The 115343-nt window shown below is 63.0% G+C and carries 103 protein-coding genes, 1 tRNA gene and 1 pseudogene (2 of these 105 cut by a window edge); 64 read left to right on the top strand and 41 right to left on the bottom strand.

Translation table 11 applies throughout. From position 1 onward, the window contains the following. The 5 genes from RAD10_RS23665 to RAD10_RS23645 all read right to left on the bottom strand — a co-directional run. Positions 1–643, bottom strand: the 5' portion of a protein-coding gene (locus RAD10_RS23665; RefSeq protein ID WP_461619437.1) for a sugar ABC transporter ATP-binding protein. It extends 854 nt beyond the left edge of the window; 643 of the gene's 1497 nt are visible here — the first part of the coding sequence; it begins with the start codon at positions 641–643; its stop codon lies beyond the left edge, outside the window. Beyond that, entirely contained in the window at positions 640–1734 is a 1095-nt protein-coding gene (locus RAD10_RS23660; RefSeq protein ID WP_461619436.1) for an NHL repeat-containing protein, read from the bottom strand. The genes RAD10_RS23665 and RAD10_RS23660 overlap by 4 nt, the downstream gene beginning before the upstream one ends. Further along, positions 1731–3848, bottom strand: coding sequence for an ABC transporter permease (locus RAD10_RS23655; RefSeq protein WP_461619435.1), 2118 nt, complete (start codon positions 3846–3848; stop codon positions 1731–1733). Before RAD10_RS23655 ends, RAD10_RS23660 begins: the two co-directional genes overlap by 4 nt. Positions 3849–3925: 77 nt before the next feature. After that, positions 3926–4942, bottom strand: a complete 1017-nt coding sequence (locus RAD10_RS23650; RefSeq protein ID WP_461619434.1) for a sugar ABC transporter substrate-binding protein — start codon at positions 4940–4942, stop codon at positions 3926–3928. A 39-nt stretch (positions 4943–4981) separates the two neighbouring features. Next, positions 4982–5953 carry an ABC transporter permease gene (locus RAD10_RS23645; protein ID WP_461619433.1) on the bottom strand — a complete coding sequence of 324 codons (972 nt, stop codon included), beginning with the start codon at positions 5951–5953 and terminating at the stop codon, positions 4982–4984. A gap of 241 nt (positions 5954–6194) precedes the next feature. Between RAD10_RS23645 and RAD10_RS23640 the strand changes: the two genes are divergently transcribed. Beyond that, a complete protein-coding gene (locus RAD10_RS23640; protein ID WP_461619432.1) occupies positions 6195–7157 on the top strand; it encodes a helix-turn-helix domain-containing protein in 963 nt (320 codons plus the stop codon). 65 nt (positions 7158–7222) lie between these two features. On the opposite strand, the gene RAD10_RS23635 is transcribed toward RAD10_RS23640, so the two are convergent. From RAD10_RS23635 to RAD10_RS23625, 3 genes are all read right to left on the bottom strand, one after another. Further along, positions 7223–7591 (bottom strand): rhodanese-like domain-containing protein, encoded by a 369-nt coding sequence (locus RAD10_RS23635; protein WP_461619431.1) that lies wholly within the window; start codon positions 7589–7591, stop codon positions 7223–7225. A 95-nt stretch (positions 7592–7686) separates the two neighbouring features. Then, positions 7687–8538 carry an alpha/beta fold hydrolase gene (locus tag RAD10_RS23630; protein WP_461619430.1) on the bottom strand — a complete coding sequence of 284 codons (852 nt, stop codon included), beginning with the start codon at positions 8536–8538 and terminating at the stop codon, positions 7687–7689. A gap of 32 nt (positions 8539–8570) precedes the next feature. Continuing rightward, on the bottom strand, positions 8571–9149 hold the full coding sequence (locus RAD10_RS23625; protein WP_461619429.1) for a TetR/AcrR family transcriptional regulator: 579 nt from the start codon (positions 9147–9149) through the stop codon (positions 8571–8573). 201 nt (positions 9150–9350) lie between these two features. Here RAD10_RS23625 and RAD10_RS23620 point away from each other — a divergent pair, with 201 nt between their 5' ends. From RAD10_RS23620 to RAD10_RS23605, 4 genes are all read left to right on the top strand, one after another. Beyond that, positions 9351–10457 carry an efflux RND transporter periplasmic adaptor subunit gene (locus RAD10_RS23620; RefSeq protein WP_461619428.1) on the top strand — a complete coding sequence of 369 codons (1107 nt, stop codon included), beginning with the start codon at positions 9351–9353 and terminating at the stop codon, positions 10455–10457. Then, complete coding sequence (locus RAD10_RS23615) at positions 10454–13564, top strand: efflux RND transporter permease subunit (protein WP_461619427.1); 3111 nt, start codon at positions 10454–10456, stop codon at positions 13562–13564. Before RAD10_RS23620 ends, RAD10_RS23615 begins: the two co-directional genes overlap by 4 nt. A gap of 228 nt (positions 13565–13792) precedes the next feature. Continuing rightward, positions 13793–14734, top strand: a complete 942-nt coding sequence (ku, locus tag RAD10_RS23610; protein WP_461619426.1) for a non-homologous end joining protein Ku — start codon at positions 13793–13795, stop codon at positions 14732–14734. After that, positions 14731–15114 (top strand): hypothetical protein, encoded by a 384-nt coding sequence (locus RAD10_RS23605; protein ID WP_461619425.1) that lies wholly within the window; start codon positions 14731–14733, stop codon positions 15112–15114. The genes ku and RAD10_RS23605 overlap by 4 nt, the downstream gene beginning before the upstream one ends. Here RAD10_RS23605 and RAD10_RS23600 read toward each other — a convergent pair. From RAD10_RS23600 to RAD10_RS23585, 4 genes are all read right to left on the bottom strand, one after another. Next, positions 15053–15322: a hypothetical protein gene (locus RAD10_RS23600; RefSeq protein ID WP_461619424.1), complete on the bottom strand. Its 270-nt coding sequence runs from the start codon at positions 15320–15322 to the stop codon at positions 15053–15055. The two genes, RAD10_RS23605 and RAD10_RS23600, sit on opposite strands and share 62 nt — an antisense overlap. A 451-nt stretch (positions 15323–15773) precedes the next feature. Then, a complete protein-coding gene (locus RAD10_RS23595) occupies positions 15774–16232 on the bottom strand; it encodes a hypothetical protein (protein ID WP_461619423.1) in 459 nt (152 codons plus the stop codon). 516 nt (positions 16233–16748) lie between these two features. Then, positions 16749–16824 (bottom strand) — tRNA-Ile (locus tag RAD10_RS23590). Between the two features lie 360 nt (positions 16825–17184). Continuing rightward, positions 17185–18159: a Bug family tripartite tricarboxylate transporter substrate binding protein gene (locus tag RAD10_RS23585; RefSeq protein ID WP_461619422.1), complete on the bottom strand. Its 975-nt coding sequence runs from the start codon at positions 18157–18159 to the stop codon at positions 17185–17187. A gap of 106 nt (positions 18160–18265) precedes the next feature. Here RAD10_RS23585 and RAD10_RS23580 point away from each other — a divergent pair, with 106 nt between their 5' ends. Then, positions 18266–19231, top strand: a complete 966-nt coding sequence (locus RAD10_RS23580) for a TAXI family TRAP transporter solute-binding subunit (RefSeq protein ID WP_461619421.1) — start codon at positions 18266–18268, stop codon at positions 19229–19231. 70 nt (positions 19232–19301) lie between these two features. Here RAD10_RS23580 and RAD10_RS23575 read toward each other — a convergent pair whose 3' ends face one another. Then, positions 19302–20516, bottom strand: a complete 1215-nt coding sequence (locus tag RAD10_RS23575) for an ABC transporter substrate-binding protein (RefSeq protein WP_461619420.1) — start codon at positions 20514–20516, stop codon at positions 19302–19304. A gap of 98 nt (positions 20517–20614) precedes the next feature. Then, positions 20615–21508, bottom strand: a complete 894-nt coding sequence (locus tag RAD10_RS23570; RefSeq protein WP_461619419.1) for a substrate-binding domain-containing protein — start codon at positions 21506–21508, stop codon at positions 20615–20617. A 271-nt stretch (positions 21509–21779) separates the two neighbouring features. Here RAD10_RS23570 and RAD10_RS23565 point away from each other — a divergent pair, with 271 nt between their 5' ends. From RAD10_RS23565 to RAD10_RS23555, 3 genes are read left to right on the top strand one after another with little or no spacing between them, the layout of a single operon-like run. Further along, a complete protein-coding gene (locus tag RAD10_RS23565) occupies positions 21780–22607 on the top strand; it encodes an ABC transporter substrate-binding protein (RefSeq protein ID WP_461619418.1) in 828 nt (275 codons plus the stop codon). 54 nt (positions 22608–22661) lie between these two features. Further along, positions 22662–23768, top strand: coding sequence for a molybdopterin-binding protein (locus RAD10_RS23560; protein WP_461619417.1), 1107 nt, complete (start codon positions 22662–22664; stop codon positions 23766–23768). A 13-nt stretch (positions 23769–23781) separates the two neighbouring features. After that, the gene (locus RAD10_RS23555; protein ID WP_461619416.1) at positions 23782–25731 is read left to right on the top strand and encodes a molybdopterin biosynthesis protein; all 1950 of its coding nucleotides are present in this window, start codon (positions 23782–23784) and stop codon (positions 25729–25731) included. A 54-nt stretch (positions 25732–25785) separates the two neighbouring features. On the opposite strand, the gene RAD10_RS23550 is transcribed toward RAD10_RS23555, so the two are convergent. From RAD10_RS23550 to RAD10_RS23540, 3 genes are all read right to left on the bottom strand, one after another. Next, complete coding sequence (locus tag RAD10_RS23550; protein ID WP_461619415.1) at positions 25786–26016, bottom strand: hypothetical protein; 231 nt, start codon at positions 26014–26016, stop codon at positions 25786–25788. A gap of 91 nt (positions 26017–26107) precedes the next feature. Next, entirely contained in the window at positions 26108–26764 is a 657-nt protein-coding gene (gene mobA, locus RAD10_RS23545; RefSeq protein ID WP_461619414.1) for a molybdenum cofactor guanylyltransferase MobA, read from the bottom strand. Further along, positions 26745–27635: a formate dehydrogenase accessory sulfurtransferase FdhD gene (locus RAD10_RS23540; RefSeq protein ID WP_461619413.1), complete on the bottom strand. Its 891-nt coding sequence runs from the start codon at positions 27633–27635 to the stop codon at positions 26745–26747. The genes mobA and RAD10_RS23540 overlap by 20 nt, the downstream gene beginning before the upstream one ends. 212 nt (positions 27636–27847) lie before the next feature. Here RAD10_RS23540 and mobB point away from each other — a divergent pair, with 212 nt between their 5' ends. From mobB to ybaK, 10 genes are all read left to right on the top strand, one after another. Then, positions 27848–28375: a molybdopterin-guanine dinucleotide biosynthesis protein B gene (gene mobB, locus RAD10_RS23535; RefSeq protein WP_461619412.1), complete on the top strand. Its 528-nt coding sequence runs from the start codon at positions 27848–27850 to the stop codon at positions 28373–28375. A gap of 9 nt (positions 28376–28384) precedes the next feature. Next, on the top strand, positions 28385–29641 hold the full coding sequence (locus tag RAD10_RS23530; RefSeq protein WP_461619411.1) for a molybdopterin molybdotransferase MoeA: 1257 nt from the start codon (positions 28385–28387) through the stop codon (positions 29639–29641). A gap of 45 nt (positions 29642–29686) precedes the next feature. Beyond that, positions 29687–29920, top strand: a complete 234-nt coding sequence (locus RAD10_RS23525) for a sulfurtransferase TusA family protein (protein ID WP_091956259.1) — start codon at positions 29687–29689, stop codon at positions 29918–29920. 196 nt (positions 29921–30116) lie between these two features. Further along, on the top strand, positions 30117–31550 hold the full coding sequence (locus RAD10_RS23520) for a sigma-54-dependent transcriptional regulator (RefSeq protein WP_461619410.1): 1434 nt from the start codon (positions 30117–30119) through the stop codon (positions 31548–31550). Then, positions 31543–33567 carry a sensor histidine kinase gene (locus RAD10_RS23515; RefSeq protein ID WP_461619409.1) on the top strand — a complete coding sequence of 675 codons (2025 nt, stop codon included), beginning with the start codon at positions 31543–31545 and terminating at the stop codon, positions 33565–33567. Before RAD10_RS23520 ends, RAD10_RS23515 begins: the two co-directional genes overlap by 8 nt. Positions 33568–33913: 346 nt before the next feature. After that, positions 33914–35566, top strand: a complete 1653-nt coding sequence (locus RAD10_RS23510; protein ID WP_461619408.1) for an OFA family MFS transporter — start codon at positions 33914–33916, stop codon at positions 35564–35566. A gap of 88 nt (positions 35567–35654) precedes the next feature. After that, positions 35655–35936, top strand: a complete 282-nt coding sequence (locus RAD10_RS23505; RefSeq protein ID WP_461619407.1) for a hypothetical protein — start codon at positions 35655–35657, stop codon at positions 35934–35936. A 284-nt stretch (positions 35937–36220) separates the two neighbouring features. Then, a complete protein-coding gene (locus RAD10_RS23500; RefSeq protein ID WP_461619406.1) occupies positions 36221–37927 on the top strand; it encodes an NADH-ubiquinone oxidoreductase-F iron-sulfur binding region domain-containing protein in 1707 nt (568 codons plus the stop codon). Continuing rightward, positions 37924–40692 carry a formate dehydrogenase subunit alpha gene (gene fdhF, locus RAD10_RS23495; RefSeq protein ID WP_461619405.1) on the top strand — a complete coding sequence of 923 codons (2769 nt, stop codon included), beginning with the start codon at positions 37924–37926 and terminating at the stop codon, positions 40690–40692. The genes RAD10_RS23500 and fdhF overlap by 4 nt, the downstream gene beginning before the upstream one ends. A gap of 291 nt (positions 40693–40983) precedes the next feature. Beyond that, a complete protein-coding gene (gene ybaK / locus RAD10_RS23490; protein ID WP_461619404.1) occupies positions 40984–41457 on the top strand; it encodes a Cys-tRNA(Pro) deacylase in 474 nt (157 codons plus the stop codon). A gap of 12 nt (positions 41458–41469) precedes the next feature. On the opposite strand, the gene RAD10_RS23485 is transcribed toward ybaK, so the two are convergent. Then, positions 41470–42153, bottom strand: coding sequence for a GntR family transcriptional regulator (locus tag RAD10_RS23485; protein ID WP_461619403.1), 684 nt, complete (start codon positions 42151–42153; stop codon positions 41470–41472). 154 nt (positions 42154–42307) lie between these two features. Here RAD10_RS23485 and tcuA point away from each other — a divergent pair, with 154 nt between their 5' ends. The 3 genes from tcuA to tcuB are packed head-to-tail and all read left to right on the top strand — an operon-like array spanning position 42308 to position 45855. Continuing rightward, positions 42308–43699 carry an FAD-dependent tricarballylate dehydrogenase TcuA gene (gene tcuA, locus RAD10_RS23480; protein ID WP_461619509.1) on the top strand — a complete coding sequence of 464 codons (1392 nt, stop codon included), beginning with the start codon at positions 42308–42310 and terminating at the stop codon, positions 43697–43699. A 22-nt stretch (positions 43700–43721) separates the two neighbouring features. Beyond that, entirely contained in the window at positions 43722–44750 is a 1029-nt protein-coding gene (locus RAD10_RS23475; protein WP_461619402.1) for an alpha/beta hydrolase, read from the top strand. A 4-nt stretch (positions 44751–44754) separates the two neighbouring features. Next, entirely contained in the window at positions 44755–45855 is a 1101-nt protein-coding gene (tcuB, locus tag RAD10_RS23470) for a tricarballylate utilization 4Fe-4S protein TcuB (RefSeq protein WP_461619401.1), read from the top strand. Positions 45856–45857: 2 nt separating this feature from the next. Here tcuB and RAD10_RS23465 read toward each other — a convergent pair. Both RAD10_RS23465 and RAD10_RS23460 read right to left on the bottom strand, forming a co-directional pair. Further along, positions 45858–45980, bottom strand: a pseudogene (locus tag RAD10_RS23465) (alpha/beta hydrolase); the annotation flags it as partial. A 5-nt stretch (positions 45981–45985) separates the two neighbouring features. After that, entirely contained in the window at positions 45986–49390 is a 3405-nt protein-coding gene (locus RAD10_RS23460) for an acyl-[ACP]--phospholipid O-acyltransferase (RefSeq protein ID WP_461619400.1), read from the bottom strand. A 649-nt stretch (positions 49391–50039) separates the two neighbouring features. On the opposite strand from RAD10_RS23460, the gene RAD10_RS23455 reads away from it, so the two are divergent. Then, positions 50040–50657, top strand: a complete 618-nt coding sequence (locus tag RAD10_RS23455; protein ID WP_461619508.1) for a TetR/AcrR family transcriptional regulator — start codon at positions 50040–50042, stop codon at positions 50655–50657. Between the two features lie 12 nt (positions 50658–50669). On the opposite strand, the gene RAD10_RS23450 is transcribed toward RAD10_RS23455, so the two are convergent. The 3 genes from RAD10_RS23450 to RAD10_RS23440 all read right to left on the bottom strand — a co-directional run bounded on the left by RAD10_RS23450 (position 50670) and on the right by RAD10_RS23440 (position 54550). Next, positions 50670–51977, bottom strand: coding sequence for a GGDEF domain-containing protein (locus tag RAD10_RS23450; RefSeq protein WP_461619399.1), 1308 nt, complete (start codon positions 51975–51977; stop codon positions 50670–50672). A gap of 249 nt (positions 51978–52226) precedes the next feature. Further along, complete coding sequence (gene pncB / locus RAD10_RS23445) at positions 52227–53531, bottom strand: nicotinate phosphoribosyltransferase (RefSeq protein ID WP_461619398.1); 1305 nt, start codon at positions 53529–53531, stop codon at positions 52227–52229. Positions 53532–53620: 89 nt separating this feature from the next. Continuing rightward, positions 53621–54550 carry a LysR family transcriptional regulator gene (locus RAD10_RS23440; RefSeq protein ID WP_461619397.1) on the bottom strand — a complete coding sequence of 310 codons (930 nt, stop codon included), beginning with the start codon at positions 54548–54550 and terminating at the stop codon, positions 53621–53623. Between the two features lie 94 nt (positions 54551–54644). Between RAD10_RS23440 and pcaH the strand changes: the two genes are divergently transcribed. Beyond that, a complete protein-coding gene (gene pcaH / locus RAD10_RS23435) occupies positions 54645–55433 on the top strand; it encodes a protocatechuate 3,4-dioxygenase subunit beta (RefSeq protein ID WP_461619396.1) in 789 nt (262 codons plus the stop codon). Between the two features lie 3 nt (positions 55434–55436). Then, a complete protein-coding gene (pcaG, locus tag RAD10_RS23430; RefSeq protein ID WP_461619395.1) occupies positions 55437–56063 on the top strand; it encodes a protocatechuate 3,4-dioxygenase subunit alpha in 627 nt (208 codons plus the stop codon). 24 nt (positions 56064–56087) lie between these two features. Here the strand turns inward: pcaG and RAD10_RS23425 are convergent, their stop codons facing one another. Together RAD10_RS23425 and RAD10_RS23420 are read right to left on the bottom strand one after the other, a co-directional pair. Then, a complete protein-coding gene (locus RAD10_RS23425; RefSeq protein ID WP_461619394.1) occupies positions 56088–56699 on the bottom strand; it encodes a LabA-like NYN domain-containing protein in 612 nt (203 codons plus the stop codon). Positions 56700–57051: 352 nt separating this feature from the next. Next, positions 57052–57957, bottom strand: coding sequence for a helix-turn-helix domain-containing protein (locus tag RAD10_RS23420; protein WP_461619393.1), 906 nt, complete (start codon positions 57955–57957; stop codon positions 57052–57054). Positions 57958–58007: 50 nt separating this feature from the next. Between RAD10_RS23420 and pobA the strand changes: the two genes are divergently transcribed. Beyond that, on the top strand, positions 58008–59180 hold the full coding sequence (gene pobA, locus RAD10_RS23415; protein WP_461619392.1) for a 4-hydroxybenzoate 3-monooxygenase: 1173 nt from the start codon (positions 58008–58010) through the stop codon (positions 59178–59180). Between the two features lie 45 nt (positions 59181–59225). Here pobA and RAD10_RS23410 read toward each other — a convergent pair whose 3' ends face one another. From RAD10_RS23410 to RAD10_RS23400, 3 genes are all read right to left on the bottom strand, one after another. Beyond that, positions 59226–61376, bottom strand: a complete 2151-nt coding sequence (locus tag RAD10_RS23410) for a CHASE2 domain-containing protein (protein WP_461619391.1) — start codon at positions 61374–61376, stop codon at positions 59226–59228. Between the two features lie 18 nt (positions 61377–61394). Then, entirely contained in the window at positions 61395–62063 is a 669-nt protein-coding gene (locus tag RAD10_RS23405; protein WP_038972013.1) for a hypothetical protein, read from the bottom strand. 186 nt (positions 62064–62249) lie between these two features. Further along, positions 62250–63371: an HD domain-containing phosphohydrolase gene (locus RAD10_RS23400; RefSeq protein WP_461619390.1), complete on the bottom strand. Its 1122-nt coding sequence runs from the start codon at positions 63369–63371 to the stop codon at positions 62250–62252. Positions 63372–63642: 271 nt separating this feature from the next. On the opposite strand from RAD10_RS23400, the gene RAD10_RS23395 reads away from it, so the two are divergent. The 13 genes from RAD10_RS23395 to RAD10_RS23335 all read left to right on the top strand — a co-directional run bounded on the left by RAD10_RS23395 (position 63643) and on the right by RAD10_RS23335 (position 76411). Then, positions 63643–63966 carry an STAS domain-containing protein gene (locus RAD10_RS23395; protein WP_018317042.1) on the top strand — a complete coding sequence of 108 codons (324 nt, stop codon included), beginning with the start codon at positions 63643–63645 and terminating at the stop codon, positions 63964–63966. After that, positions 63966–64331, top strand: a complete 366-nt coding sequence (locus tag RAD10_RS23390) for a response regulator (RefSeq protein ID WP_018317043.1) — start codon at positions 63966–63968, stop codon at positions 64329–64331. The genes RAD10_RS23395 and RAD10_RS23390 overlap by 1 nt, the downstream gene beginning before the upstream one ends. Continuing rightward, positions 64328–66403, top strand: coding sequence for a chemotaxis protein CheA (locus RAD10_RS23385; protein WP_461619389.1), 2076 nt, complete (start codon positions 64328–64330; stop codon positions 66401–66403). The genes RAD10_RS23390 and RAD10_RS23385 overlap by 4 nt, the downstream gene beginning before the upstream one ends. Next, positions 66403–66864 (top strand): chemotaxis protein CheW, encoded by a 462-nt coding sequence (locus tag RAD10_RS23380; RefSeq protein ID WP_038949573.1) that lies wholly within the window; start codon positions 66403–66405, stop codon positions 66862–66864. Before RAD10_RS23385 ends, RAD10_RS23380 begins: the two co-directional genes overlap by 1 nt. A gap of 37 nt (positions 66865–66901) precedes the next feature. Further along, positions 66902–68599: a methyl-accepting chemotaxis protein gene (locus RAD10_RS23375; protein WP_461619388.1), complete on the top strand. Its 1698-nt coding sequence runs from the start codon at positions 66902–66904 to the stop codon at positions 68597–68599. A gap of 61 nt (positions 68600–68660) precedes the next feature. After that, positions 68661–69149 (top strand): chemotaxis protein CheW, encoded by a 489-nt coding sequence (locus RAD10_RS23370; protein WP_038949575.1) that lies wholly within the window; start codon positions 68661–68663, stop codon positions 69147–69149. Positions 69150–69210: 61 nt separating this feature from the next. After that, a complete protein-coding gene (locus tag RAD10_RS23365) occupies positions 69211–71013 on the top strand; it encodes a methyl-accepting chemotaxis protein (protein WP_461619387.1) in 1803 nt (600 codons plus the stop codon). Positions 71014–71149: 136 nt separating this feature from the next. Beyond that, positions 71150–72004 carry a CheR family methyltransferase gene (locus RAD10_RS23360; protein ID WP_461619386.1) on the top strand — a complete coding sequence of 285 codons (855 nt, stop codon included), beginning with the start codon at positions 71150–71152 and terminating at the stop codon, positions 72002–72004. Between the two features lie 16 nt (positions 72005–72020). Beyond that, positions 72021–73112 carry a protein-glutamate methylesterase/protein-glutamine glutaminase gene (locus RAD10_RS23355; RefSeq protein WP_461619385.1) on the top strand — a complete coding sequence of 364 codons (1092 nt, stop codon included), beginning with the start codon at positions 72021–72023 and terminating at the stop codon, positions 73110–73112. Positions 73113–73117: 5 nt separating this feature from the next. Continuing rightward, positions 73118–74845, top strand: a complete 1728-nt coding sequence (locus RAD10_RS23350; protein ID WP_461619507.1) for a chemotaxis protein — start codon at positions 73118–73120, stop codon at positions 74843–74845. 141 nt (positions 74846–74986) lie between these two features. Beyond that, complete coding sequence (locus tag RAD10_RS23345; protein WP_179736946.1) at positions 74987–75433, top strand: hypothetical protein; 447 nt, start codon at positions 74987–74989, stop codon at positions 75431–75433. 166 nt (positions 75434–75599) lie between these two features. Continuing rightward, positions 75600–75812 carry a hypothetical protein gene (locus RAD10_RS23340; protein ID WP_461619384.1) on the top strand — a complete coding sequence of 71 codons (213 nt, stop codon included), beginning with the start codon at positions 75600–75602 and terminating at the stop codon, positions 75810–75812. A 152-nt stretch (positions 75813–75964) separates the two neighbouring features. Beyond that, on the top strand, positions 75965–76411 hold the full coding sequence (locus RAD10_RS23335) for a CHRD domain-containing protein (protein WP_461619383.1): 447 nt from the start codon (positions 75965–75967) through the stop codon (positions 76409–76411). A 45-nt stretch (positions 76412–76456) separates the two neighbouring features. On the opposite strand, the gene RAD10_RS23330 is transcribed toward RAD10_RS23335, so the two are convergent. From RAD10_RS23330 to RAD10_RS23320, 3 genes are all read right to left on the bottom strand, one after another. After that, on the bottom strand, positions 76457–76822 hold the full coding sequence (locus RAD10_RS23330; RefSeq protein ID WP_461619506.1) for a VanZ family protein: 366 nt from the start codon (positions 76820–76822) through the stop codon (positions 76457–76459). Between the two features lie 139 nt (positions 76823–76961). After that, positions 76962–78548 carry an EAL domain-containing protein gene (locus RAD10_RS23325; RefSeq protein ID WP_461619382.1) on the bottom strand — a complete coding sequence of 529 codons (1587 nt, stop codon included), beginning with the start codon at positions 78546–78548 and terminating at the stop codon, positions 76962–76964. A gap of 818 nt (positions 78549–79366) precedes the next feature. After that, positions 79367–79540 carry a hypothetical protein gene (locus RAD10_RS23320; RefSeq protein WP_018317058.1) on the bottom strand — a complete coding sequence of 58 codons (174 nt, stop codon included), beginning with the start codon at positions 79538–79540 and terminating at the stop codon, positions 79367–79369. Between the two features lie 970 nt (positions 79541–80510). Here RAD10_RS23320 and RAD10_RS23315 point away from each other — a divergent pair. From RAD10_RS23315 to RAD10_RS23305, 3 genes are all read left to right on the top strand, one after another. Next, positions 80511–80801, top strand: coding sequence for a hypothetical protein (locus RAD10_RS23315; protein ID WP_461619381.1), 291 nt, complete (start codon positions 80511–80513; stop codon positions 80799–80801). A 42-nt stretch (positions 80802–80843) separates the two neighbouring features. Then, positions 80844–81260, top strand: a complete 417-nt coding sequence (locus RAD10_RS23310; protein WP_028142314.1) for a hypothetical protein — start codon at positions 80844–80846, stop codon at positions 81258–81260. A gap of 232 nt (positions 81261–81492) precedes the next feature. After that, entirely contained in the window at positions 81493–81729 is a 237-nt protein-coding gene (locus RAD10_RS23305) for a hypothetical protein (RefSeq protein WP_245323214.1), read from the top strand. 11 nt (positions 81730–81740) lie between these two features. Here the strand turns inward: RAD10_RS23305 and RAD10_RS23300 are convergent, their stop codons facing one another. Continuing rightward, positions 81741–82958 carry a hypothetical protein gene (locus RAD10_RS23300; RefSeq protein ID WP_461619505.1) on the bottom strand — a complete coding sequence of 406 codons (1218 nt, stop codon included), beginning with the start codon at positions 82956–82958 and terminating at the stop codon, positions 81741–81743. A gap of 188 nt (positions 82959–83146) precedes the next feature. Here RAD10_RS23300 and RAD10_RS23295 point away from each other — a divergent pair, with 188 nt between their 5' ends. Both RAD10_RS23295 and RAD10_RS23290 read left to right on the top strand, forming a co-directional pair. Then, positions 83147–83392: a hypothetical protein gene (locus RAD10_RS23295; protein ID WP_091956219.1), complete on the top strand. Its 246-nt coding sequence runs from the start codon at positions 83147–83149 to the stop codon at positions 83390–83392. Positions 83393–83461: 69 nt separating this feature from the next. Then, entirely contained in the window at positions 83462–83710 is a 249-nt protein-coding gene (locus tag RAD10_RS23290; protein ID WP_461619380.1) for a hypothetical protein, read from the top strand. 33 nt (positions 83711–83743) lie between these two features. Here the strand turns inward: RAD10_RS23290 and RAD10_RS23285 are convergent, their stop codons facing one another. Next, a complete protein-coding gene (locus RAD10_RS23285) occupies positions 83744–84070 on the bottom strand; it encodes a hypothetical protein (protein ID WP_461619379.1) in 327 nt (108 codons plus the stop codon). A 474-nt stretch (positions 84071–84544) separates the two neighbouring features. On the opposite strand from RAD10_RS23285, the gene RAD10_RS23280 reads away from it, so the two are divergent. After that, positions 84545–84922: a hypothetical protein gene (locus RAD10_RS23280; RefSeq protein WP_461619378.1), complete on the top strand. Its 378-nt coding sequence runs from the start codon at positions 84545–84547 to the stop codon at positions 84920–84922. 3 nt (positions 84923–84925) lie between these two features. On the opposite strand, the gene RAD10_RS23275 is transcribed toward RAD10_RS23280, so the two are convergent. Together RAD10_RS23275 and RAD10_RS23270 are read right to left on the bottom strand one after the other, a co-directional pair. Beyond that, on the bottom strand, positions 84926–85588 hold the full coding sequence (locus RAD10_RS23275) for a hypothetical protein (RefSeq protein WP_461619377.1): 663 nt from the start codon (positions 85586–85588) through the stop codon (positions 84926–84928). Positions 85589–85650: 62 nt separating this feature from the next. Further along, positions 85651–86388 carry a metallophosphoesterase family protein gene (locus RAD10_RS23270; protein ID WP_461619376.1) on the bottom strand — a complete coding sequence of 246 codons (738 nt, stop codon included), beginning with the start codon at positions 86386–86388 and terminating at the stop codon, positions 85651–85653. A 193-nt stretch (positions 86389–86581) separates the two neighbouring features. Here RAD10_RS23270 and RAD10_RS23265 point away from each other — a divergent pair, with 193 nt between their 5' ends. Beyond that, positions 86582–87208 carry a transglutaminase-like cysteine peptidase gene (locus tag RAD10_RS23265; protein WP_038949591.1) on the top strand — a complete coding sequence of 209 codons (627 nt, stop codon included), beginning with the start codon at positions 86582–86584 and terminating at the stop codon, positions 87206–87208. A gap of 11 nt (positions 87209–87219) precedes the next feature. On the opposite strand, the gene RAD10_RS23260 is transcribed toward RAD10_RS23265, so the two are convergent. From RAD10_RS23260 to RAD10_RS23250, 3 genes are all read right to left on the bottom strand, one after another. After that, a complete protein-coding gene (locus tag RAD10_RS23260) occupies positions 87220–88491 on the bottom strand; it encodes a hypothetical protein (RefSeq protein WP_461619375.1) in 1272 nt (423 codons plus the stop codon). A gap of 143 nt (positions 88492–88634) precedes the next feature. Continuing rightward, a complete protein-coding gene (locus RAD10_RS23255; RefSeq protein ID WP_461619374.1) occupies positions 88635–88910 on the bottom strand; it encodes a hypothetical protein in 276 nt (91 codons plus the stop codon). A 76-nt stretch (positions 88911–88986) separates the two neighbouring features. Next, positions 88987–89430 carry a hypothetical protein gene (locus RAD10_RS23250; RefSeq protein WP_461619373.1) on the bottom strand — a complete coding sequence of 148 codons (444 nt, stop codon included), beginning with the start codon at positions 89428–89430 and terminating at the stop codon, positions 88987–88989. A 408-nt stretch (positions 89431–89838) separates the two neighbouring features. Between RAD10_RS23250 and RAD10_RS23245 the strand changes: the two genes are divergently transcribed. From RAD10_RS23245 to RAD10_RS23175, 15 genes are all read left to right on the top strand, one after another. Next, positions 89839–91041 (top strand): polysaccharide biosynthesis/export family protein, encoded by a 1203-nt coding sequence (locus RAD10_RS23245; RefSeq protein WP_038973340.1) that lies wholly within the window; start codon positions 89839–89841, stop codon positions 91039–91041. 9 nt (positions 91042–91050) lie between these two features. Continuing rightward, a complete protein-coding gene (locus RAD10_RS23240) occupies positions 91051–91788 on the top strand; it encodes a hypothetical protein (protein ID WP_245323209.1) in 738 nt (245 codons plus the stop codon). Between the two features lie 31 nt (positions 91789–91819). Next, the gene (locus RAD10_RS23235; RefSeq protein ID WP_461619372.1) at positions 91820–93322 is read left to right on the top strand and encodes an O-antigen ligase family protein; all 1503 of its coding nucleotides are present in this window, start codon (positions 91820–91822) and stop codon (positions 93320–93322) included. Between the two features lie 140 nt (positions 93323–93462). After that, on the top strand, positions 93463–94086 hold the full coding sequence (locus RAD10_RS23230; RefSeq protein WP_461619371.1) for a hypothetical protein: 624 nt from the start codon (positions 93463–93465) through the stop codon (positions 94084–94086). Positions 94087–94369: 283 nt separating this feature from the next. Further along, a complete protein-coding gene (locus RAD10_RS23225; RefSeq protein WP_179736966.1) occupies positions 94370–96637 on the top strand; it encodes a polysaccharide biosynthesis tyrosine autokinase in 2268 nt (755 codons plus the stop codon). 172 nt (positions 96638–96809) lie between these two features. After that, positions 96810–97394 (top strand): hypothetical protein, encoded by a 585-nt coding sequence (locus tag RAD10_RS23220; RefSeq protein WP_461619370.1) that lies wholly within the window; start codon positions 96810–96812, stop codon positions 97392–97394. After that, positions 97360–97731: a hypothetical protein gene (locus RAD10_RS23215; protein ID WP_461619369.1), complete on the top strand. Its 372-nt coding sequence runs from the start codon at positions 97360–97362 to the stop codon at positions 97729–97731. The genes RAD10_RS23220 and RAD10_RS23215 overlap by 35 nt, the downstream gene beginning before the upstream one ends. Positions 97732–97734: 3 nt before the next feature. After that, the gene (locus tag RAD10_RS23210; protein ID WP_179736972.1) at positions 97735–99300 is read left to right on the top strand and encodes an FAD-dependent oxidoreductase; all 1566 of its coding nucleotides are present in this window, start codon (positions 97735–97737) and stop codon (positions 99298–99300) included. Next, complete coding sequence (locus RAD10_RS23205) at positions 99300–100244, top strand: aldo/keto reductase (RefSeq protein WP_179736974.1); 945 nt, start codon at positions 99300–99302, stop codon at positions 100242–100244. The genes RAD10_RS23210 and RAD10_RS23205 overlap by 1 nt, the downstream gene beginning before the upstream one ends. Next, complete coding sequence (locus RAD10_RS23200; protein ID WP_461619368.1) at positions 100234–101586, top strand: lipopolysaccharide biosynthesis protein; 1353 nt, start codon at positions 100234–100236, stop codon at positions 101584–101586. Before RAD10_RS23205 ends, RAD10_RS23200 begins: the two co-directional genes overlap by 11 nt. Before the next feature lie 115 nt (positions 101587–101701). Beyond that, positions 101702–102757 (top strand): glycosyltransferase, encoded by a 1056-nt coding sequence (locus tag RAD10_RS23195; RefSeq protein ID WP_461619367.1) that lies wholly within the window; start codon positions 101702–101704, stop codon positions 102755–102757. After that, entirely contained in the window at positions 102754–104049 is a 1296-nt protein-coding gene (locus RAD10_RS23190; RefSeq protein ID WP_461619366.1) for a polysaccharide pyruvyl transferase family protein, read from the top strand. Before RAD10_RS23195 ends, RAD10_RS23190 begins: the two co-directional genes overlap by 4 nt. After that, complete coding sequence (locus tag RAD10_RS23185) at positions 104046–105308, top strand: glycosyltransferase family 4 protein (RefSeq protein WP_461619365.1); 1263 nt, start codon at positions 104046–104048, stop codon at positions 105306–105308. The genes RAD10_RS23190 and RAD10_RS23185 overlap by 4 nt, the downstream gene beginning before the upstream one ends. Positions 105309–105365: 57 nt before the next feature. Further along, positions 105366–106859: a hypothetical protein gene (locus RAD10_RS23180; protein WP_461619364.1), complete on the top strand. Its 1494-nt coding sequence runs from the start codon at positions 105366–105368 to the stop codon at positions 106857–106859. Between the two features lie 63 nt (positions 106860–106922). Next, a complete protein-coding gene (locus RAD10_RS23175; protein WP_271596477.1) occupies positions 106923–108308 on the top strand; it encodes a hypothetical protein in 1386 nt (461 codons plus the stop codon). Positions 108309–108359: 51 nt separating this feature from the next. Here the strand turns inward: RAD10_RS23175 and RAD10_RS23170 are convergent, their stop codons facing one another. The 3 genes from RAD10_RS23170 to RAD10_RS23160 form a co-directional block, all read right to left on the bottom strand. Continuing rightward, entirely contained in the window at positions 108360–109160 is an 801-nt protein-coding gene (locus tag RAD10_RS23170; protein ID WP_179736986.1) for a glycosyltransferase family 4 protein, read from the bottom strand. A gap of 263 nt (positions 109161–109423) precedes the next feature. Then, positions 109424–110152, bottom strand: coding sequence for an FkbM family methyltransferase (locus RAD10_RS23165; RefSeq protein WP_179736988.1), 729 nt, complete (start codon positions 110150–110152; stop codon positions 109424–109426). A 27-nt stretch (positions 110153–110179) separates the two neighbouring features. After that, entirely contained in the window at positions 110180–111673 is a 1494-nt protein-coding gene (locus tag RAD10_RS23160) for an undecaprenyl-phosphate glucose phosphotransferase (protein WP_461619363.1), read from the bottom strand. A 170-nt stretch (positions 111674–111843) separates the two neighbouring features. Between RAD10_RS23160 and RAD10_RS23155 the strand changes: the two genes are divergently transcribed. The 3 genes from RAD10_RS23155 to RAD10_RS23145 all read left to right on the top strand — a co-directional run. After that, positions 111844–112926: an ABC transporter substrate-binding protein gene (locus tag RAD10_RS23155; RefSeq protein WP_461619362.1), complete on the top strand. Its 1083-nt coding sequence runs from the start codon at positions 111844–111846 to the stop codon at positions 112924–112926. Positions 112927–113681: 755 nt separating this feature from the next. Next, positions 113682–114656, top strand: a complete 975-nt coding sequence (locus tag RAD10_RS23150) for a GDP-L-fucose synthase family protein (protein ID WP_461619361.1) — start codon at positions 113682–113684, stop codon at positions 114654–114656. Between the two features lie 63 nt (positions 114657–114719). Continuing rightward, positions 114720–115343 carry the beginning of a WcaI family glycosyltransferase gene (locus RAD10_RS23145; protein WP_461619360.1) on the top strand. The gene runs 684 nt beyond the window's last position, so 624 of the gene's 1308 nt are visible here — the first part of the coding sequence; the start codon lies at positions 114720–114722; the stop codon falls past the right edge of the window.

Below are 115343 nucleotides of genomic sequence, written 5' to 3'. Positions count from 1 at the left end.
TGCCGTCGCGCAGCACCGTGATGCGGTCGGCGAGCAGCAGCGCCTCTTCGAGGGCATGCGAGATGAAGATGATGGAGACGCCGCGCTTCTTCAGGTCCTTGACTAGGTCGAAGAAGTACTTCTTCTCCTCCGGCGTCAGCGTTGCCGTCGGTTCGTCGAAGATGATCACCTTGGCCTTGTGCAGGACCGCGCGTGCGATCTCGACCATCTGTTTCTTGGCCGCCCCTAACCCACCGACCGTCGCGGTGGGCGTCACGTCGAAGTTGAGAGATTGCAGGAATTGCTGGGCCGCGATGTAGATGCCGCGCAGGCGATTGTAGAATTTCTCCCGACCGAGAAACAGGTTCTGCGCCACCGTCATCGTCGGCACCAGGCTGTTCTCCTGGAACACCATGGCGATGCCGAGGTTGCGCGCCTCCAGCGGAGTCCTTGGGGTGACATCGACGCCGTCAACCGTCATGCCGCCGGAGGTCAGCGTCACGACGCCGGCCATGACCTTGGTCAGCGTCGATTTGCCCGCGCCGTTTTCGCCGACCAGCGCGTGGATTTCGCCGCGCCGAAGATCGAAATCGACGCCGTCGATGGCCGGCACGCCGGCGTAAAGCTTGGTCGCCTTCGACAGCGACAGGACGAGGTCGTTCATGTGCGGGCCTCCTCGCCGAGTGATGCCAGCGGCAACCTGATGACGCGCCCGGGGCCCTTTGCGATCATGACGAGGTCGTTGCCGGCTTCCACGGCGGCGACGATGCCGTGGTTGACGCCGTCGGCCCTGCTGTGGAGCGAGTAGCGTGGAAGGCGGTCGGCTCCGAGCCGGATGATGAGACCGTACGACCGCGGCGGCGCCCAGGGCTTCATCACGCCCATGGTTTTGATGTGCGCGCCCTGCAACGGCTCCTTGAAGGAGTGGCCCGAGCGCAGGCGTGGCGCCACCCAAAACTCCGGGTCGATCTCTGCGATCATGCGGCGGCGATAGGCCGGCTCGCGGAGCACGAACTCGACCAGCTGGGTGCGCGCGGTGAATGCGGTGAGCCAGAAGCCGCCGCCGCTCGCCGGCGAAAGCCGGGACGGGTAGACGGGGAGGTGACGCAGCAGATCGTTGCGGGTTCCGTCCGGCGAGATCGAGACCAGGCGATGCCGCCAGCTTTCGCTGACGAGCACGGCGCCGTTGCTCGCAATGGCGCCGAAAGCGTAACCCAATCCGGCGGCAAGCTCACTGATCGTGCCTGTCCTCGGATCGAGCCGCAGCACCCGGCCGGTCTTGCCGAGCTCCATCAGGTCGCGCGCCCAGTCGCCGACACCGCGCAACGACGATCCATCGGTCGCGATCAACGCCCCGTCGGCTGCGGGCGCCAGCGCATTGACGGCGTGCAGCCCCTGCGTAAAGGCGGCCCTGGGCGTCTCGGCCGCGGCGTTGTCGTAGAGCCGGACCTCGGTGCCGCCGAGGGCGACCGCAAGGCCTCCACCAGGCAGGGATGCCAGCGCCGAGATCGGCCGCTCGAACGTGCGAACCGTCGTCGCCGCATGTCCGCTCAGACGCGTCAGCCGCGCGCCGTCGGCAATGAGCAGCGATGTGCCGTCGGTGGCGAGATCCTCCGGCGCGTCGCATTCGAGCAGGATCTCCGCCTGCTCGAGCGCTTGGTTCGGCTTCAACGCCCCGTCGAACGACGGCACGGTGATGGCCGCCTCACCACGGCCGAGGAAACGGTTGGCGAATTCGCGCACGGCGGCGATCATGACGACTTCCTCCAGCGCTTGTCGTACTGCACGAAGTCGGGATCGGCATTGTCGAGCTTGAAGCGGCCGATTCGGTTGTTGGCGATGCCGCCGAGATAGAGATAGCCGCGATGCTCGCGCATCGAGGTGATCATGGGATGATTGAGGCCCTTGAGGTCCCAGAACGATTCCAGGATCTTGCCCTGCTCGTTGAACTTGACGACGCATCCGGTATTGATGTTCGGAAACAGCCATTCATCGACCGGCACGCGCTTGGCCATGCGCCGGCGGAAGCCCGGCATCTTCCAGGCGAGATCCAGTGACGGACTGCGCATGCCGACCAGCGCCAGCCAGTAATTGCCGTCCGAGGCAAGGTTGATGTTGTCAGGATAGCCCGGCAGATTGTCCATGACGATCTCGACGTCGCCCTTCTTCGGTCCGGCGAACCAATGCCGCTTGATCGAGCAGCCGAACGTCTCCGCGAACAGGATGGATTGCCCGTCGCTGGCGACCGCGACGCCGTTAGGGAATTTGAGGCCGCGCAGCGCGGTGTGGGTGGTGCCGGTCTTGGTGTCGTAGCAGATGATGCGGCCGTTGCCGCGGGCTTCCAGCCCGTCGACCGGCCATTCGTCCATCTCGTAGCGCACAGTCGCCTCGGAGAAGAAGATCAGTCCGTCGTCGGTGATGTCCAGATCGTCGGCGAGCCGCAGGCGGCTGTCGTCGTTCACGGAGTGGATGCTGCGATTGGTCTCGTCCGTGGCCTTCTCCACGGTCCCGTCGGGCTTGATGCGATAGAGGCCCATGCCGCCGATGCAGACATAGAGATTATCTTCTTTGTCGAACGCCATGCCGAGCGGCTGGCCGCCGATATGCGCGAACACTTCCATCCGTTCGTAATCGGGCGGAAAGAAGCGGATGATGTCGCCGTGCCGCGATCCCGCGTAGAGCACGTCGTTGCGGTCGAGGATCACGTCCTCGGGCGCCTCGATCCGGCCGAGCCCGATCAGCGAGACGTCGCGCAACCTGTCGTTCTGCTCGAACGGCCCGCCGCTTCCGATCTCGGTCGGCGGCGGAGGCGGCAGCGCGTGATAGGTCGGGGCGACATAGACCTTGCTGATGATGCGGGTGCGGTTCTTCTGCCAGCGGATGTCGACCATCGCCGCCGCCAGCAGGATCGTCGCCAGCGCCATGCGGTTGACGCCGCCGCGCGCATTCATGGCGGTCAGGCCGTTGGTGACGAGGAGAACGATGAGCACGCCGACCATGGATTTGACGACCGACCCCTTGCCGCCGCCGAGCGTGATGCCGCCGAGCACGGTCGCCGTCAGCACGATCACCTCTAAGCCGACGCCGATATCGCCGCCGACCGTGCCGAGCCGGGCCGCGAAGAACAGCGCGCCGATGCTGGTCAGCACGCCGCTCGCGACGTAGCAGAGCGCGATTGTGCGGCGGACGGGAATGCCGGAATTGTAGGCCGAGCGCCGCGAACCGCCGATCGCGGTGATGTGCCAGCCCGGCCGCAGCCGCGTCAGGAAGACGTGGCCGAAGATCGCAATCACGATGTAGACCAGGGCGACGCTGGGAATGCCGAACACGCTCCCGCCGCCGATGAAATCCCAGGACGGAATGTCCGGGAAGGCCGACGCGATGGCGTTGGAGTACCGTTGAATCAACAAATCGTACGCCGAGCGGTAGATGATCAGCGTGATCAGCGTGGTGATGAAGGCACGCAGCCTGAGATACCCGATCAGCACGCCGTTGACGGCGCCGAGCAACCCGCCAACGATCATGGTGACCACCACCACGGCGGGCACCGGCCAGTTGAGCACGTCGAGCAGATAGAGCGCGCAGAAATCCGTCAGCGCGAAAATCGATCCGACCGAGAGATCGATGCCGCCGACGATGACGACGAGCGCCATGCCGAGACCGATGAAGCCGATTTCGCCGGCCTGCCGCGCGGTGTCGGCGAGGCTCGCCGGGGACAGGAAGTGCTCGAGCGAGCGGCTGAGCGCGAAGCCGACGATCAGGAGCAGGATCACCGGAATGGCGGTTTCGGTCCAGCGTTTGGACAGGATCTCGCCGAGGAGATGGTCCGGCCAGTAGCGATATCGGAGCCTGGTCAGTGTCTCGCGCATCTGCCTTCCGCTGATTCCATGAGCAAGGTTGCGCGCTCCGCACCCGGAGCGACGGAACGCGCAGCTTTAGTGTGCGATCACTTCTTGAGATCGGAGAGATTCCAGCACGCCGTCTGGGTATCGGCGTTTTCTTTCGTGATCGGGATCAGCGTGGTGTATTCCGAGCCCTTGACCGAACCGGGCTTGGCGCCCGACGACAACAGCCATTTGATCGTGCCGGCCATCTGCGCGGCCTGCGTCGGCACGTCGTAGCTCATGTTGAGATCGAACGAGCCGTTCTTGACGAGCTCGCATGCCCCCTTGCGCTCTCCGCCGCCCGAGGTCGCCAGGAACACCTTGCCGGTCAGGCCGGCTTCCTTGATCGCGGCGGCGGTGCCGATGTCCATGCCGTCCCAGAAGCCGACGATGCCGCAGAGATCCGGGTTTTGCTTCAGCACCGTCTGGGTGATCGCCTTGGCCTTGGCGGCATCCCAATCGGCGGCCTGGCTGGAGACGACCTTGATCTCGGGATGCTTGGCGAGGATGTTCTCGACGCCCTTGAGCGTATAGGCGCTGGCCGCCGCGGAGAGCGCGCCCTGGATGATGGCGATCTTGTTGGACTTGCCCTGGCAGGCCTTCACCACGCCTTCGGTCTGGCGCTCGCCGATCTCGATCCAGTTGGCGCCGACGAAGGCCGAGCTGCGGTAGGCCGAGCCCATGTTGATCTGGATGACGTAGATGCCTTCGTTCTCGGCGCGCTGCAGCAGCTTGGCGTAGGTCTGGACGTCGGGATTGTGGATCACCATCACCGCCGGCTTCTCCGAGATCAGCGAGGTGACGGCTTGCGCGCCGGCGTTCGTATTCCAGTTGGGATCACGAATCACGAACTTGACGCCGAACGGCTCGAGCTCCTTCTTGAGGCCGGCGTACCAGCCTTCGGTCAGGTCGAAGTTCATCGCGACCGGCACGTAGGCGACGGTCTTGCCGGCGAGCGCTTCGCGGAAAGGCTTCTGGAACGGCTCGTCGAGGCCCTGCTGGGCGACGGCCGGAGCGGTGCTGGCTGAAAGCGCCAATGCGGCGATGCTTCCAAACGCGAATTTATGAACGCAGGCCATTGTCTTCCTCCTTGTTGGATACGCGTTTTTTCAGGCAGATCAGATGTCGCCCTGTTGGGCCGTTTCTTCGTTTCGTGGATTGAGCAGCGTGTCCGTGATCACCGCGATCAGGAGCACCAGGCCCTTGATGAGGTTCTGGCCGGCATAGGGGATGTTGAGGATCGTCATTCCGTTCAGCATCGTTCCGATCAGGAGCGTGCCGATGATGACGTTGACGACCCCGCCGCGCCCGCCCGACAGGCCGATGCCGCCGAGCACGACGACGAGGATGACGTCGTAGATCAGCGTCGAATTGAAGATCCGGGTGGGCATGGAGTTGACGGACGCCGCCAGCACGAGGCCGGCAAAGCAGCCGATCAGCGCCGCGAGGACATATTGCAGCACGATGATGGGCCGCGACGGGATGCCGGTCACGCGCGAGGCGAACGGGTTGTCGCCGATCGCGTAGATGTAGGCGCCCCAGCGCGTCTTGCGCAGCAGAATGAAAACCACGACGCAGGCGATCGCGAACATGACGATCGAGGTGGGAATGCCGAGGATGCTGCCCTGGCCGAGCCGCTCGAACCCGGCCATGCCCTCGCTCCATTGCACGACGTCGAGCTGGAAGAGGGCGGCCTGGCCGAGACCGGCGACGAACAGGCCGGTCGCCAGCGTCGCGAACAAGGGCGGCACTTCAGCATAGGCGATGAGCCAGCCGTTGACGAGACCGATCGCGATCGACAGCAGGCCGGCCGCGAGCAGCGAGGCAGGCAGCGAATGCCCGTTCTGCACCATCTGCAGCACGAGGCCGCCGGGGACCGCGAGCGCCGCGATCAGCGACAGGTCGATGCCGCGGCCGATCACGACGATCGCCATGGCCAGGCCGAGGATGCCGAGCACCGCCACGTTCTGCAGCAATGTCAGCATGTTGTCGGCGGAGAGAAAGCCGCTGAGGAAGACCGAGAAGGTCAGGAAAAGTGCAGCGAAGACCGCAAACACGATCTCCTGTTGGCTGATCCGAATGCGCTTCATCGCTTGCCATCCCCGGATCGGCATCGCGCGTGCGGGATCGCCGTCTCCGCGCGCGCTTGCCTCCCCTCGTCCCAAATTTCGTTTTGCGCTTGATAGGCGAGAGACCTCAAGGTGGCTTGCGTCAACGCGCAAACCTTTTGCGTTGGCGCGCAAAGAGTCTTGCGCGAAGCTGACAGGAACCTAAGATCGGCCGGCAGCTTTTGTGCGCTGCACAGATATATCTCGACGTAACGGGCCGCCGATGGATCTCGTGTTTACGACCGAGGAGCTAGATCCCGCCAAGCGCTTCGCTGCCTGGCAGGATGCAATCTGCGATCACTACGTCCATGTCGACGTGAACGCGGTGAAGCCGGCCGATTATCAGGGCTTTATCCGCGAGGCGCAATTCGGCCCGGTCACGATGAGCGACGTCTTCCTGTCGGAGCAGCGGATATCGCGGCGCGAGCGGCACATCGCAAAGCTCGACAAGGATTGTTACTACGTCCAGTTTCTGCAACAGGGCAGCATGGACGTGCTCCAGGCCGGCCAGACCCTGGTGACCAGCCCGGGCACCGGCGCGATCTTTTCGGCCTCCGACGCCTACGATCTCGAATGCTCGGACCGATTCCGGTCGTTGTATCTGGAGATCCCGCGCAAGGAATTCTCGTCGCGCTTCGCCGAAGGAAAGATGCCGTCGGCGGCGACGATCGCGACGGGACGGGGCTTGGGGCGGATCGCCGCCGAATTCTGCGCGCTGCTCGCCTCGGAGGCGTCAAGCCTGGAGGAGACGGCGCGAACCCGGCTCGGTCACGAGCTGATGGACGTTCTGGCGCTTGCGCTCGACATGGGCGACAAGGACGAGTTCTCGGAGGACGCGACGGCCCGAAACGCGCGCCTGCGCTCGGTCAAGGCCTGGATCGAGGAGCACCTGACCGATCCGGATCTGCCGCTGGAGAAGATTGCCAGGAGCAACGGCGTCTCGCTCCGCCATCTGCACTACCTGTTTCGATCGACCGAGATGTCGGTGTCCGAATGGATCCTCAACCGTCGCCTGCAACGTTGCCACGACGCGCTGATGCGCCCGGAGCTGCGCGCGCTGTCGGTGACCGAGATCGCCTATCGGCTGGGCTTCAGCAGCTCATCGCATTTCAGCACCGTCTTTCGCCGGAAGTTCGGCCACAGCCCGTCCGAGCTGCGCCGGCGGCAGATGACGTCGATCGATTAGGGCGGGGCGCGCCGGTGATGACGTTCGGCGGCAACCAGGCCCGGCAGGCGGCCAGCCCGCGCGTCCTATTTCTCCACCGCCCCCGACCAGTCCTTGAAGCCGCCGACGTTATAGACCTTCTCGTAGCCCATATCCTTCAGCAGCTTGCCCGCCAGCGCCGATCGGCCGCCGGACGCGCAGTAGAGAATGACGGTCTTGCTCTTGTCGAACGCCTTGTCGTGATAGGGCGACTCCGGGTCCGCGCGAAACTCCAGCATCCCGCGCGAGACATGCACGGCCCCCGCGATCTTGCCGCTGGCCGCAACCTCCGGCGCGTCGCGAACGTCGACGACCAGCGTGTTGCCGCTCTTGATCATGTCAGTGGCCTGTTCCGACGTGATCTTGGGCACCGCCGCGTTGGCGGCTTCGAGCATTTGCTTGACGCTGGTGGGCATGGGTTGTCTCCGTTGGTGGCCTCGCGGGGAGGATAGCACATTGGCCGCGCTTCGCCTCCCTCTGTTGGAGGAGCATGCTCTGTTTGATCATGCGCTCATTCCGCGCCCAATATCGCGCGAGCCAGCTCCGACGGGTTTTCGACAGCCGAGAAGTGGCCGGTATTCTTGAGCGTCACCGGCTGCGCGTTGGGAATGAGAGACCGTGTGCGCTCGCGCTCGTCGGGCCGAGACCAATCGCTGTCGCCATAGATGAGCGTCACCGGCGCCGAAATCTGCCGATAGTAGTCGCGGGCCGTGCTCCAGGATCGCCATCCCGCCAGCACCTTGCGTGCGGCCCGCTTGTAGCCCGGGCGATGGGCCACCTTGTCGAACTCGGCGAGCAGATCGGCCGGCAGCTTGCGCGGGTCGTGATACCCGCCGCCCATGATCTTGCCGAGAACGATCTTGTTTTCGAGCGACGCGTTGATCGCGCCGAGCACCGGGATCTGCAGACTTCCGATAATGAAGTTCGCGAGCCAGTTGCCACGTCGAATTCCGTCCCCGTAGCGGGTTTCGTAGTCGTAGGGGTTGATTGCATAGACCCGCTTCACCCGGTGTGGGAGAGAGGCCGCCACCGTGAGGGCCAATGCGCCCCCGATCGACTCGCCGACGAGCGTTACATCCGAGAGGTCCAGCGCCTCGATGAAGCGGATGACCGCCTGCCTGAAATAGGGCTCGTTGAAGCTTGCGTCCGGATCGATCGGCGAGTGTCCGTGGCCGGGCAGATCGATGGCGTACACCGTGTGCGACCGGGCGAGGAGAGGCGCAAGGCTGCGAAAATACTCGAGCTGCGTCCGGATCGTATGGAGGAGGAGCAGCGGAGGCCCGCTGCCGGTCTTGTGAAAACGCACACTGAGCGTCTCCGATAATTTGAGCAAACTCGGCCCGGCTTCGCTCACGTCAAGCATCCGGTCTCTCCGTGTTTCGAGGGGGCGGTCGTTCAAGCGGCGGCGGCTTCACGGACCAGCGCGGCTGAGGCATCCAGAAGGGCCCGTGCGAGGTCGGTGTCGTTGACCGCGCGCGCCAGCGTCACGGCGCCCACCATCGTCGCGAGAATGGCCATGGCCTTGTCTCTCGACCCCTTGCCGTCGTCCTTGGCGATGAAGCGGCCGAGCACGTCGAGATGGGCCTTGATGCCCGCTTCGAACTCGGCCTTGACGTCGGGACCCTGCCGGGCGGCATCCGAGCCGAGGGCCACGATCGGACAGCCGTCCATTCTCTCTTCGCGATGATCTGCACTGAGATAGAATCCGATCACCGCGCTGAGCGGATCGTCAGGATTGCGTGCGGCCGCGTCCGACCATCGGCCGGAAGCGCTCTCCAACGCTCGCTTGGAGGCCTCGACCGCCAAGTCCTCCTTGGACGCGAACTGCTTGTAGAAGGCGCCCTGGGTGAGCCCGGCCCCTTCCATCAGATCCTTGAGGCCAATGCCGTCAAAGCCGCGCTCCCTGAAGAGGCGACTTGCCACATTGATCACGGTTTGGCGGTTCTCCGCGGCTTGAACGCGACTGACGCGCATCGTGCTCCTCCATTTGGAATTCAGTCGAAATCTATGTTCAATATAGATGTCGATCGACATCTATCAAGTCGCGGCTGCTGCCTCTCGGATGAGCGGAGGCTTCTCGCGATCACGTTCCCGTCAGGACGCAAATTTAGATTGCGATCGAGCGCTAAGTCAATATAGAGTTCGAACGAAATCTAAATTCCAGAGGAGACCGTCATGAAGAGGGGAATTGCCGTGTTGGCCGGTATTATGATCCCGGCGGGGGTGGCGACGTTCGTCAGTCTTGGCATTTTCGCCCCAAGAGCCTCTGCCGTGAGCGACCCGAGACAGGAGCCGCCGATGGTCAGCCTGGCGACGGCCACGCGGGTGAGCGGATCCGACCGCGGGTTCACGGGCACCATCGGCGCGCGGGTGGAGAGCAATCTCGGCTTTCGCGTCGCCGGCAAGATCGTCGAGCGGTTGGTGAATGTCGGTGAGCAGGTCAAGGCCGGGCAGCCGCTGATGCGGATCGACGAGACCGACCTTCGCCTTGCGTTTGCGGCGAAGCGCAACGCCGTGGCCGCAGCGCGCGCAGTCGTCGTGCAGACGGATGCGGATGAGCGTCGATATGCCAACCTGGTCAACGACGGATGGACGTCCAAACAGCGCTACGAGCAGGCGAAGGCCGCCTCGGACACAGCCAAGGCGCAGCTCGCCGCGGCCGAAGCCGAGGCAGGGGTCGCCGAGAACCAGGCAACCTATTCCATCCTGGTGGCAGACGCGGACGGCACGGTCACGCAGACGCTTGGCGAGCCCGGCCAGGTGGTCTCGGCCGGCCAGACGGTCGTTCGGCTTGCGCAGTCCGGGCCTCGCGAAGCCGTGGTGGCGCTTCCCGAAACGATCCGACCGGCGATCGGCTCGCTCGCCGAGGCCAGCCTGTATGGCAGCGATGGACGCCGTTACGCGGCGCATCTGCGCCAATTGTCGAACTCTGCCGACGCGCAGACCCGGACTTACGAGGCCCGCTACGTGCTCGGCGGCGAGGCGGCAGCAGCACCGCTTGGCGCGACAGTCACCATTCGGCTCGCAAGCCAGGACAGTCAGTCGGAAGTCCAGGTGCCGCTGGGCGCCGTGCTCGATGATGGCAGGACCACCGGCGTCTGGGTGTTCGACAGCGCCAGCTCGACCGTACACTTTCGCCCGATCAAGCTTCTGCGTGTCACCAGCGAAGCGGCCGTCATCTCTGGATCGAGCTCCAGTGATCCGATTGTGTCCCTCGGCGCTCACCTCCTGCACGAGGGCGCTCGCGTCAGGACGGCCACCGACGGCGGGAGCAAATCATGAGCTTCAATCTTTCCGCGGTCGCCGTTCGCGAGCGGGCCGTGAGCCTGTTCTTCATCATCCTGCTGGCGGCCGCAGGCGCCTACGCCTTCTTCATGCTCGGACGGGCCGAGGATCCGTCCTTCACCATCAAGACCCTGACGGTCACGACGGTATGGCCCGGTGCGACGGCACGCGAGATGCAGGACCAGGTCGCCGAACCCCTGGAGAAGCGGATTCAGGAGCTGACCTGGTACGACCGGGTGGAGACGACGACGCGGCCGGGTTATGCCTACATGACGGTGACGCTGAAGGACAGCACGCCACCATCGAGCGTGCAGGAAGAGTTTTATCAGGCGCGCAAGAAGCTCGGAGATGAAGCGCGCAAGCTGCCGACTGGCGTGCTCGGCCCCTTCATCAACGACGAATATTCGGACGTGAGCTTCGCACTCTATGCCCTCAAGGCGAAGGGCATGCCGATGCGTGAGCTCGCCAGGAAGGCGGAGGTGATCCGCCAGGACCTGCTGCACGTGCCCGGCGTCAAGAAGATCAATATCTTCGGCGAACGTCCCGAGCAGATCTTCGTGGAGTTTTCCTATCCCAAGCTGGCAACGCTCGGCGTGTCGGCACAGGATATCGTTGCCGCCTTGCAGCGGCAGAATACGGTGACCCCGGCAGGTTCGATCGACACAAGCGGGCCGCAGGTCTTCATCCGGGTCGACGGCGGTTATGACAGCGTGCAGGCGATCGCCGACACGCCGATCGTTGCGGCGGGACGAACCTTGAAGCTGTCCGACATCGCCGAAGTCCGTCGCGGCTACGAGGATCCTCCCACCTACATCATCCGGCACCAGGGCGAGCCCACGATCATGCTCGCGGCGGTGATGCAGGAGGGCTGGAACGGTCTGGCGCTCGGCAAGGCGTTGGAAGAGAGGTCCGCGGCCATGGCGCGGACGCTGCCGCTCGGGATGACGCTCGACAAGGTGACCGATCAGGCCGTGAACATCACCTCCGCGGTCGACGAGTTCATGATCAAATTCGCAATGGCGCTCGCGGTGGTGCTGCTGGTCAGCCTGCTCAGCCTCGGCTGGCGCGTGGGAATCGTCGTGGCCGCCGCAGTCCCGCTGACGTTGGCCGTCGTGTTCCTCATCATGCTCGAGACGGGCCGGTTCTTCGACCGCATCACGCTCGGCGCCCTCATCCTCGCGCTTGGCCTCCTCGTGGACGACGCCATCATCGCCATCGAGGTGATGGTGGTGAAAATGGAAGAGGGCATGGACCGCCTCAGTGCGGCGGCCTACGCATGGAGCCACACCGCGGCGCCGATGCTCTCGGGCACGCTGGTGACGATCGCGGGATTCCTGCCGGTGGGGTTCGCGCGCTCGACGGCCGGCGAATATGCCGGCAACATCTTCTGGGTCGTCGGGTTCGCTCTCATCGTCTCCTGGATCGTTGCGGTGATCTTCACGCCCTATCTTGGCGTCAAGATGCTGCCCGCGATCGAGCCCGTCGAAGGCGGCCACCACGCGATCTACGACACGCCGAACTACCGGCGTTTGCGGGGGCTCATCACCTTCGCCGTGCGCCACAAATTCCTGACCTGCAGCTTCGTCGTGATCGCTTTCGCGCTGTCCGGCCTCGGCATGGGCGCGGTCAAGCAGCAGTTTTTCCCGACGTCGGATCGCCCCGAGGTTCTCGTCGAGGTTCGCCTGCCGGAAGGCACCAGCATCGAGACGACGACCGCCGCCGTCGAGAAGCTCGAACGCTGGCTGCATGATCAGCCCGAGGCGAAGATCGTCACCAGCTATGTCGGTCAGGGCGCGCCCCGCTTCTTCTTCGCGATGGCGCCGGAGCTCCCCGATCCGGCCTTTGCCAAGCTCGTCGTGCTGACGCCTGACGCCGAGGCGCGCGAGGCTTTGAAGCAGCGGCTCCGGGAGGCGGTATCACACGGTCTTGCCCGAGAAGCGCGCGTGCGGGTCACCCAGCTCGTCTTCGGACCTTACACGCCGTTCCCGGTGGAGTTTCGGGTGATGGGTCCCGATCCCGCGAAACTGTACGCGCTCTCTGAAAAAGCCGTCGAGGTCATGCGTGGCGTTCCCGACGTGCGACAAGCCAATCGCGATTGGGGCAATCGCACACCCGTGCTCCGCTTCATTCCAGATCAGGATCGGCTGAACCTCATCGGCCTCTCGCCGGCGGAAGTCGGGCGGCAGCTCCAGTTCCTTCTGACCGGCATCGCCGTCACGCAGGTCCGCGAGGACATTCGCAATGTCCCGATCGTTGCGCGCAGCGCCGGCGGCGAGCGGCTGGATCCGACACGGTTGGCCGACTTCTCACTGACGAGCCGGGACGGCCGTCTGATTCCGCTCGATCAGATCGGCCATTCGGAAGTCCAGCTCGAAGAGCCGATCCTGAAGCGCCGCGATCGCACCCCGGTCATCACGATTCGTTCGGACATCAATGAGGCGACCCAGCCTCCCGAGGTCTCCAAGGACATCGTGAGAGCGCTTCAGCCGCTGATCGCATCGCTTCCGGCCGGCTATCGCATCGAGACCGGCGGCTCGATCGAGGAGGCGACGAAGGCCAATGACGCGCTGGCGACCATCTTTCCCGCCATGATCGCCGCAACGCTGATCGTCATCATGCTTCAGGTCAGATCATTCTCGATGATGGCCCTCGTCATGCTGACCGCACCGCTTGGTCTCGTCGGCGTCGTGCCGGCGTTGCTGATCTTCAACCAGCCGTTCGGATTCAACGCGATCCTGGGACTGATCGGACTGGCCGGGATCCTGATGCGCAATACCCTGATCCTGACCGAACAGATCAAGGAGAACCGCGCGGCGGGCCTCGACGACTACCACGCCGTCATCGAAGCCACGGTGCAACGTACGAGGCCCGTGATCCTGACCGCGCTTGCCGCCGTGCTGGCGTTCATCCCCCTCACACACTCCGTCTTCTGGGGATCGATGGCCTATACCTTGATCGGCGGCACGGCAGTCGGCACGGTGTTGATCCTGCTCTTTCTGCCCGCGCTCTATGCCGCGTGGTTCCGCATCAAGCCGACTGCGGATGAGAGCCATGAGAGCGCGACGGACAAACCCGAGGTGCGAACGGCAATGGCTGCGGAGTAGGGCGACCTGCAGCCGCACTGTAGAGCCCGAGGACGGGTTTGCCACGATACAGGTCCACGAAGCACCGGGAAAACAAGCAATTCATGTCGTTTTCGGCCCAAACTGGTCCCGTCGAGACCGGATGCGGCCGGCCCACGGATATTCTGTGTTTTCTGCTCCATGCCATGTCGGAACCCAGCCCGGCCGTTCGTCTTGAATCCAAGCCGCTTCGAACCGGAGTTCTGCGTAATGGCCCCGCGCGCCAATTGGAAAGGCTTCCTGAGACTGTCCCTCGTCACCTGTCCCGTGGCGCTCTTTCCGGCCACATCCGAGAGCGAGAAGATCTCGTTCAACCAGCTCAACCGGCAGACCGGCCACCGCGTCAAATATCTGAAGGTGGACGCGGATACCGGCGACGAGGTGCCGAACGAGGACATCGTCAAGGGCTACGAGCTCGAAAAGGGACAGTACATCGAGGTCTCGAAAGAGGAGCTCGAGGAGATCGCGCTAGAGTCCACGCGCACCATCGAGATCGACGAGTTCGTCGACAGGTCGGACATCGACCCGCGCTATTTGATTCGCCCCTACTACATCCGGCCCGACGGCAAGGTCGGCCACGACGCCTTCGCGGTGATCCGCGAGACCATCCGCGAGATGAACAAGGTTGCGATCGGGCGCGTGGTGCTGACCAACCGCGAGCACATTATCGCGCTGGAGCCGATGGACAAGGGCCTCGTCGGCACCCTCTTGCGCTACCCCTACGAGGTGCGCAGCGAGCAGGAATATTTCGACGACATCCAGGACGTGAAAGTCACCAAGGACATGCTCGATCTCGCCAGGCACATCGTCAACCAGAAGGCCGGACGCTTCGAGCCCGAGAAGTTCGAGGACCATTATGAGACCGCGCTGATCGAGCTGATCAACGAAAAGCGCGCCGGCAAGGTCATCCGGCCGAAGGAGCGGCCGAAAGGCGAGAACGTCGTCGACCTCATGGAGGCGCTGCGGCGCAGCGTCGGCAAGGAGGCCAGGAAGGAGGCCGCGCCTGCGAAGGCAGACAAGCCGGCGAAGAAGCCGAGGAAGGCGGCGGCCGGCCAGAAGGAGATGCTGATGCCGATCGCGGGCAAGAAGGCGGCCGCCAAGGAGACGTCTGCAAAGAAGCCGGCGGCAGGGGCGCGGCGCAAATCTGCATGAAGCATCCGGTGACCCCGGACGGACGCACCTTCGTCGTCCGCGGTCGCCTTTGGAGAATGGCTAACCCTGATCTCGCAGACGATGAGCGCGCAGCGCTGGTGAAGCGGCTGATGGCGGTAAGGCGCGCGGTCCGCGACGCCAAGGCCGATAAAGACCTCGACCTGGAGGCAGCCGCGCATCGCGAGGTGGACGAGGTCAAGCGCGCGCTGGGGGAGCGGGGACCGGTCTGGTGGAAGGACGGCGCGCCCGACTTCAGTCGCCACATGGCCAGGAACACGCCTTATGCCGCATGGTACGCGAAGGTCCTTGCGGCAGGCGTCAAAAGCCCTCGTCAGGGCACTCCGGACATGAATCGCCGATCGAATCGAGGACATCGTTGATCTCCGCGACGGCCTGATCCGCGGAGACACCGTCCGGTGGATCCCGCCGCGCAAGCGCGACCGCCCGTTTCCGAGCGTGCGGGTCGGCACGATCAATGGCCCAGCCATGCTCCTCGCATTCGCAGATGGCGCGGGACTCCTGCAGCACGTGGATGGCCCATCCCCGTAAGGTGCGGATCGCCGGCCGTCTTTCCCTCGTCATCAGCATTTCGAGATCGCTCCTGCGGGACGAATCCGTGCCACCGCCAAATCGTTCCGGGCGTTAGCACGGGGCAGGGATTCACCAACGGCAGGGCTGGGTTTTGTCCCCCTGTTCCGGAAGCCTGTGGAGAACAGAAGTACAGAACGTTCTTTAAAACCGGGACGACGATGCGCAGGATCACGGTGTCAGCGCAATCAGTTGGTGCAGATCGCCAATGTAGAGTCGCGATTAAGTGCACTGTCACCGTAATCCCTTTCAGAGCTCTTCTGATTAGGATTAGTGAGTGCTGCCCTGCGTAAAAGGGCAAATCGGTGCATATAACCAAATTCGAGGGGCACGTCTTTCTGTGCTACATTACGGGTCCCTTGCCGAAAGCGACTATCAGCATTGTCTCCCCGCGATGCGCGGGCGCCTCGCTTTCGAGATCGATTTTGCCGTAGGGCATGGCCATTGGTTTCTACTCCCGCACGTCGTCAGTCCAGCCCACCTCGCAGGCGAGATACCCTCTCAGCTCTATGAAGATGCGAACCCCGTCGTCCCAGCAGGGACGGTATCGATATCGGTTCTCCTGAACAATAATCCAGCCGTCGTGAAACACACTTGGCTCAGGCTCAACAAGCCTTGTGAGCATCCGTGAACCCACCTCCGGCCAGAGCCCTGTGGACCCCGTTGTAGTCCCCTCGAAATATGCGCGGTCTCCAGCAGATAGGGTCACAAGGGGACGGGCCCAATAAACATTCGGCTCTTTGAGCCTCGGCGTGTTGAGCTCGAACGTTGCGTGGCCGCGAGCCAGCTTCACGAGCACCTGCTTCACCCTATCTTCCTCAACGGCCCAGACAATGCCTGCTGCGGTCTCAGCTCTGGCTCGCTTCAATCGCTGGACTAGAGCTGGGCTATTTTTGAGGATGTTCGCCACCTTGCGCCGCTCGACCAGTTCCGGATCCGCATATCCGGTCGCTGCGCATTCCAGTATGCAGGTTACGTATTCCTCGTCCTGTCCGAGCGAGTTGTTGCAGGGGCGGCACGCTGCGCAGCCGTCAATATTGGCCGGCAGCGGCTCATCTAAGAACAATTTGGAAGGCACGTGATCAAGAGTATCGGCTGGGCCCCCGCAGTGAATGCAGCCGCCGATCTCTCGCTCATCCCCGGTAAACAGAACTCGGCGCAACTGAACCCCGCTTAACGAGCCCACAGTGACAGGCTGTGGAACGTACGGTGGGGGAGGGCAATTTGGAATCGCAAAATGGTCGCTGCCTCGAAACGACCCCCCTTGGGTCTTTCGCGATCACAGTCGAGATGGAAAAAGTCCAGGCCAAATTGTTGAGGCGCGTCAGCAATCTACGAAATCGAGTCACTCTTAAAGGTGGTAATCGAGTCAGTTATATTCGGGAATCGAGTCACTTTTTCGGTGTCCGCACAGCCATTGATTCGCTGGTGGGCCCGGCAGGACTCGAACCTGCAACCAGACCGTTATGAGCGGCCGGCTCTAACCATTGAGCTACAGGCCCCGCCGCGAGACGGCGCGCTTTGGTCGCGGCCGGCAACGGTGCGCGGTTCGTTTACAGGGATGGCGGCGGGGGTGCAATGCTGGCCTGATCGAGATGGAACGCGCGCCTACGCGGCACGTAGTGCGTCGGGGGATTATTGAATTCGGAATAGTCGTATTCTGCCGGTGTGTTGCCCGACGAGTCAATTCCCGTCTTGCGATAAGCCGGCCGAGGCTCTCTTTGCGCTTTCCTAACCTATTGTGATTCCTGACTTCTTCTACTGTGCATGGGGTTGTTTTCGCGATTTTTATGTTGAGGGGGCTGACGGCTCCCCTCAAACGTCTTGCCGGGCAAGCGATGGTCCGGCGGCAGCCCTGACTGCTAGTCCACCGACACCCCCGCGAACTCCACCACCTTGCGCCACTTCTCGGTCTCATCAGTGACCAGCTTGCCGAACTCGGCTGATGTCATCGGCTTGGGGATGCCGCCGGTCTCCGCGAGGCGCGCCACCAGCTTCGGGTCCTTCAACGCTTCGCCGACGGCCTTGTTGAGGGTCTCGATCACTTCGGGCGGCGTGCCCTTCGGTGCGGAGATGCCGTAGAAGCCGACCGATTCGAAGCCGGGCACGGTCTCGGCGATCGCGGGCACGTCGGGCACGCTCGGCCAGCGCTGCGGCGAGGTCACGCCGAGCGCGCGGACATTGCCGCCCTTGGCCTGCTCCAGCGCGGAGGGCAGGTTGTCGAAGATCAGCTGCACCTTGTTGGAGATGATGTCGGGGAAGGCGATCGCGGAGCCGCGATAGGGCACGTGCACCATGTCGCACTTCGTCATCACCTTGAACAGCTCCGCCGACATGTGCACCGAGGTGCCGTTGCCGGACGAGGCAAAGGAGATCTTGCCGGGATTGGCCTTGCAGTAATCGACGAACTCCTGAACCGTCTTCGCGGGGAATGCGTTGGAGACGACCAGCATGTTGGTGAGCTGCATGATGCTGGCCACTGGGGTGGTGTCGCGCAAAAAGTCGAACGGCAGCTTCTTGTAGAGCGATGTGGAGATCGCGTTGTTGGGCGCGACGAACAGCAGCGTGTAGCCGTCGGGCGGCGAGTTGATCGCGGCGGCGGCAGCGATGTTGCCGCCGGACCCCGTGCGGTTCTCGACGATGAATTGCTGGCCGAGACGGTCCGACAGCCACTGCGCCATGATCCGCGCCACGATGTCGACCGGGCCGCCGGCGGCAAATCCAATCAGCCAGTGCACGGGGCGGTCGGGATAGGCGGCGGAGGCGGGAGGCGTTGCGCTGAAAAGACCTAAAAGGACTGTGAGCCCGAAAAAACCGTTACGCAAAATTCGCAACATGACGCCTCCCATTGTTCTATTGTCGTTGGCGACATGCTTTCACAAAATCCGCTCCCTGCCTACATCGCCGCAAGTCGGTGTTGACGCAGGTCTGTCAGGGACGACCATGAGATTTGCGATCCTCACCCTTCTCGGCGCGGCGCTGCTCGCAAGCCCCGTTGCTGCTCAAACCGGAGGCACGGCCATTCCGACCACGACGATCAGCTTGGGCACGGCGACGCCCGGCGGCGGCTTTCCGCTTTATGGCAACGCTTTTGCCGAGGTGATGAACGCGGCCGATCCGCAAATCTCCATCGCGCCCCGCAACACCAAGGGCAGCAACGAGAACATTCCGCTCTTGGAGAAGGGCGAGCTCGACCTCGCGCTGGTCGCGGGCGAGCCAGCCTATGAGGCCTTCGCCGGCATCGGCCGCGCGCCGGTCCGGCTGAAGATTCTCACGGCGATTTATTCCAACCCCGGCATGTTCGTGGTGCGCGCGGACAGTCCCTACAGGACGATCCGCGATCTCGTTGGCCAGCCCGTCGCGTTCGGCGCCAAGGGCTCGGGCCTGCCGATCCTGGCGCGCTATGTGCTCGATGGGCTCGGCCTGAAGCAGGATGAGGACTTCAAGGCCATCTATCTTGACCGCGCCGGCGACGGCCCCGCGATGGTCGAGGACGGCCGCGTCGCCGCGCTCTGGGGCGCCGGCATCGGCTGGCCCGGCTTTGCCGCGGTCGCATCGAGCGCCTCAGGCGCGCGCTTCATCGCGCCCAGCGCTGAGGAGATCGCGCGCATCCGCGCCAAGCATTCCTTCCTCAAGCCACTGACGGTGCCGGCCGGCTCCTATCCGAGCCAGTCCGAGCCGATCGCCTCGCTCGGCTCCTGGAGTTTTGTCCTCACGCGCGAGGACTTGCCTGACGATGTCGCCTATCGCCTGGCAAAGACGCTGCACGGCAATGAGGCGACTTTCTGCAAGAAGCTCGCCCAGGCCTGCGAGACCACGGCGTCGAACACGGTCGCAGCGGCGCCAAGGTCGGAGCTGATCCATCCCGGCGTGATGAAGTACTTTCGCGAGATAGGGGTGGTGAAATAAGCGAATGGCGAGTGGTGAGTAGCGAATGGAGTTGGTCCATTCGCCACTCCCTATTCGCCACTCGCCAAACTCACTTCTTCACCATCGCACACGCCTGGTCCGGCGGACCGAACGCCTTGTCGCCCGAGATGGTCGTGAGGATCTTGTAATAGTCCCACGGATATTTGCTCTCCTCCGGCGTCTTCACCTGCACCAGCCAGAGATCGTGCACCATCAGATTGTCCTCCCGCAGCTTGCCGTTGCGGGCGAAGAAATCCTCGATCGGCTTCTCGCGCATCTTGGCGGCGACCTTGAGCGGATCGTCGGTGCCGGCTTCCTTGATGGCGTTGAGATAGTGCATCACGGATGAATAGACGCCGGCCTGCCACATCGACGGCATCTTGTTCATCTTGGCGAAATAGCGCTTCGACCATTCGCGGGTCTTGTCATCCATGTCCCAATAGAACGACGTGGTCAGCAGCAGACCTTGCGCCGCCTGCAGGCCGAGGCCGTGGATGTCGGTGATCAGCGCCAGCAGCGCCGCCATCTGCTGGCCGCCCTTGAACACGCCGAACTCCGAGCCGGTCTTGATCTCGTTCATGTTGTTGGGCGGGCCGGCCGCGATGCCGATGATCTTGGCCTTGGAGGCCTGCGCCTGCAGCACGAAGGAGGAGAGATCAGGTGTTGCCAGCGGCGGCCGCACCGAGCCCAGCACCTTGCCGCCATTGGCGGTGACGACCGCGGACGCGTCGCGCTCGAGCGAATGGCCGAAGGCATAATCGTCGGTGATGAAGAACCAGCTGTCGCCGCCGCGCTTGACCACGGCGTCCGCGGTGCCGACCGCGAGCGCGCGGGTGTCGAACACCCACTGGATCGCATAAGGCGAGCAGAACTTGCCGTGGAAATCGGCGGTACCGGTGGAGTGGGTGATGAACAGCCGCTTCTTCTCGTTGGCGACGTTCTGCACCGCGAGCCCGACCGCGGAGACCGGCACGTCGACGATCAGATCGACCTGGTCCACGTCGTACCAGCGCCGCGCGATGGTGCCGCCGATATCGGCCTTGAGCTGGTGGTCGCCGATCACGATGCTGATCGGCTTGCCGAGCACGGTGCCGCCGAAATCGTCGATCGCCATCTGCGCCGCCGTCACCGAGCCCTGGCCGGTCGGCGCGGAGGCCGGGCCGTTCATGTCGGTGAGCACGCCGATCTTAACGAGGTTGTCGGAAACCTGCGCCGATGCCGCACCAGACAGCAGCGCCGCCGTCAAGGCGGCCGCGACCGGCAGTCCAAATCTGATTGGATTCACGCTTGTCCTCCCCTGATCCGGCACGTTGGCCGGTGTTGCCCCGGGTATGCCCGGCTGAATTGGTTTCTTTTGCAACTATTTTGGGGCGGGCGTCAATGTCAGGCTGCGAAGCGGATCCGCCCCGCGGGTGAGGGATCGTAGCCGGTCAGCTCCTCGGCGCGCTGGCGCAGCCGCCGCTCGTTCAGGAATCCGATCAAGGCCTGCATGGCGGGGCGGAAATAGCTGCGCTGCCGCATCGCGAGGTCAAAATTCTCCCAGACCAGCGGCACGAAATCGAGGCCGGCCGAACGCGCGGCGGCGCGCGTGGCGATGCCGCAATCGGCCTGGCCGGCGCGGACCAGTTCGGCAAGATCCGGTCCGGTGAGGGCCGGCGTCTCGACCCGGCGCAAATCCCGCGTCGTGGCGCCCGCGCGCTTCAGGAGCACGTCGAGCAGCATCTGCGCGCCTGTGCCCTGTTGCCGCATCGCCATCCGGGCGCCGAGCGCGAGCACGTCGGTCAGGCCGTGCAGGTGCTTGGGATTGCCCTGCGGCAGCACGAGACCCTGTTCGCGGCGCACGAACGCGACCAGCACCGCATCATGCAAATCCGGAGCGGCCCGCAGCGCTTCGACACTGGCATCCCCAGCGAGATCATCGGAAGCATCCAGGCCGTGGAAATGTATCGCCGCCGCCATCACCTCGTTGCGCTGCAAGCGCTCGAGCCCGCGCACGCTGCCCTCGCTCATCGATCCCAGGCCCGAGCCGGATTCGCGTAAGGCCCAATCCAGCAGCTCGTCCTGGCTGCCGCCCACGACCGGCGGCGGCTCCGCGATCAGCATGCCGGCCGGACGCGCGAGGCCCGAGAGCACCCAGAGATCGAGTTCGTGGCGTGGGAAGAGCCACTTCCCGGTCACCTTGGTGCAGGGGATCGCGCCTGTGGTGACGAGTTCGTAGAGCTTGCGTTCGCCGAGCCGAAGATAGTCGGCGGCTTCGCTGGTCGTCAGGAATTCCATCCTGCATTCCTATGCAAATTCTTGCTTCTTTTTGACGTCTAACGCAGGTGGAATTCTGCATTTCAATTCGTGTCCGCCGGAACCATGCCCGATCATCTCGCTGCTTTGCAACACATCCTCGCACGCGATTTCTGCTTTGGTGAACGATCCTAAAGCGCGCTCAGCTTTGCCGAAATTTCCCGATTGCGAGAGCGCATCGGCGCAAACGCGTCACGAGCGCGGCGCAATCGATCACCATCATGATCAGGTCATAGCCAATGGGAACCTGATTATGGGCCGCCTGTCCGTTGCATTCGCACTCTTCTGCGGCCTCACCGCGGGCGTTGCGGCCTCGTCCGCGGAAGACCGCGCAATCGTGCTGGCCTCGACCACGTCGACGCAGGAGTCCGGCCTGCTCGATTATCTGCTGCCGATCTTCCGCGACAAGACCGGCGTCGACGTGACGGTGATCGCGCGGCGCGCCGACGAGGTGCTCGACGGGCCGCGAAGGGGCGAGGCCGACGTCGTTCTGATGCATGCGCGGCCGCAGGAGGAGAAGTTCGTCGCCGACGGGTTTGGCGTGAAGCGCTTTGACGTGATGTACAACGACTATGTGCTGATCGGGCCGAAGAACGATCCCGCCGGCGTCAAGGGCAAGGACATCGCGACGGCGCTGAAGGCGATCGAGGCCAAGGGCGCACCGTTCGTGACCCGCGGCGACCGGTCGGGCACCCATGCTGCGGAGCTGGCGCTCTGGATCGTCGCCGGCATCGACATCGCCGGGGCCAAGGGTCCCTGGTATCGCGAGGCGCCACAGGGCATGGCCTCGGCGCTCGATGCCGCGCGCGCCGCCAATGCCTATGTGCTGTCCGATCGCGGCAGCTGGATCGCCTTCAAGGATCGCGGCGATCTCGATATCGTCGTCGAAGGCGACCGGCGGTTGCTCAATCAGTACGGCGTGATGCTGGTGAACCCCGAGAAGTTTCCGAACGTGAAGAAGGATCTCGCGCAGACCTTCATCGATTGGCTGACCTCGCCGGAGGGGCAGACGGCGATCGCAGGCTACAAGGTCGACGGACAGCAGCTGTTCTTCCCCAATGCGGACCGGTCGGGCGGTTGACGTCGGCATCGCCGGTGGTTGCCAAACCGGGCGATGCATGGTCCACCATGGCGCATGACCCAGCGCCTGCCGCCATCGCTGACGCCGCTCGACACCGCGCTCGCCGCGTTGCTGAGCGAGCTTGAGCCGCTTGCACCGGTGGGGTTGCCGCTGAGCGAAGCGGCCGGCTGCATCGCGGCGGGCACGCCGCTGCTTGCGGCCCATCCGCATCACGACATCGCCGCCGCGGACGGCTGGGCGCTCTGCGCCAACGATCTCGTCGGCGCGTCCTCTTATTCGCCGCTGCCTTTGACCCGAGCACCCGCGTGGGTCGAGGCCGGTGACCCGATGCCCGCCGGCTGCGACTGTGTGCTCGATGCCGACGCGATCGATGCATCGGGGCCACTCGTGCAGGTGCTGGTGGAGGGCGTGCCGGGGCACGGCGTCAGGCGTGGCGGCAGCGACATCGCGGAGCGCACGCCGGCCGGCGCCGAGGGCCAACCGGTCGTCGCAGCCGATCTGCTGCTCGCACGCATTGCCGGTTTGGACAAGCTCGGCGTGCGTCGGCCCCGGCTGCGCATCGTCAACGTGCCGGGTGCAACGGCAACGATGCATATGATCGCCGGGATCGCGCGCGCTGCGGGACTGGATGTGAAGACGTATGAGACCGGCGCGCGCGATGCGGCGTCGATTGCCGATGCGCTCGATACGTCCTTCTGCGATCTGATCCTGACGCTCGGCGGCAGCGGCGTTGGCCGCGGCGATGCGGCCGTCGCCGCGCTGGCTCAGCGTGGTCATCTGATTGCCCACGGTCTTGCGCTTCAGCCTGGGCGGACTGCCGCGGTCGCGAAGCTCGGAAAGGTTCCCGTCGTCGCCTTGCCCGGCTCGCCGGATCATGCGTTGGCAGCGTGGCTCGCGCTCGTGCTTCCGCTCGTCGACCGACTATCGGCGCGCCGGCCGCGCCGGCAGGTGAGCCTGCCGCTTGCGCGAAAAATCGCGTCCACCGTCGGCATCGCCGAGATCGCTTTGCTGGCCTGGGAACATCGCGCGTGGATGCCGCTTGCCGTGGGCGAATGGCCGCTCCAAGCTGTTGCCGGTGCGGACGCATGGCTGCTCATTCCCGCCACGGACGAGGGATTTGCGGCGGGCGTGCCGGTCGATGCCTATCTGATGCGGGAATGATATGGATTTTGACATGTCGATGAACCCGCAATCGCAAATCCGCAGCGCGCTCGAACAAGAGCAGTTCCTCAAGATCCTCTCGCGCGAGGAGGCCCTGGCGCGCTTCGAGGCCGCGTTGTTCCCGCGCGCCGTTCCGAGCGAAAAGCGCAAGCTCGGCGATGCGCTCGGCGTGGCGCTCGCTGAAGACATCACTGCGCCGATCGACGTGCCCCCGTTCGATCGCTCCAATGTCGACGGTTTTGCCGTGCGCTCGGCCGACCTTGCGGCGGCTGGCGAAGGCGCTCCTCGGCGCCTCACGCTGAACGGCGAGACCATCCACTGCGGCACCGCGCCAAGGATGCAAGTGGCGGCGGGAACCGCAACGCCGATCGCCACCGGCGGTCCGTTGCCGCGTGGCGCCGACGCGGTCGTCATGGTCGAGCACACCCAGCCGGTTGGATCCGATGCAATCGACGTCCGCCGTGCCGTCTCGCCGGGACAATTCGTGTCGTACGCCGGATCCGACATTGCGCGCGGCGAGGCGCTGCTGCGTGCCGGCACGATCATCGGCTCGCGCGAGATCGGCATGCTCGCGGCTTGCGGCATTGCCGAGGTGACCGTCGCGCGCAAGCCGCGGGTTGCGGTGATCTCCACCGGTGACGAACTGGTTCAGCCCGGCGGGGCTCTTCCGCCCGCCGCGATCTACGATACCAACGGCGCCATCGTCGCCGCAGCGATCGACGAGAATGGCGGCGAGGCGATCTTCCTCGGCGCCGTTGCCGACGATGAAGCCAGGCTCGAAGCTGCCATGCGCACCGCACTCGCAGATGCCGACATGCTGGTGCTGTCCGGCGGCACCTCGAAAGGCGCAGGCGACCTTTCCCATCGCATCATCGGTCGGCTCGGCCAGCCCGGCATCGTCGCGCATGGTGTTGCGCTCAAGCCTGGCAAGCCGTTGTGCCTTGCGGTGTGCGACGGCAAGCCGGTGGTGATCCTGCCGGGCTTTCCGACCTCGGCGATGTTTACCTTCCACGACATGATCGTGCCGGTGCTGCGCAAGCTGGCCGGCTTGCCGCCGCGCTCGGATGCCAAGGTGAACGCGACCGTGCCGGTGCGCATTGCTTCCGAGCTCGGCCGCACCGAGTTCGTCATGGTGTCGCTGGTCGAGGGCAGGGACGGCCTGATCGCCTACCCCTCCGGCAAGGGGTCTGGCGCGATCACGTCCTTCGCGCAGGCCGACGGCTTTTTGCGCGTCGACGCGCTCGCCGACCAGATGCCGGCCGGGACCGAAGCCGAGGTGACGCTGTTCACGCCGCATGTGCGCGTGCCCGATCTCGTCATCGTCGGCAGCCATTGCACCGGCCTCGATCTCGTCACCGCACAGCTCGCGCATGCCGGCCTGGCTGTGCGCTCGATTGCCGTCGGCAGCCTCGGTGGAATCGCGGCCGCAAAGCGCGGTGAATGTGATTTGGCGCCGATCCATCTGTTCGATGACAAGAGCGAGACGTACAATTCGCCCTATCTCGTCGAGGGCCTCGAGCTCGTGCCGGGCTGGCGGCGGATGCAGGGCATCGTCTTCCGCAAGGACGACAGGCGTTTCGAGGGCCTCGATGCGAAGGAGGCCGTCGCCGCTGCTCTCGCTGATCCCGCCTGCATCATGGTCAACCGCAACCAGGGCGCCGGCACGCGTATCCTGATCGACCGGCTGCTCGGTGGCGCGCGGCCGGAAGGCTACTGGAACCAGCCGCGGTCGCACAATGCAGTCGCGGCAGCCGTTGCGCAGCACCGCGCCGATTGGGGCATGACCATTGCGCCGGTCGCCCAAGCGGCCGGCCTCGGTTTCATTCCGTTCGCGGAAGAGCATTATGACTTCGCGCTGGTCACGGCGCGCAAAGACCGGCCGCCGGTGCAGGCGTTTCTCGATGCGCTTGGCTCGAACGAGGCCCGCGCCGCGCTGGAGCGCGCCGGATTCCGGCCTGCGTAGCGACGGTGCAGAAGACCTCGCTGAGGAGCGTACTGATACCGGCTGGATCTGCAGCTACGATGCCTGGTCGGTGCCGCTGGCGGCTTGATCGGACTGATCGAGTTTGCGCTCCCGTTCCTCGGCTTCGGCGAGCGCACGCTGGGCGGCGGCCGGCAACGGCTTCGGGTCCGACGGGACTTCGACGGTGTCAGCCTTGCTTAGCTGCTTCGTGCGATCGATTGCGTCCGAAACATCGAACGCGATATCGACAACATCGAAAATGACTTCCAAGAGAGAGTCGGCCATGGCTCATCCGGGGCAACATCCCAATCATTGGTCGTTCGCTTCTTAGGTCCGGTTCATAGCCAGGAGCTCAAGGCCATGAACAGGCAATGCCTCAGGATGCATCATCCAGCGCCGCCAGCCGTTCGGCCTCGGCGATATCCTCGACCGTATTGGCGTTGAAAAACGGATCTAGCGGCTCGGTCGGCCACGTCACCGTCGCGAGAGGATAGCGCGCGGTCCAGCGGTCGATCTTGCGGAGGTCCTCGACGACCAGCGCGTGCCTGAGTTCGTCGCGCAAGCCGACGCGCCACAGGCCGATCACGGGATGCGACTGCTCGCCTGATGCCGCGACCGCGAGCTGGGCGTTCTCTTGGCTCCGCGCTTCATGCAGGCGCGCGACCAGATCGCGCGGCAGGAACGGGCAGTCGCCGGCGGCGCTGAGCACCCATTCGATGCCCGGCCGGTTCGCCGCAGTCCAGTCGAGCGCGGCGAGGATGCCGGCGAGCGGACCGGGAAAGCCGGGCACGTCGTCGGCGACGACTTGCAGGCCGAACGCGGCGAAACGCGCGGGATCGCCGTTCGCGTTGAGGATCAGTCCTCTGCACTGGGGCGAAAGGCGCGCGATCACGCGCGCCAGGATGGTGTGGCCGCCGATGGTGCGCATCGGCTTGTCGCCACCGCCCATGCGCCGCGCCAGGCCGCCGGCGAGCAGCACGCCAAGGGTCGACGGGACGCTCGTCGGCAGAAAGTCAGTCGTCACCAGCTTCACCCTTGCGCTTGTGCTTCGCCGACTCTTCCTCGACGTAAGCGAGGTCCTGGTCGTAGACGATGCGTTCCTCGCCGGCGAGCGCGATGAAGCGCTTGCCGCGGGTGCGTCCGACCAGCGTCAGCCCGACCTGTCTTGCGAGATCGACGCCCCAGGCGGTGAAGCCGGAGCGCGACACCAGGATCGGAATTCCCATGCGGACCGTCTTGATCACCATCTCCGAGGTGAGCCGCCCCGTGGTGTAGAGGATCTTGTCGCTGGCATCGAAACCGTGGCGGTACATCCAGCCCGCGATCTTGTCGACGGCGTTATGGCGGCCGACGTCTTCGGTGTAGCAGAGCGGGGTGCCTTCCCTGCACAGCACACAGCCATGGATCGCGCCGGCCTCGAGATAGAGCGAGGGCATGGTGTTGATGGTCTGCGTCATCTGGTACAGCCAGGAGGTGCGCAGCTCGGCCTTCGGCAGTGCGACGCTTTCGACCGCCTCGAGCAGGTCGCCGAAGGCGGTGCCCTGCGCGCAGCCCGAGGTCTGCGTGCGCTTCTTCAGCTTGGCCTCGAAATTGGTGTGGTGCGTGGTGCGCACCACGACCACCTGGAGGTCGTCGTCGTATTCGACCTCGGTGACCACGTCATTATATTTCAGCATGTTCTGGTTCAGCAGGTAGCCGAGCGCCAGATATTCGGGGTAATCGCCGATCGTCATCATGGTGACGATCTCCTGGGAATTCAGGTAGAGCGTCAGCGGCCGCTCCATCGGCACTTTGATCTCGACCCTGGCGCCGGTCTGGTCGGTCCCGGTCACGCTCTGGGTCAGGCGCGGGTCGGCCGTGTCAGGGACGATCAGGGGCACCGGGGCTTTGTCGATCTTCATCATGGCGGCGAGGTTAGCATGACATTCGGGTCAAGCCGATATAAGCATGCTGACGGAAAACGAAATGCCTCCGTTCGTCATTGCGAGGAGCGAAGCGACGAAGCAATCCAGAGTGCCACCGCGGATACATTTCTGGATTGCTTCGCTGCGCTCGCAATGACGGAGGAGAGAGTGGTTCCATCAGGAGCCAAGTCGCTCGCGGACACGGAGCTGGAATGAAAGTCATCGGCCTTGCAGGCTGGAGCGGTGCGGGCAAGACCACGCTGTTGACGCGGCTGATCCCGCATTTCAACGCGCAAGGGCTGCGCGTCTCGGTCATCAAGCATGCGCATCACCAGTTCGACGTCGATGTGCCCGGCAAGGATTCCTGGCGCCATCGCGAGGCCGGCGCGGCCGAGGTGCTGGTTGCGTCGTCAAACCGCTGGGCCCTGATGCACGAACTGCGCGGAGCGGCGGAGCCGCGGTTGCCGGAACTCTTGGGCAAGCTTTCCGCGGTCGATCTCGTCGTGGTCGAGGGCTTCAAGCGCGAGCCGCATCGCAAGATCGAGGTGCATCGCGCGGCGAACGGCAAGCCGTTGCTGTTTCCCGACGATCCCGGGATCGCCGGGATCGCGGCCGACACCGCCATTGACACTGGGCTGCCGACTGTCCATCTCGACGATATCGCGGCAGCCGCATCATTGATGCTGCGCGCGGCGATGCCGGTCGAGGAAGCGGTCGCTAGAAGCGCTGCGATGCGCTGACGAGGCACCATGGCGCAACTGTCGGACGATTGCTTTGCCTTCGGCGGCCCGATGATGTCGGTCGACGAGGCCGTTGGCCTGATCACGACGCGCGTCAATGCGATCGCCGATCTGGAGACCGTGGCGCTGGTCGAAGCAGACGGGCGTGTGCTGGCGCGCGATGTCGCAGCGCCCCTGCCGCTGCCGCCCTTCACCAACTCGGCCGTCGACGGCTACGCCGTGCGCAACGGCGACATTCCTGAAGGCGCGGAGCGGGCGTTCCCGCTCGACGGCCGCATCCAGGCCGGCGGCCTCGCACAGGCGCCGATCAAGCCCGGCCATACCGCGCGCATTTTCACGGGCGCGCCGATGCCGCCGGATGCCGAAACCGTCTTCATGCAGGAGGACGTCCGCATCGACGATTCCGGCAGGATCGTGCTGCCGCCGGGACTGAAGCCCGGTGCCAATGTTCGCCCCGCGGGCGAGGACATCCCGAAGGGGCACATTGCGCTGCGCGCCGGCCAGCGCTTGCGGCCGCAGCATGTCGCGCTCGCCGCCGCGTTCGGTCTTGTCAGTCTCGACGTCATCAGGCGCATTCGCGTTGCGGTGTTCTCGACCGGCGACGAGTTGGCCTCGCCCGGCGAGCCGCGCGCGGCCTCGCAATTGTTCGATTCCAACCGCTTCATGCTGATGGCGATGCTGCGCCGGCTTGGCTGCGAGGTCAGCGATCTCGGCATCTTGCGCGACGAGCGGACTTCGCTCGGCAATGGCTTGAAGCAGGTGGCGGGTGATCATGACCTGATCCTCACCACCGGCGGCGTCTCGACCGGCGAGGAGGACCACGTCAAGGCGGCGGTCGAGGGCATCGGCTCGCTGGTGCTGTGGCGGATGGCGATCAAGCCTGGCCGTCCCGTGGCAATGGGGATCATCGACGGCACGCCGCTGATCGGATTGCCCGGCAATCCCGTCGCGAGCTTCGTCACCTTCGTCCATGTGGTGCGACCGACGGTGCTGGCGCTCGCCGGTGGCCTGCCGGAGCCGCTTCTGCCGATCCCGGTGCGGGCGGCTTTCACCTACAAGAAGAAGGCGGGCCGGCGCGAATATGTTCGCGTCTCGTTGCGGCGGGCGCAGGACGGCACGCTGGAGGCGGTGAAGTTCCCGCGCGAAGGGGCCGGGCTGTTGTCCTCGCTGGTCGAGACCGGCGGTCTCGTCGAGCTCGGTGAGAGCGTCACGGGCGTCGAGCCGGGGCAGGACGTAGGCTTTTTGTCCTACGCCGATCTGCTCTAGCGGCCTTGCGTTGACGCCATCGATTGGTCCCGCCATGTTGCGCCCATGACCAGAATGACGCTCGATCTCACCGGACTGAAATGTCCGCTGCCCGCCCTGAAGACGCGCAAGGCGCTCAAGCCGTTACAGCCGGGCGATCAGCTCGAGGTCCACTGCACCGATCCCTTGTCGGTGATTGACATTCCGAACCTGATCCGCGAGACCGGCGACAAGGTCGAGATCACCGAGCGCAACGAGGCGCGCATCGTGTTCCTGGTCGAAAAGAGCGACGCCCCGTAGAAAGGCGAATATTCACGGCGGCGACGTTTGACTATGTTGGCCTGCGCGGGACACGGCCGGAACTTCGCTGCAATGCGAAAGGCGCCGATTGGTGCCGTGGATGAGCTCAAACCCAAGACTCTCAAACCCAAGACCCTCAATCCCAAGACCCTCAATCCTAAGACCCTCAAACCCAAGACTCTCAAAGACGTCGGGCATGACTTTCTCAACATCGAGGGCAGGCGCTGCCGCAGGTCCCGCGGCGGGCCGCGAGCCTGCCGTCAAGCCCGGCAAGACGGCCGCAGGGCCGGAGTTCGGCGCGCTGGCGCAGGCCTCGATCCTGATCGTCGACGACGAGCCGGGCATGCGCAATTTCCTGGTGCGCACGCTGGGGCCGCGCTGCAAGCTGGTGGATGAGGCGGCCGATACCGATCAGGCCTCGCGCAAGCTCGATTCCAATCGCTATGACGTCGTCATTCTCGACAACATCATGCCAGGCAAGAACGGCGTCGATTGGCTCGCCGAGCAGCGCGCCGTCGGCTTTTTCGCCGACGCCATCCTGATCACCGCTTATGCCGACCTCGACACCGCGATCCAGGCCCTGCGCGCCGGTGCGGCCGATTTCGTGCTCAAGCCGTTCCGCTCCAACCAGATCCTCAACGCGGTGGCACGATGCCTCGACCGTGTCCGCCTCCAGCGCGAGAACTATGTCCTGCGCTACGCCCTGCGCGCCTCGTCCGACCGCACCTTTCTGCGCGACAATCTGATCGGACAGTCGGCAGCGACGCTGCGCGTGCGTGAGACCATCGCGCGCGTCGCGCGCCTGCCGACCTCGGTCCTCCTCACCGGGGCGTCCGGCACCGGGAAGGAAGTGGCAGCACGCTCGATCCACTCGCTGTCCGATCGCGCCGACAAGCCCTTCGTGCCCGTGAATTGCGCGGCGATTCCGCCCGAGATGATCGAGGCGGAGCTGTTCGGGCACATCAAGGGCGCCTTCACCGGCGCCGATTCGGGGCGTGAGGGCTTGTTCCTGTATGCGCATGGCGGCACTCTGTTCCTCGACGAGATCGGGGAGCTGCCGCTGCCGATGCAGAGCAAGCTGCTCCGCGTGCTCGAAGACCGCCGCGTCCGTCCGGTTGGCTCCGAGCGTGAAGTTCCGGTCGACCTGCGCTTCATCTTCGCAACCAATGCCGAGCTTCAGAAAGAGGTCGAGAAGGGCCGTTTCCGAGCCGATCTGTTCTACCGGCTCAACGTGATGCAGATCCACCTGCCGCTCCTGAAGGATCGCGGCGATGACGTGCAGGAGCTTGCCGCCATCTTCATGAGCAAGCTGTCGACTCAGCTCGGCATGCCGCCGGTGCCGATCGACGCCTCGGTGCGGGCGGCGCTCGCAAGCTATGACTGGCCGGGCAATGTGCGCGAGCTGCGCAATTTGATCGAGCGTACGCTGATCCTCGGCGCCTTCCCCGACGATTTCGCCGGTCCCCGCAACGACGGTCAGTCGACGCCCGCCGACAGTCTCGCCGAGCTTGAGCGACGTCACATCCTCGGCGTGCTGAAGGAGGTCAATGGCAATCGCGAGGAGGCGGCTCGGCGCCTCGGTATCTCGCGCAAGACCATCGACCGCAAATGCGCGTTATGGGATGTCTGATGGTGCGCGCCGCAGCGGTGAGCTCGTGCGGGGACGCTCCGTCCGCTTCCGGTTGCTCGCGATCGCTCTGCTGCCGATGCTGGTCATCCTGCCGCTCCTGCTCGGCGTTGCAATCTATCGCTGGAACGCGAAATTCGACGCGGCCCTGATCTCCAAGGTGAACGGCGATCTCACCATCGCCCATCAATATCTCGCCCGCATCCTGGAAAAGACCGGCGTCCAAATCCGGGCGCTCGGCCTGTCGGCCCGCTTCCAGGAGGTGCTGGCGCCGGATGCACGCGGCTCGCTGCAGGACCTGCTCGACGAGACCCGCAAGGAGATCGGTCTCGATTTCCTGTACCTGACCAACGATCGCGGCGACGTTCTGGCCTCATCGCCGCCGCTGCAGCATCAACCGAGAGGCGACTGGCCGATCATCATGTCGGCGCTGTCGGGTCAGGTCCCTGCGACCGGCGTCGATATTTTCGGCAATGACGAGCTGGCCGCAATTTCGCCGGCCCTGGCCGAGCGCGCGCGATTGGATCTGGTGCCGACCCCGAACGCGGTGCCGACCGACCGCAGCACGGAGACGCGCGGCATGGTCGTGCACGCTGCGAGCCGGGCGATGCTGCCTGACGGAGGCGCCGCTGCGCTGGTCGGCGGCACGCTGCTCAACCAGAATCTCGAATTCATCGACACGATCAACGATCTCGTCTACCGCGCGGCGAGCCTGCCGGAGGGCAGCCAGGGCACCGCGACGCTGTTCCTGGACGACGTGCGGATATCGACCAACGTCCGTCTGTTCGAGGGACGGCGCGCGCTCGGCACGCGCGTGTCGGCGGCGGTGCGCTCGGCCGTGCTGGGCGAGGGGCACACCTGGCTCGACAGCGCTTTCGTGGTCAATGACTGGTACATCTCCGCTTACGAGCCGCTCGTCGACAGTTATGGCAAGCGGGTCGGCATGCTCTATGTCGGCTTTCTGGAGAAGCCGTTCAGCGAAGCCAAATACCAGACGTTGGTGATCATCATCGCAGCGTTCATCGCGATCACCGCCGCGACCGTACCGATCTTCCTGCGCTGGGCGACCTCCATCTTCATGCCGCTGGAGCGCGTCACGGCGACGATCGGCGAGGTGGAGCGCGGGAACCTCTCCGCCCGCACCAAGATGCCGGTGTTGGGTGACGAGATCGGCCGCGTCGCGGTTCATCTCGACAGCCTGCTCGACCAGATCCAGGAACGCGACCGGCAGCTCCGGGAATGGAATGAGGAACTGAACGTCCGCGTGCTGGAGCGCACTCGGGACCTCGAGCACGCCAATCTCAAGCTCGAGGCAACCACCAAGCAGCTCATCATGTCCGAGAAGCTGGCTGCGATCGGCGAGATCACCGCCGGCGTTGCGCACGAAATCAACAATCCGATCGCGGTGATGCAGGGCAATCTCGACGTCATCCGCAGCGTGTTCGGGGCCGATGCCGACAAGGCGAAGGTCGAGTTTCGCCTGCTCGACGAGCAGATTCACCGCATCAGCCAGATCGTGACCAAGCTGTTGCAGTTTGCAAGGCCGGAGGAATATGCCGGCTATGTCGAGCGCCATGCGCCGACAAGCGTCATCTCCGATTGCTTGCCGCTGGTGCAGCATCTTCTGAACAAGACCGAGATCGCCGTGGTCAGGGACGACCGCGCCAGCCGGCTCGTGCTGATGAACCGGAACGAGCTGCAGCAGGTCCTGGTCAATCTCATCGTCAACGCGATCCACGCCATGCCGGACGGCGGAACCCTGACGCTCCGCTCCTTCGATGCCGAGCGCGACGGCCATCAAGGTGTCGCCATCGAGGTCACTGATACCGGCATCGGCATGAGCGCAGACGTGATCGAAAAGATATTCGACCCCTTCTACACCACGAAACGGCGGCAAGGCACCGGACTGGGCCTCTCCATCAGCCAGACGCTGATCAAGCGCCAGGGCGGACAGATCACGGCCGAAAGCCACCTCGGTTCCGGGAGCACCTTCACGATGTGGCTGCCCGAAGCGACCTGATTGGACATTTTGTCCTTGGATTCGGGACATTCTGTCCGGCGCGGCACGTTGCGCTGCGGGAAGTCGTTGAATCGTCACGATGCGACTTCTGGCACGCGCGTTGCTCTTCCCAAAGACAGGGTGTTGAGGGGGACGAGGGCGCGATAGCCGTCACGGCAACGCTGCTTGCGAGGCGAAGGGACATCGCCCGCGATCAGTTGCTTGCTCGGCGCACAAGACGGATGCGCACCAGACGATTCCACTTCGGCATGAATGAAGTCCGACCTGTCATGCGCGGCTGACAAGCACGCACACGACCGGTCTCAAACCGATGTGCCGGCAAGGCCGCGCTTGGGAGGGAATGCTTATGACGACTGCCGATACCGTTCTTGCACCGGTTGGTGCTTCCGGCTTGCTCGATCGTGAACGCACGATCGCGGCCGCCGGCTTCAATCGCTGGCTGGTGCCGCCGGCGGCGCTGTGCATTCATCTCTGCATCGGCATGGCCTACGGCTTCTCGGTGTTCTGGCTGCCGCTGTCGCGCGCGATCGGCGTGACCGCGCCGAAGACCTGCGGTGACATTTCGCTGTTGCAGGAGCTGTTCACGACCAGCTGCGACTGGAAGGTCGCCAGCATGGGATGGATGTACACGCTGTTCTTCGTGCTGCTCGGCATTGCCGCGGCGGTGTGGGGCGGCTGGCTGGAGCGAGTGGGTCCGCGCAAAGCCGGCTTCGTCTCGGCCCTGTGCTGGTGCGGCGGACTCTTCCTCGGTGCGATCGGCGTCTACACCCATCAGCTGTGGCTGTTGTGGCTGGGATCGGGCGTGATCGGCGGCGTCGGCCTCGGCCTTGGCTACATCTCGCCGGTGTCGACGCTGGTGAAGTGGTTCCCGGACCGCCGCGGCATGGCGACCGGCATGGCCATCATGGGCTTCGGCGGCGGCGCCATGATCGGCGCGCCGCTGGCGAACCTGCTGATGAACTACTTCAAGACCCCGACTTCGGTCGGCGTCTGGGAGACGTTCGTCGCGATGGGCGTCATCTACTTCGTGTTCATGATGATCGGCGCATTCCGCTATCGCCTGCCGCCGCCCGGCTGGCAGCCCGAGGGCTGGACCCCGCCGGTCAAGGCCAACGCGATGATCTCGAAGAACAACGTCCATCTCAACGACGCGCACAAGACCCCGCAGTTCTGGCTGATCTGGTGGGTGCTCTGCCTCAATGTGTCGGCGGGTATCGGCGTGATCGGCATGGCCTCGCCGATGCTCCAGGAGATCTTCGGCGGCAAGCTGATCGGCCTGCCGGACGTCGGCTTCAACGCGCTCGATGCCGGGCAGAAGGCGCAGATCGCGGCGATCGCCGCCGGCTTCGCGGGATTGCTGTCGCTGTTCAACATCGGCGGCCGTTTCTTCTGGGCGTCGCTGTCTGACAAGATCGGGCGCAAGAACACCTATTACACCTTCTTCATCCTCGGCATCGTGCTCTACGCACTGGCGCCGACCTTCGCGGCGATGGGCTCGAAGCTGCTGTTTGTGCTCGGCTTCGGCATCATCCTGTCGATGTATGGCGGTGGCTTCGCCACGGTGCCGGCCTATCTCGCCGACATGTTCGGCACCCAGTTCGTCGGCGCCATCCACGGCCGGCTGCTGACGGCGTGGTCGACGGCCGGCATCATCGGCCCGGTCGTCGTGAACTACATCCGCGAGTTCCAGCTCGCGGCCGGCGTGCCGCGCGACCAGCTCTACAACACGACCATGTACATCCTGTGCGCGATGCTGATCGCGGGCCTGATCTGCAACTATCTGGTCAAGCCGGTCGATTCGAAGTGGCACATGAAGGAGGCCGACGTCGCCAAGTTGCAGGCGGCGAGCGCCAGCGCCGCTGCCGCGGGGCCGCACGGCTCCTACGGCATCGGATTTGGCGGGCTCGACGCCAAGGCGGCGCTATTCTGGGCCTTCGTCGGCGTTCCCTTGGCTTGGGGTGTCTGGAAGACGCTGGAGAGCGCGGTCAAGATATTCTGATCGCCCATTTCATCGCGAGCGGGAGCGCGCCATGCGCGCGCTCCCGCCGCTCATTTCGAGAGTTCAAAATCACCCCTGGGGGAATTCGATGGTTCGTAAACTCGTTTGTGTCGCCGCCATGCTGCTCGTTGCCGGCGCCCTGCAATCCGCATCCGCGCAGACCGCCGCTGCACCGGCTGTAACGCCGCCCGCCGCGACCGAGGCCAAGCCCGGCAAGATCAAGCTGACCGCGCAGAAGCTCAAGGACATGAAGGCCAAGTGGATCGCCAACAAGCCGAAGCTTAGGGAGTGCCGCAAGGACGTGAAGGCCAAGGGCCTCGCGGGCGACGATCGCTGGTTCTATATCGAGGAGTGCATGGGCAAGAGCTGACCCGTCAGCATCGGGGCGCGGAGAGGTCACCTGCAGCCTCGGAGCGGAGCTCGATACGATTTCGCTATCGCAGCATGGGAAGCCTTTATTGATCTCCAGACCAATTCAGGCTTCGTTCTATCGATTGGCGCGTTGGACGAACGCAAGGCCGTGTCCGGGCAGCGATCCAGGGTTGCCCTTGGGCTGCGCTTAACTGCTTCCGTGAGCATGATAATTTGCTTGGCATCTGGCATGCCAGGAGCTAGAACTGGAGTCGTTCTAAAAGACGAGATCGAGACGAATCGATGAGCCACGACGACGTGCACAAGGTCCGCCCGTTCGAGCATCCCGGTGAGGGACGCAAGCGAGCCAAGGCCACGCCCAAGGGGCGGCAGGTCGATCCCACCGCCGCGCACGAGATCGAGCAGCTGCTCGGCGACAGGCCGCGGCGGCGTGATCTCCTGATCGAATATCTGCACCTGATCCAGGACAGATATCATCAGATCTCGGCCGCGCATCTGGCCGCGCTCGCCGACGAGATGAAGCTCGCCTTCGCCGAGGTGTTCGAGACCGCGACCTTCTACGCGCATTTCGACGTGGTGAAGGAAGGCGAGCCGGATATCGCCCCGCTGACGATCCGCGTCTGCGATTCTATCACCTGCGCGATGCTCGGGGCTGAGAAGCTGCTCGAGGATCTGCAGAACTCATCGGGTCCCGGCATCCGCGTCGTCCGCGCGCCGTGCGTCGGCCGCTGCGACACCGCGCCAGCCGCGGAAGTCGGCCACAACTTCGTCGATCATGCGACCGTCGCCAATGTGATGGCGGCCGCGAAGGCCGGCGACACCCACGCCCATCTGCCCAAATATGTCGACTACGACGCTTATGTCGCGGGTGGCGGCTACAAGCTGCTCAATCGCGTGCGCTCCGGCGAGTTGTCGAAGGACGATCTGCTGAAGGGGCTCGATGACGCTTCGCTGCGTGGCCTTGGCGGCGCCGGCTTCCCGACGGGACGGAAATGGCGCGCCGTGCTCGGCGAGCCCGGTCCGCGGCTGATGGCGATCAACGGCGACGAGGGCGAGCCCGGCACCTTCAAGGATCGCGTCTATCTCGAAAGCGATCCGCATCGCTTCATCGAGGGCATGCTGATCGGCGCGCATGTGGTGCAGGCCTCCGATGTCTACATCTACCTGCGCGACGAATATCCGGCCTCGCGCGAGATCCTGGAGCGCGAGATCGCAAAGCTTCCGCCGGGCGGCCCGACGCTGCACATGCGCCGCGGCGCCGGCGCCTATATCTGCGGCGAGGAATCCTCACTGCTCGAAAGCATCGAGGGCAAGCGTGGCCTGCCCCGGCACAAGCCGCCTTATCCGTTCCAGGTCGGCCTGTTCGGCCTGCCGACGCTGATCAACAACATCGAGACGCTGTGGTGGGTGCGCGACATCGTCGAGAAGGGTGCCGATTGGTGGAAGGGCAATGGCCGCCACGAGCGTCATGGCCTGCGCAGCTTCTCGGTCTCGGGCCGCGTCAAGAATCCCGGCATGAAGCTCGCACCCGCGGGCATCACCGTGCGCGAGCTGATCGACGAATATTGCGGCGGCATGGCCGACGGCCATCAGTTCTATGCGTACCTCCCGGGCGGCGCATCCGGCGGCATCCTGCCGGCGTCGATGGACGACATCCCGCTCGATTTCGGCACGCTGGAAAAATACGGCTGCTTCATCGGCTCTGCCGCGATCGTGATCCTGTCGCAAAAGGACAGCGTGCGCGCGGCGGCGTTGAACCTGATGAAATTCTTCGAGGACGAGAGCTGCGGCCAGTGCACGCCGTGCCGCGTCGGAACCCAGAAGGCGGCGCTGCTGATGCAGAAGCCGGTGTGGAACCGCGCTCTTCTGGAAGAATTGAGCCAGGCGATGCGCGATGCCTCGATTTGCGGGCTTGGACAGGCGGCATCGAATCCGCTGGCCACCGTGATCAAATATTTCCCTGACGAGTTCAAGGAAGCGGCCGAATGACCAAGATTACGTTTGAGCTCGACGGCAAGCAGGTCGAGGCCAATCCCGGCGAGACGATCTGGCAAGTCGCAAAACGCCAGGGCCGCGAGATCCCGCATCTGTGCTATTCGCCCGCGCCCGACTATCGGCCTGACGGCAATTGCCGCGCCTGCATGGTCGAGATCGAGGGCGAGCGCGTGCTGGCCGCGTCCTGCAAGCGCACGCCGTCGGTCGGCATGAAGGTGAAGTCCGAGTCCGCGCGCGCGGTGTCGGCGCAGAAGATGGTGATGGAGCTGCTCGTCGCCGACCAGCCGGCGCGCGAGACCTCGCACGATCCTGATTCGAAGTTCTGGCACTGGGCCGAGACGACAGGCGTCACCGAGAGCCGCTTCCCGGCCGCCGAGCGCTGGGAAACCGACGCCAGCCATCCGGCGATGCGCGTCAACCTCGACGCCTGCATCCAGTGCGGCCTGTGCGTGCGCGCCTGCCGCGAGGTCCAGGTCAACGACGTCATCGGCATGGCCTACCGCAACCATGGCTCGAAGATCGTGTTCGACTTCGACGATCCCATGGGCGAGTCCACCTGCGTCGCCTGCGGCGAATGCGTGCAGGCTTGCCCGACCGGCGCGTTGATGCCGGCCGTGATGCTCGACGAGAAGCAGACCCGTGTCACCTACGCCGACAAGAAGGTGGATTCGCTCTGCCCGTTCTGCGGCGTCGGCTGTCAGGTGACCTACGAGGTCAAGGACGAGAAGGTGATCTATGCGGAGGGCCGCGACGGCCCCGCCAATCGCAACCGTCTCTGCGTCAAAGGTCGCTTCGGCTTCGACTACATCCACCACCCGCATCGCCTGACCAAACCGCTGGTGCGGCTGCCGAACGCGAAGAAGGATTCCAACGACCAGGTCGATCCCGCCAATCCCTTCACGCATTTCCGTGAAGCGAGCTGGGAGGAAGCGCTCGACATCGCCGCCAAGGGCCTCGTCAAGATCCGCGACGAGAAGGGCGTGAAGGCGCTGGCGGGCTTCGGCTCGGCCAAGGGCTCGAACGAAGAGGCCTATCTGTTCCAGAAGCTGGTGCGCACCGGCTTCGGCTCCAACAACGTCGACCATTGCACCCGTCTGTGCCACGCCTCGTCGGTGGCGGCGCTGTTCGAAGGCCTGAGCTCGGGCGCGGTGTCGGCGCCTTTCTCGGCTGCGATGGATGCCGAAGTGATCATCGTGATCGGCGCCAACCCGACCGTGAACCATCCGGTCGCCGCGACCTTCATCAAGAACGCGGTCAAGCAGAACGGCGCAAAGCTGTTCGTGATGGATCCCCGCCGGCAGACGCTGTCGCGCCACGCGACCAAGCATCTGCAGTTCAAGCCCGGCTCCGACGTCGCCATGCTGAACGCGATGATCAATACGATCATCACCGAAGGCCTGACCGACGACCAGTACATCGCCGGCTACACCGAAGGCTTCGAGGACCTCAAGGAGAAGATCAAGGAATTCACGCCGGAGAAGATGGAAGCGATCTGCGGCATCCCGGCGCAAACCTTGCGCGAGGTCGCGCGAACCTATGCCCGCGCAAAATCGTCAATCATCTTCTGGGGCATGGGCATCAGCCAGCATGTCCACGGCACCGACAATGCGCGCTGCCTGATTGCGCTGGCGCTGATCACCGGCCAGGTCGGCCGTCCCGGCACCGGCCTGCATCCGCTGCGCGGCCAGAACAACGTGCAGGGCGCCTCCGACGCCGGCCTGATCCCGATGTTCCTGCCGGACTATCAGCCGGTTGGTCGCGACGATCTGCGCGGCAGCTTCGAAAAGCTGTGGCAGCAGGATCTCGATCCCGTCCGCGGCCTGACCGTGGTCGAGATCATGAATGCGATCCACGCCGGCGAGATCACGGGCATGTATATCGAGGGTGAGAACCCCGCGATGTCCGATCCGGATCTGCAGCATGCGCGCCAGGCACTCGCCATGCTCGATCATCTCGTGGTGCAGGATCTCTTCGTCACCGAGACCGCGTTCCATGCCGACGTCATCCTGCCGGCTTCGGCGTTCGCGGAGAAGGACGGCTCCTTCACCAACACCGATCGCCGCGTGCAGCTCGCGCGGCAGGTGATCAAGCCGCCGGGCGATGCGCGGCAGGATCTCTGGATCATCCAGGAGATCGGCAAGCGCATGGGCCTGCCCTGGAATTACGCCGGCCCCGGCGACGTGTTCACCGAGATGGCAGAGCTGATGCCGTCGCTGAAGAACATCACCTGGGAGCGGCTGGTCCGCGAAGGCGCGGTGACCTATCCGGTCGACGATCCCAACAAGCCCGGCAACGAGATCATCTTCACCACGGGATTCCCGACCGCGAGCGGCCGCGGCAAGATCGTGCCGGCCAAGGTCATCCCGCCGGACGAGATCCCCGACGCCGAGTATCCGATGGTGCTGTCGACCGGCCGCGTGCTGGAGCACTGGCACACCGGTTCGATGACCCGCCGCGCGCAGGTGCTCGACCAGATCGAGCCCGAGGCCGTCGCGTTCATGTCGCCGAAGGACATGCGCAAGAAGAACCTCACACCGGGCGATTTCATTCGCCTGGAGACCCGCCGCGGCGCGGTCGAGGTCAAGGTGCGCTCGGACCGCGACGTGCCGGAGAACATGGTGTTCATGCCGTTCTGCTACGCAGAAGCAGCGGCCAACCTGTTGACCAACCCGGCGCTCGATCCGTTCGGCAAGATCCCGGAGTTCAAGTTCTGCGCGGCCAGAGCCGAGCGGGTGGAAATGCGGGACGCGGCGGAGTAGGGTTCGTCTCAGCGGAGTTCGGCGGCATCGCGCTCCCAACTCCGCTGTCGTCCCCGCGCACGAGGCTCGCCTCAGCAATTGCTGTCATGCCCCGGCTTGGCCGGGGCATCCAGTACGCCGCGGCGGAGGTTGTGAGAGCGAGCTCTCCAATGCCGGCCTCTGGAATACTGGATCGCCCGGTCAAGCCGGGCGATGACACCGAGAGTTTGGCGCGCATACGTGCCCACACCGGCAGGATGCTGGTTTGCTTCGTCGCTTCGCTCCTCAGATTGACGATGGTAAACACCGTCCATGTCCAAGGTCACCCCAGCCACCCGCGCGCTCACCGCCGCCGGTGTTGCCTTCACCGTCCACGCCTACGACTACGATCCTGATGCCGAGAGCATCGGGCTCCAGGCGGCGGCCGCGCTGGGCGAAGACCCGGCGCGCGTTCTCAAGACGCTGATGGCGCTGGTCGACGGCAAGCCGGTCTGCGTGATCGTTCCGTCCGATCAGGAGATCTCGATGAAGAAGCTTGCTGCCGCAGCCGGCGGCAAGTCGGCGCAGATGATGAAGCCGCCCGAGGCCGAGCGCGTCACCGGCTACAAGGTCGGCGGCATCAGCCCGTTCGGTCAGCGCAAACCCGTGCGCATCGTGATCGAACAGAGCGCGCTCGGGCATGATCAGGTCTATCTCAATGGCGGCCAGCGCGGGTTGCAGGTGCGGCTGAGGCCGGCCGATGTGCGGGACGCGTTGAAGGCGGTCGTCGCGGACGTGATCGCCTGAGGCGCCGCGCGCTCACTGCTTCTGCAACAGCTTCAGTCGGCAGCGCAACGCCTCGCGGATGTGTGCGCGCGCAAGCTGCTCTGCTTTGTCGCCGTTGCGCGCGGCGATGGCGTCGATGATGGCCTGGTGCTCGCCATGGCTGGTTGAGGGGCGGCCCGATACCGTGAAGGTGGTCGGGCCGAGCAGGGCGATCCAGTCCTGCAATTCCCGCGAAGCGTTGTCGAGATAGCGGTTGCGCGCGGCCCGGCAGATGGCCTCGTGGAAGCTGCGGTTGAGCCTTGCCATCTCGGCCGCGTCTGCTGCGGGAGTTTCGACAAAAGCCTGCTCGATATCCCGGAGCGCATCGACCTCGGGCGCCGAAGCGTGTTCGGCGGCAAGGCGCGCCGCGGCCCCTTCCATGATCTCGCGCATGGCGTAAAGCTCAAGTACCTCGGAGATGTCGAGATTGCGCACGATCAGCCCGCGGCCGCCGGCGGGCTCGACGAAACCGCGCGCGGCGAGCCGGCCGAGCGCTTCGCGCACCGGGGTACGGCTGACCTTGAGCCGCTGCGCGACCTCTTCCTCACGCAGGCGATCGCCGGCGCGGTAGTTGCCGGCCTGGAGTGCTTCGCACAGCGAGCGGAACACGGCCTCGCCTAGGGCAACGCCGCCGCCGCGCGCGATCGATCCGCCTGTCTTTGCCGGGCGCCTCGCCATGTTCCCTCGAAGCAAGGCGCATCCTGCCCATGCAGAGGTGACGCTTGCACGGCCCTTGTATATCTTTGTATACAAAAGTACGCAATGGTGGTGCGGTTGACCGGGGCCGCCGGCGGATAGAATGTCTCCAACTTCGTCGCATCGGACGGACGGCATGGGCAGCAAATACGACGTGCTGGTGATCGGCGGCGGCAACGCGGCGCTGTGCGCGGCGATCGCGGCGCGGCGCGGCGGTGCCTCGGTGCTGGTGCTCGAAGGCGCGCCGAAATTCTATCGCGGGGGCAATACCCGCCACACCCGCAACATGCGTTGCGCCCATGACGCCGCAACCGAAATCCTGACCGGCCCTTATACCGAGGAGGAATTCTGGGAAGACCTTCTGCGCGTCACCGGCGGGCAAACGGATGAAGTGCTCGCGCGCCACATGATCCGCGAGTCCAAGGATATCCTGAACTGGATCGTGGAGCAGGGCGTGCGCTGGCAGCCCTCGCTCGGCGGCACGCTGAGCCTCGGCCGCACCAATTCCTTCTTCCTCGGCGGCGGCCGCGCGATGCTGAATGCGCTCTATCTCACTGCAGAGCAGCTCGGCGTCGACGTCGAATACGATGCCGAGGTCACCGACCTCGTGATCGAGGATGGCATGTTCCTCGCCGCGCGTCTGAAGCGGCCGATCAGGGGCGAGACCGAGATCCGCGCGACCTCGCTGGTCGCGGCAGCCGGCGGGTTCGAGGCCAACATCGAATGGCTCAAGCAATATTGGGGCGAAGCTGCCGACAATTTCTTGATCCGCGGCACGCCCTATAATCGCGGCTCGATCCTGAAGATGCTGCTCGACAAGGGTGTGCAGGAGGTCGGTGATCCCACCCAGTGCCATGCGGTCGCGATCGACGCCCGCGCGCCGAAATTCGACGGCGGCATCATCACGCGGCACGACTCCGTGGTGTTCGGCATCGTCGTGAACAAGCACGCTCAGCGCTTCTACGACGAGGGCGAGGATATCTGGCCGAAGCGCTATGCGATCTGGGGCCGGCTGGTCGCGGCGCAGCCCGACCAGATCGCCTACATCATCTTCGATTCCACCGTGGTCACGAGCTTCATGCCGACGCTTTTCCCGCCGATCGCCGGACAGACCGTGGCCGAGCTCGCCGGCAAGCTGGAGCTCGACCCGGCCGCGCTGGAAAAGACCATTACGGAATTCAACGACGCGGTGCGGCCCGGGACTTTCGACCACACGATTCTGGATGACTGCCGCACCGAAGGCATCACGCCGCCCAAGACGCACTGGGCGCGCAAGATCGAGACGCCGCCTTATCTCGCCTATCCGGTGCGGCCCGGCATCACCTTCACTTATCTCGGCACGCGCGTGACCAAGGAGGCGCGCATGCTGATGGCTGACGGCAAGCCGTCCGGCAACATGTTCGCCGCCGGCGAGATCATGGCCGGTAACGTGCTCGGCAAGGGCTATGCCGCCGGCATGGGCATGACCATCGGCAGCGTGTTCGGGCGGATCGCAGGACGGGAAGCGGCACGCCATGCGAAGAACTAAAGAAAAGACTCTGGGAGGAACCATGTCGCGCATTGCCATTGCTTCGATCACGGCGCTTCTGATCGCCGGCCACGCCTACGCTGCCGAACCGATCAGCCTGCGCGACATGGGTTCGTTTCATGTCGGAGGGCGTCTCGTCGAAATCTCCGGCAAGCCGGTGAAGGAGGTCGTGTTCACGCCCGGCGGCGTGCCGGCCAAGGTCGATCCCAACGGCACGTATCAGGTCGAGCAGATGTACGTGCAGTATTTCCTGCCCGCGAACGAGAAGGGCGCCTATCCGCTGTTGATGTGGCATGGCGGCGGGTTGACCGGCGTCACCTACGAGACCACGCCCGACGGGCGCGAAGGCTGGTTGAATTATTTCCTGCGCAAGGGATGGTCGGTCTATAATTCCGACGCGGTAGAGCGCGGGCGCGCTGGCTGGGCGCAATACCCCGACATCTTCAAGAGCGAGCCGGTCTTCCTCACCACCGCCAATGCGTTCGAGCGTTTCCGCATCGGCGAAGGGCCAAACTCCTACGATGCCGATCCCGCCAAACGAAAGCTGTTGCCGGGCAACCAGTTTCCCGTCGAGGGCTACGAGAATTTCGTCAAGCAGAACGTGCCGCGCTGGACCACGACGGATGATGCGATCGTCGCTGCCTATATCGCCGAGATCGATCGCGTCGGCCCCTCGGTCATCCTGTTCCACAGCCAGGCCGGCAGCTTCGGCTTCAAGGTCGCGCAAGCCCGGCCCGACAAGGTCAAGGCGCTGATCGCGATCGAGCCGGCCGGCATCGGCGATCCCGCCAAGGCGGATGTGCTGAAGAACATCCCGACCCTCATCATCTATGGCGACTATATCGAGCGCGATTCACGCTGGCCCAAGATCCGCGCCAACGGCATCGCCTTTGCCGACGCCATCAAGGCTGCCGGCGGCAGCGTCGACGTCGTCGACCTCCCACAGGCCGGCATCAAGGGCAATTCGCATATGGTGATGATGGACAAGAACAACCTCGAGGTCGCGGGCCTTATTCAGAAATGGCTCGAGACTAAGGGCCTGACGAAGTAAAGCCATGCACGGAACCCGAATCCTGGACGAGGCCGACCGTCTGATGACGGTCTGCAATTCCTGCCGCTACTGCGAGGGGCTGTGCGCGGTATTTCCCGCCATGGAAATGCGCCGCGCCTTTTCCGACGGCGACCTCAACTATCTCGCCAATCTCTGCCATTCCTGCGGCGCCTGCTACGTCGATTGCCAGTTCTCGCCGCCGCACGAGTTCAACGTCAACGTTCCCCAGACGCTCGCGGTCGCGCGCGCCGAGTCCTATGCTGCTTATGCCTGGCCGAGAGCGCTGTCCGGCGCCTTCGCCCGCAACGGCCTCGTCATCAGCATCGTCGCCGCGCTCAGCATGGCCGCCTTCATCCTTGGCTTCGCCGCCCTGAACGACCGCAGCGTGCTGTTCGGCGTGCACACCGGCCCCGGCGCGTTCTACAAACTGATGCCGCACAACGCGATGGCGGCGCTGTTCAGCGTCGCGTTCCTCTATGCGATCCTTGCGCTCGTGATGAGCGTGCGCGCTTTCTGGCGCGACATCGGCGCACCCGTCGGCGGCCGCGCCGACGGCGGTTCGATCTTTCAGGCGATCCGCGATGCGGGCGAGCTGCGCTATCTCCATGGCGGCGGTGTCGGCTGCTACAACGAGGACGACAAGCCGACCGACCGGCGCAAGCTGTATCACCACCTGACCTTCTACGGCTTCCTGCTGTGCTTCGCCGCCACCTCGGTTGCCACGCTGTATCACTATCTGCTCGGCCGCGAGGCGCCGTATCCGTGGTGGGACCTGCCGGTGGTGCTGGGCACGCTCGGCGGAATCGGTCTGATGGTCGGACCGGTCGGTCTGTTCATGGCCAGGATGCGACGCGATCCGGCGCTGCTCGACGAGTACCGCTACGGCATGGATGTCGGCTTCATCGCCATGCTGTTCCTGACCGGCCTCACCGGTATGGCGCTTCTGGTCCTGCGTGAGACCGCCGCGATGGGGCCGCTGCTGGCGCTGCATCTCGGCGCGGTGTTCGCGTTGTTCGTCACCATGCCCTATGGCAAGTTCGTGCACGGCATCTATCGCTTCGCCGCGCTGGTGCGCTATGCGCAGGAGCGGCGGACTGCAGCGTGACCCGCAAATCCAGCCGCGCGGAGCGCCCGCTCCAGCCTCTTCAGGGATGCCGAGGTTCGCGCGATGCCATGAAGCAGAACCACTCCCGGGCATCGCGCGTCGCCTGATTGAGGCGCCTCGTGCATCTGCCTTACGCCACCTCGCGCTCCGGCGCGGACGCCTGCTCGCGCGCCATCGTCGTTGCGGTGACGTAGTCGGTCTTGCCAGTGCCGAGCAACGGCACCTTGTCGACTACGATGATCGCCGCGGGAACGGTCAGCTCGGATGCGCCGATCGTCTTAGCCTGGCCTTGCATTGCGCTGCGCTCGGCATTCTTCTCCGTCGTCAGCAGCACGATGCGCTCGCCCTTGCGCGGATCGGGGATCGAGACGGCGACCGATGCGGCCTGCGGCCACAACGTCGCGGCGATGCTCTCGACCGCGGATAGCGACACCATTTCGCCCGCGATCTTGGCAAAGCGCTTGGCACGGCCCTTGATGGTGATGAAGCCGGCGGCGTCGATCGCCACGATGTCGCCGGTGTCGTGCCAGCCCTCGGGAAGCTTTTCGAGCACGCCGGGATTTTCGGCCCGCAAGTAGCCGAGCATCACGTTCGGTCCGCGCACCGAAAGGCGTCCACCCTCCTCGATGCCGGGGACCGGATCGAGGCGGCTTTCCATCAGCGGTGAAAGGCGGCCGACGGTGCCGGGACGGTTGGCCATCGGCGTGTTCATCGCCAGCACCGGCGCCGTCTCGGTGACGCCGTAGCCTTCGAGGATGCGGATGCCGTAGCGCTCCATGAACACCTGCCGCGTGCGGTCCTTGACCGCCTCGGCGCCGGCGATCACGAGGCGCAGGGTGCGGAAGTCGTAGGCATGCGCCGACCGTGCATAGCCGGTCAGGAACGTGTCGGTGCCGAACAGGATCGTGGCGCCGGTCTGGTAGATCAGCTCGGGCACGATCCGGTAGTGCAGCGGCGAGGGGTACATGTAGATTGGAATGCCCCCGAGCAGCGGCATCATCATCCCGCCGGTCAGCCCGAACGAATGGAATACCGGCAGCACGTTGAACACCTTGTCATTGGCGTTGGCGTCGACCCGCGCCAGCGCCTGCGCCGCGTTCGCAAGGATGTTGCGATGGGACAGCACCACGCCCTTGGGTGTGCCTTCCGAACCTGACGTGAACAGCACGACGGCTGGGTCGGTTGCCTGGCGGGCGACGCGGGGCGTCGTGCCGGCGAGCAAGCCCTTGATCTTGTCGGCCACACCGATCGAGGCGCGGACGTCCTCGAGATAGACCACGCGCGCCTCTGCGGAGATCGCAGTCATCAGCTTGTCGAGCTTGCCCTTCTCGATGAAGGCCTTCGATGTCAGCACGGTCTTGACCTGCGCGGCCTTCATGGCCGCGAGGACGTTGACCGGGCCGGCCGAGAAGTTGAGCATCGCCGGGACCCGGCCGATGTTCTGCAGCGCCATGAAGACGACGGCGACGCCCGCCGAATTCGGCAGCAGCACGCCGACATTCTCGCCCACGGCGGTGCCGGTCTCGAGCTTCCGGCTCAGAACCTGCGCGCCGAGGATCAGCTTGCGATAGGTCAGCTTGGTACCGAGCGCGTCCTCGATGATGACCTTGCCGGTGTCGCGATCGCGATAGGCGTGTCCGAGCGCCTCGAACAGCGAGTGATCGAGCATGGCGTTTTTCACCATCGCGTCGATCATCACGTCCTGAAGTGCGGCGCCGGCGGCATTGCGGCGTGCCTTGCCCTTCAGCGCCGGGTCGACCGGAAGCTTGACGGGCGGCAGGATGGTGACCGTCACCCGCGGAAACCACGAGCGCTTGATCTGGCTGGAGTTGAGGTAGCTGAGATGCGAGCGCTGCGCGCCTTCGATGCGAACGGGCACGACCACCGCGTCGGCCTTGTCCGCGATCATCGCGGTGCCGTCATAGACCTTCATCAACGAGCCGGAGACGGTGATGCGTCCTTCCGGAAAGATCACCACCGGTTCGCCGGCGGCGACCAGTTTGATCAGGTCGCGCGCAGCCAACGGCTTGCTCGGATCCATGGTGTAGTGCTTGACGACGCGCAGGAACGGCTTGGCCCACCAGGCCTTGGCGATGCCGGTGTCGACCGCGAAGCTCGCGTCGATCGGCAGCACGGCGTGCAGCATCGGGCCGTCGATCAGGCTGACATGGTTCGGCGCGATCAGCATGCGCGTGCCCGGAGGAGGCAGATTCTCGAGGCCGCGAACCTCGGTGCGGAACAGTGCGCGGAACAGCAGTCCGCCGAAATCGCGCACGCCTTCCTTGCCCCATTTCGTCAGCACGAACCACACTGCGCCGAAGCTGGCGACGCCGAGCCCGAAGAAGATCCAGCCGATGTGAAGGCCGGCCGCCTGCAGCAGTGCGACGAACAGCGAGCCGGCCACCATGAAGGCGGCCTGCAGCACGTTGCCCGCGGCGATGATGCGGGCGCGCTCGGACGGTGCGGACCAGGCCTGGACCGCGGCAAAGGAGGGAACGACGAACAGGCCGCCGCCGAATGCGAAGGCGACGAAGTCGATCAGCATACGCAGGCCTGCGAACGAGGTCGCGAAACCGGCCGCGGTGATGTCCTGGCCCTTGGCGGTCGCGCCGATGGCCCAGGCGAGATCGAGGCCGGCAAACCCCATGATGATGGCGCCGATCGGCACCAGCGCGAGATTTGGGCGAACGTGGCTGAGGCTCGCGGCAAACAGCGAGCCGATGGCGATGCCGATTGCGAAGATCGCAAGGCACAGCGTCACCACGCCCTCGGTGCCGCCGACGACATCCTTGACCAGCGCCGGAAGCAGCGACAGCACGATCGCGCCGACCAGCCAGAACCAGGAGACGATCACCGTGCCGTCCCACAGCCGATGGTCGGCGTGCAGCGTCTTCAGCAGGCTCACCGTCGAGGTCCAGGGATTGGCGTCGACAGGCAGATCGGGCGCCGACGGCGTCGTCTGCGGAATGCGGGAGGCGAAGGCCCAGGACAGCAGGGCCAGCACGACCACGGCCGATGCGACCCAGCCCATATGCGCGGATCCCGCCACGAACTGGCCGCCGGCGACGGTGCCGAGCAGGATGGCCATGAAGGTCGCGCCTTCGACCAGCGCGTTGCCGGTCGCGAGCTCGCCGAGCTCGAGCTGATCCGGAAGCATGGCGTATTTCACGGGCCCGAACAGCGCGGCGATGGTGCCGAACAGTGCGAGCGCTGCGAACAGGAGCGGCACCGAGTGCAGGAAGAAGCCGGCGGCGGCAAAGCAAGCAGCGAAGATCTCGGCGAACTTGAGCCGCCTTGCGACGACGGATTTGACGTATTTGTCGGCGAGTTGGCCGCCGAGCCCGGACAGAATGAAATAGGGGAAGATGAAGACGGCGCCTGCCACCGTCACCAGCGCATCGCCGTGGCCGGTTGCGGCACTGTAAAGCAGGATGATGACGAGCGCGTTCTTGAGCACGTTGTCATTGAGCGCCGAGAAGAATTGCGCCCAGAACAGTGGGGCAAAGCGGCGTGACGACATCAATTCCCTGATCATGACTAGTCCTGTTTTGGAAAGGCAGAATGAGGTTCGTTACGGTGTCTTTGAAGCGTCACGACCGGAAGGGGAGGGGACGAACGATTGCGGGCGCTGATCGCCACCTGCCTTGTCCCCTCGATCCCTCTGATCCTGTTGGTCTCCAAGCGGTGTCGTTAGGTTCGCAAAATATCTGGCGCGCCTTACCGGGTATGCGACGAGCGATGAGGAAAAGCTGAACCGCGTCACTGAAGTCTGGCGAGATCGGCCGCGAACATCGGGACATGGTGAGTCCTTCCTTGCAACCAGTTCTTGCATTCGAGCCGACCCGCCTGTGCAGGTCGCGTGCGCCTCAGGTGAGATGGGCGAGGTGACGAAAGGGCGAGAGGCGGCGGAGCAGGCTGAATCGGCGGCCCTCTTGACGGGCGCGCGTGCGGCTCGCTTGCCACATCCGGAAGGTCGCCCGGCGTTCTGCGAGCACGCCGGCAATGTCGCAGGCATTTGCGATGCGATCGATCGGCGTCATGGCGAACCGCAGCAGGGCGCGGCCAAGGCCGGTCACCAGGGCGGTGGCGTCGTCGACGAAGGTGGCGGCGATATCAACAGCGAGGGTTTGCATTTTGGTCGTCTCCGGGTTAATTTGAACAATGTTCACATGAGTAGCTCGAAAATGAACAATGTTCAAGAAGAATCGTTGCGAGATCAGAAAAAAAATCGGCGGCGGCTCCAGATCCTGGAGATTGCCCGGGGGATTATCGCGACTAAAGGATTGAGATCGTTGAAGGTTCGGGACGTCGCCGAGGCCGCCGGCTGCTCCGTTGGCAGCGTCTACAACGAGTTCGGCGACTTCGACGGGGTCATCCTGACCGTCAATCGGGAGACCGTTCAGGCCCTCACGGCCCGGCTTCGCGGGGTTCCGGCCGAAGATCCCGTTCGCCAGCTCTACGGGCTTGCCGAGACCTATCTCGAATTCTTCGCGGAGCACGCCAATCTGCTGCGCTCGCTGTTCGAGCATCGGATGGAGGACGACCGTCCTTATCCCGACGACATCCTGCAGATGGTGATGGACGCTTTTGCACTGATGCATCCGCCCCTGGTGCGGCTGCTACCGGATGCGGATGACGTGAAGATCGCGCTGTTGTCGCGCACCTTGTTTTCTGCCGTGCATGGCATCATCTCGCTCGGTCTCGAGGAGCGCATGGTGGCCGTGCCGCCGCAGATGCTGCGTCAGCAGGTCGAACAATTCATCGATGCGCATCTGGTGGGTCTCGGGATCGCGCCGCGGTGACGGCGGCGAGCGTCAGGCGCGCGCGGCCTCGCGCGGCCGGGCCGCAACGACGACGACATCAGGTCTTCCGCCGTCGACCTGAACGCGGTTGCGTCCCTTTTCCTTGGCGCGATAGCAGGCGGCATCCGCACGCCGCATCGCGCCTTCGAGCGTGGTGTTGGCGTCGGCGATGCAGGTGACGCCGATGCTGGCGGTCACCGCGAAGTAGCGATCGTCCCAGGCGAAGTTGAACAGCTCGAGCGATCGCCGCAGCCGTTCGGCGATGTCGACCGCGTTCGCAGGCGAGCACTGCGGCAGGATCAGGCCGAATTCGTCGCCGCCGAGCCGGGCCACCAGGTCACGCGGATGCCGATCCTGTTGCAGGAGGCGGGAGACCTGGCAAAGCAGGCTGTCGCCGGCAAGGTGCCCGCAGCTGTCGTTGACGTTCTTGAACTGGTCGAGGTCGAGCAGCATCAGGCCCAGCGAACCCGCCGCGGCAACGTCCAGTTCGCTTTGCAGGCGCGCCTCGAAGGCGCGGCGGTTGGACAGGCCGGTCAGCCAGTCATGCGATGCCTGCCACGCCAGGCGTTCCTTCTCGGCATGCAGGGCATCTTCGAAGGCCTGCCGCTGCAGCACCAATCGCCTGGTGTGCCAGATCAGGAGCAGGATCAGCGTCACGGCGGTGACGATGTTGATGCCGGTCAGCGCCAGCTTGATGGCGCGGGAGCCTTCGCCGAGCACAGTGGAGAACCGGTTGGCATGCACCGTGAACTGGGTGTTGAGCTCGGAGAGCCGCGACGACAGGAACTGCAGGCGGTTCGTGTCCTGAATGGGACCGTTCTCCAATTCGGACCGGATGACTTCGCCGAAGACGCTGAGCTCCAGCAGCATTGGGTCGGTGGCGGTCCACTCGCGGATCGCTTCCTGAAGGAAGCTGACGCGGTTGAAGTAGCGGAACAGCCAGATCAATCCCGGGACGTCATCGGGGTGGTTGCCGCCTTGCAGGAAGCCGATGCGGGCGGCCTCGACGTCGACCGGATCGCGCTCGAGCGCCCAGCGCGCGAACTCGTCGCCGATGGGAACGGCAAGCGAGGCCTGGTATTGCGTGAACTGGTTGGCATCGCCCGAATGCAAATAGAGATTGAGGAAATAGACGGCGTTCTTCTGCGAGCGCGACCACATCGCTTCGCCCGCGACATAGGCGCGGACCGACGACATCACCTCGAGACTGAATCCCGCGATCGCCGCCTGGAGCACGACGACCGTCACGAAAGGCGAGACGAGCTTGATGACATGAAGGAAGCTGTGTCCCTTCGTCGACGTCGCTGTTCTGCGAAACACCCTGCGTTCCCCAAATCGCGCAATGACCCCCAGCGGAGCGCTGCGCCTACAACGCGAAGTAGAGGATATGGTTGCTTAACTCGGCCTGAAAGGCGGAGGAGACTGCATCGCAGGGTGAAAGCGCTGTGAAGCCGATATGCGCAGATCGCTTCAAATGCCGGCAAATCGGACAAGGCGCGGCATCGACGAACCAATGCCTCGCATTCGTCGTGCGCGGTTTACCCGATCGAGACAGTCTCGACGGCGCCGTTAGACCAGCACCGGCTTGCGGACGCGGCCGGCGTCGCCGAACACGCGCAAATAACGCTCGATCTCCGAGGGCATGCCAGTCGCCTTTTCCGGATTGTCGGAGAGCTTGACGGCCGGATGGCCATCGACCGACGACACCTTGCAGACCAGCGAGATCGGATCGAGATTGAACGAGCCGTCCGGCGGGCAGCCGACGAAGTCGTTGGTGAGGTTGGTGCCCCAGCCGAAGGAGAGCCGCACCCGGCCGGCGAAGTGGTGATAGGTCTCCTCGATCGAGCCGACATCCATGGCATCGGAAAAAACGAGCAGCTTGTCCTTGGGATTGCGCCCCTTCTTTTCCCACCAGGCGACGATCTCCTCGCCGGCCTGGATCGGCGGCGCGCTGTCGGGGCGGAAGCCGGTCCAGTCCGCGACCCATTCCGGCGCATCGCGCAGGAAGGCCTTGGTGCCGAAGGCGTCGGGCAGCGCGATCAGCAAATTGCCGCCATAAGTCTGGCGCCACTGGTCGAGAATGCGATAGGGCGCCCAGCGCAACTCCTCGTCGTCCCTGGCAAGTGCCGCGGCGACCATCGGCAGCTCATGCGCGTTGGTGCCGATGGCTTCGAGATCATTATCCATCGCGAGCAGCACATTGGAGGTGCCGATGAAGGACGGACCGAGGCCTTCCTTCACCGCCTCCACGCACCAGCGTTGCCAGAGGAAGCCGTGACGGCGACGTGTGCCGAAGTCGGACAGGCGCAGATTCTCCAGCTTGCGCAGCCGCTCCACCTTGGTCCACAGCTTGGCCTTGGCGCGGGCATAGAGCACGTCGAGCTCGAAGCGGCCGCGGCCCTTCGTCGCCGCGCGCGAGCGCAGCTCGTTGAGGATCGCGAGCGCCGGGATCTCCCACATCGTGGTGTGGGTCCACGGTCCGTGGAAATGCAATTCGTACTGGCCCTCGACCTTGCGCAGCTCATACTCGGGGAGGCGGAATTCGGCCAGCCAGCGGATGAAGTCCGCCGAGAACATGTGGGTCTTGCCGTAGAAGGTGTTACCAGCCAGCCAGATCAGCTCCTTCTTGGTGAAGCGGATGGTGCGGGCATGGTCGAGCTGGGCGCGGAGCTCGCCTTCGTCGATGATCTCGGCAAGCCGGACATGGCGCGAGCGGTTGATGACCGAGAAGGTCACCTGCTGATCCGGGTAGTCTTCCCGAATCATTTGCAACATCAATAGCTTGTAGAAGTCGGTATCAAGCAGGCTGCGGATGATGGGGTCCAGCCGCCAGCTGTGATTGTAGGTCCGGCTCGCAATATCGGTCACTGTCATGGGGGGATTTTAGCGCGGCGGCCCGCGCGCAACCAGTGGGTTTGGCGAGGGGTGGTCTTCCGAAAGGCGGTATCGGCGACCAGGTCTTTTCAAGCCTTGGCGGCCGTCGCTGCGACCGTCTCGAGCTGGCTCCTGACCCAACGATGAGCCGGATCTTTCTGATAGCGCTGGTGCCAGACCATGAACATGGGCAGCTCGGCCAGCGTCCGCGTGCGGGACGCCAGCGGAATCCGCGTTTGCGCAAAACCGCGCATCACGCCGGATGCGAGCAGGCTCGGCATGCTCGCCAGCATCTGCGAGCCGCGCAGGAAGGTCGGCACGCCGGAAAAGCTCGGCACCGAGATCGCGATGTCGCGGTGAAGACCGTTGGCCGCCAGCCGGCGGTCGAAATCGAGCCGCTCATTGTCGGTATAGACGACGGTGATGTGGCGCGCGGCGAGATAGGCGCCGCGGCTGGCCGGTGCGGTGCGTGCCTTGGCATCGAAGTAACAGACGTAATGGTCCTGGAGCAGGCGTCTCTGCACGATGTCGATGCCGGACGGCGGCAGCGGCGTGATCAGGAGGTCGCAGCGGTTCTCGCGCAGCATCGCGGGCGAGGGCGACTGCGAGGGGATCACGCGCAGGTTCAGGCTCTTCACCTGGCCGGCGACATGATCGAAGAACCGGGGCAGCAGCAGATCGCGCTGGAAGTCATTGGCGGCGACCGTCAGCGAAAGCTGCGCGCGCGGCGGCTCGAAGCTGACGCCGCCGGCAAAGCTCCGCATCTCGTCGATCAGTGCGCGCGCCTTTGCGGCCAACGCTTGCGCATGCGCAGTTGCGACGATGCCACGGCCGGATTTGGCGAACAGCGGATCGCCCGCGATCCGCCGCAGCTTGTTCAGGGCGTGGCTGACGGCGGATTGCGTCAGGCCGAGCCGGGTGGCGGCCGCCGTGACCGAGCCTTCCTCCAGCACGGCGAGGAACAGTTCGAGGGCGTGGCCGTCGAGGGCCAAATGATCGATTTCTTTCATGTAATTCATTATAATCGATCTATTTATCTTGAGAATGGGTGGCGGCATTATCGTTCAATAAGCCGCGCGCCCGGACCGGGCGCCACAGGGAGAGATAACGCCGATGAATGCCCAGGCGACAGCCTTGCGGGATCCCCGCCTCAACAGTCCCGATCCGTTCACGCCGCCGCTCGGCGATGGCGGCTTCTTCCAGCGGGACCGTTCGATTCATCCGCCGGCGCATGCGCCGGGCTACAAATCCTCGGTGCTGCGCTCGCCGCGCCAGTCGCTGCTGTCCCTGGAGGGTTCGGTCTCGGAGATCACGGGGCCGGTGTTCGGCCACAACGATCTCGGTCCGCTCGACAATGATTTGATCCGCAACTACGCCAAGGACGGCGATCCCGTTGGCGAGCGCATCATCGTCCACGGCCGCGTGCTGGACGAGACCGGCCGGGGCGTTCCGAGCACGCTGGTCGAGTTCTGGCAGGCCAATGCCGGCGGCCGTTACCGGCACAAGAAGGACACCTATCTGGCGCCGGTCGACCCCAATTTCGGCGGCTGCGGCCGCGCGCTGACCGACGACACCGGCTACTATTATTTCCGCACTGTGAAGCCGGGGCCCTATCCCTGGCGCAACTACGTCAACAGCTGGCGTCCCGCCCACATCCATTTCTCGGTGTTCGGATCGGGCTTTGCTCAGCGGCTGATCACGCAGATGTATTTCGAGGGCGATCCCCTGATCCCGGTTTGTCCGATCCTGACGACGATTCCGGACAAGGATGCGCTCGACCGCCTCGTGGCGCCGCTCGACCTCAACGCCTCGACGCCGTTCGACTCGCTGGCCTACCGCTTCGACATCGTCCTGCGCGGCCAGCGCTCCACCTATTTTGAAAACCGCACCGCGGGGAACTGAGCCATGCCGCAGCCGCTCAATTATCTCAAGGAAACCGCCTCGCAGACGGCCGGGCCCTACGTCCATATCGGCTTGATCCCGGCGATGGCCGGCTTCGATATCTTCGAGAAGAACTTTTCGAATGTCCTGACAACGCCGAATACGGAAGGCGAGCGCATCACGCTGGAAGGCAAGGTGCTCGACGGCACCGGCACGCCGCTGCGCGACGTACTGCTGGAGATCTGGCAGGCCAATGCGAGCGGCCGCTACAACCATCCGGCCGATCGCTCGGCCGGCGCGCTGGAGCAGGAGTTTCGCGGCTGGGGCCGCGCCGGCTCCGACTTCGAGAGCAGTCTCGTCACCTTCGAGACGATCAAGCCGGGCGCGATCCTCGACAAGGCGGGCCGGACATGTGCGCCGCACATCAACGTCTGGATCGTCGCGCGCGGCATCAACATCGGTCTCAACACGCGGCTCTATTTCTCGGATGAAGAGGCCGCCAACGCCGCCGACCCCGTGCTCAACCTGATCGAACAGCCGGCCCGGCGTTCGACGCTGATCGCAAAGCGCAGCGAGCGCGCCGGCAAGGTCGTGTATTCCTTCACGATCCATCTGCAGGGGCCGGAGGAGACGGTGTTCTTCGATGTGTGAGGATCCGGCCGCCGTCCGGCAGGATCACTCCACCGGATCGCCGCGATTGATCGCTCCGCGGGCGAGGAATTGCGGCGACTGACGCATTTCGCGCGATCCCGGCCGGTCGACCGGATCGCGCCCCACTTTTTGTCTCAGTTCTGCCAGGTCAATGAATACATCGGCCTGTCGGCGCAGGTCGTCGGCGACCATGGGTGGCTGAGTGGAGAGTGTGGAGACGACCGTCACGCGGACGCCGCGGCGTTGCAGGGCTTCCACCAGCGAACGAAAATCCCCGTCGCCCGAGAACAGCACGATCTGATCGACGTGCTTGGCGAGCTCCATCGCACTTACGGCGAGATCGACATCCATGCTACCCTTCACCTTGCGGCGGCCCGTGGTGGTGTCGACGAACTCCTTCGTAAGCTTGGTGACGACGGTGTATCCGTTATAGCCGAGCCAATCGATCAACGGGCGGATCGACGAATACTCCTGATTCTCGATGAGGGTCGTGTAGTAGAAGGCCCGCAACAGCACGCCCCGGCTTCGGAATTCGCCGAGCAGACGCCTGTAATCGATGTCGAAGCCGAGCGCCTTGGAGGTGGCATGGAGATTGGAGCCATCGATAAAGAGTGCGATCTTCTCGATCGAAGACATTGTGCTCAAATCTCCAGTTCCACACGAAAGCTGGCCGATCAGCTGTCAGGGTACGGTATGTCGGCCGGAAATACTGAAGGCGCCGATGGCTCGCTGAAAAAACGGCGCAGACGACCGGACAGGGGTGGCCGTCTTGCGCCAAGGTAAGGGAGGTTCCATGCCACCAGCGCCAGGGCGCCGAATGCAGCCACGCTAGGGCGCGAGCAGGCCCTGCTCAATTGTACTGAGGTAAGGGGCTTCTATGCAAAGGATAGGGCCCGATATACGAAGGTAAGTGGCTGCGCCGGCAACAAAGGCCATTGCGGCAATGTCGCCTTCAACCATGGGCGCGCTCGGTCTTTCGTCCGACGTGTCAAATTTCATCACCATGCAGCTGGGTGCGAAAGGCGCGCGGTGACACTCCCGTGGCCGCGGCATAGACCCGGCTGAAATAGGCGGGATCCTCGAAGCCGAGCGTGTAGGCAATCGTCGAGATCGGCAAATTGGTATAGACGAGGTTGCGCCGCGCTTCGCGGATCAGCCGGTTGAGGATCAGGTGCGAGGCGGTATCACCGGTCGCCGCCCGCGTGATCCGGTTGAGATGTGTCGGCGTCACCGCCAGCGCCTCGGCATAGTCCGCGACGCTCCAGCGTTCCAGGTGATGCTGCTCCAGCAGCGCCTCGAAACGGCGGAACAGGCTGGACTCGACCGTGCCGTTGCCGCCGCTCTCGCTCGTGAGCGCGCGGGCCACCAGCCCGATCATGGCCGACGACAACGCCCGCAGCACATGCGCGCGGCCGAAATCGCGCGCGGCATGTTCGGCGAAGATCTGCTTCATGGTGGCGCGGATCTGCGGCGTTCCGCGCACCACGGCCGAGCGCGACAGCGCACCGCGCAGGCCCTCGGCGGCGAGCAGCGCCTCGTCCAGAATTTCCGCGGCGATGGTCAGTACCCACCCTTGCGTATCAGGCACGAAGCGGAAGCCGTGGACGTGACCGACCGGCACGTTGACGATCTGCATCGGCTTCAGCTGCACCACGCGCCAGTCAAGCGTCGCCTCGCCGCCGCCGCGCTCGATCAGCAGCACCTGGTGCAACCGGGCATGGCGGTGCACGGCCAGGGTCCAGTCGTGCAGCACGGAGCGGGACGCAATTGTCTCGCAATGCACGACATCAGGCAGATCGCCGGACTCGCCGAACAAATTGTAGACCCGGATGGCCGGGGCAGGGAGCGCGCTTCTCATGTTCGAATAGTACAAGACAATGACGAAACCCTCCATCGGTCTGCGCCGCCAAATCTGCAAAAAAGTGCCGACGGGAGGACGCAAGAATGAAGGTTCAGGTCTGTATCATCGGCGGCGGGCCGTCCGGGCTGTTGTTGTCCCAGTTGCTGCACCTGAAGGGCATCGACGCGGTCGTGCTAGAGAAATACAGCCGCGACCATGTGCTCGCCCGCATCCGCGCCGGCGTGCTCGAGCATGGTTTCGCCGAGTTGATGCGCGAGGCGCAGTGCGGCGAGCGGATGGACCGCGAGGGCGAGATCCACACCGGTTTCGAGATCGCCCATGACGGCGTGCTGTCCAAGATCGATCTGCACAAGCATTCCGGCGGCAGTTCGGTGCTGGTCTACGGCCAGACCGAGCTGACGCGCGATCTTTATGAGGCGCGGGACCGCCTCGGCGGCAAAGTCGTGCACAATGCGCAGGACGTGACGCCGCATGATCTGACGTCGGACCGGCCCTACGTGACCTATCGAGCGAACGGCGAGACCGTCCGTGTCAATTGCGACTATATCGTCGGCGCCGACGGTTTCCACGGCGTCAGCCGCAAGTCGATCCCGAAGGACGTGCTGCGCGAATATGAGAAGGTCTATCCGTTCGGCTGGCTGGGGGTGCTGTCGCGCACCAAGCCAGTGTCGCCCGAGCTGATCTATGTGAAGCACGAGCGCGGCTTTGCGCTCTGTTCGCTGCGCTCGCAGGTGCTGAGCCGCTACTACATCCAGGTGCCGCTGACCGACAGAGTCGAGGATTGGAGCGACGATGCGTTCTGGGCCGAGCTGAAGCGCCGCCTGCCGGACGAGGTCGCCGGCAACCTGATCACGGGGCCGTCGATCGAGAAGAGCATCGCGCCCCTGCGCAGCTTCGTAGCCGAGCCGATGAGCTATGGCCGGCTGTTCCTCGCCGGTGATGCCGCTCACATTGTGCCGCCCACGGGCGCGCGTGGGCTCAACAGCGCCGCGTCCGACATCTATTATCTCTACCACGCCTTGCTCGCGCATTATCAGAGCGGTGATGATTCCGGCCTTGCAGGCTATTCCGCCAAGGCGCTCGCGCGGATCTGGAAGGCGCAGCGCTTTTCCTGGTGGATGACGATGCTGCTGCATCGCTTTCCCGACCGGCTCGAATACGAGGATCGGCTTCAGCAGACCGAGCTGGATTATCTGCTCTCGTCCGAAACGGCGCAGCGCCTGCTCGCGGAGAATTACGTGGGGCTGCCGTTTTAGGCAGTCGCGACTTTCACCCTCCCTCCTGGGGAGGATGAGCCATCGCTATTTCCCTTCCAGAATATTGACCGGCGCCCAATCCGACGTTGGTGGATTTGCCGCAAGCGCTCTTGCGCGCTTGGCGAACAACGCCGACGCCGGATCCGTCTCTGCCGTCTTTCGGAACGCATCAGCCGCTTTCGCAAACTCCCTTGCCCGCCAGCACGCCAGTCCTTCAGCATAATCTGCGGCTACCTTCGCCTGCTCGGCGCCTTCCGCGCCCTTCTCGGCCAGCGGCTCGAACACCTTGATGGCTTCGCCGCGCCCCAGCACCCTGATCGCATCCAGCTCGCGCCAGGCAAAGGCGTCGCCGCTCTGCGTCATCGTCGTCTCCGAGGCCATGATCGCGGTGCCGTAATATTTGTTGGCGCCCTCGAGCCGCGAGGCGACGTTCACGGTGTCGCTCATCACGGTGTAATTGAAGCGGCGGCGCGAGCCGATATTACCGACCACGGCTTCTCCGCTGTTCAGCCCGATGCGATGCGACAGGCCGTGACCGGCGAAGACGGGATTGCCCGCATTGAGCTCCGCAAGCTTCTCATGGCACCTCAGCGCGGCGCGGACGGCGTTGGCGGCGTGTGCGGGATCGTCGGCCGGTGCACCGAACATCGCGACGATGGAATCGCCGATGTATTTGTCGACGTAACCGCCATGGCCTTCAATGATATCCGTCATGGCGGACAGATATTCGTTCATCAGCGTCACCAGCTCGCCGGGTGTCATGGTCTCGGCAATGGACGAGAAGCCGCTGAGGTCGGAGAAGAACATGGTGACGTTGCGCATCTCGCCGCCGAGCGCCGGCATCTTGCCGGAGGTGACCATGGTCTCGATGACCTCGGGCGCGAGGTAGAAGGCAAAGCTCTTGCGCAGGAAGCGCTCGTCGCGATCGGCCAGCATGAATCGGTAGCCGATCATGATCGCGAGCGCGGCAAGGCTGGCGAGTGCCGGCTCCGTCAGCGGTAGCGCCAAGGCATGGACGAATGCGCTGACGGCCACGGCTGCGTAGGCGACCGTGAGGCCGAACCAGGCCATCAGCGCGCCACCCGGTGCGAGCAGGCAGGCCGCGCAGGCGATGATCGCCGCGAACGCGATCGTGAGAATGGTCCGCATCGGGAAGCCGAGCTCGGTCACGGCATCGCGCTCGATCAGATTTCGGACCGCGGTGGCGTGCACGAACACGCCCGCAATGTCGCTGCGGGACTTTTGCACAGTGCTTGCCGGCGCGGGCAGGGCACATCGTGCCGCCGGCGTGCCGTCATACCCGCCGGACAGGCGCATCGAGGTGAGCTTGCGGTCCTCGAAATTCAGGACCGTACCAAGCAGAACGACCTTGCCGTCGAAAGCGCGGCGAAAAAAGTCGCGGTCACCCTTTTCGACGCAGGCGCGCAGATCGACGAAGGAGAAGGTCGGGATGTCGCGTCCCAGCCCTCGGAAGTTGAGCGTCATTGTGTTCGGCACGGCACTCGGGATCGCATAGCCGGACAATTCGGTCGCGCCAGAGGGCGCAATCTCGGGCTTTGCGCCCGTCGCGCGCGCAGTGAGCTCGACCGCCATCGCGGGGACCGGCCGCCCCTCGATGGCAAAGCTCAGCGGCATTCGTCGGATGACGTCGTCGTGGTCGGTGTGGACATTGAGCGCCCGCACGGTGTTGCGCACGGCGACTTGCTGGGCGCGATAGGGCACTTCCGGATGGTCATTGCTCAGGATTTCGCCGAGCACCAATTTGCCGCTGTCGGAGATTTGCCGAAGCGCGGTCAGGTAATTCCGATCGAATCCCTTCATGCGGCCGCCAACGGCGGTGTCGCCAAAAGGAATCTCCGATTGCTCGATCGAGCTCGGAAAGATGACGTCGAAGCCGATCACCTTGGCGCCGCCCTCGGTGACGCTGCCGAGCACCCGGCCGATCTCGCGCGTCCAGGTCTGCGTCGGCGATCCCTTGAACGGTGGTGTGTCGTAGGTTTCACTGTCGATGGCCACGACGACGACCGGCGATGTCGCGGTGTTGCGGCTGTCGCCGAGAAGCCTCCCGCGCATCGCCGTGAGGATGTCGAGCGAAAGGCCTTGCAGGGTCTGAAGCGGCGGCGACGTGAAGATCGCGCCCGTGAGGAGCGCAATCAGGGTCGCCGCAACGATGTCCCGTCCCCCGATCCGCCGCATCGCCCGGTCGCAGGCTGCTTATTCAAGCCGCAGCAAGCGGCCGATGATCGGGGTCGGCGCCGAGGTAGCGCTGGCATCGACCTGGAAGGTGTAACGCTTGGCCCCGAGGCTCGCGAGATAGCTGCCGCCCGGGGTCAGCGATTTCCCGGCCTTGGCAAAGTCATAGAATTTGCCGCGGATCATGATGTCGTTCTTGAGTGGCACGCTGATCGTGGGTTCCTTGCCGTCGGTGCGCTCGATCACCAGCGTGCTGCCGCTCTTGGCCTGGATCAGGGGCGCGACGCCATAGATCGTCGGCAGCTTGGACGGAGCGCTCTTGGCGTCGGACCGCATGGTCCGGAACGTGGTCGCCGCACTCTGGTTCGCCTCGCGTTCGGAGAGCTGCGCCGCCTTGGTGTCACAGGGCACCTTGGCGCGCTGCACGTCGCCGAGCTGCACGGTGCTCTGCTCGGCGCCGACCAGCACGACGCCCTCGCTGATGGTCTCGCGTAGGCAGGATTTGAGATAGCTGAGGGTAATGCTGGCCTTGGGCCCGAGCTTGATGATCTTGCCCGCGGCGACATAGTCCATGAACTCGACGCCATCGACCTTGCCTTGCACATCCTCGACGATCGCGGCCGGCGTCTCTGCCAAGGCAGGGGCCGCAGTACAGAACGCGCCGACAACAGCGCCGATCAGGCTTCTCATGACTATTCTCATTCAATTCGACCGATACTTTGCTGGTCCCCGTCCCGGCGCGATTGTTAGCATCGGGGCGCCCAGGCAAGTGTGACCAGAATCACTCTTTGATTATTGGTGCACTCTAGCAGGAAGTGGTTCAAGCCGGCCATCGCCGACAAAGGAGGGTGCCAAGTTGTTGGCCGGACGGCGAAATCAGGCGGCGGTGACAGCCTCAGGCGAACGGCCCTCGGCCGGAGACGCCATGATCGGAGTGAACGGAGCCTCGGCCTTGTGAAACGGCGTCGCCCGCTCACCGGCGATCTCGACCACCTCGTCCCAGCGCGACAAGAAGGCCTCGACGCAGGCCGGATCGAACTGCCGGCCCTTGTTCTCGACCAAATAGCCGCGGGCCACCTCGATCGGCATCGGCTCTTTATATGGTCGTCGTGTCGTCAGCGCGTCGAAGACGTCGGCCACCGCGACCACGCGCGCGGCGACCGGAATCTCGTCTGCCTTCAGACCGTTTGGATAGCCCGCACCGTCCCAGCGTTCGTGATGGCCTGCGGCAATTTGCGCACCGAGCTGGATCAGCTCGCAACCGGAGTCCGCCAGGATCCGCTCGCCGATGGTTGCATGGGTGCGGATCACCGCCATCTCGTCGTCGGTCAGCCTGCCGGGCTTGAGCAGAATGTTGTCGGGAATGGCGACCTTGCCGACGTCATGCAGGGGCGCGGCAAGATAAATGTCGCGGCAAAGTCGGGGCGGCAGTCCGAGCTGCTCGGCGATGATGCGGCTGTACCTGGCAACCCGCAGCGTGTGCTCGCCGGTGTCGTTGTCACGGTATTCGACCGCGAGCGCGAGCCGCAGGATGATCTCCTCCTCGCGTTCGCCGAGCTTCCGTGTCGCGGCTGCGACTTCGCTGGCCAGATGCGCCGCACGGTCGTTGAGCTTGCGTACGGCTGCACCAAGCTGAATCAAATTCCGCAGGCGCACCGTCATCTCAACGCTCTGCGGCTGCTTGGGCAGGAAATCGGTTGCACCGGCCTGCAGCGCTTCCATCTTGATGTCATCGGTCTGTCGCGACGTGATCATCGCGATCGGGATGTCGGCACAGCCGGGCAGGGCACGGAAGGTGCGGATGAAGCTGATGCCGTCCATGTGCGGCATCTCGTAGTCGACCAGCACGAGATCGAAGCCGCGCTCGCGCGCGCAAGTCAGCGCTTCAACGGGATCGAGGAAGGTGGTGGCCTCGACCAGGCCTTCGGCCTCGATGTGACGTTTCAGGAAGTTGAGGACGGAACGGCTGTCGTCAACCAGAAGCGCTTGGGTCAGCATCGGCGGCCGGGGCTCTCTTCGCTGGCAAAGACACGAACCCAAGCCATAACCCGAGCGAATTTAACGCGAAGCAAATGCGCCGTACGGGAGCACCCGCGCCGCGGATATGCGCGCCGTGCATGAAGGATTTCAGGAGGCTGTACACGTCTGCATGTAGTTGCGCGAATTCCGCGAAAATGTGACCCGTAGTTGTACGGATACCCGCGTTAGGGGTTTGCTCACCGGATTCGCGTCAAACGAGTAGTGGAATTTTAGCAAAGGCGGGGCAGCGATGGCGCTCAATCCCACGGAGCCGAAGTGGTCGTTGCGGTTGCCCGCCGATTGCAGCATCGCGGCCATTCGCAATGTCTATGAGCTCATTCGGGAGGCGTTCGGCCGCCAGGAGCGGCTCGAGATCGACTGTTCGAGCGTCGACAAGGCCGATGTGACCTCGATCCAGCTTCTGCTGTCGACAGCCAAGACGGGCCAGGCCCAGGGCCGCCCGGTGGTGCTGACCTCATTCTCACAGTCTCTTCGCAACACCCTTCGCCGCGCCGGCTTCACCAGCGAGGCGATGATCGATCAGCATTTCCCGCAAAAGAAAGATGGCACCTAATGGCCACGATTCTGACCGTCGACGATTCCCCCAGCATCCGGCAAATGATCAAGGTGGTGCTCGAGCCGGCCGGTCACAGCGTGATCGAGGCCGGCGACGGTGCGCAAGGGCTCGCCAAGGCGCAGGCCGGCAAGCTCGATCTCGTGATCACCGACCTCAACATGCCCGTCATGAACGGGCTGGAGTTGATCCGGGCGCTGCGCAAGCTGCCGAGCGCGGTCGGCATGCCGATCGTGTTCCTGACGACCGAATCCAACGACACGGTGAAGCAGGAAGCCAAGAGCGCCGGCGCCACCGGCTGGATCACCAAACCGTTCAAGCCTGAGCAGTTGCTCGCCGTGGTCGGCAAGCTGGTGCGCGCATGAGCGCAATGGACCCGACCGAGGTCTTTCGTCAGGAAGCCAGCGAGCTCTTCGAAGTTCTTGAAGGGGCCTTGCTCGATCTCGGCCAGCGTCCCGACGACCGCGAACTGGTCGATTCCGCCTTCCGCGCCCTGCATACGATCAAGGGCTCGGGCGCCATGTTCGGCTTCGACAAGGTCGCCTCCTTCACCCACGAATTCGAGACCGCCTTCGACCGCGTCCGCAAGGGCGAGATCAAGCCGACCCAGGAGCTGATCTCGGTCGCGCTCGCCGCCAAGGACTACATCCGCGCGTTGATCGAAGATCCCCAGTCGACCGACGACATCATCGGCGAGGCCATCCTCGACGATCTCAAGCGCTTCGTCTCGGCCGACCAGCCGGTTGCAGCGGTCGCGGAGATCGCCGAAGCCCCGCCGCTGGCTCCCGCCGGGGGCAAGCAGGCCGGCTGGCACCTCTATCTGGAATTCGAAACCCATATCCTGCGCAACGGCTCGAACCCGCTCGACCTGCTGGAAGATCTCTGCAAGCTCGGCCCCTGCTTCGTCGTGCCTGTCACTGACGGCGTCCCGTTCCTGGACGAGATGGAGCCGGAAGACTGCTATCTGAAGTGGGACGTCAAGCTGCACGCGGCCTGCGACAAGGATGCGATCGACGACGTCTTCATGTTCGTCCAGGACGAGATGAAGCTGACGCTGTCGCCCCTGGAGCATGTCGAAGCGCCTGCGCCGGCACCGTTGTTCCAGCTGCTCGACGAGGAGCTGGCCCCGGTAGTCGAAATGCCTGCGCCGCTGGTCGAGGCTGCTGCCGCGCCCGTCGCCGAGCAGCCCGTCGCAAAAGCGGAGCCGAAATCGGAATCAAAGCCTGAACCGAAGCTCGAGGCCAAGCGCGACGATCGCGGCATCGCCACCGTTCGCGTCCAGGCCGAGCGTCTCGACGAGCTGATGGACCGCGTTGGCGAGCTCGTCATTGCCCAGGCGCGGCTGACCCAGCTCGCCGCCTCCGGCTCCGACCTCTCGATCAAGATGATCGCCGAGGAGATCGAGCGCCTCGCCTCCTCCTTGCGCGATACCACGATGGGTGCGCGCATGGTGCCGATCGGTTCGTTGTTCGGCCGCTTCCGCCGCCTGATACATGACCTGTCGCGCGATTTGTCGAAGCCGGTCGAATTCGTCACATCGGGCGAAGATACCGAGCTCGACAAGACCATGATCGAGTGCCTGGCCGATCCGCTGGTGCATCTGATCCGCAATGCCATCGACCACGGCATCGAAGACACCGCCACGCGCGCTGCCAACGGCAAGACCGAGCAGGGCCGGATCGAGCTCGCCGCCGTCCATTCCGGCGCGCAGGTGCTCGTCACCGTGAAGGACAATGGCGGCGGCCTCAACACCGCGCGCATCCGTGCGAAAGCGGAAGAGCAGGGGCTGATCGCGCCCGGAGCCGTGCTCACCGATCATGAGGTCCATCAATTCCTGTTCCATCCCGGCTTCTCGACCGCGCAGACCATCTCGGCGCTATCAGGCCGCGGCGTCGGCATGGACGTGGTCAAGCGTACCATCGAGAACATGCGGGGCTCGATCGACCTGTCGACCAGGCCGGGCCAGGGCACCACGGTGACGCTGCGCCTGCCGCTGACGCTGGCGATCATCGAAGGTCTTCTGATCCGCGTCGGCGAAGGCCGCTACATCATTCCACTGTCCGCGGTCGAGGAATGCATCGAGCTGACCGCCGAGGACGAGCGCTCGCGCGGTCGCAATTTCCTCAACGTGCGCGGCAATCTCGTGCCCTTCCTCCGGCTGCGCGAGATCATGACCGCATCGGGCACGCCCGACCGTCATCAGAAGACGATTATCATCTCGACCGGTGAGACTCACGTCGGCCTCGTCGCTGACCAGATCATCGGCAACCACCAGACCGTGATCAAGTCGCTCTCAAAGCTGCATTCGGATGTCACGATGTTCTCCGGCGCGACCATCCTGGGCGACGGTACGGCGGCATTGATCCTCGACGTCGCGCAGCTCGTCGCGTTGGCGCAGTCGAAGGTCGAGAAGCAGCATATCAGCGAGGCGGCGTGATGAACGATGGTTTGGCTGGCGAACGGCAGGCTGACGCGATGCAGGTCGTGATGATCGGCCTCGGCGAGGAGAAGTTCGCGCTCGACGCCGGCCTCGTGCGCGAGATCATCGATCCCGTCCCCGTCACCAAGGTGGCGGGCGCGCGCGCCTTCGTTCCCAGCGTGATCAACGTGCGCGGCAACGTCATTCCGCTCGCCGACCTGCGCATCCGCTTCGGCATGCCGCAGCTCGATGATTCCGCCGATACGCGCATCGTGGTCATCGAGCTCGAGCTCGACGGCGAGCCGGTTCTGGTCGGCGTCACCGCCGACAAGGTCTACGAGGTCACGGAGATCTCCCAGACCGACGTGCAGCAAACGCCGCGCGTCGGCATGCACTGGAAGCCGGAGTTCATTCGCTTCATTGCCAAGTGGCGTGAAGAGTTCGTCATCGTTCCGAACATGGAACGCATTCTAAATTGAGATGAGGTCTCGGGCGAGACCGGGGTAGGGGCTGGAAATGAGATTTACCGTCAAGGCAAAGCTTGCCAGTGCGTTCGGCGTGATCATCGTTCTGTCCGGGATCGCGGGCGGCGTGGCTTACATGAAGCTCGGCGACATGATGGCGACCGCTGACAGCATGGTTCTGCGCGCAAACCGCATGGAAAAGGCGACGCAGATCGAAAAGGACATCCTGCTTCAGCTGCGCGCCGAGAAGAACTCGGTGCTCGGTACGGAGGCTCAAGCCGAACAGTTTGCCGCCGATGCCGCCAGGCTTCGCGAGGAAGCGATGAAGACCAGGGATGAGGTCTACGCGCTGGCGAGCGAGGGCGGCAGGAAGCTGCTCGACAGCTTCGCAGCCACATACGCGAAGATGAATACCTACCAGGAAGAGACGATCCGGCTGGCGAAGTCCGACAAGACGAAGGCCATGGAGCGCTCGATGGGTGACGGCCGCAAGGTCGTTGCAGACGCGATGGAATCCATGGGCGCCTATGTCGCCAATACGAAGAAGCAGATGGCCGAGCAGGCCGTCCAGTCCAAGGCAGAGGGGCACCAGGCCCAATTCCTGCTGATGACGCTGATCGGCATCTCGCTGGCGGTTGCGATCGGGGCTGCGCTCTGGATTTCCATCTCGATCAGCCGTTCGCTCGGAAGAGCCGTTGGCCTTGCAGGTGCGGTCGCGGAGGGCGATCTCAGCCAGACCATTCCCTCGGCAAGCAACGACGAGATCGGAGATCTCGTCAAGTCGCTGAATGGGATGGTCGAAAAGCTCCGGCAGATCGTCGCCGAGGCGATCACTGCGGCCCAGAACGTCTCCGCCGGAAGCCAGGAGCTGTCCGCCAGCGCCGAGCAGCTCTCGCAAGGCGCGACCGAGCAGGCTTCGTCCGCCGAGGAAGCCTCCTCCTCGATGGAGGAGATGGCCTCGAACGTGAAGCAGAATGCCGACAACGCCAACCAGACCGAGAAGATTGCTGGGCAGTCCGCCAAGGACGCCGAAGCCAGCGGTGTCGCCGTGGGCCGTGCCGTCGAGGCGATGCAGACCATCGCTGAGAAGATCACGATCGTGCAGGAGATCGCACGCCAGACCGACCTGCTCGCGCTCAACGCGGCCGTGGAAGCCGCGCGCGCAGGCGAGCACGGCAAGGGCTTTGCGGTGGTCGCCTCCGAAGTGCGTAAGCTTGCCGAGCGCAGCCAGGCCGCCGCGGCCGACATCGGGACGCTGTCCACGGAGAGCGTGAAGGTCGCCCAGGAAGCCGGCCAGATGCTGTCCAAGCTCGTGCCCGACATCAAGAAGACCGCCGAGCTGGTGCAGGAGATCACCGCGGCCTGCCGTGAGCAGGACGTCGGCTCGGCCCAGATCAACCAGGCGATCCAGCAGCTCGACAAGGTCGGCCAGCAGAACGCCAGCGCCTCCGAGCAGGTGTCGTCGACCTCGGAAGAGCTCGCCTCGCAAGCCGAGCAGCTGCAGTCGACCATCTCGTTCTTCCGGATCGAGCACGCCACGCGCAAGGAGAAGGCCACGGCCGAGCCGATCGACCGCGCCGTCGGTCAGCTCCGGGCCAAGGCTGCGCACATGGCGGCCGCCGATCGCGGCATGAAGAAGCCGGTGCCTGTCCGCAAGCCGGCACGTGCGATGAAAGTCGCCGGTGGCGGTGGCTTCGCCTTCGACATGAATGACGGCGAAGACGACCGCGACGCCGAGTTCCAACGCTGATCAACCGGTCCGGCCTAATGCCGGACCGCGCCCATTCCAACCAGGAATCCTGGACTGCATCATGGCCGCAACCTCGCAATATCTGACGCTCGGGCTCGCCGGCGAGACGTTCGGCATCAGCATCCGCAACGTCCGCGAAATTCTCGACATGCGGCCGATCTCGCGACTTCCGCATGCGCCGAATTTTCTGCTCGGCATGATCGACGTGCGCGGCAGCGGCTATCCGATCGTCGATCTCAGGAACAAGCTCGGCCTGCCCAGCGTGGCCGCCACCGAAGCGACCCGCATCATCATCCTCGACGTGCCGATGAAGGACCGCCTGGTCGGCGTCGGCTTCGTCGCCGACTGCGTGTTCGAGGTCACCGACATCGACGAACAGGCGATCGAGCCCGTGCCAGAGGTCGGCGGGAAATGGCAGTCGGACTACGCCGCCGGCATCGGCCGCAAGGGCGAGAAGTTCGTCGTGATCTTCGATCTCGCCAAGCTGATGGCCAATGACGAAGTTCCGGAAGGCCGCGACACGGCTACAGATGCGCCTCGCGCCGCCTGAGTTTGCAAGAGTAAAGCGTGGTCACGCGTAAGCTCCCCAATTCGAACCAACGAGACTGAAAATGAGATTCACCGTCAAAGCTAAGCTCGCCAGCGCGTTTGGCGTCGTCATTCTTCTGTTCATGGTAGCAGGCGCTGTGAGCTACATAAAGTTGTCCGACATGGCCGCGACCGCAGATTCCATGGTGCTTCGTGCCAAGCGGATGGAGAGAGCAGCCGAGGTCGAAAAGATCATCTGGCAGCAGGTCAGGGCGGAAAAGAACGCAATTCTGGGAACGGCAAGCGAGGCCGAGGAATTCGCGGTGAACGCGGCCAAGCTCCGCGACGAGGCCACGAAGATCAGGGACGAGGTCTATGCGATGGCAAGCGAAGGCGGCAAGAAGCTGCTCGATAACTTCGCCAGCGCCTACGCCAGAATGAACATCTATCAGGAAGAGACGATCAGGCTGGCAAAGACCGATAAGACCAAGGCAACCGAGCGCTCGATGGGTGACGGGCGCAAGGTAGTTGCAGATGCGACCGAGGCGATGGGAGCCTATGTCGCCAATACGAACAGGCAGATGGCCGAGCAGGCGGTGCAGTCCAACGAAGACAGCCGCCGCGCCCAGTTGGTTCTGATCGTCCTCGTCATCGTCTCGCTCATCGTTGCCGCGATTGGCGCAGTCTGGATCTCGATCAATATCAGTCGGTCCCTCGCCAAGGCGGTCGGGCTGGCGGATGCCGTCGCGATCGGCGATCTCAGCCACAAGATCGATGCTTCCAGCAACGACGAGATCGGCGATCTCGTGAAATCTTTGAACGCGATGACCGCCAATCTGAACGCCACCGCGGCCGTCGCCAACGAGATCGCGCAGGGCAACCTCACGATCGAAGCCAAGCCGCTGTCGGACAAGGACACGCTGGGCCTTGCGCTCGAGCGCATGGTGGAGAAGCTTCGCCAGATCGTGTCTGAAGCTCTGACCGCGGCGCAGAACGTCTCCGCCGGCAGCCAGGAACTCTCGGCGAGCGCCGAGCAGCTGTCGCAGGGCGCGACCGAGCAGGCTTCGTCCGCGGAGGAAGCCTCCTCCTCGATGGAGGAGATGGCCTCCAACGTGAAGCAGAACGCCGATAACGCCAATCAGACCGAGAAGATCGCCGCGCAGTCGGCCAAGGACGCCGAAGCCAGCGGTGCCGCGGTCGGCCGCGCCGTCAACGCGATGCAGACCATCGCCGAGAAGATCACGATCGTGCAGGAGATCGCACGCCAGACCGATCTGCTCGCGCTCAACGCCGCGGTCGAGGCCGCGCGCGCGGGCGAGCACGGCAAGGGCTTTGCGGTGGTCGCCTCCGAAGTGCGCAAGCTCGCCGAGCGCAGCCAGGCCGCCGCGGCCGAGATCGGCACGCTCTCGGCCGACACCGTCAAGGTGGCACAGGAGGCCGGCGCGATGCTCTCCAAGCTGGTTCCTGACATCAAGAGGACCGCCGAGCTGGTCGAGGAGATCACAGCGGCCTGTCGCGAGCAGGACGTCGGATCGGCCCAGATCAACCAGGCGATCCAGCAGCTGGACAAGGTCGGTCAGCAGAACGCCAGCGCCTCCGAGCAGGTGTCCTCGACCTCCGAGGAGCTCGCTTCGCAGGCCGAACAGCTTCAGTCCACCATTGCCTATTTCCGCATCGAGCAAGGCGCCAAGAGCCAGGCACCGGCGCCGATCGACCGGGCGGTGAGCCAGCTGCGCGCCAAGGCGGCCACCATGGCGGCTGCCGAGCGTCCGGCGAAAAAGGTCGTGCAGGCCCGGCCGGCGCGCGCCGTGAAGGTTGCCGGCGGCGGCTTTGCGTTCGACATGCATGACGGCGAGGATGATCGGGACGCCGATTTTCAGCGCTAGGACTTTTGCGGGCCGGTCTGCCCTGCGACGGTGGACCGGTCTTCTTTCAGCGGTTGTTTAAACCCGTAGGATTCGAGATGGCCCGTACGGCCCGACATTCAGTGCAGGTGGCCGTCGCGGACCGGGGCCGGCGGCCATGATGCCCGCCGTACAGGATACGGCCGTGCATCTGTCGGACCGCCATTTCCGCACCATCGCCGAACTGATCGAGGGCCAGGTCGGCATCAAGCTGCCGCAGGGCAAACGGCTGATGCTGGAGGGGCGGCTGCACAAGCGCGTGCGCGCGCTCAACTTCTCCGGTCTCAATGAATATGTCGAGACCCTGTTTGAGGCCGATCATTTCGATACCGAGCTCACCCATCTCATCGATGTGGTGACGACCAACAAGACCGACTTCTTCCGCGAGCCGCAGCACTTCACCTTCATGCGCGACGTCGCGATTCCCGGCCTGCTCAAGTCGCATGGACGCAAGAACGCGAACCTGAAGATCTGGAGCTCGGCGAGCTCCACCGGCATGGAGGCCTACACCACCGCGATGGTGCTGGACGACATGACGCGGAACGGCTCGCGCTTCCAGTACCGCATCCTCGGGACCGACATCTCGACCGCGGTGCTGCGCCTCGCCAAGACGGCGATCTACACGCGCGACGTGCTCGGCCCGGTGCCGGAGCAATTCGTGAAACGATATTTTTCGACCTCGCGGGACAAGTCGCGCGGTGAGGTGCGGGTCGTACCCGAGCTGCGGCGCGCGACACATTTCATGAGGATGAACCTCATGGACAAGTCCTATCCGGTCGATCGTGACGTCGACATCATCTTCTGCCGCAACGTTCTGATCTATTTCGAGCGCGAGACCCAGCGCAAGGTGGTCGAGCAATTGTGCAGCCATTTGCGTCCGGGCGGCTATTTGCTGGTCGGACATTCGGAATCGATGATTCACAGTGCCGTGCCCGGGCTGAAGCAGGTTCAGCCAACCATTTTCCAGGTCTAGCCGGAGCGCAACCAAGATGCCGAGGGAGAAGGTTCGCGTGCTGATCGTGGACGATTCGGCGTCGGTGCGCCAAATCCTGCAGACGATCCTCAACGAGGACCCCGATATCGAGGTGATGGCAACGGCCTCCGATCCGTTCGTGGCGGCGAAGCGTCTCCAGGACGAGATTCCCGACGTCATGATCCTCGACCTGGAAATGCCGCGCATGGACGGCATGACGTTCCTGCGCAAGATCATGGCGCAACGCCCGATCCCGGTGATCATCTGCTCCTCGCTGACCGAAGAGGGCTCGAACGTGATGTTCGAGGCGTTCGAGGCGGGCGCGGTCGATATCGTGCCGAAGCCGAAGATCGACACGCGCCTGGCGCTGCTCGAATGCTCGACGCGGCTGCGCGAGGCGGTGAAGTCGGCTGCGCGCGCGCGGGTGCGGCCGCGTGCGGAACGCCGGGCCATCGAGAAGAAGCTGACCGCCGACGCCATCATCCCGCCGCCGGTGCAGGGCAGGGTCCGACCGACGACGGAGCGCATCGTTTGCATCGGTGCGTCGACCGGCGGCACCGAAGCGCTCAACGACGTCCTCGAGATGCTGCCGCCGCACTGTCCGCCGATCGTCATCGTCCAGCACATGCCGGCAGGTTTCACCGCGGCCTTTGCCAAGCGTCTCGACGGCGTCTGCCAGATCAGGGTCAAGGAGGCCGAGGACGGTGAGCCGGTGCTGCCGGGCTGCGCCTATATCGCGCCCGGCGCCCGCCACATGCTGCTCCAGCGCATCGGTTTGCGCTACCAGATCGCGATCAAGGACGGCCCGCCGGTGTCGCGGCATCGCCCCTCAGTCGACGTGTTGTTCCGCTCGGCGGCCCAGCATGCCGGCGCCAACGCGCTCGGCGTCATCATGACCGGCATGGGCGACGACGGCGCGCGCGGGATGCTGGAGATGCGAAAGCTCGGCGCCTCGACGCGGGCGCAGGACGAAGAGAGCTGCGTGGTGTTCGGTATGCCCAAGGAAGCCATCGCCCATGGCGGTGTCGAGAAGGTCGTTTCGCTGCATCACATCCCGCGCGAGATCATGCTCTGGTATCAGGCCGGGCACGCCGCGGTGGCGGGTTGATGGCCATGTCGCCCGTTCCGGCCAACACGCTCGCCGAGGCAACCACCGCGATCGAGGACGTCTCCTCGCGCATCGAGGACGTCTTCGCGCGCGTCGGTCACGAGCTCGGACGCGGCCACCTCATCTTCAAGGAGCTGAACCAGGGCTTAGCTACGCTCTCGGGTGAGCTCTCCGGCGCCGAGATCGAGGGTGCGGCAACGGCGCTGCAGGAGATCGCCGCGAGGCTCAGCGAGCTGGCGCAGGCGCTGCCGGCGGAGAGCGCGCTGCTGGAGACGATCGGCAAGAGCACGGCGGAGGCGTCCTCGCTGCTCAAGCCGCTGTTCAAGCACATCGGGATGATCACCATCATCGCGCGCAGCGCGCGGATCGAGGCGGCCTCGCTCGACGGCGACCGCGAGGGCTTTCTCGCCTTCACCCAGGAAGCCTACGATCTCGGCAGGGCCGTGCAGCGCTCGATCGAAGGCTGCGCACGCGACCAGCAGCGCCTGTCCGAAGCGGTTGCCACCGCCTCCGGCCGGCAGAAGGAGTTCGAGAGCCGGTATCGCGCTCAATTGATGTCGGAGAGCGCGGAGCTCGGCGCGGCCTATTCCGGGTTACGCGACCAGCGCAGCAAGAGCAGCCATTTGGCCGACCGTGCCAGTGCCAGCACCAGGAAGATCGCCGAGGCGGTCGGCAGCGCGATCATCTCGCTGCAGGCGGGCGACAGCACGCGTCAACGTCTCGAGCACGTGTCCCACGGCCTCGGCCTTGTGTCGGAATCAGCGCCGAGCCTCGTCCCGGAAACGGTGCCGAGCGACGACGGCGTGCGTGCAATTTGCCGGCTGCAGGCGTCCCAGCTCAGGGATGCCCAGCGTGAGTTCGGCGGCGACGTCGGCCAGATCGTCGGCGCGCTGACTGCGATCCTGCACGATGCCGGCAGCGTCGTCGGCCACGGCCGCACGCTGTTCGGCGGCGAGGATGGCGGCTCGTCGTCGTTCCTGACGCGCATCAAGCAGACGCTGGCGCATGCATCGACCCTGATCGCCACCTGCGAGAGCGCCGGTCGCTCGGTCGACGAGGCGCTCGCGATCGTCGAGGACACGCTGACGAAATTTCGCCAGGCGATCGCCGGGCTTGCCGAAGCGACCGTCGACATCACGCTGATCGGAATGAATGCCGGCCTCAAGGCGAGCCATCTCGGCAGCCGCGGCAGCGCCTTCGTCGTCATCGCCAACGAGCTCAAGGCGACCGCCGACCAGGTCTCCGCGGGGGCCGCGCGCCTGAGGCCCGTGCTCGACGGGATCGAGCGCTCGGCCAATGAGCTGAAGGAGCTTCGCGTGCAGGGTGATCCCACCCAGCTTGCCAAGCTCGAGCCGCAAATCCTTCAGGCGCTGCGCGAGGTCGAGGCCGGCAATGAACGGCTCGGCAAGCTGATGAGCCGGCTCGTCGACGAAGGCGCGGAATTCGAGAGGCTGATGAATTCGGCCCAGGGTCTGATGACGAGGCTCGGCGAAAGCTCCGCAGCCTTGCCTGCGGTCGCCACGCGGCTCGAGACCGCGAGTGCGGGCGCGCAGCGGCTACAGCCGGAGCCGCAGGATCAGGCGATCCTCGACGATCTCTTCGCGCGCTACACGATGGAGCGCGAGCGGGATGTTCATCGCGAGTTCCTGCAAGTGCTCGGACTCAAGTCGATCGCCGCGACGCGCCGGGTCGAGGCGGTCGAGACTGCGGATGACGGCATAGAATTGTTTTGATTGCGTCGCCACGTGCTGCGGCGGCAATTTGACGGGTCGGCTTTGCAGGGCGTTAACCGTCGCGGAATACTCGCCGCGTCGGTCATTGCCGCGCCCCAGAGTTGGTTGCAAATACCAGTGAATTTTACGGCGGACATTTCCATGATGCGAGACGGCAAATACGCGGCCTGGTTCAGGACCCCGCGCGGCCAGGGCACGGGTATCGTGCATCTGGCGGACGGACGGATTTCCGGCAGCGACAGCTTCTTCACCTATGGCGGCTCGTATCAGTTCGATGACGATCAGCGCTTCACGGCCGTCCTGACCACGCGGCGCTATGCCGAGGGGCCGCCGACCGTGTTCGGTCTGGACGAGGTCGAGGTCAGCCTCGCCGGCGTGTGCAGCGGTGCGATGGCGACCTGCTCCGGAACGGCCAGGGAAGCGCCTGACGTCATGTTCGAGGTGACGCTGATCTACAGCCAGGAAGATGCGCCGGCTGTGGAAGCGCGAGGCGCCGTCGTGAAGCTCAATGACAAATTGCCCAAGGGCCTCGACAGCCGTTCGCGGCCGCGCCAATTTCCTGCGCCTTCCAGGCCTCCCGCATCTTAGTCTTGCGTTGACGCTATCGCAGCGAAGCGGGCCGCGGCAACGGTGCATTCAGGCGCGGAAAGCTAGGATGAGGCGGCAATAAGGGACGCACGAGACCATGCCTCAGATCTGGATGACATACGACGAATTGGCGACACTCAGCGGCTGTACGGCCGCAGAAGCCAGAATGCGCGCCATCCATCTGTCGCTCGACCGTCGCAAGAGCCGCGACGGCGCAACGCGCGTCAAGCTCGACCTGGCGCTGACGGCCAAGTTCTTCGCCTCAATCCGCGAAGCGGATTTCGATCTCGACGGCGCCATCGAGGCGCTCCAGAGCACGCACAGGCAGATGGCCGAACTCCTGGCCCCGACCGGGTTCCGCGAGCGCGGGGCAGCCTAGCTCGCTTGGCGTCAGGCCCCGCAGATCGTTCCACGCGCCACCGGTGGATCCCCGCCAGCTTTTCGCGAATCAGGCATAGACTCGTCTCCGGAATTTCAAGCCGGGGCCGGGGTTTCAACCGCATCGGGCCGTAGAGCCTGTAGGAGAATGCCATGAGGAAAGCCAAGTATCGGGTCGGCGTGACGCTGTTGGGAACGGTGATGCTCGGTGGGCTGCTGATCGTCACAACCGCGCCGTCACGTGCGGAGGTCGTCAAGCTGCAGGCCGACCTCAAGGGCAGCAATGAAGTGCCTCCGAACGGCTCGTCCGGTTCGGGCAAGGCCGAGGCCGCGTTCGACACCCAGACCAAAATCCTAACCTATACGATTACGTTTGCCAATCTGACTGGTCCGGCGATGGGGGCGCATTTTCATGGCCCCAGTGATGCGGGCAAGAACGCCGGCATCGCCTTGCCCTTCAAGACGGTCCAGAGTCCTATCCAGGGCAGCGCCACGCTCACGGATGCCCAGGCAGCGGATCTATTGGCCGGCAAATGGTACGCGAACATTCATACGGCCGCGAACCCAGGCGGCGAATTGCGCGGGCAGATGATGAAGTAGGGGGACGTCGCCGTGGCGCTGAAGAATTTGTCAGCGCCGTGGACCTCAGGCTGGCGGCCGAGGTAAGAACGCCAGGATCGTCTGGGCGAGGATGACGCCGACGGTGCCTCCTGCCGCCTTTTGCAGCACGTCCAGGAAACCCGGATCACGATCGGGGGGCAGCGTTTGCAGGACTTCCAGCCCCATTGCGACTGCGATGACGAGCGAGCAGGCCAAAGCGAGCCGGCCGGGCAACAGGAAGGCCAGCAGGAAGCCCAACAGGCCATAGGCGCTGAAGCGCTCGATGACGACGATCCAGTAGGCCTCGTGATGCCCCAACAGCGCCGGCCGTCCCGCCAGCCTTGCCAAGGTGGCATAGGCGATGAGGGCAAGGCAGATTCCCGCGGCTGCGATGAGGTGATTTCGACGCATGGCCCACCATAGCCGCTTGAAGGCCATTCCGCTTCGAAAGACGAGAACATCGTTAAAACGCCTCGTCGTTCTTCCGAGGGCGCGGGCCGCCCAAAACCTGCCCGCCATCGCCGGCCCGGAGGCAGTCCGGCGAAGATGGTCAGGCCACCAGGACGCCGCCGGCCGGCGCTGCGGATGCGGAGTGGCGGCGTGAATCGACCAGCTCGCTGAATTTCGCAAACGGCAGCGGTGCGGCGACGAGATAGCCCTGTCCTTCCTCGACGCCGGAGGCGATCAGGGCGCGGCGCTGCTCCTCGGTCTCGATTCCTTCCGCAACGACCGTCATGCGGAAGTCCTTGGCCAGCGCGACCAACATCTCGACGATCGTCGTGGTCGATGCATCCACGGTGATGGTGTCGACGAAGAACTTGTCGATCTTGATCGTGTTGGCGCCGAGCCCCTTCAGCCGCGACAGGCCGCTGTGACCCACGCCGACATCGTCGATGGCGACGCGGAAGCCGTGGTCGCGCAATTCGGCCACGACGGTCGCGGCGTGCGCGAGATCGTCGAGCTCATCGCGTTCGGTGACTTCAACCACGATCTGGCGTGCGGAGATTCTCGCCGCCAGGACCGTGCGACGCAGCGTCTCGACGAAGCCGGCACTCAGCAGGTGTTTGGGCACGACATTCACGGACATCTTGAAGGTCTTGTCCGCCTTCAGCACGCCCTGCAGGTCGGCGAGTGCCGATTTCAGTATCTGCCAGGTCATCACCTGGATGCGCCCGCTGGATTCGGCCAGCGGAATGAAGTTCATCGGCGGCACCACCGAGCCGTCCCGACGAACCCAGCGCGCCAGAATCTCGCAGCCCGTGATCTGGCCGGTCCTGAGGTCGAAGATGGGTTGGTAGTATGGCTTGAATTCGCCGGCCGCGAGGCCGCGATCGAGATCGGCGACCGGCCCTTCCATCCGGCGGCTGCGTGCCAGCAGGATGCCGAACAGTGCACCAAGCCCAAGGGCGACTGCGAGCGCCGGCCAATACGCCTCGCTGTTCCAACTCGAAAGCACGGCGTGCTCGAGCCGGATCGTGGCGTGAAGCGGGAAGCGCGTGGAATGCCTGTCGAAGCTGATCGGCCCTGGCAAGGGCCTGTCGGCATGGAGCCGGAATTCGCCGAGCTTCTCGCCATTGCTCAAGGCGAGGATCACCTCGCTGTGCGCGCGCAACTCGGCGGGCATGAGATCGAACAGGCCGGCGTTGATGCCGACGATGGCGACCAGCGCGGAGCTGCGATTGACGTCCCTGAGCACGCCCAACGCGTCGCCGCCGAACTGCTCCACGCGGAACAGCGAGAGCCTCTTGTCGTGTGAGGGCAGCATGTCGCGCCGATCCGCCCATCCCTTGTCGAACTCGAGCGTCTCGGAATAGGCCGAGCAGATCACCGATCCGTCCGGGTTGACGAGACGGACGTCCTTGATCGCCGAGCGCTGATAGACGTGGAGCCGGATGGCTTGCAGCGCTGCCGGTGCGCAGCTGGCAAGATCACGCTTGGCGAGTTCGTCGAGGCTGGCCGCGGCGAAATCGACCGCAAATTCGGAGCGGCGCAGAACGACCTCGGTCAGCTCGTTCAGTTGGTGCGCCTGCTGGTGGCGAATGACGCCGTCTGCCGCAAAATGGCCCGCCAGCCCGAACGCCATCGTGCTCGCAATAACGAGCGCCGCAAACGAGAGGTTCGGCCGCTGTAATCTCATCCGGTCCAGGCGAAATTCAGGAGAGGCTTGGTGACTGATCTTGGAACTGATTTTGGGAATTGATTCTAGCCAGCGGGGGCTAAGATAGGGTTTAACGGGCGGACCGGTCCGGAAGGGCTACCGAGGGGTTGGCTGACTGATGTCGTGCGGCCCGAGCATGGAAAGTTGAGCAGTATGATCAGGACGTTAAGCCTCCTCCTCCTGTCCTTCGTCGTCGGAAGCTCCGCGGCTTGGGCGCAGGGAACCAAAGACCAGCCATCGGGCACTCAGCCCACCTCCCGCAGCGGCACGGCGACGAATTCCGGTTCGGACAGCATGGGCGGAGCTTTCAAGGGGACGGGGACACCCAACTATGGAACGAGCCCTGGGATGGGGTCCCAGAAGAAGACGCGCAACTAGGTCAGGCCAGCTTGGTCGCGCTCATCGGGGGCGCGGGGAGACGGCCCCTGGATAAGCTCTGCCTGACCTGTCGGTGCGGGGCGCTGCGGGATCACGGGCGGCCCGCAGCCGAAGCACCACGAAGGCGATGTTGATCGCCAGCCAAACCAAAACCGCGGAAATGGCAAAGTGGAGCACTGCCAGACCTCGCTGTGAGATTCGAACTAACACCCGAACGTAGGTCTGGTTCCGTCCCGGCGAGACAAGCCATGATTACTCTGTTTCGAAAGACTGTAGGCTGACGCCCGCATCTGCGGAGGCGTGACCTCTGAGTCTTTTGCAGTGACCTGCTGGCCCCATCAGTGAGGTCGGTCGTCATTCACCGCAGCGCGGGAGGTCGTGCTGCGGGGCTCAAGGCGAGCACCGTCGCATTTCCGAGGCTAGCTCTTTTTTCCCGTCTTCGGCTTCAGCGAAAGACCAAGCCGCAAGGCCATGCGCTTGATCGCATCAGGCGAGCGTCCGAGAACTTTCGCCGCCTCTTCCAGCGAAGCCGAAGACTTGGCCAGCTCCATGAGCCGGCGGTCTTCTTTGAACGACCAGGGCTTGCGCGCCATAACCGAAATCATCCTCTTGTCGACACAACGACAAAGCCGCCAAGCGACCCATGTTCGCTCGACGGCTTTGCTTGGGTGGGGCCGGGCTTGGGGGAGCTCGGTGCAAGATGGATATGCGATCGGTGAGACTTCGCAACAAACAACGCGGATTAAGCTAACTGCTCAACCTTACCGCGATGAAATCGATGCGCGATGCTCCGTATAACAACGGTGTTTCGCTGGCGAATCCGATGCGCGCCCTCCGACTGCGGTCTCATCCGTGCGGCTCGACGTTTGAAGCGCCAAATGAACGCGGGTTCATGGTGTCGCGTTGTCGAGTTCTGGTAAAAAGAACTGGAGCCTCTTCTCCGCGCTCTGCGCTCGCGTGCCGACCAATCTTCAAGCATCACGTTGCACAAACTTCATCTTCGTCTGACAAAAGTTTCAGCGGTGACGATCTTGAAGTCGACACAACGAAAAGATGAAAATGAGCGCGGGAGGAACGTTCCGGCAAACGTGGGAATATTCCAATGTTAGCTGCTTTGGTTTTGATTTCGATTTTCGCAGCGGGTTTTGGCTGCGGCTATGCCGTACGGGCGTGGCGCTCGCGGAAGCGATCGGCACGATATCGTCTTTATGCACCCTATACCCCTGCCTCGATGGAAGCCGGTCGTACCCAGCGGCCATCGTAACCGCGGGGCCGCGCGCGTGCTGCCCCATGGTCGTGGCGAAGTCGAAATAACCATGTGCGGTTAGGTTAATCTGTCGCCGTCCTTGAGGGCCCAGGAAAGGCAACCTAAGACGGATCAGTTCATTGCGAGTTCGGGCCCTCTGTTTCCGGAGGGCGCGCGCGGGTAGGCGTAGATGACGTGGCTGATTGCGTTGCTGGGCGCGACGACTTGCGCTCTTATTTTGATTGCGTTTGTTTGTAGCTATGGCCGGCATCTGAGAGATCTTCCAGGTCCTTGGATCATGAGCGAGGGTCATTCAAATGATTGATCAACGGCAGAACGCGCCGCGCAGATATTTTGTTGACGCGCAAGGGCATCGTGTTCTGATAGGCCTGTCGCTGGAGGAGACGGCGGAATTCGAGGCGCTGGATCTTGCACCGAAGGAGACGGTGCAAATCGTGGCCGAAACCCGCGCAGGCACGGGAGCGGCCGCGGTTGACGACGTTCGGTGGCTCGAGCTCTATTCCAAGCACGAAGGAGCCTGGCGGGCCTGGATCGCACAAAGCCAGGCGGGGCGGACGCAGGATTTAGGCTTTGTTAACTATGCCTGACCGATGGTAGCGGCTTAGATTTCGAAAATGGGGATGGCCCACATGTTTCAGCTGTTCCTGAGAGCACGCGCGCACAATCTCCTCGGCTCGCGCCGCGAGGACAAGGGCTTCAAAGCCCGCTCCGCCGAGCGTGATGCGGAGACGGACCGCGCGAGGGTCGACGCCGTCATGGTTGCCATTGACACCGCGCTACGAGATGCGGAGAGGGAGCAGGTCGGGCTCAGTCGACGTGTCGATGACGCGCTGGCGCGTGCATCCGTCACCTTCGGAAACGGCACCGATGAGTATCTCGAGCGAGAGGCGCTCGACAATCATCACCAGGATCTCTTCGCGGCGGACATCTCCAATGGCCAGCGGCGGCTCAAGGAGCTGGCAAGCACCATTGCTCACTTGAAGTTCGTCAAGACCGCAATGCTCACGCGTTTTCCGAATTTCAAGCCGCCGCAGCTCAACAGCTAGTATTGAGGACAGCGCGGTCTGCGGCTCGAAGGACGAGGCGTGCGCTCAGGCCGTTGCCGAGAGTCCTATGCGATAGCCCTGCCACACACAGGGCAGACCGCGTGACAATTCGGCGCCGCTTTGTCGTTTGGCGCGTCGATCCTTTTTGCTATGGTCCCGGCAAGCATTCACGCTTCGAGGGAGCAGCAAGGTGCCGGTCAGGAATATGCGAAGGTTGGTTGGATTGGCATGCGTGTTGACGTTGGCTGCGCCGGCGACGGCGTCGGCCATCACTGCCGAAGTGGCGCGCGCATGCGAAGCGGCGGTGGCCAAGGCGTTTCCGCCCAGGCAAATCGGCAACCCGGCGGCCGGGAGTGCCAAGGGAACGGCCAAGGATCAGCGGGCATACTTCCAAAAGTGCGTCGCGAACAACGGTAAGGTCGACGACGCGCCGGCTGAGGCGGCCAAGGACGGTAAGCCTAGTAAGTAGCGGCCGTTGATCTAACGCGGCGGCGGGCAGGGAGAATAGAACGCGCCGTTCGCCGCGTTGATGCGTTCGACGCATTGGTTGGGATCGGTGATCGTCCCTGCCACCGTGAAATCGTAGCCGATGCCTTTGACGACGACGATGTAGCGACCCGGCGAAAGCGTGAAGCCGTCCTGCTCCGGTTGCAGCAACAGCATCCTCTGCTGATCCTCGACCGGCCCCACTTTGTAGGGGTAGGACATGCTGCGAATGACCCAGGAATCGCCCGCGTTGACTATGGCGGCCTTGCCGGAGGCATCGACGCCCATTGACCGGGACACCTTCGCGACGACTCGAACCTCGGTCACGCTTGCCTCAATGCTTCCGTCCGGTCTGAACACGATGAAGTTGACATCTCCGCTTGTCAGGGTCGTTGCACTCGGCGTGTTGATGGCCGCCGAGATCGCAACGCGGCGGTCTGGAATCTTTCCGGGGACCGGCTTCAGTTCCTGGAGTTGCCCCTCGTTCAGCGCGTAGACGCCGAAGGTTGTCGGCAAAGGCATGGAGGGGTGTGCAGGGGGTGCCGGCTCCTTTGCGCTGTCGGGCGATCGTTCGACACTCGCGCTCTCCGATGGGGTCGGGGCGGTGGCCGGCCGGGGCTCGGGGGTGCCCGGCGCGCGGTCGGATGGCAGCACCAATTGTGACAGTGCGGACACCTGTGTCCTCAAACGCGGCCAATAGATCACCGCGCTGCTGGCGCCGGCCATGAGCAGGAGAATGCCGGCCAGTCGAACCAGAAAGGTGAAGGCGCCGCTCCGTTTGGGTTGATCCGGCGATCGTGGCGAAGCCACGGGACGGCGCGGTGCTCCCGCGTCCTTCGCAGCAGGCGGCGAAGCCGAAACGGCTGACGACATCGGAATGGGCGGGGGAGCGGGGGTATGGCCCGGGGGCGGGACCGGAACGTCGGTTGCCGCGACAATTTTTTGCGGCTCGGACGCGGCGCTACGCTCGAAGGAACGCTCGACCTCCTTGATGGCACGTTCGAGGACTTGCTGAAACTCGCGCGATTCCCGCGCATCGGCATGCGTGAATTGCTCCAGAAGCTTGACGCGCGCCAGCTCATAGACGATCTCCCGCATCTGCCGGGGATCGTCGGATACGGCGCGGATGCGGCTCGACAGGAGACGGATAAACCCGGCTTTGATCTGTTGCGCCGAGGGAGCGTTGGCCGCAGTTTCACCGGAGTCGGTCATCAAGGTCGATCAAGTAGCCCGGATAGGGCTATTTCGCTAGGTCTTTCCGCTTCAAACGTCTCGAGTTGAGGCGGTTTGGCTTCGATTGGCGGGTCCGCAAAGGCCTCGCGCGGTGTTCGAAGGTGCTTGCTTTTGGGCGAGAACCTGTGACATTTCGCCAAGCTCTCTTCTCTTTCTGGTGCTCGACCATGCGCGGCGTTCTAGCAGTCCTCACGGTTTTGACCTTCCTGGTTTCGCCTGCCGTTGCGCAAGGGACCAAGGATCAGGCCAACACCACGAGCTCCAGCATCATCACGACCCCTACGAAAAAGGCGCAGACCAATCAGGCTGCCTCGCGGCCGACCGCCGTTCGGAACCTTTCAGGCAGGCTGCCTGCTGGAAAGTCGGCCCAGGGCGTCTGGCGAGACGGCAAGCTGGTTGCCGTTCCCCGCTGAGGCCGCCGCCCAACGAACCGTGAAGGAACGGTGATCGCCTCCCTGACGTTCATGCTCGGGAGATATCGTATGAAACGACCAGTTCTGATCGCCATTGCGTTGCTTGTGCCCGCCGCTGCCTGGGCCCAGGGCGTCAACGATCCTTCGACGCCCAACCGCAACGTGACCATTGTCAATCCGTCGCAGCCCGCGCCGCCCAACGCGACGCGTAACATCCCGAGCCGGATCGAGCCGCCGGTGACGAGGGGCGGCGGATACGCCCGACCCTATCACGGGAATAGAACCCGGGGCAGTGGCAGTGGCTCGAGCCGCCGTTAGTCGCGCTGAACACCCGCCAAGACCCAGGGCCGGCTATTGCGGATTGACCTCGACCTCCAGTGTCGATGTCCCCGCAACCTGACGGTTCTTGCCCGAGATCAGCAGCGTGAACTTGTCGCTGCCGGGCGCCTCGGCTTCTGCCGAATAGCGGAAGCCGGACCCGACCACCGCCAATTGTCCCCGTGATGGCCCGCTCACGACCGATACCTTGAAGATCTGCATGTACGACCAGCGCAGGCCCTGGATGCACTCCGCGCCCGGCGCGATCGACATCGTCCATTTCACCGTATCGTGCGACAACGCGAACGGCGTCCGTTCCTTGATGCAGATGGGGCTGGCCTGCGCCGCGAGGCTAGACATGGCGGACGCCGCGAGGACAACACCTGACAGCAATACCGGTCCTGTACGCATTCTCGGCAACTCCACCAGTTTATGCCGAAATCTAACGGTGACGATTTGACGAGGTCTTGGAACGCAGCTGTTTGCCTTTGACCGCTCATCACACGTAAATCTCAGAAAGCGCGATCATCCGGTCGGCTCTCTCCAGATCATGCCATCCTACCTCTGTTTTGCCCGACGGATCAAATCGGATTTCGGGAAAGACGTAACTGATTGAAATGGCTGGCGCCGGCTACTGTGCATGGGGTTGTTTTTCGATTTTTGATGGGACGGCCCCGCGTTCCTAAAATCTTGCAATTGGCAGCCGCATGAGCTGAAGTTGAGGGGGCCGCTGGATGCTGCTCGGCCCGCTCGGGAGTCATCGGAGTGCGATCCATTCGCCGCAAGTCCACATCGGATCGCTCGATATCCGGGCAAGCGCCGGTTCAGGCGGCCGTGGCCGCCGCTGTCGGATTGGCCCTCTCTGCCTACCCGCTCTCATGTCGTGCTCAGACTGAGCCGGAGCCATCCATCAGCGACTACCTTCCGCCAAGCGAGCCGGAAGTCTCGCGCGACGAATGGCGGCAGCGGATCGAGGACGCACGGCGCCGAGCCAAGGAAGCTTCGCGCGAGCGGCGGGAGCATCCCGAGCTCTACAAGCCGATTCCGGAAGATCCGGACCTTGTCGCGACCGAACGCCTTCTCCGCGACGATAGCCTGCAGCGAGGCGATATCGTCACGACCAAGAAGGGCATGTTCGTCTATCAGGGGCGATCCGACCAACCGCGTCGCGATCAGGACTTCGTGCCGGTCAACCCGAAATCGGTGCGCTGAAATTCAGTACCGCCGCAAGATCTCGTTGAATTTGGGATCGGTCACTTTCGTGGTGTCGAGCAGCAGCGCCTTGCCTTGCGGAGTTGCCTGCACATAGGCCGCGATCAGCAGCGGCTCGTAACGCGAGCGATTGGCGAGCGCGGCGCGGATGTCGGATTGCGCCAGCAGCTTGATCTCCTCGTCCGTTGCAGCCGCGCTCGAGGTCACGGTCCGGACGCGAGCGAAGGCGACGTCGATCGGCACCGATCCGGTCAAGTAGGACATCTTCACAGCGGGCGTCGCCGCTTCGCCTGCCTGGGCCTGCAGCGTGCCGAGCGTCAGCCACAGCGCGGGCCTGATCGGTGAGACCTTCAAGGCAGCGACGACGGCGTCTTGGGCGGCCTTGTTCTCGCTGGCCCGTCCGGCCGCATCGGTTGAAGGACGGTGAAGAACGTCAGCGGCCATTGCCGCCGCGTAATTCGCGAGCAGGTCGCCATCCAGCGAAACTGATGCCAGGACACCGCCGGCCGCCAGCTTCGCCTTCTCGGGCGGAATCTCGCCCGAGAACAAATCGCTCGCGCGAAAGTTCGGTCGGACGAGATCGCCGTAGAACGCGATGCCGGCATGAAGCGCCAGCACGATGGCGGTGCAGATGCCGATGACGCGAAGCCGGAATATGCGGTTCATGGTGAAATCGACGAGGCCTGTGAGGGCGAAGCGAGCACGGGATTGAAACGAGAGCAGGGCTCTTAAATTGCGAGCAGACTATCACCTTGGATCGTCAGCAGCGTCAAGTTTCCGGTCGCATAGGCGCCGGTGTCGATGTTGATGCGGTTCGGGCGAATATCGGGCGCGCTGACCGGGGTGTGACCGTGAACGATGTATTTGCCGAAGCGCTCCTCGGACGCGAGGAATTCCTCGCGGATCCAGAGCAGATCCTCATCCTTCTGGCGCTCGAGCGGCACGCCAGGCTTGACGCCGGCATGGACGAAGAAGAAGTCGCCGCAGGTAAAGGACGAGGGCAATTGCTGCAGGAAGGCCAGGTGCTCGGGCGGCAATGCGCGCTTCAGTCCTTCGATCAGCTCGACCTGCTGCTCCGCGGACGGATTCATGGTCGGCGTGATGCCGTAGGAGACCAGCGTCAGCAGGCCGCCATAGTGGCGCCACTCCTGCAGGCGGGCGGGGTCCTTGAGGACCTCGAGCAAGAAGATCTCGTGGTTGCCCTTGAGGCAAACCGTCTCGTGTGTTTTCGAGCGTTCGATCAACAGATCAAGCACGCCGCGCGAGTCCGGGCCGCGGTCGACATAGTCGCCGAGAAAGACCTGGATGGCCCGTTCGGGGGCCGAGCGGGCCAGATCGACGTCGATGACGGTTAACAGCGATTGAAGCAGATCGGCGCGGCCGTGCACGTCGCCGATGGCATAGACGCGAACGCCGTCGGGAAGCCGAGGCTTGGTCTTCTTTCGAAAGCGTGAGGAAAGGCCCATCAGGTCGGTCGAATCGCTTCCAGCGTCACGAGCGGAACGTCGCGATGGCTCTTAGCAGAACAAGTCACACATCGGTATTCTTAATTGTTTCCGACCAAGGCGCCTGCATTTTGATTAAAGGATCGCGCGGCCTTTGAGCCGTATTTCAAGACGTCTCGCGTAGCGTCTCCCCAACAAAAACGGGGAGCGCGACATGCGCAAAGTTGTAAAGTTCCTGGCGGCCGTGGCCGCCATCGTCGTTGCTGCAGGGGTGCAGCAGCGCGCTGAAGCCGCATTCGTCGGTGCGCCCTTGGGGCTGCGTGGCGCCATCCAGTACATCAAGTTCGACCAGCCGACGCTGGCGCCAATGGCGTTCACGCTGTTTTGCCTGAAGTACAAGGACGAGTGCAAGCCGCGGCCGCAGCACATCGTGTTCAGGGGCGGGCGCCTGAAGCTTACGGCCGAGCGGCTGGCGCAGATGCAAGAGGTCAACCAGAAGGTCAATACCGCCATCCGTCCCGAGGCCAATCTGGAAGGGCTGCGCGGCGAGAAATGGCTGCTGCATCCGACCAGCGGCGACTGCAACGATTACGCTGTGACAAAACGCCACGAACTGATCGCTAAGGGCTTTCCGGCGCGCTCGGTGCTGCTCAGCGAGGTCGTGACCACCTGGGGCGAGCATCATCTCGTGGTCGTGGTGCGCACCTTCGCCGGCGATCTCGTGCTGGACAATCTCTCCGGCCACATTCTGCCGTGGTCGAAGAAGCCCTATCGCTGGGTCCGCATTCAGTCGCCCAAGAACCCGAATTACTGGGCCTCACTCGGCGATCGCGCGGTCTGATCATCCGCGCTCTATCGTGATCCGGATTGGCTGACGCTCTGCGACAGCCCCAGTCCCACGATCACGGAAAGGCACAGGATTGCTGCGGGCCGCAGCAGCCCGGGACCGGCCAAGCTCTGAATCAGCGCAAACAAAACACAGGCCGCGGCGGCCGCAGGGAAGAACGAGTCGCGTCCGCGCTGCAAAGCGCCGAAGAACAGGCGCACCAGCGCGATCAGGCTCACCGCCAGCGCGGCAGCCATGCCGATCCATCCCATGCCGGCAAAGACCGCCGTGGCTGTCGACGGCGCCGTCAAAGCGGCTCCGACGTCGCTCTGATAGATACGGCCCACCGCAGCAAAGGTCCCGGCGCCCGCGCCGAACCAGCGCGTGTCGGTCAACATGCGCTCCAGCGCGGCCCGCGTTTCGGCCCCCATATCCGGGACGAGCCGCAGCAGGACCGGTCCGGAGCCCTTTTCGAACAGGAACGACAGCACGATCGCAGCCCCGATCAAGGCGGCGGCCGACAAGGCGCCCGCTGCGAGCGGCGATAGATCGAGCCTGCGAATGACGAGGATCAGCAGGATCAGCACAATGCCAAAGGTCGCGGCGATCGCGCTGTTCGTGCCCGACAGGCCGAACACCGCAAGCGCGCTTGCCAGTGCGCCCACAAGACCGCAAAGGCCGATCGCCACCGAGCGAAGGACCGAGTGATGCGTCTCGGCCCGTTCGGCAGCGAGCTGCATCACCGCCAGATTGAGCATGAGACCGAGGCCGGCCAAAGTCGTCGTGAAATCCGAGGGCGCGGCCCCGGCAAGTGACGGCGAGAGCCGATGCAGGTCCAACATCAAAGCAGAGACCCCAGTTACGCCGCTCAGCACAAAGAGAACCAGCTCGGCCCGGCTGCGGTTGCGGACCACCAGGATGGTGACGCCGAGCAACGAGATCGCTGCAAGCGCCAGCAGCAGCGCGCTGACGGTCAGGCCGATATCGGCCGTGATCGGTCCGAACGGCAGGCCACCTATGGCATCGCGGGTGCTGGCCCAGATCGGATGGGCAAAGCTCAGTGGAAGCGGGACGAGCTGGGCCGCGATGAACAGCGGAATGGCGATCGGGATCCAGCGGCCCCAGGAGGTCGCGCGAACATAGTGATCGTAATCGGCTTTTCGCGCGCTCGCGGTGGCCGCCAGCAGGCTTAGCGCGGCGGCCATCGTCCCGAGCTGTGCACCAAACTTGGCGCCGGCAATTTCGAGAGCGGAAGCGGAGACGATGGAAACGATGAGGGCAAAATAAGCGAGGGACAAACGGCGCGCTCGAAGGGAATCCTGAAACGGTCAGGTCACCATACAAGCGAGCGGGTGGTTTTCAAACAGAGGCCTGCCTTGGTCCAGCGCTTAAAACCTCGGGCCGTTTGCGCGCGGGCTCGTCGCAGCGTTGATCGGCGCGATCAGCGGGTGGCCTTGATCGGACGGCCGAAGACGCGGGCGGCACGTGCGGCGGCAAGGCCAAAGCGCGCGGCCGAGCCGAACAGATAGCCGCCCTGGAGGGCGATGGCCGTGAGTGCCACGCCTTTCAGGCTCTCGAGCAAAGTGAGATCGAGCACCAAGCCGACCGGGATGGCGGCGAGCACCATGGCGAAGGTCAACGGCAGCAGCACCAGGACGCGAAAGCGTTGGCCCAGCACGGCACCTACCAAAAAGCTGAAAATCAAAAACGCGGTCATCCGAAACACTCTCCGTGCTTCGGACCCTAGGTTCCCCACCCTAAAAAGACCCTTAAGCTGTATGGCTAAATTCGGCCTATTGGCTGCAATTTGCCAGCAGCGAATGATAGGCCTCCCGCAAGCCGTTCAGGGCCACCACGCCCTTGATCTCGCTGTCGCTTTCCCTGACCACCACCGACAGCGAGGCCGTTGTCTGCCATTTGCCGGCGGCAAAGGCCGAGACCTCGTCGGGCAGCAGCACCGCGGCGCCTGCGGCCGCCATGCTGGCGTCAAAGGTCAGGGTGCCGCCGCCGCTCGCGGCGATGGTGACCTTGGGGTGGCTCCGTGGTGGAAAGGGCCGGATCAGGGCCACCAGCACGTCGATCTTGCCCTTTGGCGCACAGCGCACGATGAGGCCGGCAAAGTCCGGGTCGGATTGGGTGGTATCCGCGGTCTTCGTGATGGCGGCGAAGCTTTCGCCGTCCTTAGCCCCTTGCGTGCGGCTGAACTTCCAGACCGAGGAGAGGGTGGGGGCGGCCACCTCGACAATGGGTGTGCCCTGGCACGAGGACCGCGCGCTGCCAGCGCAGGAGGTAGCAGAGCCCCATGGTCGATCAGCGGCGCCAAGGAGGGAGCCTGCCAACAGCGGGACAAGAAGGAGGCCAGACAATGGGAGTTCCTATCCTTAACGGCCCAGACTTAGCAGAGCGGAGAGAGGTCAAGAAGCCTCGCGCTCGACACACGGAGCCCTTGAGTTGGGCGGTTTGCTCGCCGACCGGGCACACGAAATACAACAAATGGTCACAAAGGGTTAAACCAAGCCCCAAAGAGTGGCCCGCACGCAACAGTAGCCGACGGATCGCTCCATTAACCACCGGGAACCCTTGTCGCACCACCCCCTAGGCCGTACCAATCAGGGCTAATTGGGGTCTCTTGGGGCGCGCGATTCATGCATTCCTTTGCCAAGTCATATCTTTTCAAGCCAGCATTTCTGGCCGCCGCTTTGGCGCTCGGAGCGTGCTCGACCAATCCCGGCTCGGGTCCGCTGACGGACGACGTCAACAACAAGATTCAGACTGAAAACGCTCCGGCCTACGAGCTGGTGCCGCTCAATCCCGCCACGGTGAAGATCCTGCACACCCATGAGCCCAAGGGGCTCGCGGGAGCGTTCACGGACAAGCGGCCGCCGGCCAGCATCGTATTCGGCATCGGCGACGTCGTCAGCGTCACCATCTTCGAAGCCGCGGCAGGCGGTCTGTTCATTCCGGCGGAAGCCGGCGTCCGTCCGGGCAACTATGTGACGATCCCGGATCAGTCGGTCGACAATGACGGCTTCATCACGGTGCCCTATGCCGGCCAGATCAAGGCCGCGGGGCTTACGGCGGTGCAAATCCAGCGCGCGATCATCGACAAGATCGGCAACCGCGCCATCGAGCCGCAGGCGGTCGTCGCGATGTCCTCGCAGCGCACCCAGCTCATCAGCGTGCTCGGCGAAGTCAATTCGCCGGCGCGTTATCCCGCGAGCGCGGCGGGCGCAAAGGACAAGGTGCTCGATGCGATCACCCGCGCCGGCGGCATCAAGGGCCAGGGCTTCGAGACCTGGGTCATGCTGGAGCGTGGCGGACGGCGGGCCACCGTGCCGTTCGAAAATCTCGTGATGGCGCCCGAGAACAACGTCTATGTTCGCCCCGACGACAGCATCTACGTCTATCGCGAGCAGCAGAAGTTCCTGGCGTTCGGCGCCAGCGGCCAGAGTGGCGAGTTCAACTTCGATGCCTGGCGCATCAACCTCGGCGAAGCCATGGGCAAGGCCGGCGGTCTTCTCGATGGCCAAGCCGATCCGGCCGCCGTGTACATGTATCGCCGCGAGCCGCGCGAGGTTGCGGCCCAGCTCGGTATCGACGTGAGCAAGTACACGTCAGAGACCGTTCCGGTCATCTTCAACGTGAACCTCCGCGATCCCGGCGGCTTCTTCCTTACCACCAAGGTCATGATGAAGAACGGCGACGTGATCTACGTCTCGAACTCCCGCAACGTCGAAGTTACGAAATTCCTGCAGTTCCTGCGCGTGATCATGGCCACCGGCTCGGATGCGGTGAATCTCTCCAACGACGCCCTGATCTTCCGCAACAACGTCAAGCTGGCGCCGTAAGACGCCGACTTGATCCAGCGAAACCGATGGCACCGGGGCTTTGTCCCGGTGCCATTTTCGTTTAGATCGAAGCCGTTCTGCTGCGGCTACGAGTTCGGGAAAGATCAAGGCGCCACTGGGCAGGGCGCCGGTCATCGGGCACCCCGCACTGTTGCAAGGGGCTTCATGCGCTTTCGGACACTTTGCCGTCTTTTGGCTCTCGTCCCCGTCGGCTTCGGGCTTGCACCGCTCGGGCAGGCTCTCGGCGCTGCTGCAGAGCTAGGCGTCCGCCACCGCATCGACGTGATGGTCTCCGCGGAGCCTGACGCTCCTGTCTTGTCGCGCCTCAAGGGAGCCAAGGGCGAGCTGTCGTTCACAGTCCGGCTGTCGGCGAACTCCAAGGAGAGCAAGTTCTTCGGAATGCTGCGCCCGTCCTTCCCGGATATCGTTGTCCCCGATGGTGCGGGAAAGCCGCTGGTCCAGCAGACCAAGCTATGGGAGGAGGAGGTTTGTCATCAGCGCCGCGGCCTGCCTAAAGTCACGGTGACGCAGCTCGGCGGGCATTTTGGCGAGGGGGAGGGGCGGATCGAGATTTCGGCCATCAACCGGCACATCGGCGTCCTGGTCCCGCCCGACGAATTAACCCCTGGAATAAAACTCGATCCGGGCAGTGATAGCTTTGGAGTATTCTTGGCTTTCCGGGCGCAGACCCGGAACAGCCGCCTCAACGTGGATCTGAAGATCTATCCGATCGATTGCTTCCTCTAAGTCTAAAGCAAGCTCGCCTCAAGAAAGCACGATGCGCCTTTGGCCTCCCAATATGAGCTGGTTCAGGATTCGTTGGTCATGGAGCTTGCCCGCGACCTTCATCCTGTTCTTCGTGGTGGCCAGCGCGCCGTTTCCGTTCGGCTCGACCAATGATCTGTCGATTGCGTTCTGGTGCCTGTGCCTCGGGATCGCGGTGATCTTCGCGCCGACGCGCGATCTGCGGGCACCGCATCTGTGGCTGCTCGCCGGCATCGGCGTGATCGTTGCGGCTTATGCCTTCGTGCTGCACGAGCAGCTCTCCGACCATCCCTGGGTCGCGCCATTCCAGCCGATCTGGAAGCAGGCCTCGGATCTGCTCGGCGTGCCGATCGCTCCTTCTGCTTCCATCGTCAAGAACGAGGCGTTCTTCGCGCTCGGCGCGCCGCTCGCCAACATCCTCGCCATCGTTCTCGGCATCACCGTCGGCGCCGATCGTGACCGCGCCCGCCGTCTGCTGTGGGTGATCGCGATCTCGGGTGCGGCCTACGCCCTCTACGGCGTGCTCTCGTTCCTGATCGAGCCCACCATGATCCTGTGGCGGGACAAGACGGCTTATCTCGGCAGCGTCACCGGCACCTTCATCAACCGCAACACGGCGGCGGCGTATTTCGGCTCCTGTGCGGTGATCTGGATGCTGCTGATCCTGGAAGATGTCCGCCGCCGGCTCCCGGAGCGGCACGTCGAATGGCGGCGTCTGTCGCTCGATCTGCGCGCGATCCCGCCGAAAGAGATCCTGCCGCAGCTTGGCTGCCTGCTGATCTGCCTGATGGCGATGTTCATGACGACCTCGCGTGCCGGCGTCGGCCTGTCGCTGCTGGCGATGATCGTCGCGTTCACGCTGTTCCTCAGGAAGGACCTGCCGCCGCGCACCGGCATCTGGATTTCGCTCGGCTCGGGCCTAGCCGTCGCGCTCGGCCTCTTGCAGTTGCTCGGCGGCCGCGTCTCCAGCCGCTTCGACAGTAATGGCCTGGTCGACGAGGGCCGCGTCGAGGCCTGGAAATCGACGCTCAAAATCATCGCGGACAATCCCTGGTTCGGCACCGGCATGGGCACCTTCCAATGGGCCTTCCCGCCGTATCGAAGCCCCAACATCTCGATTCGCGGTGTCTGGGATGCCGCGCATTCGACGCCGCTGGAGCTTGCCTCCGAGGTGGGCATTCCCATGGCGCTGCTGGTGGCGCTCGGCTGGGCCATCATGCTGCTCGTGCTGGCCAGGGGCGTGTTCGGACGCCGGCGCGATGCCATCATCCCGCTGGCGGCGGTGGCGACCGCGACGCTGTCGCTGCTGCATTCGTGCCTGGACTTCACGCTGCAGGTGCCCGGTTACAGCATTCCATTCTTTGCGCTTTTCGGCGCGGGCCTGGCGCAATCCTTCCGCACCAAGGACAGCCGCCCCATGGCGGAGGCGGGCGCTACCAGCCGGCGAGGCGAGGGCCATCCGACAACCGCTGGCGCAGCGCCGAGCCGGGTGCCTCAGCTTCATAAAAGTGTCTAGATTTGAAGCAGTTGCGTCGTTTACGAAGTCTTTAGAATAAGTGGACAGCTCTTTTCTCTTCGGTTAGGTTCCGCACTGCACAGCCATTTGCCCGGGCCGAGGAAGCACATCGGGGCAGCTGATTTTTTGGAGGTTGATTTATGAGCGTTATCAGAACCGCGCTTCGCATGGCTGCCGCCGCGGCCCTCGCCGCGACGATCACGTCGGCCGCCAGCGCTGCCGTTTACCCGCCGCAGCGCCAGCTGCCGGCCACCGTCATTTCCGACTTCAAGGCTTCCCCCAACAGCCTGTTGCAGCAATATCCGACCGGCGGCCCGCAGCTGATCTCGCGCGTGCGCGACCTCGGCGCCTCCGATCCGACCACGCTTCCCGGCCTGATCGCGCTCCTGAAGGATCCCGCCACCACCAAGGACCAGATGCGCGCGATCGTCGGCGGCCTCGCCCAGATCGCCCGCATGGCCGCGTCGAGCGACCAGGCCTTCGCCAATGAGATCCAGGCCGCGATCGCCAACACCGGCAACGCCGACGTGATCGCCGCCTACCAGGCCGCGACCGGCGACGTCGCGATCGCCGCGACCGGCGGTGGCGGCGGCGGCGGCAGCTCCGGCTCGGGCGGACCGGTCGGCAATCCCGGCAACACCGGCGGCAGCGCGAACGGCGCACCGACCTTCGGTGGCCTGCACTATGCGACGACGGTCTCGCCGAACGCAACGGCCGGCGTGACCGGAACGACCAACGCCGCGAATCGGATCAGCACGCGCTGACCCGTATTTGCCCGGAGACCAAGCCCTCCGCGCAGCCTCATTCACGACCTAACCAAAGCGGCGCCATCGAGCGCCGCTTTCACGTTTGGGCCGTTAAGCTTCATGCAAAATGTCGTGCAAGCGGAGCTGTGCGCTGCATCATGCGCGTTCAATTGCGGACGGGATTGTGCTAGTGTTTCGTGGAGCGCGGGCTTTGGCATCAGGTTTGCTGCGGACGCATGCAGGCTTTTGGCGAACATTAATCCCAATAAAGACACATCGATCCATTTTCAGGAATTGCTAGATGTTGCAGGTGAATAAGCCGACCTCGGAGATCAACCGTGATTTCGCCGAGGCCGACGGCTCGGCGTCGCAGACGCTGACCTCCTATCTCGACATTATCAGGCGCCAGTTCCCGACCATGGTCGCGATTGTCTCGGCTTGCGTGATCCTGGCGCTGCTCTATCTGTTCACCGCCGCGCCGCTGTTCACCTCGACAGCCTCGATGGTGATCGACACCCGCAAGGTGCAGCTGTTCCAGCAGCAATCCGTGCTCGGTGACATCGCAATCGATTCCGCGACGGTGGAGACGCAGGTCGAGATCCTGAAATCGGAGAACATCAGCCTCGCCGTGATCCGCGACCTGCATTTGATTGAGGACCCCGAGTTCACCGGCAGCGGAGGCGGCCTGCTCGGCACGATCATTGGGGCAGCGACGGGCCTGTTCTCATCAACTCGCGTCCCGTCCGAGTTTGAGCTAACGCGCAAGGCGCTTGGGCAGTTCGAGAAGAATCGGACCATCAAGCGGCTCGGCCTCACCTATGTGATGGAGATCGGCTTCACCTCGCGGGACCCGCAGAAAGCAGCGCGGATCGCCAACGCCGTTGCGGATGCCTATATCGTCGACCAGCTCGAGGCGAAGTACCAAGCGACCCGTCGCGCCAGCGTCTGGCTCCAGGACCGTATCAAGGAGCTGCGCACCCAGGCCTCCGCCGCACAGAAGGCGGTCGTCGATTTCAAGACCGCCAACAACATCATCGCCACCGGCAAGGGGCTGATGAACGAGCAGCAGCTTGCGGAGGTCAACAGTCAGCTGATCATGGCGCATGCGGCGACCGCCGAAGCCAAGGCGCGGCTGGACCGCTTGAACGATATCTTCAAGCAGGAGATTCCGGATGCCTCAGTGGCTGACGCGCTGAAGAACGACACCATCGTCAAGCTGCGCGGGCAATATGTCGACCTGGCCTCCAAGGAGTCGATCTGGTCGATGAAATACGGTTCGGATCACTTGGCCGCCGTCAATCTGCGTCGGCAGATGGCCGAGATCAAGAAGAACATCATCGATGAGCTGAAGCGCATCCAGGAATCCTACAAGAGCGACTACGACATCGCGGTGACGCGCGAAGAAAGCATCAAGACCAGCCTCGCCAACGTCGTTTCGGAATCGCAGCTCACCAACCAGGCGCAGGTGCAGCTCCGCGAGCTTGAGAGCAACGCGCAGTCCTACCAGGCGATGTATGATAATTTCCTGCAGCGCTACATGGAGAGTGTGCAGCAGCAATCCTTCCCGATCACCGAGGCGCGGGTGATCAGCGCGGCGACCACGCCGCTGGTGAAGAGCTACCCGAAGACCCCGATCATCCTGGCCGTAAGTCTGTTCGGGGGTATGCTGCTGAGCTTCGGCGCCGCGATGGCGCGCGAATTCACAGACAAGGTGTTCCGCACGACCTCTCAGGTCGAGGAGCAACTCGGGGCCAATTGCATCGCCATCCTGCCCGCGCTCGGCAACACGGTCTCTGCGCAGGGACTTGGCGAAAAAGTGTTGGGCGGCAAGCTTGCCAGGAAGGGCAATCCGCAGCCCGATCTTCTTCGTTATGTCGTCGACAATCCGCTGTCGCGCTTCTCCGAGGCGGTGCGCTCGCTGAAGGTGGCGGTGGATCTCAACTCTATCGTGCGGGAGAACCGCGTGCTGGCAGTGACATCGACCCTGCCGAACGAGGGCAAGAGCACGCTCTCCACTAACCTAGCGCAGCTAATGGCGCATTCCGGCGCCAAGGTGATCCTGGTCGATGCCGACCTGCGCAACCCCTCGCTGTCGCGCGCGCTTAGGCCGGACGCGAAAGTCGGGCTGGTCGATTTGGTCGGGCAGAAGGTTCAGCTTCAGGATGCCGTCAGCCTCGACCCGCAGACCGGGCTCGCGGTGCTGCCGGCCGGCACCACCTCAAAGCTACTGCATACCAACGAGATACTGGCCTCCAAAGCCATGTACGAGGTGGTCAGCCTGCTGCGCTCGAAATATGATTACGTGGTGCTGGACATGCCGCCAATGGCTCCGGTGGTGGATGTGCGCGTCACCTCGCCCTTCGTCGATTCCTACGTCTTCGTAGTGGAGTGGGGCAAGACCAAGATAGATGTCGTGCGGCACAATCTGCGCAATGCGCCGGAGATCCACGACAAGCTGCTCGGCGTCGTCCTGAACAAGGCTGACACCAAGGCCCTCGCGCGGTACGAGTCCTATCACGGCCGCTACTACTATCAGAAATACTACGCCCGTTATGGGTATGTCGAATAGCGCTCACTGGCTGGCAGTAACGACCCTTCGCAGCCATTTTCTGCTGTGCGGTCTGCTAGGCGTCATTTGGTCTTACGCTGCCTTGCCGTCGTTTCGGCTAACTGGGCCAGCCCGTAACGTTTCGGCGCGGATCATCGCGGAGGAGCGCTTCAAGCCGGGAGTCTTGCCGGAGATGCTTTCCCAAATGGAGGCTGCTCCTCCTCCCGGCATAGTGCAACCCGAGTATTATGAAGCCCAGGCGCTGATGGGACTAAGTACGGGCCAAATGGCCGCTCAGAGCAATAGCTCCGAGTTTGATCGCGAGATCAGTGGTGCGGAGCGCAGGCTCAGGGCTGCGCTTTCGGCCACCCCATCTAGCGCATTCCTTTGGCTGATGCTGTATTCAGTTGAGACAGCCCGCAATGGGTTTGACCGTGCGTACATCAGTTTTATTGAAAAGTCCTATATCGCCGGGCCGCACGAGGGGTGGATTGCGCTCCGACGCAATCGGCTGGCCCTGGCGGTATTTGCGCTGTTGAGCGATGTAACGCAGAAGGCCGTCGTTTCCGAATTTTCCGAGTTGGTTGACTCAGACTTCATTGACGCAGCAGCTATCAACCTGACCACTATCGGATGGGAACATCGCGCGTCGCTCCTTGCGGGATTAGAACAGGCCGATATCGCCAGCCGAGAGAGCTTAGCCCGCCGTTTATCGCGCGATGGCTTCGAGGTGGGAATCCCGGGTGTCGATCGCGACGATCGCCTATGGAGACGGTGAGAACATTAATGAAGCGGTCCTCAAGCTTTTGCGCTGCCCTGGAGGTAGAAGCGTGCGCCTACGACCAGCCCATGATTGCGGGCATACAGCCTTTGCGCGTGCCGATGTTGATATTCCACTGGGCAACGAAGTGTGCAGCCCATGGGTGTCGCTATCGATCATTCTCATTTTCTTTTTTGCGAGTGATCTTGGCTTCGTCATTGTCGCGGATAAGCGCATGACGATGTTGGCCTCTTCCGGCGAAACTGAGGAAGGTGTTCGGATTTTCCGGAGCGCATGGGTCGTCGTGCTTGTACGCCCGACTGCGGCGAACATCGTTGCTGCGCCAACGAGTTGAGTCATGATTGTCGACGGATCTCAGCTTTCCGGCAGTGCTGATCAATTGGAGGCCGACGTCATAGTTGTCGGCGCGGGAGCCGTCGGACTCACGTTGGCAATTCGGCTGGCACAACTCGGCAAGTCAGTCGTCGTTCTAGAGGCAGGCGATACGTCTCCCAGCGTCGACTACATCCAGTCGAATGAAGGAATCAATTATGGCTTGCAGCATCGGGGCTTGCGCCAAGGCAGAATGAAGGCATTGGGAGGGACAACCCGCCTCTGGGGCGGACAATTGGTGCCGTTCGAAGCAAAGGACTTTGAGAGCCGCTCTTACGATGGCAAGAAACATTGGCCCGTATCGTACGCCGAGATCCAACCGTTCTTCAGTGAAGCTTTCGAGATCTTGGGCGTGGGAGAGGGGGTCCAGGACACGGAACGCGTTTGGCGAGCCGTAACAAAGAGACCTCCCGAATTTGGAAAAGACCTAACGTTGGGAATGAATCTCTGGCTGCCGCAGCCTGACTTCAGCCGGCTCTTTAGGCGCTGGTTGCATGACCCAAAGGGGCCGCAGATCGTCACCAACTCGGAAGTGAAGCGCCTGTTGTTCGAGGAGGGGCGTCGTGTTCGCGGACTTGAGGTTGCCATTGCCGGCGGCGAAGTTTGCCGCCTCGCCTGTCGGCAGCTCGTTCTCGCCAACGGCACATTTGAGGCGGTGCGTCTCCTGTTGCGCGCCGTCGAAACGCCCGGCTCTCCTCTTCAACATAATAAGAACGTAGGAAAGTTTTTCATCGACCATTTGCACGGAATTGCAGGAGCGATCGCTGTTAAGGATCAGAATCAGCTGCGCGATCTGTTTGATCACGTGTTCTACAACCGGCATAAATATAGTGTGAAAATTCGCACTACAGATGACTTTTCCGAGAGAATGAAGATTGCGAATTGCGTGGGCACCATCAACACACCCAATGGTGTAGGTTCGCTGTTTCGAGATTCGCTTATGTTGGCGCGGCGGATCGTCGACTTGTCGCAATGGCGGCAATCGCTGGCTGCAGCAAATGATGCCAGCAAAATGGCTCGCATTCTGCTCCCGCTTGCCTGGCGATACCTGATCGAACGCCGCGCGACCAGTTTGCTCGATAACGGCGTATTTCTCGGCCTCGAAATCGAGCAAATTCCTACCGCGGCGAGCTATTTAAGGCTCGATGCGTCTCAACACCCAGATGATGCTCCGATTGCTCTCCACTGGGCATTCGATGGTCGGGAAATGCGAGCTGCCAACGAAGTCTGCAAGGCGATCGATGCAGAATTTCGCGCATCTGGTCTGGGCGAGATTCAAATCGATCCCCGCATCCTCGATGAAGACCAGACTTTTCTGACCAGCTGCCATGACTCTTATCACCATATGGGGGGCGCGTGTATGGGCGAGAATGCCGAGGAGGCTGTTGTGGATCGGAATTTGAAGGTGTTCGGCACTGACAATCTCTACGTCTCCGGCGCTGCGACCTTTCCTTCCGGAAGCTTCGCAAATCCTACGCTGACGGCAATCGCCTTCGGTATGAGGTTGGCAAAATCTCTTGGACAAATCTGATGTTGGATGGACAGATCGTCTTTGGGTGCGCGAGGCTGAAGGGAGGAGCTTATGAGCGAAACTCCGCTCGCTTAATCGAATATTGTCTGCGAGCAGGTATCCGCCATTTTGATACCGCGCCATCCTACGGAATGGGAACGGCGGAAACCGTTGTGGGGAATGTTGTTTCGGGGCTTCGTGATGTCTTCCTTTCCGCCAAAGTCGGTTCAGTTCGGCCAAACCACGCGATCCTTCGCACTTACGCGAGCGCTCTCAAGCGCTTAATGCTGGAGCGACCAAAGCGCTCTGGTCCGACCTCAGCTCCGCAATCTCGGGGAGCCTTCATCCATCAGCATAGATTCGACTACTCGCCGGTAGCGATAAGAGAGTCTCTGGATCGGACGCGTGGCCGTCTTCGCCGAGAGCGCTTGGACTATTTGTTCCTGCACGAAGTACCTTCTGTAGAGTTGATACGATCCGCTGTCGAAGTTCTCGAGCAAGAGAAGCGTCGGGGCGCCGCGGTGGAGATTGGGTACGCAAATGGTCGATGCTTCGATCGCGGCCTCGATGCGATGCTCCCATCCGGTTTTGTACCGCAGTTTGCGGCGCGGCCGTGTGATCTCCAACTCGACGGTCCAGGGCTTTCTAAGCCTCACTTCCTGCATAGCATTGCTAGCGCTGGGTTTGCATTGCAAAAGTCGGATGCTGCGTTTGGCGACAAGATCAGCCGAATAGCAGTGCCATTAGCAAGATCGGCGCGCTTGGATCTGGCTGCGGTCGAGATAGCGGTATTTTTCACTGTTCTGCATGCAGGCTTTCCCTCGGCAAAGCTGATATTCGCTTCGACTAGTCAGGAGCGTACCAGAGCTTTTGTGGAGGCTCTCGCTCTTATCGAGAACTCGATCGGTATTGCCGCTGTGCTGCGCGCCCTGTCCCTTTTAGAGGAGAGCGCCGGTGAATCTTAAGCGTGTGAGCATCGGCGTCGCCGCAAACGTCTATGACAAGCTGGTCATTGCTGGAGTACAGCTTCTCATCGTGCCCGTACTGGCTGTTCATTGGGGGGTAGAGGCATATGGAGCGTGGGTCATTCTTGCGGCGGTTCCAAGTTTCCTTTCTGTGAGCGACCTGGGATTTGCGACTGCTGCAGGCAATCAGATGACCATGCTTGCTGCACGCGGAAGACACGCTGACACAGTTCGCGTGTTTCAGAGTGCTTGGGTTGTCATTTTGGCCTCGTCGCTTCTCGCGGTCTTGGGAGCGTTGTTGATTGTCTGGGGTATTCCTTCTGCAGTGTGGCCAAGTTTCTCGTCGATGACGCCCAGCGCTACACGCGTTACGCTTTCGCTACTGATCGTGTACGCGATTGTTTCTCTTCAGGGTAGCATCTTCATGGCTGGGTTTCGGTGCGCCGGCTTATTTGCGCTGGGAGCATTTTGGTCTGCTAATACTATTTTGTTCGAGAATGTGTGTATGGTCGCCGTAGTCGTCCTGGGCTATGGGCCTGAGTATGCGGCTGTGACGCTCGTTGTGGCGCGCTTTCTTGCGCTTTTGGTCCAGAACCTCCTCTTAAGGATTAATGTTCCTTGGCTGAAGATCGGCTTTGAAAAGGCCGATCGAGTAGAGGCGCTTGGCCTCCTCAAGCCTGCTCTAGCGGTGCTTGCGGTTCCGCTTGGTCAGGCCGCATTCCTTCAGGGTACAACCCTGGCTCTCGGAGCCGCGCTCTCCAGCGCGGCTGTACCGGTTTTCACCGCGACAAGAACTTTCTCGCGAATCGGCATTCAGCTCACGCAGTTGCTCACACACGCGATCATGCCCGAGTTTTCGGCCGCCGTCGCACGGAAGGACCGACGAAGCGAGTTTCTCATTGTGCTGTTAACCGTAAGTGTGGCGTTGGCTGTCGCGCTGCCATTCGCGATTCTATTAGTCCTGTTCGGTCCTCAGCTGATAGCCCTCTGGACTCGCCAACTCATTATTCCCAGCCGGGAGTTAATCGCTCTGATGGCACTGACGGTGGTGCTGGGTGGCTTCTGGAATCCCCTCTCGAACTTGATTTTGGCGATTAACCGCCATGCGGGGTTTGCTTTCCCATTTCTCCTTCTTAGCGCGTTGACGATGCCTGTAACTTTTGTCTGTTCTCGAATAATGGGTCCGACGGGTGCCGCGTTATCAGTCGCGTTTCTTGATGTGATCATGTGCTTGGTCATTGCGAAGCAGGCGAGGAGGCTGTTTTACCGCCCCGATAATCCATTGCAGGCGGTGGGGGCCTATTTGGCAGGCGGCCTAACCCGATTGAAGTCTTGGCATTGATCTCAGCCTGCGAGGATAGCTTTTGCCCCAAGTGACTCATCGAGTTTGTTTCGTCATCAATCATATTGGCGACTACCATGCGAGTAGGCTCTCGTCGTGTCAGGAGCGGCTGCGTTTGGCTGGCCACGAGCTGGTAGCGATTGAGGCGTCGAGATCGTCCGCTTTCTATGCACACAGGCAGCGACGAGCTGCGGCTCTAAAGGATGCAATCCGCTGTATCAAGCTTATCGGAAGTCTAAGCAAGCGGGAGAGGGCTCTCTCTCTCTGGCGCGCCCTGAAGATAGCTCGTCCAAGCCATATCTTTACGATCGGCTATTCTGACGAGTTGGCGTTAACGTCGCTGCTTTTTGCCAAGGTGAACAGCGTGCCTATATTTTTCATGTCGGACAGCAAAGCGGATGATCAGGAGCGCAGTGCTTGGTCCGAATGGATCAAGGCCGGCTTGCTTCGCCTGTTCGATGGCGCACTCGTCGCGGGCGCTAGGCACCGTTCGTACTTTCGATCGCTCGGTATGAGCCGGCCGATTGAAATCGGTTATGACGTGATCGACAACACGTTCTTTCGAGCTCAAGCTGCCAAGCTGGAGCGGCGGGCTCCGTTTCTTCTCCGCAAAGGCATTTTGCCTGAACGATACGTCATTTGTGTCAGTCGGCTCGTCAGTCGCAAACGGGCCGACGTGGCTTTGCGCATATATGCGGCCAGCGGCGCTCCACAGTGCGGTGTTCGCTTCGTGCTTATCGGGTCGGGGCCTGAGGAAGCAGCGGTTTCGGAGACAGCAAAGCAGCTCGGGGTCGATAACATGATGTGTCACCTTCGAGACGTTCCGAACAGCATTATGCCTATCTTCTATCGGCGATCCGAGGCCCTACTGCTGGCATCAGAGTACGATCAATGGGGTCTCTGCGTGAACGAAGCGATGGCCTTGGGCATTCCCTGCGTCGTAACCAGCCGGTGTGGCGTTGCTGGCGAAATCGTCGAGCACGGAAAATCCGGATTTGTGTTCTCGCCAGGGAGTGTTGAGACCGCTGCGGGGTTCTTGCGTCAGCTGCTGTCCGAAAAGGCCTTGAGAGATACAATGTCTTTGGCGGCAACCAACACAATCGATCAATGGGACCTGCTCCGGTTTAGTACTGGCGTAGCAACGCTAGTAGGGGGGCGTTCGGGAACATGAGCGAGAGCAGGATGGTGCGGAAATACTTAATCGTGAATGCATTTGGTCGTTCAAATCGCGGGGACTCGGTCCTGCTGGACGAATGCATCGAACAGATGCGGATGGTCGATCCGGATGCGACGATCATGGGCATACTGTTCGAAGGCATTTCCTCCGCGCAAGCGGCGCATCCAGGCGTGGACTGGAGTGAGCGCATCGGAAATTCGTCGCGATTTTCGGGGCCCTTGGGACGCCTTGAGCAGCTTGTGTACCTCTTTGTAGCTTGGTTTGCGTGTGCGACCGGCTGGTTTGGATTGGCGCAAGTCCTTCCGGTGAGCCAGCGCAAGACGTTGACGGCTTATCGGGCTGCCGACTTCGTGATCAGTGCGCCTGGAGGATATATTCACGACGTCAATCTGTCCTATATCATTGCGCTATTGCACATCCATTTTGGAACTCTAGTTGGAGCCAAAACTGTTCTAGCTCCACAGAGCATTGGGCCGATCAAGTCGAAGCTTGGAGCTGCGATGACGCGCCTTGTCCTATCGCCATGTGCACTGATGTGCGTGCGCGAAGGTTATTCTCGGCAGTTCCTCGTCACAGAGTTGGGCATTGCTCCAGAAAAGGTCGTGGTGGCTGGTGACAGTGCCTTCTGGAATTTGCACGTGACCGAGAACGGGTCCGAGATCGACCATCTTCTGCAGGAAATCGGTCTTAAAAGGGGCGAGCAATTCGTCGGGGCAACTGTTGTCGATTGGCCATTTCCCCATCGGACAAATCCCGCCGAAGACAAGGCCAGGTACGAGGACGGCCTGGTACATATTTTTGATAAGCTATATCGCGAGCACGGGCTGAGGACCGTCATCTTCAACCAGGTTGCTAGTGATCTGGACTTAGCCCAGAGGGTAGCGGAGCGTTCGGGAGCACATGTTCTCGTGCACAAGACGGAAACCGAGCCAGAAATCCTTCGAGCAGCCATCGGACGAGCGCGAATCTTTGTCGGGACACGATTTCACTCCTGCATTTTTGCAATGATGGAGGCGCGACCGTTAACCGCGATCTCGTACCTTCCGAAGACGGAGTTCATCATGAGGGATCTCGGTTTGGACGACCTGGTAATCGATATCGCATCCATTGACTGCCAGGTGCTGAGCCGTTTGGTCGCAGAGAGCCTCAAAGAGGAGAAGGCTGTATCTGTCCGTGTAAATCGAGCCGTTAATCACTACAGGAATACAAAGATGCGCTTCGGCGCGGCCCTAGCTGAGGTTCTGGAGACCGAGAAAGAGCCGCAACTGAAGGGGGCCGTCTCGTGACAGGCCGATCCTCATTCGCGGACAAAATTGCGGTCTTTCATCCGGGAACGCAGCATTCGTGGCAGACTGCGCTGGCGTTGCAGCAGCTTGGACGGCTTCAATTCTATGCGACGTCGATTTTTTATCAGCCGGACCGGTGGCCCTATCGGATTGAACGGATGATGCCGTCGCCAATCCGGGAGAAGGTGCACTACGAGTTTCGTCGATTCAGCAATCCAGCGCTTGATACTAACCTCGTCAAGACTGTTGGAGTCTCTGAATGGATAGAGCGATTGGCTCACCGCGCCGGATTCCGGCAGCTGTCAAGAAGGATTGATCAGTTCGGAAATGCAAGATTTGCGGAACTGCTGAAATCGGAAATGGAGTCCTCCCGAAGCTTTGACCTGTGGGGGTATAGCAGCTCGTCGGTCCACGCGTTTCGGGCGGCGAAAGCCGCCGGAAGGGCTTGCATTCTCGATCGGACCATTGGCGATGGACGGGAGCACAACCGGATAATGGATGATCTACACGAGACATATCCGGAATTCTTCTCCGACTCCTCATTCCGAATACCGGCCGACCGCATCGAACGAGACGACGAGGAGTATAGCCTGGCGGATGTGATCTTGACGGGGTCGCCGTTTGCTGCGGATTCCGTGAGGAAACATGCGTCTGACGGTTCGGTTGGAGATCGATTGCGCGTGTTGAACTACTGCTTCGACGAACGCTTGTTCGGAGGATTCAACCGGGCTGAAGATACCCCCCGGTCTGGGCCCGTTCGCTTCCTGTTTCTCGGTCAGGCCGGTGTGCGGAAAGGAATTCATCTGGTGCTCAAGGTGTTCGAAAAGATTCCACGCGAGCTGGCATCTGTGCAGATCGTCGGAGATATGCTTGTGCCTAAAGCGATCTTCTCGAAGTATTCAGAACGAGTGAGCTATCAGCCGACTGTCCCGCGTGCGGATGTTCCTTCCATCATGAGGAATGCGGACGTCCTGATCTTTCCGAGCTACTTTGAGGGCTCCGCTCTGGTGCTTCTGGAGGCAATGGCTTCCGGACTGGCGCTCATTCAATCGAAAAATGCCGGCGTTGCGGTCACGCCCGAGACGGGCATAATGCTGCCGGAACTCACGGAAGAAGCGCTCCAATCGGCTGTGATGGAAGTAATATCCAACCGTGAGAGGCTGGCTTCCTTCAAGGCGAACGCGCAGCGTGAAGCCCAGAAATATACGTTCGCGCGTTATCGGTCGTCGATCGAATCCCTGCTGGAAGGACCATTCTAGCTTCGCTGAACCGTCCACCGTTTTGTTGTGGATCCAAACAAGGCAAAGAGCGCGAACATGATGAAGCCGGTAGACCGACGAGTTGTCCTCGCAGGACTGGCCTCCGGAACGGTGTGGCTGGCTGGACCGGCGTGCTCTGAAGAGTCGTTCAAGCGATTGCTTCCGATCAGTCAGCTTCGCAGCGCGCAAATTCCATCATCGGTGACGCAAATAGAATGCCTCGGGGACGGGCCAATTCCCGTGAACCTGATCTTCGAAAGTGACCCGCGCATTGATCCTGCGTTCTTGGCTGCCCACCCTTCAGCCACCTTCACTGCCTCGGATGGCCGAAACTTCCGTCTGAGCCCTGAGACGGTCTTCGTCGAAGCGTTCGGCGCGGTCGGAGACGGCCGTACAAACGATCAGGCAGCGATACAGCAGGCTATCAAATATGCCGAGACGTTTGGTGCCGGAACGGTGCGGTTCAAGCAGCGCGCCTATGCCGTTTGGTGCCCAAAGCGGACTAGCGATCCCGATAAGAACAATGCATATGACGGTCACTCGATCATCATCGAACGTCCGGTCGCTCTCGTCGGACATGGGAACAAGACTCGAATTCTGTTTCGAAGTCAGGATGGCCGGGAACTTCAGTCGAATTGGCAAACTGTGAATGGAAAGGTCTGGCGCGGAGCCGGCATATTCTTGAAGGGGTGGCCATCATCTCCTTCGGATCGTTCTAAATTGCCGTCGGTGAGCCTCACCGATATGGAACTAGACGGCGGATGTGACCGAACGGACGTCTATAGCTATCCAGCCGATGTCTCCACCGGTGAGGGGTGGGACCTCACGCACAAGGGCCTTTGGGCCGAAAACGATCGAGCAACCGGTGACTGGACCCTGGTTCGCTCCAAGGTCGTGCGCTTTAGAGGAGAGGTGTTCTACCAGGGCGGTGCTCATCATGGGGCATTCATCGGACGGGACATTGTTATGGGGCAAACGAACGCGGATATTCTTAATCCGTGCGGAACGAATCTGGATATCGAGCGAGGTTACTTCTTTGATGGCAATCAGGGTTGGGAGGGCTGGGCAGGCGCCCATGGAAGATTAATAGCTTGCACCTTCGAGAACTGTAGGTCGATGGGGGGCCTTCAGGGGGGGAAAGCAAGGCCGAGCAAGATACGAGGCAATTCCAGAAACGAGCCAACGCAGTGCTATCCTGAAGAGCTTCCGTGGCTTGATCTGGAGATCAAGGTGATCGATTGCGGACCCGTCTATATCGGGAGCTGGGTCAGAGGGCGGATTGATATGACGGACAGCTTCCTGGCCCTGTCGACAAAGGTTTATCCACGAATATCGGATGTTGTCCTTAGTATCACGGCCCGTTGTCACAAAAAAAACATGCCGTGCGTTGTCTCGGTTACTGCCGGAGAAAGCGTTCCAAATCTGATCAAGGACATCGCGATAAAGATTCAGTTGGATCAGTCAGCGAGCCAGGTTCGTTTTGCGCGACTCGTATCTCAACATGGAAGTCTGGATGATACGTCTAACGTCTCCGTCACACTTGAGCCCTAGAGCGCGTTCTGCGCAACGCCTCCACCAGAAGGGTAGGACTTTGACTATATTGAAAGCACTAATATGGTAGAAAACCTCGTAGACACACCGCTGATTTATGCTGCGCTGTTCAACTTCGTGGTGTGGCTTGCGGTCGGCTTTGTGGTTGTCAAAGTCTGGCGCGCCCCAGTCTATCATCCCTTTGTGATATACCTGCTCTACCACTTCGTAGGGTTCATTGTTCGACCGCTTCTGATCTATCTTGACGGGAAATCATTCATCTGGCTGCGCGTCGGGATCACACCGACCTCCGAGGACATCATCCGCGTAACGGCGATTGCGAATGTTGCTCTTATTGCCGCGTTCCTCGGGTTTACGTTTGCAAAACGCGCCAAGAGCATCATTCCAACATTCGCTCCGGTTCGCTTTGTCGTCCTGCGGCCCGTCGCCTTCTATGCCGCTGTCTTTGTGCTGGGCGTGGCCGGACTCTACGGCACGTATCGGGCCTACGGCGACGCTGGGCTCCAGTCGGTCAATGCGTTTCAAGTTACGCGAGACGCAGAGGGTGGACAGCGTCTCGTTGGCATATCCGGATACACCTTGGCGCTCGCCGAATTTCTTCCTATCATTTGCATCATGCTGTATCTGTGCAAAGGGTCGATCAGGACGCTCTCGATCTTTTTCATAGCGGCATTCGTCGCTCTTCGCGCGTATATTGGCGCACAGCGGCTTTCGTTCGTCGTCGTTCTCGTCAGCGTATTTTTTGTGTCGCTCATCGAGGCTCGAAGGCGATATCCAGGTGCTTTGATCATCATTGGAGTCTTGCTCGGTGCTCTGTTGTTCGACATCGTCGGGCATGATCGCTATGTGGTGCGCCGGGTTGTGCTTGGCGATGCGGATATTTCGTCGATATGGACATCCTACGTGGCTGACCGCGGCAGCAAGAGCTCAATGGACGTCGTTGAGTTCGATAGCGCGACCGTAGCGGCGATGGTTGTCGACGAGCGGGCGGGTTATTCTTACGGCACGCAATATCTTCGGTTGTTATATTGGCCAATTCCCCGGCAACTCTGGCCGGACAAGCCGGTATTCACGTCAATCGTGAATCTCAATGAGTATGGAAACTTCTCGTCGATGACTACCACTCTCTATGTCGACGTTTACATGGTCTACGGGTTCGTTTCGTTGATCCCTATGATGTTCCTCTTGGGGGTTGTTCAGAGTCGTCTCTATGACGCGGCGGTAAGGACGACAAGTCCTCTCCTGTTCACCTTTTTCTGGATATTCCTCATCTATTTCAAAACTATCTTGAGAGACGGGGGGGTAACCGTAGTGTACTTCTGGGCCTTCTCGATGATCGCAGCTGCTATCTTGATCGTTGTCGGAGGGATCAGGCTACGTCGTGAGACGACGGGTGCGCGAGCGCGACAAGATTATCCGGCGGCAACAGCATTGCGTCCCAGTGGCTAGGCGGCCGTATTAACTTGAAGCGTCGTTCTAGGTCTTCAGTTACCGGCCGGATCACGAAAACAACTGCTTCGCGATTGCAGAGCTGGATGAATGAACGGCCCCGTATGCGTCAATGCAGGAACGACGTTCGCCACGGAGGTTGGTCAGCTGCCCGGCCGCTTGTCGCAGATAGTCGACTGAATCCTGGACAAAGTTTGAGTCTGTCGGAACGATCAGCCCGTTCGTTCCAACTTGGCTCGTTATACAGCCCCGATCGAACGCGATGATGAGATTGCCCGCTGACAAAGCTTCAAACACGACGGTCGGTTCGGCCTCGTGCGAGTACTGCGTCGGAAAGACGAAAATGTCGATATCCCGGTAGAACGTGTTTTTCGAGGATCCGTAAAGGGGTCCCCGATACTCAAGGGCGTCGCGCAGATCGCGAGTTGCATCCTCCACCAGCTTGCGATCTGCCTCACCCGCAATTGGTCCGGCAAGAATTGCCTTCATGCCAAGACCTTGGATTCGTGCAGAACGTACCAGTTCCAGAAACGTATGGAGCCCCTTCTCTTTGGTGAGATTGCTAAGAAGCCCGATGGTGAGCGGTCCGGTCAGAGTCTGGAAGTCCCAATCGGGCTCGACGAAGGCCGAGTTCGAAAGGATGCAAGCCTTTGGCTCGACACCATAAGCCGAAGCAAATTTGGTGCTCATGATGGGGCATAAGAACACGTGCGTAAGAGCCGGTCCGCCGGCACGCAAAAGCAGGCGCAGGAGTGCTCTCGGTCGGTCGATGTAGGCAAAGCTGTGGTGATGTAGAACGGTCGGATAGCTGCAGACGCGAGCCAAAGCGGCGAGGAAGATAATATACGCCAAGCCCCAATCGCCTTCGCACACCAGATAACAGCGACGACCGGTCCTGAAGGTATGCCTCAATAGAACGGCGCCCGCAGCGAGTACCCGAAGGGCTCTACGGATGTGCTTTGATAGTCCCGTCTGCCCGGGCTCAGCAGCGATATTCGCTGTACGGACAGGGTGCGTGCCTTTGATGGCATCGATCATGCGGGCCGTAATGTAGGATAGTCCGGTTACGGGGGGCGGCAGCTGACCAATTGCCACTACGAAGTCGTCGTTTGAAGTCACGACGCCAAGGCCCGCTTGAACATGAAGTCAGCCTGGAGAGGACCTCTCGTTGGATCGACGTGCTGGTTGAAGACGCCCCGGATCTCAAAGCCCCGGTGTCGAAGAAAATCGATGACCTCGCCGACCAGCGCCTGGCCCTCGTAGAGCTCCATATAGGAGGCCTCGACATAGAGGGTATCAAAGGATGAGAGGAGTTCCTCGCAACCGCGCAGCACATCGAGCTCGAAACCTTGAACATCGATTTTGAGGAGCGCGGGAAACGCGATCTGATCCTCTCGCAAGAGAGTCGTCAATCGACGCAGTTCGACTTTCTTTGTCGTATTCACTTTTGTTCCGAACACTTCAACCTGCGTAGGTGCCGGCGCAAATATCGAGGATGAGTCGTTCGCGTTGGTCACATTCATGAGGGCATCGGTATCGGCAGGCCCGACCCCACAACGAAAAAGATGAACATTCGGATCACTTCTAAAGATGGTGCTGAATGTGTCCCAGCAATCCTCAAGCGGCTCGAAGCTGAAGATGTTGGCTTCCGGATACTGCTCGCGTACGAAAAGTGCAAACTGACCGACGTTGGCTCCTATGTCGACTATGGTCCTATACGGGACCCCCTCGAGTGCCGAGCGGTGTTCAATGCTTGCGGCGACCCCCCGCTTAAGGGCTCGCCGACCTGACGACGAACCGACGGCGTGTAGGAGCTTGCGGACCCGGACGATAAACAGATTCATTGATCAACGTAACGGTGAGAGGACGGGTCAGTAGGCGGTAGGGCGACCGAACGTGACAATTGCTGTTCCCAGCATGATTCTTACGTCCAACCACAAGCTCCAATTATTGATGTACCAGAGATCATATTCCACGCGCTTCTGCATCAGCTCGAGCGTGCGGGTTTCTCCGCGGTAACCATTAACCTGGGCCCAGCCGGTGATGCCGGGCTTGACGTGGTGGCGGAAGGCGTAGTTGCCGATGATCTGCTCATATTCGGTGTTGTGGGCGGCCGCGTGCGGGCGGGGGCCGACCAGCGACATGTCGCCCTTGAGCACGTTGAGAAGCTGCGGCAGCTCGTCGATCGAGGTCTTGCGCAGCCATTTGCCGATTCTCGTGACGCGCGGGTCGTTCTTCTGCGCCTGGACGATGGTCGGGCCGTCCTCCAGCACGCGCATGGTGCGGAATTTGAAGATCTTGAACGCGCGCCCGTTGAAGCCGTTGCGGGTCTGGCGGAAGAAGACCGGGCCCTTCGAGGTCAGCTTGATCAGGATCGCGGTCACCAGCATCACGGGCGCGAACACCAGGAGTGCAAAGCTCGCGCCGACGAGATCCAGCGCCCGCTTGAGTGCACGTTCGCGAAAGGTCAGCGGAGCGCGGCGCAGCTCGGCGGTGAAGGTATTGCCGGTGCCGACCAGCGGATAGCGCAGGAAGCGCGCCGTGTTGGCGTCCGGCACCAGATGCACCGGGACGGGGAGGATCTTCAGCGCGTCCAGAATGCTGTCGATCGCGTGCTGCCGGCTCCAGTTCATCAGCAGGAAGACGTGCTCGATCCGGTTCTCGCGCGCATAAGTGATCAGCTCCTCGAACCGCGGCGCCTGCGAGGAGAGCAGCAGCGGCGAGGCGAGCTCCTTGGCGGGAATCTCCATGACCCGCATCAGGCGGTAGCCGTGCTGGCCGAGGTCGTCGACCGCGTTGGACGAGGTGGCAAGGCCGAACTCGGCGATCATGATCGCGCGGCCGTTGGCGAAGGCGCCGGTGCGTAAGCCATGCGCGGTCCAGCGCGCGGCCGCGGTCTTCCAGGCGAGCAGAACGGTGAGGCCGACCAGATAAAACGAGATGGTGGTGCCGCGGGAGAACTCGTCGCTGACCTTCATCGTGAAGGCGATCGCCAGCAGCGCGCCGAACAGGCCGGTCCACGTCGTCAGCGTCATCCGGAACGTGCGCGGCAGGTTGGTGATGGCTTTCAGGCGGTAGCCGTGCTGCACGATGGTCAGAAGGATGAAATTGATTGCGACCAGGACGCTGGCCGCCGCATAGACATTCGCCTTGCCGAGCGTACCCGCGGTCGCGATGTGATAGCCGACCGCGCAGCCAATCCCGCTGAACACGATCAGCGTCGTATCGACCACGGCCATCAACCGCTCGACAACCACGGGACGCAGCCAGCTCGGCGCATAGCCTGTTGCCGGGGATAGCTCGACCGCAGCAATTTCCGTCGTAGAATCAGGGACGGGCACCGGTCGAGTGGAAAGAATCGTCATCGTGCCAAGCCCATTGACGCAAAATTCATTATCCGAACGCGCCGTGCTATCGGTCAAAATCGCTTTTAAAACAAGGCGAAGGGAAAATTAACCTTACCCCAGAAGCTTCATTGTAGCCCATCTCGCCTCGACTGATATGTTAAATTTCACAACCCGTTAGGAAGTTCTCGTTGCCCCGAATCCAGTCCCGGCGGCGGACCCGGCCGAAAGGGAGGCGTTACCTCGCCATTGGCCTCGCAGCGGCGGCCTTGGTGGGGACCGCGCTTCTGCTTCTTCGCCCCGATGCGGCCCCCGTACGGGCTCCGACGGGCCCGACCGCCGTCGCGGTCAAACTTCTCCTCGACGGCCAGTATGGCGCGCGATTCGCCGGCGAGCTCTCGGCGTCGAGGCAGGGATATTTCTCCTCCCGCATTGAGGTGGCGGCCCAGCCTGAAGACCCAGAGTTCGTCCAGACGATTGCACGCCAACATGCCATCGGCGTGACGAGCGGCCAGAAGTTCCTGCTGGCGAGCTGGCGCGGCGTGCCCGTGACCGCCTTCGCAGCGAGCTTCCTCGATACCTCCGTCGCGATCTTCACCCTCGAAGCCTCGGGTTTGCGGCGTCCGGCCGACCTGGTCGGAAAGCGGGTCGGATACCGTAGGGCGAGTGAGGGCGACGTCGTCTTTGACGCCATGATGGCGCAGCTCGGGCTTCCCCGCAGCCAGATCACCAAGGTGCCAGACCGCGACAGCTTCGAAGCCCTGCGGGGCGGGGAGGTGGATGCCATCATCGCCGCAATCGACGAGCAACCGGATCCCTCCAGTTCGACGTTCACGAAGCTCAATGTCATCAAACCGCAAGACTACGGCATCCATGTTCCTGGCTTGGTCTACTTCGCGAGTAACGCTCTCGTCCATGAACAGCCATCCATGATTGCCGATGTCCTTCAGGGCCTCATCAGAGGATGGCAATCTACCTACGCGGACTATGCACGGAGCGTGCCCGTTCTGGCCGGCGCCGGACCAGCCAGGCTGAATTCCGAGCGGCTGAAATTTGAACTGCAGCAGCTACGTCCGCTCGTATTGCCGACAGGGGGGCGCATCGGCGATTACGACGAAAGCCGTTGGCGGACGCTTCGGGACATTCTCCTCTTCGCCAAACTTGGCGAAGAGGACGTGCCGCTGGCCCAGACCGTCAACTACCAGTTCCTTCGAGATGTGTACCGACGTTCACCCGACCTTGCTGCCCCGGGCGCCTGGAGCGAGGAAAAATAGGACCAAGAAGCCACAGTTGCGCGCCATATCGCTACAAAGGCCCTCCCAAGCCGCGGCGTCGGTTGCCTTTTTGGTCCTAGCCTTGGTAATCTAGGCTTTACTATTTAGGCTGGTTCGCGGTGGTTCTCGGGGTGCAGCCTCCTGGTGGGGCGCGGGGAATGGACCAAATCCGCAGGGGCAAGGAGCTTTTTGGGATGTTTAAGACCTTGATGCGAGCAGGCCTTTTGGCCGCCACCGTTTCCTTCTGTGCAGCGAGCGGAGCAAGCGCGGCGATGCAAATGCCGGCGCCGGCGGCCCTGCTCACGGGTGCAAGCCAGGCGACGCCTGTCACGTTCTGGGCGCAGCCCTACCCATATAGGTATGTGCCGTCGCGCCACTGCCCCTTGGTGCGGGTCGAGACGCCCTATGGCTGGTATATGGACCGTGTTTGCGCGCCCGTCGGCCCTGTCCTGCGTCGGGCGTACTGAACTTCGGCTGACCTGAGCGGCGAGCGCCGCTTTTTAGAAGATTTACAAGGCAGCCGCACAGCTCATGCGGCTGCCTTGCTCATTCTTGTTTCGCCGTGTGCTGCTCTTTTGTGCGCGCAGCACGGGTTCACCATGAATATCTTTGCCGGGCCGGGATAGGCTGTTGCATGGTGAAGATTGTGTTACCAGTTTGGCGGGGCTGCATCGGCAGCGTGATTGCGTAATGCGGCGGTAGCCGGATCTCACGGAAGTGACGATCCGGCCAATCGAACGCCGGTAGAGGATACGATGACAGGGGCTTCAACCTACGATCTCACGGGCAAACGTGTCTTCGTCGCGGGTCACCGCGGCATGGTGGGATCAGCTGTCGTCCGCCGGCTTGCGTCGGAAAATTTCACCGTGCTGACGGCTGATCGGCGTGAGCTGGATCTGACAAAGGAAGAACCCACGCTCAGATGGCTCGCAGCCAATCGCCCGGACGTCGTGATTCATGCAGCTGCAAAGGTTGGCGGTATCGCAGCTAACAACAATTTCCCGGTCGACTTTCTCTGCGACAACCTTGCGCTGGAATTGAGCGTGATCCGTGCGAGTCACGCGGTTGGTGTGCGGCGCCTGCTGTTCCTCGGCTCGTCGTGCATCTATCCAAAGCACGCCAAGCAGCCGATGGCCGAAAGCGAATTGCTGACCGGGCCGCTCGAGCCGACCAACGAGTGGTATGCGATCGCCAAGATTGCCGGCCTCAAGATGTGCCAGGCCTATCGTCGGCAATATGGCGACGATTTCATCTCGGTAATGCCGACCAATCTCTACGGCCGCGGCGACAATTACCATCCCGATCATAGTCACGTCCCGGCCGCGTTGATCCGGCGCTTCCATGAAGCCAAGCTCGCCAATGCATCCAGCGTCTCGGTGTGGGGCACCGGCACACCGCTCCGCGAATTCCTCAACGTCGACGATTTTGCTGATGCCTGCGTCTTCCTTCTGAAGAACTATTCAAGCGATCTTCCGATCAATGTCGGCAGTGGCGACGAATTGTCGATCGCCGATTTTGCGAGGACAGTCGCGGAGGTCGTGGGCTATCAGGGCGAGCTCGCGTTCGATACGTCAAAGCCTGACGGCACGCCACGCAAGCTGCTCGATAGCTCGAGAATTCGAGGGCTTGGCTGGCGACCGAACGTCGCTCTGCGGGCCGGTCTCGCGGCCGCCTACGCAGACTTTTTAAAGGGCTCGGGACGTCATCTGGAAGTCAGCGCGACGCGCTGAGAAAACTACGTAAGACTACAAGAAACTTTTTTATTCTGAACTTTTTTGATTTGGGCGGGGCTTATGCGTGTTCTCTTGGTCGGCATCAACTATGCCCCCGATCTGATCGGTGTGGCAAAATACAACGCTGAGCTCTGCGAAAGTTTGGCCGCCGAAGGTCATGAAGTCAGGGTCATTACGGCACCTCCGTATTATCCGGCCTGGAAGATTCCCCCGGCGTTCAAGTCGTCGTACTTCAGGTCGAGAGATATTCGCGGCGTTCGCGTGACACGTACGCCGATTTATGTGCCCGGACATCCCTCGGGCGCCAAGCGGCTGGTTCATCACGCTTCATTCGCGCTTACGAGCGGGGCGCCGGTCCTCGTTGAGGCGCTATCCTGGCGCCCCGACGTTATGATCGCCGTCGCACCATCATTAATGTCGGCCGCCTTCGTCTCATTCGTCGCTCGTTGCGTCGGTGCCAAATCATGGCTTCATGTGCAGGACTTCGAGGTGGACGCGGCATTTGATCTTGGTCTGCTACGCAATCCTAACTTGCGAAAATGGATGCTTCGAGCCGAAGCCGCGATCCTCAAATCGTTCGACCATGTTTCAACCATCTCTCAAGCGATGGTAGACCGGTTGAGAATCAAGGGGTTGAGTCCTGACAAGACAGCCGAGGTGAGAAACTGGATTGACACCAACGCG

This window comes from Bradyrhizobium sp. 23AC, assembly GCF_054863025.1.
Note: the sequence above shows the minus strand (reverse complement) of the source record. Positions and strands in the feature narration are given on the sequence as shown.

Bases quoted from the DNA above. Each gene is read 5' to 3' on its own strand.
- RAD10_RS23320 (WP_018317058.1), bottom strand. From the start codon at position 79,540: ATGGCGCGCAAGCCCTGGTCGTTCAAAGAAGACCGCCGGCTCATGGAG.
- RAD10_RS23165 (WP_179736988.1), bottom strand. From the start codon at position 110,152: ATGAATCTGTTTATCGTCCGGGTCCGCAAGCTCCTACACGCCGTCGGT.
- RAD10_RS23635 (WP_461619431.1), bottom strand. From the start codon at position 7,591: ATGCCCACCAGCGTCAAGCAAATGCTCGAAGCCGCCAACGCGGCGGTG.
- RAD10_RS23355 (WP_461619385.1), top strand. From the start codon at position 72,021: ATGCCGAGGGAGAAGGTTCGCGTGCTGATCGTGGACGATTCGGCGTCG.
- RAD10_RS23390 (WP_018317043.1), top strand. From the start codon at position 63,966: ATGGCCACGATTCTGACCGTCGACGATTCCCCCAGCATCCGGCAAATG.
- RAD10_RS23225 (WP_179736966.1), top strand. From the start codon at position 94,370: ATGTTGCAGGTGAATAAGCCGACCTCGGAGATCAACCGTGATTTCGCC.
- RAD10_RS23600 (WP_461619424.1), bottom strand. From the start codon at position 15,322: ATGCTGATGACGAGGGAAAGACGGCCGGCGATCCGCACCTTACGGGGA.
- RAD10_RS23510 (WP_461619408.1), top strand. From the start codon at position 33,914: ATGACGACTGCCGATACCGTTCTTGCACCGGTTGGTGCTTCCGGCTTG.
- RAD10_RS23150 (WP_461619361.1), top strand. From the start codon at position 113,682: ATGACAGGGGCTTCAACCTACGATCTCACGGGCAAACGTGTCTTCGTC.
- RAD10_RS23620 (WP_461619428.1), top strand. From the start codon at position 9,351: ATGAAGAGGGGAATTGCCGTGTTGGCCGGTATTATGATCCCGGCGGGG.
- RAD10_RS23230 (WP_461619371.1), top strand. From the start codon at position 93,463: ATGAGCGTTATCAGAACCGCGCTTCGCATGGCTGCCGCCGCGGCCCTC.
- RAD10_RS23525 (WP_091956259.1), top strand. From the start codon at position 29,687: ATGACCAGAATGACGCTCGATCTCACCGGACTGAAATGTCCGCTGCCC.
- RAD10_RS23210 (WP_179736972.1), top strand. From the start codon at position 97,735: ATGATTGTCGACGGATCTCAGCTTTCCGGCAGTGCTGATCAATTGGAG.
- pncB (WP_461619398.1), bottom strand. From the start codon at position 53,531: ATGACAGTGACCGATATTGCGAGCCGGACCTACAATCACAGCTGGCGG.
- RAD10_RS23190 (WP_461619366.1), top strand. From the start codon at position 102,754: ATGAGCGAGAGCAGGATGGTGCGGAAATACTTAATCGTGAATGCATTT.
- RAD10_RS23235 (WP_461619372.1), top strand. From the start codon at position 91,820: ATGCGCCTTTGGCCTCCCAATATGAGCTGGTTCAGGATTCGTTGGTCA.
- RAD10_RS23340 (WP_461619384.1), top strand. From the start codon at position 75,600: ATGCGCGCCATCCATCTGTCGCTCGACCGTCGCAAGAGCCGCGACGGC.
- RAD10_RS23175 (WP_271596477.1), top strand. From the start codon at position 106,923: ATGGTAGAAAACCTCGTAGACACACCGCTGATTTATGCTGCGCTGTTC.
- RAD10_RS23580 (WP_461619421.1), top strand. From the start codon at position 18,266: ATGAGATTTGCGATCCTCACCCTTCTCGGCGCGGCGCTGCTCGCAAGC.
- RAD10_RS23605 (WP_461619425.1), top strand. From the start codon at position 14,731: ATGAAGCATCCGGTGACCCCGGACGGACGCACCTTCGTCGTCCGCGGT.
- RAD10_RS23505 (WP_461619407.1), top strand. From the start codon at position 35,655: ATGGTTCGTAAACTCGTTTGTGTCGCCGCCATGCTGCTCGTTGCCGGC.
- RAD10_RS23455 (WP_461619508.1), top strand. From the start codon at position 50,040: ATGAACAATGTTCAAGAAGAATCGTTGCGAGATCAGAAAAAAAATCGG.
- RAD10_RS23585 (WP_461619422.1), bottom strand. From the start codon at position 18,159: ATGTTGCGAATTTTGCGTAACGGTTTTTTCGGGCTCACAGTCCTTTTA.
- fdhF (WP_461619405.1), top strand. From the start codon at position 37,924: ATGACCAAGATTACGTTTGAGCTCGACGGCAAGCAGGTCGAGGCCAAT.
- RAD10_RS23650 (WP_461619434.1), bottom strand. From the start codon at position 4,942: ATGGCCTGCGTTCATAAATTCGCGTTTGGAAGCATCGCCGCATTGGCG.
- RAD10_RS23395 (WP_018317042.1), top strand. From the start codon at position 63,643: ATGGCGCTCAATCCCACGGAGCCGAAGTGGTCGTTGCGGTTGCCCGCC.
- RAD10_RS23205 (WP_179736974.1), top strand. From the start codon at position 99,300: ATGTTGGATGGACAGATCGTCTTTGGGTGCGCGAGGCTGAAGGGAGGA.
- RAD10_RS23350 (WP_461619507.1), top strand. From the start codon at position 73,118: ATGTCGCCCGTTCCGGCCAACACGCTCGCCGAGGCAACCACCGCGATC.
- RAD10_RS23385 (WP_461619389.1), top strand. From the start codon at position 64,328: ATGAGCGCAATGGACCCGACCGAGGTCTTTCGTCAGGAAGCCAGCGAG.
- RAD10_RS23560 (WP_461619417.1), top strand. From the start codon at position 22,662: ATGACCCAGCGCCTGCCGCCATCGCTGACGCCGCTCGACACCGCGCTC.
- RAD10_RS23315 (WP_461619381.1), top strand. From the start codon at position 80,511: ATGATTGATCAACGGCAGAACGCGCCGCGCAGATATTTTGTTGACGCG.
- RAD10_RS23440 (WP_461619397.1), bottom strand. From the start codon at position 54,550: ATGAATTACATGAAAGAAATCGATCATTTGGCCCTCGACGGCCACGCC.
- RAD10_RS23475 (WP_461619402.1), top strand. From the start codon at position 43,722: ATGTCGCGCATTGCCATTGCTTCGATCACGGCGCTTCTGATCGCCGGC.
- RAD10_RS23330 (WP_461619506.1), bottom strand. From the start codon at position 76,822: ATGCGTCGAAATCACCTCATCGCAGCCGCGGGAATCTGCCTTGCCCTC.
- ku (WP_461619426.1), top strand. From the start codon at position 13,793: ATGGCCCCGCGCGCCAATTGGAAAGGCTTCCTGAGACTGTCCCTCGTC.
- RAD10_RS23425 (WP_461619394.1), bottom strand. From the start codon at position 56,699: ATGTCTTCGATCGAGAAGATCGCACTCTTTATCGATGGCTCCAATCTC.
- RAD10_RS23255 (WP_461619374.1), bottom strand. From the start codon at position 88,910: ATGACCGCGTTTTTGATTTTCAGCTTTTTGGTAGGTGCCGTGCTGGGC.
- tcuB (WP_461619401.1), top strand. From the start codon at position 44,755: ATGCACGGAACCCGAATCCTGGACGAGGCCGACCGTCTGATGACGGTC.
- pcaG (WP_461619395.1), top strand. From the start codon at position 55,437: ATGCCGCAGCCGCTCAATTATCTCAAGGAAACCGCCTCGCAGACGGCC.
- RAD10_RS23570 (WP_461619419.1), bottom strand. From the start codon at position 21,508: ATGGAATTCCTGACGACCAGCGAAGCCGCCGACTATCTTCGGCTCGGC.
- RAD10_RS23615 (WP_461619427.1), top strand. From the start codon at position 10,454: ATGAGCTTCAATCTTTCCGCGGTCGCCGTTCGCGAGCGGGCCGTGAGC.
- RAD10_RS23460 (WP_461619400.1), bottom strand. From the start codon at position 49,390: ATGATCAGGGAATTGATGTCGTCACGCCGCTTTGCCCCACTGTTCTGG.
- RAD10_RS23630 (WP_461619430.1), bottom strand. From the start codon at position 8,538: ATGCTTGACGTGAGCGAAGCCGGGCCGAGTTTGCTCAAATTATCGGAG.
- RAD10_RS23405 (WP_038972013.1), bottom strand. From the start codon at position 62,063: ATGAGAAGCCTGATCGGCGCTGTTGTCGGCGCGTTCTGTACTGCGGCC.
- ybaK (WP_461619404.1), top strand. From the start codon at position 40,984: ATGTCCAAGGTCACCCCAGCCACCCGCGCGCTCACCGCCGCCGGTGTT.
- mobB (WP_461619412.1), top strand. From the start codon at position 27,848: ATGAAAGTCATCGGCCTTGCAGGCTGGAGCGGTGCGGGCAAGACCACG.
- RAD10_RS23370 (WP_038949575.1), top strand. From the start codon at position 68,661: ATGGCCGCAACCTCGCAATATCTGACGCTCGGGCTCGCCGGCGAGACG.
- RAD10_RS23550 (WP_461619415.1), bottom strand. From the start codon at position 26,016: ATGGCCGACTCTCTCTTGGAAGTCATTTTCGATGTTGTCGATATCGCG.
- RAD10_RS23275 (WP_461619377.1), bottom strand. From the start codon at position 85,588: ATGAACCGCATATTCCGGCTTCGCGTCATCGGCATCTGCACCGCCATC.
- RAD10_RS23380 (WP_038949573.1), top strand. From the start codon at position 66,403: ATGAACGATGGTTTGGCTGGCGAACGGCAGGCTGACGCGATGCAGGTC.
- RAD10_RS23420 (WP_461619393.1), bottom strand. From the start codon at position 57,957: ATGGAGGGTTTCGTCATTGTCTTGTACTATTCGAACATGAGAAGCGCG.
- RAD10_RS23310 (WP_028142314.1), top strand. From the start codon at position 80,844: ATGTTTCAGCTGTTCCTGAGAGCACGCGCGCACAATCTCCTCGGCTCG.
- RAD10_RS23285 (WP_461619379.1), bottom strand. From the start codon at position 84,070: ATGTCTAGCCTCGCGGCGCAGGCCAGCCCCATCTGCATCAAGGAACGG.
- RAD10_RS23645 (WP_461619433.1), bottom strand. From the start codon at position 5,953: ATGAAGCGCATTCGGATCAGCCAACAGGAGATCGTGTTTGCGGTCTTC.
- RAD10_RS23655 (WP_461619435.1), bottom strand. From the start codon at position 3,848: ATGCGCGAGACACTGACCAGGCTCCGATATCGCTACTGGCCGGACCAT.
- RAD10_RS23500 (WP_461619406.1), top strand. From the start codon at position 36,221: ATGAGCCACGACGACGTGCACAAGGTCCGCCCGTTCGAGCATCCCGGT.
- RAD10_RS23530 (WP_461619411.1), top strand. From the start codon at position 28,385: ATGGCGCAACTGTCGGACGATTGCTTTGCCTTCGGCGGCCCGATGATG.
- RAD10_RS23265 (WP_038949591.1), top strand. From the start codon at position 86,582: ATGCGCAAAGTTGTAAAGTTCCTGGCGGCCGTGGCCGCCATCGTCGTT.
- RAD10_RS23180 (WP_461619364.1), top strand. From the start codon at position 105,366: ATGATGAAGCCGGTAGACCGACGAGTTGTCCTCGCAGGACTGGCCTCC.
- RAD10_RS23520 (WP_461619410.1), top strand. From the start codon at position 30,117: ATGACTTTCTCAACATCGAGGGCAGGCGCTGCCGCAGGTCCCGCGGCG.
- RAD10_RS23640 (WP_461619432.1), top strand. From the start codon at position 6,195: ATGGATCTCGTGTTTACGACCGAGGAGCTAGATCCCGCCAAGCGCTTC.
- pobA (WP_461619392.1), top strand. From the start codon at position 58,008: ATGAAGGTTCAGGTCTGTATCATCGGCGGCGGGCCGTCCGGGCTGTTG.
- RAD10_RS23375 (WP_461619388.1), top strand. From the start codon at position 66,902: ATGAGATTTACCGTCAAGGCAAAGCTTGCCAGTGCGTTCGGCGTGATC.
- RAD10_RS23325 (WP_461619382.1), bottom strand. From the start codon at position 78,548: ATGAGATTACAGCGGCCGAACCTCTCGTTTGCGGCGCTCGTTATTGCG.
- RAD10_RS23555 (WP_461619416.1), top strand. From the start codon at position 23,782: ATGTCGATGAACCCGCAATCGCAAATCCGCAGCGCGCTCGAACAAGAG.
- pcaH (WP_461619396.1), top strand. From the start codon at position 54,645: ATGAATGCCCAGGCGACAGCCTTGCGGGATCCCCGCCTCAACAGTCCC.
- RAD10_RS23290 (WP_461619380.1), top strand. From the start codon at position 83,462: ATGAAACGACCAGTTCTGATCGCCATTGCGTTGCTTGTGCCCGCCGCT.
- RAD10_RS23660 (WP_461619436.1), bottom strand. From the start codon at position 1,734: ATGATCGCCGCCGTGCGCGAATTCGCCAACCGTTTCCTCGGCCGTGGT.
- RAD10_RS23360 (WP_461619386.1), top strand. From the start codon at position 71,150: ATGATGCCCGCCGTACAGGATACGGCCGTGCATCTGTCGGACCGCCAT.
- RAD10_RS23345 (WP_179736946.1), top strand. From the start codon at position 74,987: ATGATGCGAGACGGCAAATACGCGGCCTGGTTCAGGACCCCGCGCGGC.
- RAD10_RS23485 (WP_461619403.1), bottom strand. From the start codon at position 42,153: ATGGCGAGGCGCCCGGCAAAGACAGGCGGATCGATCGCGCGCGGCGGC.
- RAD10_RS23295 (WP_091956219.1), top strand. From the start codon at position 83,147: ATGCGCGGCGTTCTAGCAGTCCTCACGGTTTTGACCTTCCTGGTTTCG.
- RAD10_RS23335 (WP_461619383.1), top strand. From the start codon at position 75,965: ATGAGGAAAGCCAAGTATCGGGTCGGCGTGACGCTGTTGGGAACGGTG.
- RAD10_RS23625 (WP_461619429.1), bottom strand. From the start codon at position 9,149: ATGCGCGTCAGTCGCGTTCAAGCCGCGGAGAACCGCCAAACCGTGATC.
- RAD10_RS23300 (WP_461619505.1), bottom strand. From the start codon at position 82,958: ATGACCGACTCCGGTGAAACTGCGGCCAACGCTCCCTCGGCGCAACAG.
- RAD10_RS23220 (WP_461619370.1), top strand. From the start codon at position 96,810: ATGCTTTCCCAAATGGAGGCTGCTCCTCCTCCCGGCATAGTGCAACCC.
- RAD10_RS23160 (WP_461619363.1), bottom strand. From the start codon at position 111,673: ATGACGATTCTTTCCACTCGACCGGTGCCCGTCCCTGATTCTACGACG.
- RAD10_RS23245 (WP_038973340.1), top strand. From the start codon at position 89,839: ATGCATTCCTTTGCCAAGTCATATCTTTTCAAGCCAGCATTTCTGGCC.
- RAD10_RS23540 (WP_461619413.1), bottom strand. From the start codon at position 27,635: ATGATGAAGATCGACAAAGCCCCGGTGCCCCTGATCGTCCCTGACACG.
- RAD10_RS23565 (WP_461619418.1), top strand. From the start codon at position 21,780: ATGGGCCGCCTGTCCGTTGCATTCGCACTCTTCTGCGGCCTCACCGCG.
- RAD10_RS23365 (WP_461619387.1), top strand. From the start codon at position 69,211: ATGAGATTCACCGTCAAAGCTAAGCTCGCCAGCGCGTTTGGCGTCGTC.
- tcuA (WP_461619509.1), top strand. From the start codon at position 42,308: ATGGGCAGCAAATACGACGTGCTGGTGATCGGCGGCGGCAACGCGGCG.
- RAD10_RS23515 (WP_461619409.1), top strand. From the start codon at position 31,543: ATGTCTGATGGTGCGCGCCGCAGCGGTGAGCTCGTGCGGGGACGCTCC.
- RAD10_RS23400 (WP_461619390.1), bottom strand. From the start codon at position 63,371: ATGCTGACCCAAGCGCTTCTGGTTGACGACAGCCGTTCCGTCCTCAAC.
- RAD10_RS23410 (WP_461619391.1), bottom strand. From the start codon at position 61,376: ATGCGGCGGATCGGGGGACGGGACATCGTTGCGGCGACCCTGATTGCG.
- RAD10_RS23270 (WP_461619376.1), bottom strand. From the start codon at position 86,388: ATGGGCCTTTCCTCACGCTTTCGAAAGAAGACCAAGCCTCGGCTTCCC.